We start from the raw sequence: 115,343 nt of genomic DNA, 5'->3' as shown, positions 1-115,343 counted from the left end.
GTTAATCTTTGGCATTAGTTAACGGACAAAATCAAAATAGATTGAAAACACAGCCGTTTGGTAATTGATTTAGTGAAATGAATAGGGAGTTGTAATGTAGTTGAAAGATGCAACAACGAAAATCGGTATAACAAAATCATAGTCTTTAAGCAAGACGAAAAGACAAGGAACAACACTATATATAGCGCACAGGGGTTTCTGTGGGTGATGAAACCTCAAATCCAAATCAACCATCGCCCAAGTTTTGAATCGGTTTAGCAGAGCAAATAAAACAGATTCAAAACTTGGGCTAGGATTTGTCCGCCAACTTCGGAAGGATAAAATCCCCAGCGCACCATATACACACCGTTGGCAACAACACAAAGACGCAGTGACACATGAAGATTAGAAAAGATACGCCAGTAAGATTAAAAACGTTTTTAGGGACAAATATTTCACCTGAAGACGTAGACAAATTCGATGATTATTGGAAATTGATTGGACAAAGTGGGACTGTGATTAATGATAAACTTTCAGACAAAGAAAGGGTATTGGTATTATTCGATAGGGATTTAGACGATTTTCAATTAGCAAATCACAATCCGATTAAGAACTCTCTGATAATTAAAAAATCAGACTTGGAATTAGATGGATTCGGAATTTACCAACAAAAATTGGATAAAGAGCTTTTGAAGCGAACCAGTTATATGAATAATACAAAGTGGTTTAAGATATTTAACCAATTAAAAAAGGACAAACTCTTTTTCAGTGTCGCTCAGGTTAAATTTCTCATTTCTGACACTGCAACTGGATTTAGTTTTGACAAATTTGATTCTGACCATTTTGATAATAGTGGATTTGGAGATATTGGAGGTGGCCCGTTTAATTTTAATGAGATAGAATGGATTTCGATTCCAAGAAAGCCTGAGTTTGAAAGAAGAAATAGAGATGAAAAACTTAATCCTAAGATTATTTCACAACCGATTGATGAGCTTGTAAAAGCAATAAATATGTTAGGTCATTTTGAATATGATTTAGATGAATTTGAACTTAAAATATACGGATATAAATAAAGTACTGTTGCCAACAATGTATAAAAATAATAGCCGAAATATCAGTAAATTCAAGGGTTATAGCCCACTTCAACTTTTGTTTAACTTGACAAGAAAGTGCCACGCAACCGGCTACTATTTTTATACTAACCGTTATCTCTGCTAAAAATAGCGGTCTATCTTGGTTATCAGAATGAAGATATGTGTGATTACTTTAAGGTAAAGTGTTAATAAAAAGTTGTATAACAAGAGTTTATCAAAATTAACTCAGCGTTGATTTGAAAATTGGGGTGTCGGAAGGGTTGGGAATTTCAAAAAATTTAGATTGACCATAAATGGTTTTTGGCTTCCGATTTTCAAAGTAAAATAACGAATATCAGCTAAACGTGATTCAGCATTTTTTCAATTCAATTTAGTGTGACCATAAATGGTTTCTAGCCGCAGACTTTCAAACATTTTTTTCAACAACGGTGATCGCTAAACGTGAAAATTGGACGCACCTGACATCAATAAATAAGAGTTTATATTTTATAATAAGTTACGTGAACAGAAAGTTTATGAGACTAATAGAACGAAGCTCATCGATTCGATGAAATTAGGAACGATGAAAAGAGATAACACTATATATAGCGCACAGGGGTTTTGGTGGGTGATGAAACCTCAAATCCAAATCAACCATCGCCCAAGTTTTGAATCGGTTTAGCAGAGCAAATAAAACAGATTCAAAACTTGGGCTTGGAAATAAACCGCAGCTACGGAAGGATAAAATCCCCAGCGCACCATATACACACCGTTGTATGCAAGAAAAAACAGACACAATGAAATACTTAAAATTCATAATGATATCGAGCTTTTTATCCAGCTTATTTGGATGTTCGCAAGAAAACAAAAGTAATACTATAACTCCACCTATTACTAAACCTGTGGAGAACATTACCGCTAGCATTGATCAAAAAACAAGAAGAGCTAAATCTGAAAAGATATGTGAATCAAACGGGGTTCCAATCTATAAAAACCCAAATTCACTTTTCGTAAGTTCAGAAAAAGAGGTGAAATTAAGAAATGAGGATGAAGTAGTTGATAGAACAATTGCATTATTATACTTAGGGCTCAAAAGTGAGGGACTTGAGCAAGTACATTTAGATAAAATGGAAGAAGAATATGGTATTTCTTCTAAATTATCACCTGTTGAAAAGGAATATGCATATTCATCGAATCCAACAGATCAACAGAGAACGAATGCAAATTGGCGATATGAAAGTTTACACGTCTTACTTTGGGCTTTAGGTTATATTGATGAATTAGTTTACCCAAATCAAATGTGTAATGTTGCAGATGATGTAAAAATCATTTATGAACTGGGCCGGACGAATTTAGAAAAAATCAAAATTGAGAAGTAAAGAAGAAATTCTTGACCAAGCTGATTTAATATTAAGATTAGATTGGGCTTGTGTAAATGCTAGAGTTAAAAATGAAGTTGCTCCTGGTGGATTGAATTCAAGCGTTGTTTATGAAAGGCATTACGCTTTAAATTGGTTAATTAAGTATTTAAATCAGGATTGGGATAATGTATCGACAGACACTTAATAAAAAAAGCATACAACAAGCAGTATATGTAATAGCTATTCGCAAGTAGGTTAGCTTTTGTGCTACTTGGACGCCCCGTCAAATCTGCGCTTTGAAGTATTATTCTGGAAATAATTTAATACATCAAATCACAGATTTGACTCCTTAGTAAACCGATACTATCTTACAATAAAATACGCTACTCCACATACTGGAGACGTTATCTCTGCTAAAAATAGCGGTCTATCTTGGTTATCAGAATGAAGATATGTGTGATTACTTTAAGGTAAAGTGTTAATAAAAAGTTGTATAACAAGAGTTTATCAAAATTAACTCAGCGTTGATTTGAAAATTGGGGTGTCGGAAGGGTTGGGAATTTCAAAAAATTTAGATTGACCATAAATGGTTTTTGGCTTCCGATTTTCAAAGTAAAATAACGAATATCAGCTAAACGTGATTCAGCATTTTTTCAATTCAATTTAGTGTGACCATAAATGGTTTCTAGCCGCAGACTTTCAAACATTTTTTTCAACAACGGTGATCGCTAAACGTGAAAATTGGACGCACCTGACATCAATAAATAAGAGTTTATATTTTATAATAAGTTACGTGAACAGAAAGTTTATGAGACTAATAGAACGAAGCTCATCGATTCGATGAAATTAGGAACGATGAAAAGAGATAACACTATATATAGCGCACAGGGGTTTTGGTGGGTGATGAAACCTCAAATCCAAATCAACCATCGCCCAAGTTTTGAATCGGTTTAGCAGAGCAAATAAAACAGATTCAAAACTTGGGCTTGGAAATAAACCGCAGCTACGGAAGGATAAAATCCCCAGCGCACCATATACACACCGTTATCTCTGCTAAAAATAGCGGTCTATCTTGGTTATCAGAATGAAGATATGGGTGAATACTTTAAGGTAAAGTGTTAATAAATAGAAGTATAACAAGAGTTTGTCAAAATTAACTCAGCATTGATTTGAAAATTGGGGTGTCGGAAGGGTTGGGAATTTCAAAAATATTGGATTGACCATAAATGGTTTTTGGCTTCCGATTTTCAAAGTAAGAAAATGAGCAACAGTAAAACGTGATTCATTATTTCTTCAATTCAATTAAGCGTGACCATAAATGGTTTCAAGCCGCCGTCTTTCAAATATTATTATCAATAACGGTGATCGCAAAACGTTAAAATTGGACGCACCTGACATCAATAAATAGGAACTTAAATTTTATAATAAGTTACGTTGAGAAACAGTTGATTAGATTAATTGAATACCTCAATGAAATTAAACTCATCGATTCGATGAAATTGGGACGATGAAAAAGAGATAACACTATATATAGCGCACAGGGGTTTCTGTGGGTGATGAAACCTCAAATCCAAATCAACCATCGCCCAAGTTTTGAATCGGTTTAGCAGAGCAAATAAAACAGATTCAAAACTTGGGCTTGGATTAGACCGCGAACTTCGGAAGGATAAAATCCCCAGCGCACTATATACACACCGTTATCTCTGCTAAAAATAGCGGTCTATTTTGGTTGTCAGAATGAACATATGAGTGAAAACTTTAAGGTAAAGTGTTAATAAATAGAAGTATAACAAGAGTTTATCAAAATTAACTCAGCGTTGATTTGACAATTGCGGTGTCGCATGGATTGGGAATTTCAAAAAATATTAGATCGACCATAAATGGTTTTTGACTTCCGATTTTCAAAGTAAAAAAACGAATATCAGCTAAACGTGATTCAGCATTTTTTCAATTCAATTTAGTGTGACCATAAATGGTTTCAAGTTGCATCTTTCCAAATATTGTGGTGAGCAGGAGTGATCGCAAAACGTTAAAATTGGACGCACCTGACATCAATAAATAGGAGTTTATATTTTATAATAAGTTACGTGAACAGAAAGTTTATGAGACTAATAGAACGAAACTCATCGATTCGATGAAATTAGGAACGATGAAAAGAGATAACACTATATATAGCGCACAGGGGTTTCGGTGGGTGGTGAAACCTCAAATCCAAATCAGCCATCGCCCAAGTTTTGAATCGATTTAGCAGAGCAAATACAACAGATTCAAAACTTGGGCTTGGATCAGGCCGTGAACTTCTGAAGGAAAAATTCCCCAGCGCACCATATACACACCGTTACCGCCAAATGAAATCGAATGAGATTACATTTTTTGAGAGCTTAGAAAGTAAAGTGAAACACGAGTTTAAGGATAAATTTGAAATATTATAAATGACGATTGACCAATTAATATTAATTACTGGAATGATTTTTCTATTTGCACTGATTTTTGGAAGTGTTTATTTCTTGCCGATTGTTTTTGCGTTAATTCGAGCGAAATCATTTGGATTAAAACTCAATTTCAAACAAGCTCAAACTCTGACAAAAGATAAATGTTTACACAAGGACTTTTTAATTGGTCTACGTGATATTTGGGATATTTATCCATTTGAATTGCATAAGTTGACAGATCATTATTTAGCTGGCGGTGATTTTAAGAATATTAAAAAAGGACTTTTGGAATTTAGGAAACGAAATAGAGAACCGAATGAATGGTTTTTAACCACTTTTGACTTAGCAAAAAGAGATTTAGCAAACGAAATTTCAAAGGCTGAGAAAAATGATTGGAAATATGAATTATAAGAAACAACAGGCGGTAACAATAAATATACGTAATGCGGGACGATTTAGTAAATTTGAACATTAAAGCATTTAATATACAAAGTAGCGGTTTGATAGTGAAGTGCCTTTAAACCCCGCACTACGCATATTCAAGCCGTTGTATGCAAGAAAAAACAGACACAATGAAATACTTAAAATTCATAATGATATCGAGCTTTTTATCCAGCTTATTTGGATGTTCGCAAGAAAACAAAAGTAATACTATAACTCCACCTATTACTAAACCTGTGGAGAACATTACCGCTAGCATTGATCAAAAAACAAGAAGAGCTAAATCTGAAAAGATATGTGAATCAAACGGGGTTCCAATCTATAAAAACCCAAATTCACTTTTCGTAAGTTCAGAAAAAGAGGTGAAATTAAGAAATGAGGATGAAGTAGTTGATAGAACAATTGCATTATTATACTTAGGGCTCAAAAGTGAGGGACTTGAGCAAGTACATTTAGATAAAATGGAAGAAGAATATGGTATTTCTTCTAAATTATCACCTGTTGAAAAGGAATATGCATATTCATCGAATCCAACAGATCAACAGAGAACGAATGCAAATTGGCGATATGAAAGTTTACACGTCTTACTTTGGGCTTTAGGTTATATTGATGAATTAGTTTACCCAAATCAAATGTGTAATGTTGCAGATGATGTAAAAATCATTTATGAACTGGGGCCGGACGAATTTAGAAAAAAATCAAAATTGAGAAGTAAAGAAGAAATTCTTGACCAAGCTGATTTAATATTAAGATTAGATTGGGCTTGTGTAAATGCTAGAGTTAAAAATGAAGTTGCTCCTGGTGGATTGAATTCAAGCGTTGTTTATGAAAGGCATTACGCTTTAAATTGGTTAATTAAGTATTTAAATCAGGATTGGGATAATGTATCGACAGACACTTAATAAAAAAAGCATACAACAAGCAGTATATGTAATAGCTATTCGCAAGTAGGTTAGCTTTTGTGCTACTTGGACGCCCCGTCAAATCTGCGCTTTGAAGTATTATTCTGGAAATAATTTAATACATCAAATCACAGATTTGACTCCTTAGTAAACCGATACTATCTTACAATAAAATACGCTACTCCACATACTGGAGACGTTAGCACACATAAAATGATCTCAATGAAAAAAATATTAGCCTCAGGAATCATACTATTTAGCACTCTAAACCTAACTTTTGCTCAACAGGCAACCGAACATGAACAATTATGTAAAGAAGTTAGTGAATTGATAGTAATGAATAAAAGGAGTGAATTCGTCAAAAGGTTCAGTCCAACTAAGGAAGATTTATTGGAGTTCTCCTATGGAACAAAAGCGGATAAAGTAGAGAAAAAAGAACGTGCCGAATTCTTTAACAGTGTTACCCCTACAATTGGAATGTTAAAAGAAAACATCTCCTCTTCATTTGATTTCGTTCACGGAAAATTGGAAGGAAAGGGAATTCTAAAGTTAGGTGATGTAGAAATTATAAAATCAACTCAGTCCAAAATTGGAGAAACAGAAGTTCAGAACATTTACTTCATAATATCTAATGGGCAGAATCAATTTAAAGTCGAACTTCTCGGTGTATATCGAACATCTAGAGATTGGATAATAATGACTGATGTGGCCCCTTGGTACTTTTAAAACCTGGGAAAAGTGTGCTAACAAAAGCTATGAATCCAATGGTGTTAATCTTCCATTTGTCGATAATCATACTTTGGGCATTAAGTAAGAGATGGATATACTTTAAAAAAGGTGCGGAATTTATCGAAACTCACCCAGGCCTAATGCAGAAATCAAGTTTTAGCGGAAACACAAATGTAACAGCTAAACAAATCAAATTACTCTTCCCTTTAATGCTTTTGGGAGGAATTGCAGGGATGATTATGATGTGGTTTATGAATTTCCCAACACCTCAATTTTAGAAATGAAAAAAGGTGCTAACACTATATATAGCGCACAAGGGTTTTGGTGGGTAATGAAACCTCATATTCAGCTCAGTCATCGCCCAAGTTTTGAATCGATTTAGCTGAGCAAGGAAAACTGATTCAAAACTTGGGCTTGGATTTAAACCGCCAAATTCAGTAGGATAAAATCCCCTGCGCACCATATACGCACCGTTGTTCCCAATCCACGTCGGTCATCAAATTTCAAAAATCAGAACGAAATGAGGATACCAAAATTTCAATCATCGCGAATTATAAATAGCGATCCAACGGTAAGAATGCTTAGGAGAAACAGTAATGGAAAACTTGATTGATAGGAGAGGAGCAAACTTAAATGTCTCGGACGTATCAATAACTAAAATTGCCTCGACTACAATAGGGATTTTGGTCAAGAATATAGAAGGGAAGTTAATCTTTGGCATTAGTTAACGGACAAAATCAAAATAGATTGAAACAATGCCGTTTTGATAATTGATTTGGTGAAATGGATAGCGGGTTGTAATGTTGTTGAAAGATGCAACAACGAAAATCGATATGACAAAATCATAGTCTTACAGCAAGACGAAAAGACAAGGAACAACACTATATATAGTGCACAGGGGTTTCGGTGGGTGATGAAACCTCAAATCCAAATCAGCCATCGCCCAAGTTTTGATTCGATTTAGCAGAGCAAATAAAACAGATTCAAAACTTGGGCTTGGAAATAAACTGCCAGCTTCGGAAGGATAAAATCCCCAGCGCACCATATACACACCGTTGTGGGCAATTAAAAAAATATGAACGGAGAGACAATATTTTTAATCGTTTGGGTGATTGTAGCAGCATTCATCCTGACAACTTTCTATAAAAGAGGGAAAAAAGCACTTTCAATATTCCCAGACATCCACTCTGTTCGTGTAGTTTATCGGGACAAATCAGCATCGGGACACTCGAACAAATCTTGGACGACCAAAATGGGAGGTGCAAGAAACGCCTTGGACATAGTTGTGACGGACAAAGAATTATGGCTTAAAAGCATGTTACTTTTTGCCGGCATTGGAAAGCATTACGACTTATTACATAAAGTCTCACTTGACAACATAATAAGGACTGACAGGCAAGGAAGAAAGATCACGGTGGACTTTAAAACAGAAGATGGAAAAGACAAACAAGTAGTATTTATGACCAAACGACCAGACGATTTTTTGAAAGCAATAAAAAAGTAAAAAACTGCCCACAACAAAGCGTATAAAATATGGGGCTGACAATGGTTCAGAGGATTTGGTGCTCTCAAAAAGCAGTAGTGCTCGGTTGACACAGACGAGTTCCAAAGCCCCACATTTCATACGCAGACCGTTGGCGTGCATTTGAATGACAGATACTAAAGGATATACATATTTTGCAATTAAAACCGAAAACGAAAATTTCGGACTCTCGGATTTTGACTCTTATCTGACAATCAAACCGACCGACTTTAAGCAAAAATTTGAAAACGGAAAAACACCTGTTTGTACGATTTGGGAATATTCTTCTGGAAAATTAACAAACCCTTACTACTTTGAGGAAATTGAAAAGCTGATTGACCAACTTGAGAAACATAAAAATGAATTAATCGGACTTAAAAATCGAAATCCTGAATTTGAATATGTTCTAGAGGTTGTGATTTTTCTCGGAGATGAAAGTCCTGGACTTCATTTCAGTCAGCGGACAATAAAATTTATAAATGACATAGGAGGAACAATAGATTGTGACATTTATAGCGAAAAATAAAAAACGACACGCCAACATTGTATATAAAAAATAGCGAAGCAACTGCTAAAATGAAAGTATAAACATAGAACAAAGGTCAGGTATAGTTTGAAAAATCAATCCTTTAAATCGCTACTTTTCATATACTAGACCGTTGTACAGCATTTAAATGAACGACATTAAAGAGAAATATCAAGAGTTCAGAAATGAACCTTTTCCAGAAGGAATTGCAGGAGAAGAAATTCACGGAATTGACTTGGTAATGTTGGACGCTGACACAGCAGGACTACTTGAAAAATTTATTGGATACAATTACAAGTTGACAAGAACTGATTTTGACCTTTTAAAAAGGTTGACAGTCGAATTAAAAACAGTAACCAAGGAACTTAACGGACAATCACGCAGATACTTCGCGACATTATGGAATCTTGCCGACAGAATTGTTCGAGACTTGACTGAAACTAAAAGACTTATTGAGAACTCTGATTCGGAAAATCTACACAAAAAATGGAGGCAACATTTTGACAGAATAAGAGAAATACTGAACGAATGGGATCCACTCGGAGTGGCGGACAGTATTGAGGATGAATATGATTCAATAAATTTTGCTGCCTATTCAGCTCTTCTTCAAAATGGTAACACGGAATCGGTCAAAATCGCTATTAGGAAATACTTAAAGGAAGCAATGGAAATTGACGAGACTGACGAAAAATTGAATGAAATATCTGAAAAAATAAAAAACGCTGTACAACAACGCATATAGCTTATGGCGGGTGAGCGTCTACCAGCAAGGTTTTCACTCCGTTGCCAACTTTGGTTTCTGTGGACAGGAAAGTGCTTCTAAACCGCCACAAGCCATATGCAAACCGTTGTAAGTAATTTGCCCAAAACGCAAAATGAAAAAAATATTATTAATGGGAATACTATCATTACTTGGATTTTGTAGAAATTCAGCACCTAAAAATCCGTCATTTGATAAACAATTTAAAATTTTCGAAGAATTGGGGTTTGAATTGAATGATGGAACGGACATATCTGATATAAAAAGATGGGACGAACAAGATTTCCTTGATGAACCATTTACATTAATGTACGCAACTCTTGGGCAAACGATTGAACGTGAACCTTGGGCACCTTTGACCGACAAATGTTGGGATTTTGACACAGAAGCTATAGAAGACCACGGTTCATATGTTGACATAATTAAAAACCTTGAACGAATTACACGTGGAGAATTAGTTTTCGCAAATGTTAAAGATTATGTAGATATTGAGGAGGAAAAAGCTTGGGTTTCTTTCACATTTAATGGACAAAATTATAAATGGGATTTAAAAATCGACAATGATTGGGTAGACCCAAATGTCTTTCTAAAAATTTCCGAATTGACTCAAGAACACAAAACAAAAGGAAAGTATACTGTTTTTGAAACTGGTGGACAAGATATTGTAATCGGATTTGAATCACCTGAAAATTTAAAAGAGATTAAAAATAAAACTGGGCTGAAAATAAATTGGTTATAAAAACTACTTACAACAATGGCTATAAGTAATTGCTATTTCTCGCCTACTTCTGAAAATCCTCACGTATTTTCAGCTTGGTATGTACTTGCAAAGTTAAGTGCTAACCCACGCAACTACTCATAGCCGAGACCGTTGTAGGGCATTTGAAAAAAGACAATGAAGTACAAGAATTATAAATCGGCAATTCACAATTTCACTCATTCTTTCATGAGCATTGACTACATGAAAAGTGGACGACTTTCTGTGAACGTCTTAATTGACTTGTACAACTTTGGACTTGAAACTACGACAACGTTTGACTTTATCAATAAGACCATACAACCCGACAAAGCTGAATCAAAGGAAAGTAAACAGTTGCTAAATGATTATTTGGATTGGCTGCCAGAACACTTTTTAAATCACAACTGCGACTTGACTAAATTGGAGAAATTAGAAACAACCATTTGGACAGACTTCGACTCAGCATTTTCGCCACCAAGAATGAATGATATAATTGAATTTACAGTCAATGCTTTGACAATTTGGAAAGCTGACGAACGAGAAGAACAGACAATTGAGATTTCTCAGACCGAGTTGATAAAGAAGAACTTTTTGAAATTGAGAATACCTGAAATGAAATAAAAAAACGCCCTACAACACGGCATATAGCTTATGGCGGGTGAACGGCTGCCAGCAAGGTTTTCGCTCCGCAGCCAGCTTTGGTTTCGTTGGACAGGAAAGTGCTTTGAAACCGCCACAAGCGATATGCAAACCGTTGTGGGTAATGTAAAATGACGAACGAACAGCACATATTAAGACTGATTCAAAGCCATAAGGAATTGGAGCATTTCGACTATTCTAAAGCGGTTGATTGGGCTATTGACCTAATCCGACAAGAAAAAGATACTGACAATGTGTTAATGCTTGCTTCATTTTCTGAACCTATTGACAGGTTTGAAATCAGACCCTATGTTACCAATGTTCTAAACGAATTAGGACTTGAAGAACTCGACTATAAAAGTGCTGTGATTGCAGAAACGCATTACCATTTGAACGCAATTCTAAACGACCGTGAGATAAGAACGAACTTACAGTCTCTCTACCAACTTTGCGTGGACAATGACTATGAATCGGGACTTATGAACTTCTATCTGATTTACCACGGATGGGACGAACTCGAAGAAATTGGCGTGAACTATTACTTTGAAGGAGCGGACTTAGACAACATCGAAGAGGTCCTTAAAAAGGAAGCAAGAAAGTGGATTGACAAATATGTTCATGGAATTGAAGTTGAATCAGACGAACAAGAACGAACAGAAGAAAAAGAAAAAACACTACCCACAACAACGGCTATAAGCAAGCGGGCGGACAGTGCTAAAAGAAACGATAAAACTTTTAAAAAACTATGGTCACGGCTGACAGGAAAGTAGCTTTTAAGCCCGCCTGCTCATAGCTAAACCGTTATCTCTGCTAAAAATAGCGGTCTATCTTGGTTATCAGAATGAAGATATGGGTGAATACTTTAAGGTAAAGTGTTAATAAATAGAAGTATAACAAGAGTTTGTCAAAATTAACTCAGCATTGATTTGAAAATTGGGGTGTCGGAAGGGTTGGGAATTTCAAAAATATTGGATTGACCATAAATGGTTTTTGGCTTCCGATTTTCAAAGTAAGAAAATGAGCAACAGTAAAACGTGATTCATTATTTCTTCAATTCAATTAAGCGTGACCATAAATGGTTTCAAGCCGCCGTCTTTCAAATATTATTATCAATAACGGTGATCGCAAAACGTTAAAATTGGACGCACCTGACATCAATAAATAGGAACTTAAATTTTATAATAAGTTACGTTGAGAAACAGTTGATTAGATTAATTGAATACCTCAATGAAATTAAACTCATCGATTCGATGAAATTGGGACGATGAAAAAGAGATAACACTATATATAGCGCACAGGGGTTTCTGTGGGTGATGAAACCTCAAATCCAAATCAACCATCGCCCAAGTTTTGAATCGGTTTAGCAGAGCAAATAAAACAGATTCAAAACTTGGGCTTGGATTAGACCGCGAACTTCGGAAGGATAAAATCCCCAGCGCACTATATACACACCGTTGGCGTGCATTTGAATGACAGATACTAAAGGATATACATATTTTGCAATTAAAACCGAAAACGAAAATTTCGGACTCTCGGATTTTGACTCTTATCTGACAATCAAACCGACCGACTTTAAGCAAAAATTTGAAAACGGAAAAACACCTGTTTGTACGATTTGGGAATATTCTTCTGGAAAATTAACAAACCCTTACTACTTTGAGGAAATTGAAAAGCTGATTGACCAACTTGAGAAACATAAAAATGAATTAATCGGACTTAAAAATCGAAATCCTGAATTTGAATATGTTCTAGAGGTTGTGATTTTTCTCGGAGATGAAAGTCCTGGACTTCATTTCAGTCAGCGGACAATAAAATTTATAAATGACATAGGAGGAACAATAGATTGTGACATTTATAGCGAAAAATAAAAAACGACACGCCAACATTGTATATAAAAAATAGCGAAGCAACTGCTAAAATGAAAGTATAAACATAGAACAAAGGTCAGGTATAGTTTGAAAAATCAATCCTTTAAATCGCTACTTTTCATATACTAGACCGTTATCTCTGCTAAAAATAGCGGTCTATTTTGGTTGTCAGAATGAACATATGAGTGAAAACTTTAAGGTAAAGTGTTAATAAATAGAAGTATAACAAGAGTTTATCAAAATTAACTCAGCGTTGATTTGACAATTGCGGTGTCGCATGGATTGGGAATTTCAAAAAATATTAGATCGACCATAAATGGTTTTTGACTTCCGATTTTCAAAGTAAAAAAACGAATATCAGCTAAACGTGATTCAGCATTTTTTCAATTCAATTTAGTGTGACCATAAATGGTTTCAAGTTGCATCTTTCCAAATATTGTGGTGAGCAGGAGTGATCGCAAAACGTTAAAATTGGACGCACCTGACATCAATAAATAGGAGTTTATATTTTATAATAAGTTACGTGAACAGAAAGTTTATGAGACTAATAGAACGAAACTCATCGATTCGATGAAATTAGGAACGATGAAAAGAGATAACACTATATATAGCGCACAGGGGTTTCGGTGGGTGGTGAAACCTCAAATCCAAATCAGCCATCGCCCAAGTTTTGAATCGATTTAGCAGAGCAAATACAACAGATTCAAAACTTGGGCTTGGATCAGGCCGTGAACTTCTGAAGGAAAAATTCCCCAGCGCACCATATACACACCGTTATCTCTGCTAAAAATAGCGGTCTATCTTGGTTATCAGAATGAAGATATGTGTGATTACTTTAAGGTAAAGTGTTAATAAAAAGTTGTATAACAAGAGTTTATCAAAATTAACTCAGCGTTGATTTGAAAATTGGGGTGTCGGAAGGGTTGGGAATTTCAAAAAATTTAGATTGACCATAAATGGTTTTTGGCTTCCGATTTTCAAAGTAAAATAACGAATATCAGCTAAACGTGATTCAGCATTTTTTCAATTCAATTTAGTGTGACCATAAATGGTTTCTAGCCGCAGACTTTCAAACATTTTTTTCAACAACGGTGATCGCTAAACGTGAAAATTGGACGCACCTGACATCAATAAATAAGAGTTTATATTTTATAATAAGTTACGTGAACAGAAAGTTTATGAGACTAATAGAACGAAGCTCATCGATTCGATGAAATTAGGAACGATGAAAAGAGATAACACTATATATAGCGCACAGGGGTTTTGGTGGGTGATGAAACCTCAAATCCAAATCAACCATCGCCCAAGTTTTGAATCGGTTTAGCAGAGCAAATAAAACAGATTCAAAACTTGGGCTTGGAAATAAACCGCAGCTACGGAAGGATAAAATCCCCAGCGCACCATATACACACCGTTGTGATGCATTAAAAAATGAAGAAACTCTTAGCTATATTATCAACACTCATTATTGGACTGACTACTGCGTGGTACTTCGACATTTGGAATAAACCTGTTGAGACGATTGATGAATTGATAGGAAAGAATTACGACTTTGCCCATAAAATGTATTTTCAGACAGACCCAGACGGACAATACAAAGTGAACGTCAATGACAACCTGAACGAATTTGATGGCGGAATTTTGAATAAAACAGAAATCCTGACTGACTCTATCGTTAACGTCTTTACATGGGACTATACAACCCACAAAAAAACAATTTGGGTTGGACAAACGAAGACAATGAAATATGAAATTATTGATGCAATTCGATACAAAAAAGGAGTTAGGTTTTGAGAATTAAGAGTTACATATTAGTCATTACTTTATTACTTGTAAATACTGCTTTTGGACAAGTACGTGAAAAGGTATCTGAGGCAGAAATAAAAGAAATCATTGAGCTTGCAATAGAATTATCTGAACTTCAGCAATACTTTCATATTGACATAGACTCAACTCGAGTTCCACTAATAATTAAAGAGTTTGGAACAGTAAATTCAAAAAATCTAAATGGACTACAGAAATTTGGACAACAAGTTCAAGTCATGGACGAACTGACCATTAAAGAGAAGAAAATTAATGCTTATTTGAACATTGGTGATTGGACTTATGGTGGAGACAATTTGAGACTGCAAATGGACTATCCAGTTGAAGGAATTACAATAAACATGAGATTAAATAGAATTAACGGACATTGGAAAATTGTTGATTCATTAATTATAGAAGAATAAAAAAACGCACCACAACAACGCATATAGCTTATGGCGGGTGAACGGCTGCTAGCAAGGTTTTCGCTCTGTAGCCAGCTTTGGTCTCGGTGGACAGGAAAGTGCTTCGAAACCGCCACAAGCCATATGCAAACCGTTGGCACACATTAAAAATGATAACAGGAAAAGTCAAAATACAAGGAACGGACATTTACATTTCGACCGGACTTCTAAAAAAAGACCTATCGGTGATTCATGTATTTGACTTTAAGGAAGCTCAACCAACAATCAGAGTCTTCGAGAATGAAAAATTAAAGCGAGAATACTTCCTCGAAACATTAACTGAAAATCCAGATTTGTCCAATCAGTTTTTTCACTGCTCAATTCGAATACTAAAAAATAGTGCTGTAATGATTGACGGCATTATTTCTAAAGACTCCAACGATTGTCCAGATTGGACGGAAGACAGCTACGAAGCCATTAGACTTCAACCCTTCTTTCTTTCAGATAATGAAGCCGAAAATAAAAAATTAAAGGGTGCAGGACTCTTCCAAAGAGGACTTCATTTTTCAGGGTCTGTGACTCCAAGCGGAGTTAGAGCTGTATGTATTTGCGACAGTTGTCAAAAGAGTTTTACGCTACAACACTTTCACGCAGGTTTTTCGGAAGCAATGTATTTCTATTCAACTGACAGCAAAAAAACTCTTATTGTTCCTATTGAACAAATTCAAAATATGCCGTCTCAATTACAAGAAAAAGTTGACCAGAAAACATTGAATAGAATTGAAAAACTATTGGCTAAATCCACAAGTGGGTACGGAGATTTCAAATACTATAATTCCTTTAAATGTCCCCATTGTGGGTCGCCATTTATTGATTTTGAAAAACACGAAGACATTAGACCAACTGAGTACTATGGGAATCGACTAATAAACCAAGAGTTTGAACAATTTGAAAACAAATAAAACGTGTGCCAACAAGGTGTATAGCCAATAGGGCATTTAGTGATAAATTGAAAGTCCTATTCTTTGAGCAGGCAACGCCAAAACAAAGTTTTGACATTTAACAAAAAAAATAAAAGTAAAAACGTTTGTTTTGGCTTGGTGGCAAACCGAAAGTGAATTGCTTCGAATCTGCCCTACTGTCCATACACAGACCGTTGTGTGCAAAAGCAGGGAAAGACTACAGATTAACTTTAAACGATATAAAATGAAAAACGGAATTATTTTGATTTTAGTAATTTCATTGTTTGGATGTAATTCTACAATTAATCAGAACGACTATTTAAGGAAAGTATCTGAAAATTTAGACCAAATTAAATCAGCATCATATTTTTCAACACAGGTATCTAGTGCACCAGAAGATACAGCAAGGTTTACAGAACCGTATGAATTATTTTATAAAATTTTCATTAACCCATTAGACACTTTAGTCGGTTCTAGTTCGATGACTTTTTCCGCTGAGGACACAACAAATATGACAGATTTCTATGATGGAAAGGTTCGAGGAAAAGTAAATTGGGAGGAGCAATATGTGAAAATCGATAGTTTTAAACATCACCCATACCCTTTCAGACTTGTTCATTATCCATTTTATACAAAGATTAATGAGATAATAAAGTATACATTGACTACAACAGATAGCATACAAACTAATTTTAAAGATTTTGGTGACTCTATTTATTTTTGTTTAAGAATTATCAATAAACATGTTTATTTCCATATCAAGCCTATTGATATTAAGAATGAATACATTCCCGAAGATGAAATTTCTCAATTTGACGTTTGGTTTAATAAACAAGACGATATGCCATATAGAATGAGAAGCAAATGGCACCATACGACAATTTTTGAAGCCTGTAGTAAGCCAAAATTTAACTTGAGTAAAGATACTGCCTTAATTGTAAGCAATTATTTCCCTTCCTATTTTGAGGTTCGCTATGTTGACCCTTATGCCCCAAACCAAGTCGAACAAAAAGAGGAATTAGAAGGCAAAATTGCCCCAGATTGGATATTAAAAGATACTGATTTTAATGAGGTTAGTTTAAGTGATTTAAAAAGTAAAGTGTTATTAATTCAATTTACAGGTGTTGGTTGTGGACCTTGCCACCAATCAATTCCTTTTCTTAAAAAACTTGTAGAGGAATACAAAACAAAAGATTTTGAATTTCTAAGTATAGAAACTTGGAGTAATAATATGGTAGGATTAAAAAGATACCAGCAGAAAAATGGATTTAATTTTAGATTTTTAAAATCAACAGATGAAGTAACAAAGTCTTATGTAGTATCTTCTGTTCCTGTATTTTTTGTGATTGATGAAAATCGGATTATAAGAAAGGTGATAAACGGATATAGTAAAGAAGTTTCAGGCAAAGAGATTAAAGAGAGTATTGATAAGTATTTATAAAGCTTCAGCACACAACAATGTGTATAATTCATAAGGGTTTCAGAGGTTTTCAAGCATTTTCACCCGCATCAATTTTGGGTGGTAACTTGATATGTTTGAAGCCCGCAATGCCTTACGAAATCATACACTAAACGTTATCTCTGCTAAAAATAGCGGTCTATCTTGGTTATCAGAATGAAGATATGTGTGATTACTTTAAGGTAAAGTGTTAATAAAAAGTTGTATAACAAGAGTTTATCAAAATTAACTCAGCGTTGATTTGACAATTGAGATGTCGCATAGATCGGGGATTTCAAAAATATCAGATCGACCATAAATGGTTTTTGGCTTCCGATTTTCAAAGTAAGAAAATGAGCAACAGTAAAACGTGATTCATTATTTCTTCAATTCAATTTAGCGTGACCATAAATGGTTTCAAGCCGCCGTCTTTCAAATATTGTTATCAATAACGGTGATCGCAAAACGTTAAAATTGGACGCACCTGACATCAATAAATAGGAACTTGAATTTTATAATAAGTTACGTTGAGAAACAGTTGATTAGATTAATTGAATACCTTAATGAAATTAAACTCATCGATTCGATGAAATTGGGACGATGACAAAGAGATAACACTATATATAGCGCACAGGGGTTTTGGTGGGTGATGAAACCTCAAATTCAAATCAGCCATCGCCCAAGTTTTGAATCGATTTAGCAAAGCAAATAAAACAGATTCAAAACTTGGGCTTGGAAATAAACCGCCAGCTTCGGCAGTATAAAATCCCCAGCGCACCATATACACACCGTTGTTCCCAATCCACGTCAGTCATCAGATTTCAAAAATCTGAACGACACGAGGATACCAAAATTTCAATCATCGCGAATATCAAATAGCGATCCAAAAGTAAGAATGCTTAGGAGAAACAGTAATGGAAAACTTGATTGATAGGAGAGGAGTAAACTCATATGCTTCAGACGTATCAATAACTAAAATTGCTTCGACTACAACAGGGATTTTGGTCAAGAATATAGAAGGGGAGTTAATCTTTGGCATTAGTTAACGGACAAAATCAAAATAGATTGAAAACACAGCCGTTTGGTAATTGATTTAGTGAAATGAATAGCGAGTTGTAATGTAGTTGAAAGATGCAACAACGAAAATCGGTATAACAAAATCATAGTCTTTAAGCAAGACGAAAAGACAAGGAACAACACTATATATAGCGCACAGGGGTTTTGGTGGGTGATGAAACCTCAAATCCAAATCAACCATCGCCCAAGTTTTGAATCGATTTAGCTGAGTAAAGAAAACAGATTCAAAACTTGGGCTTGGAAATAAATCGCCAGCTTCGGAAGAATAAAATCCCCAGCGCACCATATACACACCGTTGTTCCCAATCCACGTCAGTTATCAGATTTCAACAATCAGAACGAAACAAGGCTACCAGAATTTCAATCATCGCGAATATCAAATAGCGATCCCACGGTAAGAATGCTTAGGAGAAACAGTAATGGAAAACTTGATTGATAGGAGAGGAGCAGACTCAAATGTTTCGGACGTTTCAATAACTAAAATTGACTTGACTACAACAAGGATTTTGGTCAAGAATATAGAAGGGGAGTTAATCTTTGGCATTTGTTAACTGACAAAATCAAAATAGATTGAAAACACAGCCGTTTGATAATTGATTTGGTGAAATGAATAGCGCGTTGTAATGTTGTTGAAAGATGCAACAACGAAAATCGATATAACAAAATCATAGTCTTGAGGCAAGACGAAAAGACAAGGAACAACACTATATATAGCGCACAGGGGTTTTGGTGGGTGATGAAACCTCATATTCAGATCAGCCATCGCCCAAGTTTTGAATCGATTTAGCAAAGCAAATAAAACAGATTCAAAACTTGGGCTTGGAAATAAACCGCTAGCTTCGGAAGGATAAAATCCCCAGCGCACCATATACACACCGTTGGGCAACATTAAAAAAAGATATACATGGCATATGATTGGACAATGTTTTTTGATGAGTTTGGTGGAGAATTACACCAGTCCTTCAAGAAAGAATTGAGTCAACAACTATTGGAAAAAGGTGATAACACTGGAATTAAACAATTTCAAAAACACAATTTTCAACTAATGGTTGGCATGATACCTATGGACATCCGAAAAGAAAAGGACAAAGTTATAGCCACTATTGAGTTTATAACTCCAACTTCATGGTCTATACCAACAACTATAAGTTGGAAGACTAATCAAATAGGACTTGAACTTGAACTTGCTCACAAAAGTGAAGTATCTTCTGACTCAATTGATTTTAAATGGGAGGACGAATCGTTAAAAGACAAAGTAGAACCTCATATTGCACCTTATAAAAAAAGTAAAGCAGAAAAAAATGGATTCGGGTTTAATGCGGAATATTTCTACCTATTGATTCCCGATGTTGAATTAGAAGTATTTTTTAAAGCGGACGTACCTGAAGAAACCATTAACTCTATGAACGACTTTCTTCAAGATTTTCACCGTGTATGGAATAAGGATAAAAAAGGGAAAGAGATTGAGTTTATATCGAGTCTGACCAAAAGTGATGCTCACTACTCTGTTGTAATGGATATTGGTCTAAAAAACACAGTTCGAATCATTAATGAATTGCTAAAATCAATTGGCGAAAAATACAGCCATGTTATAGAAAAGGTTAAAATAAAATAACGTTGCCCAACAAAGTGTATAGCCAATAGGGCGTTTGGAGATAAATTGAAAGACCTGTTCTTTGAGCAGGCAACGCCAAAACAAAGTTTTGACGTTTAACAAAAAGAAAATTAAAAGCAAAAACGTTTGTTTTGGCTTAGTGGTAAACCGAAAGTGAAGTGCTTCGAATCTGCCCTACTGTCCATACACAGAACGTTATCTCTGCTAAAAATAGCGGGCTATTTTGGTTGTCAGAATGAACATATGAGTGAAAACTATAAAGTAAAGTGTTAATAAATAGAAGTATAACAAGAGTTTATCAAAATTAACTCAGCGTTGATTTGACAATTGCGGTGTCGCATGGATTGGGAATTTCAAAAAATATTAGATCGACCATAAATGGTTTTTGACTTCCGATTTTCAATGCAGAAAAACGAACAACAGCTAAACGTGATTCAGCATTTATTCAATTCAATTTAGCGTGACCATAAATGGTTTCAAGCCGCAGACTTTCAAACATTTTTTTCAACAACGGTGATCGCTAAACGTGAAAATTGGACGCACCTGACATCAATAAATAAGAGTTTATATTTATAATAAGTTACGTGAACAGAAAGTTTATGAGAATAATAGAACGAAACTCATCGATTCGATGAAATTAGGAACGATGAAAAGAGATAACACTATATATAGCGCACAGGGGTTTTGGTGGGTGATGAAACCTCAAATCCAAATCAACCATCGCCCAAGTTTTGAATCGGTTTAGCAGAGCAAATATAACAGATTCAAAACTTGGGCTTGGAAATAAACCGCCAGCTTCGGAAGGATAAAATCCCCAGCGCACCATATACACACCGTTGTAGCACATTAAACCAAAATCGCGTGAAAAGAATGAATACCTACATAATCATTGGAGTTTTAGGATTAATTGGAATAATTGTCTTGGTTAGCTGGAATTCAAAACAGAATTCAAATAAACTCGGAATTGCTGAAAATAAGACTGAACTACGGAATGCTGAAAACCGACATGAAAAGCGAGATTTAAAGCTTACTGTCTCTTATAATTATGGAGAAACCACAAAAACTATATCTGACAAAGCAACAGCGGAAATAATAAAAAGCACAATGAATTCAACAAATTGGAATGAATTTCACATTGTGCAATTGGAAGATGAAAATGTATATAAAGCGTTGCACGTAAGCGGAAGTTTAGGCGATGATGGATTAGCTTCTGGATTTGTGACAGACGATGACCATATTTTATTGGTAAAACCATTAGAAACGGTTGAACAAATGACTGAAATTCTTCTTGACTTTTTAAAAGGAGAAGAAATTTGGCGGAATAAATATGAATATAAATAACGTGCTACAACAATGGCTATAAACAATTGCTATTACAGGCTTATCCTGAAAATTCCGCAGGAATTTTCAGCTTCTCGTGTACTTGCAAAAGTCCGCGCTAAACCACGCAACTGTTCATAGCCGAGACCGTTATCTCTGCTAAAAATAGCGGTCTATTTTGGTTGTCAGAATGAACATATGCTTGAATACTTTAAGGTAAAGTGTTAATAAATAAAAGTATAACAAGAGTTTGTCAAAATTAGCTCAGCGTTAATTTGACAATTGCGGCGTAGGTAGGATTGGGAATTTCAAAAATATTAGATTGACCATAAATGGTTTTTGGCTTCTTATTTTCAAAGCAGAAAAACGAACAACAGCAAAACGTGATTCAGCATTTTTTCAATTCAATTTAGCGTGACCATAAATGGTTTCAAGCTGCAGACTTTCAAACATTTTTTTCAACAACGGTGATCGCTAAACGCTAAAATTGGACGCACCTGACATCAATAAATCTGAACCTATATTTTATAATAAGTTACGTGAACAGAAAGTTGATTAGACTAATAGAACAAAACTCATCGATTCGATGAAATTAGGAACGATGAAAAAGAGATAACACTATATATAGCGCACAGGGGTTTCGGTGGGTGGTGAAACCTCAAATCCAAATCAGCCATCGCCCAAGTTTTGAATCGATTTAGCAGAGCAAATAAAACAGATTCAAAACTTGGGCTTGGATTAGACCGCGAACTTCGGAAGGATAAAATCCCCAGCGCACCATATACACACCGTTACCCACAATTATGAAAAAAATACTGCTGACATTAATAATCTGCCTTTTGAGTCTAATGAATTATGCTCAAGAAAAGGTTACGTCCGAATTAGAAAAGGCATATGGAGAAGAAAAATACGATTTGATTATTTCCGAGCATTCTGATAAAGTGAAGGAATATCCTGCAAAAGCGATTTACTATGTTGCTATGGCTTATCATATGAAAGCAAATGACAACAAAGTGTTGGAATTAATGGATTTATCAATTCAAAAGGACAAAACGGACCCTGACACATATTTTATTAAGGGAATGACTTTTAATTATATGGGACAATTCGACAAAGCAGTTGAATCTTTCAATAAAGCAATCGAATTAGATTCTACAAACTCAAATTACTTCAGCGGTTTAGGAGATTCATATGTTAACCAAGAAAAACACAAAGATGCGCTAACAGCTTATACAACTGCAACCGAAAAAAACGAGCCGATTGACCGTCCATTTACAATGATTCCACAAATCTATGCGGAACTGAATCAACCTGAAAAGGCTTTAGAAGCTTTCTATATATCAAAACAAACCATATCAAAGGAATCTGATTCTTATATAAACGCATTGTATAATATCGGACTTTACGAGTTTCTAAATAAGGAATTTGAAAAATCCGAAATTGCTTTTAAAGAACTAATTGAATTAGTTCCAAATGATTATCATTCAATTTCAAAGTTAATACAAGTTTATTATGGGAAAAAAGAATATGGAAAAGCGAATCCTCTAAAAGAAAAATTATATCAGGCTTATAATCAAGGTACACTCAAAGACAATTTGAAAGACCAATTTTGCTTTGACCAATTTGATTGGGAAGATAAATACATTTTTGCGGTTGAAAGGTTTGCCGAAAAAGAGGGGAAACTTTATTACAAGCACATTTTTCACGTAACGAACAAAGAAAGTGGAAAAACTGAATTTACTATTCAAACAGAGAATTCCCCAATTTCGGTCGAGTTAGGTGGACCAAAATATGTACTTGGAATGGACAAAAACGGAACTCATTCAACTTTTAGATATGGATTTGAAGAGGACTTTAATTATGAGGATTTGAAAAAAACTGTAATTCTTATTCTTGAAGAGAAAATTAAAGCTGGAGCGAGTTCAAGACCAACTAAAAAGAATAAATAACTGTGGGTAACAATAGCTATAAGTAATTGCTTGTTCTCGCCTACCTCTGAAAATCCTCACGTATTTTCAGCTTGGTATGTACTTGCAAAGTTAAGTGCTAACCCACGCAACTACTCATAGCCGAGACCGTTGCCCACAATTTACCTAATTGGAATACCAAATACTGATAATTTTAGTCATAGCATCAAGTTTAATTTTATGCTCGTGGTCTCGCACACAAATTGGAAACTTTCTTTATTTGGGAATGGTTATAGGACTGGCTTTAACCGTAATTCAATTGGTATGGAGCGTTAGTAGTGGGATTAATATGTTTTACATTGGCATATTTTTACTCATGCCTAATTACTTTTTCTCTTGTGAATACTCAAAAAGTGAGAAAATGATGCTGTTTTTGTTATTGATACCAACGAATATATACCACTTATTTCTTTTTCAGCATTACCCTATTTATGGAATAATTAAGGTAATGCCAATAATTGCTATTTCGGTATATGCATTTGTTATTTCACGAAAAGAATTAAAAAGCGAATTAAAAATACTAACATTAATTATAGCGGAGATAACTTTATCCTTGATGACTTAAAACTGTGGGCAACAATGTGTATTAGTAATGCGGGTAAAGTGCTAATAATAAATTGTTTTATATATATATGCAACAGATTTGGTTGATAGTTTGGTACTTAAATACCCCGCATAACTCATACACGGACCGTTGTGGGTAATGTAAAATGACGAACGAACAGCACATATTAAGACTGATTCAAAGCCATAAGGAATTGGAGCATTTCGACTATTCTAAAGCGGTTGATTGGGCTATTGACCTAATCCGACAAGGAAAAGATACTGACAATGTGTTAATGCTTGCTTCATTTTCTGAACCTATTGACAGGTTTGAAATCAGACCCTATGTTACCAATGTTCTAAACGACTTAGGACTTGAAGAACTCGACTATAAAAGTGCTGTGATTGCAGAAACGCATTACCACTTGAACGCAATTCTAAACGACCGTGAGATAAGAACGAACTTACAGTCTCTCTACCAACTTTGCGTGGACAATGACTATGAATCGGGACTTATGAACTTCTATCTGATTTACCACGGATGGGACGAACTCGAAGAAATTGGCGTGAACTATTACTTTGAAGGAGCGGACTTAGACAACATCGAAGAGGTCCTTAAAAAGGAAGCAAGAAAGTGGATTGACAAATATGTTCATGGAATTGAAGTTGAATCAGACGAACAAGAACGAACAGAAGAAAAAGAAAAAACACTACCCACAACAACGGCTATAAGCAAGCGGGCGGCCAGTGCTAAAAGAAACGATAAAACTTTTAAAAAACTATGGTCACGGCTGACAGGAAAGTAGCTTTTAAGCCCGCCTGCTCATAGCTAAACCGTTGTGCGGCAGCTAAAAAAAACAGACACCTAAGAATTAATAATGGGATTCGGATTTAATTTATTCTTCATTTTCATTCTTGTCCCATTGACAGGAATTCTATTGATAGCTTGGCTTCTATCGAGAAAACTTTGGATAGGAAAAATACTAGGATTTATTTGGCTCGGAATTTTTGGACTTGCACTACTGTCAGGAATTGTTCAATGGTTGACTTCAAAGACAGAATTGGACAAGGATGATTACTATGGAGAATATGTTATTAATCGGGACTATTTCAAAGGCGAACAGACTGATTGGCAATACAACCATTTTCGTTTTGAAATAACTGACGAAGACTCAATTTTCTTCTATGTGACTGACAAAGAGAAAATATTGAAAACTTATCGTGGGACAATTAAAACGACAACACCTTACAGTTCGGCTCGATTGATAATTGAAATGGATCAACCGACACACCATATTATGACAAGTAATCCGACAACTTACAGAAGTGCGTGGGACTTCTACTTGGTTTTTAAGTCGCCAAAAATTTACAACGTATTTTTCGAAAAAGGAAAATGGAAACCAATAGACTGAAAAAATAAAAGCCGACCGCACAACAACGGCTATACGTAATGCGGGTTTTGGTGCTAAATTGAAAGTAAATGAATATTAACAAACATATCGGTAAGCGGACAGTGAAGTGCTCTTTAATCACGCACTACGCATAGCCAAACCGTTGTGCGTCATTTAAGAAAAAGTGTGAGATACAAGAAAATTAGAGGTTTAAAAAGAAAGGTTGATAAAATTCAGAATTGGATTGATGAATACTTGGACTTGAATATTGAACAGTTATCTGAATATAAATATCAATACTCAAAAGTTTACGTCTATCCTTGGTGTAATTTGACTTTAACCGATAGCGAAATTCCCGAACCAAAAGGTATGGCAAAAAAGGAAATACTAAACGGACTTGAAAAAATCTATGACGGTTGGAAAACTGAATTAGAAAAATTAAACAGACCATATTATTTGAAAATATGGCTTTACGAGCCTAGGGTTTCAAAATCTCAAGTAGTATGTGCCATTGACGAAAAAATTGATTATTACGAAAACATATTTGAGAAAGCGGATTTTGAAGAAAATAGTTCGTCATTCACCAATCAATTAAATTCTGATTTTAAATGGCAACCGAATATTGACGAAGAACCTTATTGGGAAAGTGATTTACTTTGGCCAGTTGATCAGTACGAAAGAATAGAAGACAGTTATTCGGACAGAAGGATTTTGAATAAACTGAAAAAAGGGAATTTTAAGAATAAAGAAATTGACAGTCCAAATGGAAATAAGGACACGATTTATTTCTTACCAAAAGGGAAAATTTGGGTTGGAGAAAAATAAAAAACGCACGCACAACAATGGCTATAAGTAATTGCTTGTTCTCGCCTACTTCTGAAAATCCTCGCGAATTTTCAGTTTGGTGTGTACTTGCAAAGTTAAGTGCTTACCCACGCAACTACTCATAGCCGAGACCGTTAGCGGCAAGCTAAAATGACGAACGAACAGATAAAATATTCGATTGAAACAGGTGAAATAAAACTTGGAAATTGGGACAAATTCACCCATTACGGAATAGTTGGTTTTCTATTCTTCATCCCAGCTATGTTTATTTTTTTTCATTTACAAGACTATTTTCAAGGAACACCGAGACCTTTTAGAGAAGGAGAAATATGGTTTATGATTGTTCCTTCACTACTTGGTCTGCTATTTTATAGACTTCAAAGGAATCGGCTAAAATTCAAATCAATAAACACTAATTTGACACGAGAAGAATTCGACCCAATAATTGGTAAAGTCGCTAATGAACTTGAATGGTCGCCCTATTTGGTGAACAAAAAAATAATAATCGCCAAGACTCACCCAAGTTTCTTTTCGGGAAGTTGGGGAGAACAAATAACAATTTTGTTCGACACGAATAGAATCTTGGTTAATAGCATTTGTGACCCTGACAAAAGAAGTTCGGTAGTCTCAATGGGACGGAATAAGCAGAATATGAATAGATTAATCGAAGAAATAAAAAAAGCCAGCCGCTAACAACGCATATAGCTTATGGCGGGTGAACGGCTAACAACAAGGTTTTCACTCCGTAGCAAGCTTTGGTTTTTGTGGACAAAAAAAGTACTTCGAAACCGCCACAAGCCATATGCAAACCGTTGTAGCACATTAAAAAAATGACAGAAAGCGAATTCATAGACTATTGGAATAAGGAATATCCGGAATCGTTTCCAATCAATCACGAATTAAAATGGATATATCCCGACAGATGGTTTAGGATTCATAGTTTGCCTGAGTCAAAACGATATGCCGAATCTGCGGACGAGTACAGAATCATACTTGATCGACAAAACCAATTGATTAATGACCTGATTGGAGAAGAATCAGAAGTAGCAATTTCTTTCGGGCTTTACACAAACGACATAGCCAATGACAATTACAAAGAATTAACTGACTTTGGAGAATTTCTAAAAGTATTAACCATTGACTTACACAAGGAAAGACCTGAAGAATATGAAGATGAAATGTTCTTTGATATTTACGTAAAGACTGAAAATTGGAAAAACGGAAACAGAGATGAAATTCTCAAAGCGATTGCTGATGATGAAATAAGAGCAATGTTTGTCAGTCCATCAAAGAAATGTGTGATTGCACCTTATGACGGTGGAGTTGACGTGATTGTTAACACCACCGAAAATAGAGACAAACTAAAGGCTAAATACAAGGATTGGCTTTCTGACATAGAAGATGGAATGTAAAAAAATAAATAAAAACGTGCTACAACAACGCATATAGCTTATGGCGGGTGAACGGCTGCTAGCAAAATTTTCCCCTCACAGCCAGCTTTGGTTTCGGTGGACAGGAAAGTGCTTCGAAACCGCCACAAGCCATATGCAAACCGTTGTTCCCAATCCACGTCGGTCATCATATTTCAACAAACAGAACGAAACGAGGATACCAAAATTTCAATCATCATCAAAACGAAGCAGTGATTCAACAGTAGTAGAAAACTGGATTGGTAGGAGAGGAGCAGACTCAAATGCTTCAGACGTATCAAAAATTAAAATTGACTCGACTACAACAGGGATTTGGCTCAAGAATATAGAAGGGGGGTAATCCTTAGCATTTGTTAACTGACAAAATCAAAATAGATTGAAAAGACAGCCGTGTGATAATTGATTGGGTGAAAAGATTAGCGGGTTGTAATGTTGTTGAAAGATGCAACAATGAAAATCGATATAACAAAATCATAGTCTTAAAGCAAGACGAAAAGACAAGGAACAACACTATATATGGCGCACAGGGGTTTTGGTGGGTGATGAAACCTCAAATCCAAATCGGCCATCGCCCAAGTTTTGAATCGATTTAGCAGAGTAAAGAAAACAGATTCAAAACTTGGGCTTGGATTAGACCGCGAACTTCGGAAGGATAAAATCCCCAGCGCACCATATACACACCGTTATCTCTGCTAAAAATAGCGGTCTCTCTTGTTTATCAGAATTAAGATATGCGTGAATACTTTAAGGTAAAGTGTTAATAAATAGAAGTATAACAAGAGTTTGTCAAAATTAACTCAGCGTTGATTTGAAAATTGGGGTGTCGGAAGGGTTGGGAATTTCAAGAATATTAGATTGACCATAAATGGTTTTTGACTTCCGATTTTCAAAGTAAAAAAATGAGCAACAGTAAAAGGTGATTCATTATTTCTTCAATTCAATTTAGCGTGACCATAAATGGTTTCAAGCCGCCGTCTTTCAAATATTGTTATCAATAACGGTGAACGCTAAACGTTAAAATTGGACGCACCTGACATCAATAAATCGGAATCTATATTTTATAATAAGTTACGTGAACAGAAAGTTGATGAGACTAATAGAACAAAACTCATCGATTCGATGAAATTAGGAACGATGAAAAGAGATAACACTATATATAGCGCACAGGGGTTTCTGTGAGTGATGAAACCTCAAATCCAAATCAGCCATCGCCCAAGTTTTGAATCGATTTAGCAGAGCAAATAAAACAGATTCAAAACTTGGGCTTGGAAATAATCCGCCAGCTTCAGAAGGATAAAATCCCCAGCGCACCATATACACACCGTTGTTCCCAATCCACGTCGGTCATCAGATTTCAACAATCAGAACGAAACGTGGCTACCAAAATTTCAATCATCGCAAATATCAAATAGCGATCCAACGGTAAGAATGCTTAGGAGAAACAGTAATGGAAAACTTGATTGATAGAAGAGGAGCAAACTCAAATGTCTCGGACGTATCAATAACTAAAATTGCCTCGACTACAACAGGGATTTTGGTCAAGAATATAGAAGGGGAGTTAATCATTGGCATTAGTTAACGGACAAAATCAAAATAGATTGAAAACACAGCCGTTTGGTAATTGATTTGGTGAAATGAATAGCGAGTTGTAATGTTGTTGAAAGATGCAATAACGAAAATCGATATAACAAAATCATAGTCTTACAGGAAGACGAAAAGACAAGGAACAACACTATATATAGCGCACAGGGGTTTCTGTGGGTGATGAAACCTCAAATCCAAATCAACCATCGCCCAAGTTTTGAATCGGTTTAGCAGAGCAAATAAAACAGATTCAAAACTTGGGCTTGGATCATGCCGCGAGCTTCGGAAGGATAAAATTCCCAGCGCACCATATACACACCGTTGCCAGTAATTTGAAAAGAGCATATGGTTACATTAAAAACATTATCAAAATCTGACATTTTTCCATTCTATAGTTGGATTAATGATGATGAAGTGATTAAATATTCTTTATCACTGTTTAGAAAAATTAATTCAGAAAAGGAAATTGAAAACTGGTATTCCGAATTGATGAGAAATGAAAAAGATATTACACTGGGAATATTTTTTGAATCAACAAATGAATTAATTGGATATGCTGGAATTTGTGACATATCTGAGACAAATAAATCGGGTGAGTATTATATTTTTATTGGTGAGAAAAGATTATGGGGAAAAGGAATCGGAACAAAAGTTACTGAACAGATTTTAAAAATAGGATTTAACAATTATAATTTAAACCGAATAATGCTAACAGTATCAGAACCCAATATTGGTGGGCTGAAAGCATATGAAAAATCTGGATTCAAAATAGAAGGACGATTAAGAGAAGCGTCTTTTCGAGACAATGAATTTCACGATAAATTGATTATGTCAATATTAAAATCAGAATGGAATGAAAAACTACTGGCAACAAAAAATATAGTGCATTTGGCAGGTAGTGCTAAAATTGAAAATGATAGCAATAAATAAACATAGTAGTAAACTGAAAACTATTGGTGTTAAAATACCAAACGCACCATATTCAAACCGTTGTAGCCCATAAGAAGATGAAACATTATTACATATGAGAAAGATTTTAGCCTATTTATTTTTAAGCGTAATTGCAATTAATTCATATTCACAGAATCAAGAAATTGACAACAACCTGATTGAGTTAGGAAAGATTTATAGAAACTTCATGTTTCGAAATAACCCTCCCGAGGGGACTGATGAAAAATTGGATAAACTAAAGACAGATAAGTTGAATGTAACAGTTGAGTTTATCAAACAGACGATTACTCCTAAAAACGACCTGACTTCTGAGAGATTTTTACAACTTCCTGACACAACATCTCTAAAATACATTTTTGTAGTTAGACAGATAAACCTAAATATTCGAGAGGAGAATCCTAAAGACAATTATAAATTGATTGCTGATACCTTGAATTCTGACATCAAATATTTTGCTTTAGTTGATAATTACTATGATATGTTATTTAGTGGGATTGGAAATAAGAATCAACCATTTGATTTGACAGCCGTGAATTTTGAATTGAATAGTTATAATCTAAAGAGTGATACCGAAAAAGGGATTTTTTTCTTAAAAGCAATGAGTCTATGCGGCATGACTATTTGGGGGTACATGAATATTGTTAAGCCACCAAACTATAAGGCAGCGATGGAAAAGATTAGCAAATATCCAAAGTTTAATGGACAACCATATTACCAGTATCTTGATTTGAACTTTCCTGACTTTAAGATGAAAATCCTAAAAGATGAAGACGAAATGAGCTATAAAGAATACTTCATTGATAAATACCTTAATACATTGATTTATCATTATATGTGCTTAAATCAGAAAAAGAAATTTAAGGAGCAAAAAATGGATTTAGTATTAGGTTCGATTTTAAAAGAGAAACAGTATTATAAATACTCGAAAAATTATAAAGAGAATCTTGAAAGTTTATTTAAAACTCAGGAATACAAATAATTACGGGCTACAACAATGTGTATAGTGGATAAGGGTTTCAGAGGTTTTCGAGCGGAATCAACCGCATTAATTTCGGGTGGTAACTTGATAGGTTTGAAGCCCGCAATCCCTTACGACACCATACACCGAACGTTGTAGCACATTAAACCAAAATCGCGTGAAAAGAATGAATACCTACATAATCATTGGAGTTTTAGGATTAATTGGAATAATTGTCTTGGTTAGCTGGAATTCAAAACAGAATTCAAATAAACTCGGAATTGCTGAAAATAAGACTGAACTACGGAATGCTGAAAACCGACATGAAAAGCGAGATTTAAAGCTTACTGTCTCTTATAATTATGGAGAAACCACAAAAACTATATCTGACAAAGCAACAGCGGAAATAATAAAAAGCACAATGAATTCAACAAATTGGAATGAATTTCACATTGTGCAATTGGAAGATGAAAATGTATATAAAGCGTTGCACGTAAGCGGAAGTTTAGGCGATGATGGATTAGCTTCTGGATTTGTGACAGACGATGACCATATTTTATTGGTAAAACCATTAGAAACGGTTGAACAAATGACTGAAATTCTTCTTGACTTTTTAAAAGGAGAAGAAATTTGGCGGAATAAATATGAATATAAATAACGTGCTACAACAATGGCTATAAACAATTGCTATTACAGGCTTATCCTGAAAATTCCGCAGGAATTTTCAGCTTCTCGTGTACTTGCAAAAGTCCGCGCTAAACCACGCAACTGTTCATAGCCGAGACCGTTGTGGGTAATGTAAAATGACGAACGAACAGCACATATTAAGACTGATTCAAAGCCATAAGGAATTGGAGCATTTCGACTATTCTAAAGCGGTTGATTGGGCTATTGACCTAATCCGACAAGGAAAAGATACTGACAATGTGTTAATGCTTGCTTCATTTTCTGAACCTATTGACAGGTTTGAAATCAGACCCTATGTTACCAATGTTCTAAACGAATTAGGACTTGAAGAACTCGACTATAAAAGTGCTGTGATTGCAGAAACGCATTACCACTTGAACGCAATTCTAAACGACCGTGAGATAAGAACGAACTTACAGTCTCTCTACCAACTTTGCGTGGACAATGACTATGAATCGGGACTTATGAACTTCTATCTGATTTACCACGGATGGGACGAACTCGAAGAAATTGGCGTGAACTATTACTTTGAAGGAGCGGACTTAGACAACATCGAAGAGGTCCTTAAAAAGGAAGCAAGAAAGTGGATTGACAAATATGTTCATGGAATTGAAGTTGAATCAGACGAACAAGAACGAACAGAAGAAAAAGAAAAAACACTACCCACAACAACGGCTATAAGCAAGCGGGCGGACAGTGCTAAAAGAAACGATAAAACTTTTAAAAAACTATGGTCACGGCTGACAGGAAAGTAGCTTTTAAGCCCGCCTGCTCATAGCTAAACCGTTATCTCTGCTAAAAATAGCGGTCTATCTTGGTTATCAGAATGAAGATATGTGTGATTACTTTAAGGTAAAGTGTTAATAAAAAGTTGTATAACAAGAGTTTATCAAAATTAACTCAGCGTTGATTTGAAAATTGGGGTGTCGGAAGGGTTGGGAATTTCAAAAAATTTAGATTGACCATAAATGGTTTTTGGCTTCCGATTTTCAAAGTAAAATAACGAATATCAGCTAAACGTGATTCAGCATTTTTTCAATTCAATTTAGTGTGACCATAAATGGTTTCTAGCCGCAGACTTTCAAACATTTTTTTCAACAACGGTGATCGCTAAACGTGAAAATTGGACGCACCTGACATCAATAAATAAGAGTTTATATTTTATAATAAGTTACGTGAACAGAAAGTTTATGAGACTAATAGAACGAAGCTCATCGATTCGATGAAATTAGGAACGATGAAAAGAGATAACACTATATATAGCGCACAGGGGTTTTGGTGGGTGATGAAACCTCAAATCCAAATCAACCATCGCCCAAGTTTTGAATCGGTTTAGCAGAGCAAATAAAACAGATTCAAAACTTGGGCTTGGAAATAAACCGCAGCTACGGAAGGATAAAATCCCCAGCGCACCATATACACACCGTTATCTCTGCTAAAAATAGCGGTCTATCTTGGTCATCAGAATGAACATATGCGTGAATACTTTAAGGTAAAGTGTTAATAAATAGAAGTATAACAAGAGTTTGTCAAAATTAACTCAGCGTTGTTTTGAAAATTGGGGTGTCGGAAGGGTTGGGAATTTCAAAAATATTAGATTGACCATAAATGGTTTTTGGCTTCCGATTTACAAAGTAAAAAATCGAATATCAGCTAAACGTGATTCAGCATTTTTTCAATTCAATTTAGTGTGACCATAAATGGTTTCAAGCCGCAGACTTTCATACATTTTTTTCAACAACGGTGATCGCTAAACGTAAAAATTGGACGCACCTAACATCAATAAATCGAAACCTATATTTTATAATAAGTTACGTGAATAGAAAGACGATTAGACTATCAGAACAAAACTCATCGATTCTATGAAATTAGGAACGATGAAAAAGAGATAACACTATATATAGTGCACAGGGGGTTCTGTGGGTGATGAAACCTCAAATCCAAATCAACCATCGCCCAAGTTTTGAATCGGTTTAGCAGAGCAAATATAACAGATTCAAAACTTGGGCTTGGAAATAAACCGCCAGCTTCGGCAGGATCAAATCCCCATCGCACCATATACACACCGTTGTGGGCAATTAAAAAAATATGAACGGAGAGACAATATTTTTAATCGTTTGGGTGATTGTAGCAGCATTCATCCTGACAACTTTCTATAAAAGAGGGAAAAAAGCACTTTCAATATTCCCAGACATCCACTCTGTTCGTGTAGTTTATCGGGACAAATCAGCATCGGGACACTCGAACAAATCTTGGACGACCAAAATGGGAGGTGCAAGAAACGCCTTGGACATAGTTGTGACGGACAAAGAATTATGGCTTAAAAGCATGTTACTTTTTGCCGGCATTGGAAAGCATTACGACTTATTACATAAAGTCTCACTTGACAACATAATAAGGACTGACAGGCAAGGAAGAAAGATCACGGTGGACTTTAAAACAGAAGATGGAAAAGACAAACAAGTAGTATTTATGACCAAACGACCAGACGATTTTTTGAAAGCAATAAAAAAGTAAAAAACTGCCCACAACAAAGCGTATAAAATATGGGGCTGACAATGGTTCAGAGGATTTGGTGCTCTCAAAAAGCAGTAGTGCTCGGTTGACACAGACGAGTTCCAAAGCCCCACATTTCATACGCAGACCGTTATCTCTGCTAAAAATAGCGGTCTATTTTGGTTGTCAGAATGATCATATGCTTGAATACTTTAAGGTAAATTGTTAATAAGTAGAAGTATAACAAGAGTTTATCAAAATTAACTCAGCGTTGATTTGACAATTGCGGTGTCGCATGGATTGGGAATTTCAAAAAATATTAGATCGACCATAAATGGTTTTTGACTTCCGATTTTCAATGCAGAAAAACGAACAACAGCAAAACGTGATTCAGCATTTTTTCAATTCAATTTAGCGTGACCATAAATGGTTTCAAGTCGCATCTTTCCAAATATTGTGGTGAGCAGGAGTGATCGCTAAACGTTAAAATTGGACGCACCTGACATCAATAAATAGGAGTTTATATTTTATAATAAGTTACGTGAACAGAAAGTTTATGAGACTAATAGAACGAATCTCATCGATTCGATGAAATTAGGAACGATGAAAAGAGATAACACTATATATAGCGCACAGGGGTTTTGGTGGGTGATGAAACCTCAAATCCAAATCAACCATCGCCCAAGTTTTGAATCGGTTTAGCAGAGCAAATATAACAGATTCAAAACTTGGGCTTGGAAATAAACCGCCAGCTTCGGAAGGATAAAATCCCCAGCGCACCATATACACACCGTTGTAATGCATTAAAAAAACAGATATGATAAAAATACTAATAGACACTATTTTAAAAACATATTGGATTAATTCAAAAATCAACAATGGGAAAAAATTATACTTTAATAATGTTTTCTTTCCATCATTTTTAGAGAGTGTCAACAACCATTTTATTATATCGGAGCATTATGAATTAAGAGATGCTTTTTCAAAATCTCCCGTTAAAGGATTAATGAACTCTATTTTTAATCCAAATAAATTTTTTTTCAATGCTTTAGATTTATCTGTAGCAATAAATATATCGATTAACGGTTATTGTAATGAAAAGTATGTTAACAATGATGAAATCGTTAACTCTGCTAACTACATATGTGAATTATTAAAAAAGCAAATGTATCAAGACAAGATTATTCGAGAATTATTAAAAGAGTTGGATAAAGATTTAAAGAATTTTGATTTTTACATAGAGAGAGAAAAAATTAAAAAAACTCTCAATGATAAAATTGAAATATTTAAAACATATTTTGGTCGATTTGACGATAAAAATTATTCTAGTGGTGTAAAAGTATATTATCAAGCTAACAATGAAAGTTGGATTAATTGGAAAGATGAAAATTCAATAGACATAAATCATAATTGTGTGGAGTTTGAATCGGGTTTTTTCCTATGTGGTTTTAATTATAAACTATTTTCTGGAGAATCGTTAAAAATCGCAACTAGTGAAAATGGAAAAGAATTTTTTAATCCTCAGAAATATAAATGGGGTGATAATGTTATTTGGGCACAATAAAACGCATTACAACAATGGCTATAAGTAATTGCTTGTTCTCGCCTACTTCCGAAAATCCTAGCTGATTTTCAGCTTGGTGTGTACTTGCAGAGTTAAGTGATAACCCACGCAACTACTCATAGCCGAGACCGTTACACCACATTTGAAAAAAACAATCGAAATAGAAATTAACAAATACGAAAAACCGATTAGAGAACTGGTTGGAAAGTCGATTGCGGAAGTAAATTACTACGAAATAGATTACGGAGAACCTATGTGGAATGAAATTGAATATCACACATTGGATTACGGAATTGAATTAGTTACCTCTGACAAGCTGAATTTCTATTTTGTGTGGGGAAACGAATACACCCAATACGATTTAAAATTCCGAAATGGAACTATATCGGCTGAATTCAGCACAGAAAATGGAGCTAAAAAATACAATGCGACCAACAACCAAAAATGGACTGAACTAATCGGAGCAAAAATCAGCGGAATTGAAAGCTGTTGGTCCTATTGGAGTTTGATTAATGAGGACAAACGAAATTACTATCCGCAAGATGTACGACTTGAATTTGAGAATGGGAAAGAAGTGTGGATTTCTGCTCTCGAAATTAGAGACGGAAGAATAATCGGAATGCAAGACCATTTGACTCTTGTATTCGATAAAAAAACAGCGGAAAAATATAAAATCGGAATAAAAAACGTGGTGTAACAATAGCTATAAACAATTGGGGCGAAAGTGATAAACGAAAGTATAAACATAAAACAAAGGTCTGTGCTAAACCGAAAAGTTAGGGCAAAAATCCCCAACTGTTCATAGCCGAGACCGTTGCCAGTAATGTAAACCAACCTTTATGCTGAAAGGACTATTTAAGAAAAAAACACCAGTCGAAAAGTATATGGCTCATTTGGATAGGATTTTCCAAACTGAACCTGAATACTATAAAGAGGAATCTAAAACGGACGGAATTCCTGGAGTTACAAGCATTGTCTATAAAGACATTCCAGAAAAAGGAATGATAACTGGAATTACGTACGGACTTTCACTCGGAAATCATCCAGACTGGAAATTTGGACGACCTGAATTGATAGTTACAGTTGGCTCGAAAGATGCATCTTGGGCTCAAGTTGCAGGATATTTAGCAAACAATTTGAGAGGAGATTGCCCCTTTAGCTATAGCAACACAATTAACTTTAGAGAAAAAATATCGGAGGAATCAGAAATGGACGCATTTCTTGTATTTGCACCTTCGATTTTGGACAAAAAAGATTTTGCGAATATCGACGTGGGACTGAATTACAAAATCAATATTGCTGGACTTTATCCAATCTATGCGTCCGAAATGGAATATATTGAGAAAAACGGACTTGAAAAATTTTGGAAAAATCCGAATTTTGATATGTACAACGTAAATAGAAAACGAATAAAATAATTAAAAAACACTACTGGCAACAATGGCTATAAGTAATTGCTTGTTCTCGCCTACTTCTGAAAATCCTCGCGGATATTCAGTTTGGTGTGCACTTGCAAAAGTTAAGTGCTAAACCACGCAACTACTCATAGCCGAGCCGTTGTTCCCAATCCACGTCGGTCAATAAATTTGAAAAATCTGAACGAAACGAGGCTACCAAAATTTCAATTATCACAAATATCAAACAGCGATCCAACAGTAACCATCCATAGTGAAACAGTAATAGAAAATTGGACGATAGAAGAGGAGTAAACTCAAATGTTTCGGACGTTTCAATAGCTAAAATTGACTCGACTACAACAAGGATTTTGGTCAAGAATATAGAAGGGGAGTTAATCTTTGGCATTAGTTAACGGACAAAATCAAAATAGATTGAAAACACAGCCGTTTGGTAATTGATTTAGTGAAATGAATAGGGAGTTGTAATGTAGTTGAAAGATGCAACAACGAAAATCGGTATAACAAAATCATAGTCTTTAAGCAAGACGAAAAGACAAGGAACAACACTATATATAGCGCACAGGGGTTTCTGTGGGTGATGAAACCTCAAATCCAAATCAACCATCGCCCAAGTTTTGAATCGGTTTAGCAGAGCAAATAAAACAGATTCAAAACTTGGGCTAGGATTTGTCCGCCAACTTCGGAAGGATAAAATCCCCAGCGCACCATATACACACCGTTGTGGCTAATTTGAAAAATGACAAGAATAGCATTCATACTGACCATTGGACTTTTAATTTCAAGTTGTAATAACATGACAACGAATTCCTCAGAATCAATTCCAGAAATGATGCAACCAAATTGGACAGGACTAGAAATTGAAAGCTTTCCTGTAAAATTTGGACAGGTACTAAAATTTAATGGCTTCAGTGCGGAAATGTCTGCTATTGTCTTGGACTTTAATGAAGACGAAAACGGACAATGGATTGGAGTATGTTTCATTGATCAAAATCGGCTTTTCGGAAGACAAATTCCAAGCGGGATGATTAACACGAAATGTCTTGACCTGCTTGACTTGACATATATTCAAAGAGATGCACTAATTGACTTTGAAGTATTGGAAATAATTGCAGTTAATAAAACGAAAGTTGGAATCGGTTCTCAAAGTCCTGCTACCAACTTTTCAGAAATTAAGAGAGACTTCGACAGGGGAATTGAACAAAGGAAAAAAGAACAAACCCTTTGTGACAAAGGATTGTCAGATTTAAACCCTGTAAGAGAATGCTATTTTGACATAAAAAAAATAAAAAACTAGCCACAACAATGGGTATAAAACATAGGGCTGACAGTGGTTTCCGCAAGTTTCGGATTCTTAGCAAGCATCGTCTTGGAGGACAAGTTCGTAGCTCCGAAATGCCCTCGTTTCATACCCGGAACGTTATCTCTGCTAAAAATAGCGGTCTATTTTGGTTGTCAGAATGATCATATGCTTGAATACTTTAAGGTAAATTGTTAATAAGTAGAAGTATAACAAGAGTTTATCAAAATTAACTCAGCGTTGATTTGACAATTGCGGTGTCGCATGGATTGGGAATTTCAAAAAATATTAGATCGACCATAAATGGTTTTTGACTTCCGATTTTCAATGCAGAAAAACGAACAACAGCAAAACGTGATTCAGCATTTTTTCAATTCAATTTAGCGTGACCATAAATGGTTTCAAGTCGCATCTTTCCAAATATTGTGGTGAGCAGGAGTGATCGCTAAACGTTAAAATTGGACGCACCTGACATCAATAAATAGGAGTTTATATTTTATAATAAGTTACGTGAACAGAAAGTTTATGAGACTAATAGAACGAATCTCATCGATTCGATGAAATTAGGAACGATGAAAAGAGATAACACTATATATAGCGCACAGGGGTTTTGGTGGGTGATGAAACCTCAAATCCAAATCAACCATCGCCCAAGTTTTGAATCGGTTTAGCAGAGCAAATATAACAGATTCAAAACTTGGGCTTGGAAATAAACCGCCAGCTTCGGAAGGATAAAATCCCCAGCGCACCATATACACACCGTTGCCCACAATTTACCTAATTGGAATACCAAATACTGATAATTTTAGTCATAGCATCAAGTTTAATTTTATGCTCGTGGTCTCGCACACAAATTGGAAACTTTCTTTATTTGGGAATGGTTATAGGACTGGCTTTAACCGTAATTCAATTGGTATGGAGCGTTAGTAGTGGGATTAATATGTTTTACATTGGCATATTTTTACTCATGCCTAATTACTTTTTCTCTTGTGAATACTCAAAAAGTGAGAAAATGATGCTGTTTTTGTTATTGATACCAACGAATATATACCACTTATTTCTTTTTCAGCATTACCCTATTTATGGAATAATTAAGGTAATGCCAATAATTGCTATTTCGGTATATGCATTTGTTATTTCACGAAAAGAATTAAAAAGCGAATTAAAAATACTAACATTAATTATAGCGGAGATAACTTTATCCTTGATGACTTAAAACTGTGGGCAACAATGTGTATTAGTAATGCGGGTAAAGTGCTAATAATAAATTGTTTTATATATATATGCAACAGATTTGGTTGATAGTTTGGTACTTAAATACCCCGCATAACTCATACACGGACCGTTGGCAGTAACCTTAAGAGACGTTCACAGATGAGAATAAGCATTTTAATAATTGGATTTATGAGTATTTTTTCAAACCTATTTTCACAAGAAATAAAACTATCAGATAAACTCGACAAGATTGGTTATTTTGATTTGATTGACGATACTGTAAAAAAAGAGCTGGTTAAGAAAAAAATCGACTTCGAGTATGCAAATGATGAGAATGAATATATCGGGAAAGAATGGTTGATATTACCGAATGATTATTATATCTCAAGTGTAAATAACTTGAAAGAATATGAAAATGGTTCTTCAACTTCCGATTTTAGAGCTTTTGAAGTTTGGGGTAGTAGCCTTTTTCAGGGTGAGTTTCCTGATTATTTAAAATCGGCAAAAGTTGTTTTCGAAAAAAACGGTTTGAAACTTGAATGGAGAGATGAGATTTTTGACGAAAATACAACAGAACGGATTCATCACAGAATAACTGTAAATGAGAAAGAATATATCATTTATTCAGGACCAGTAAGCCGTGATTTGTTGGGTAAAGTAATGGGTGATTATCTGAATACATTCAAAGATATCTTGAATGATGCAATACAGAGACAAGGTAGTAATTTGAGAATTGTTTTACTGACTCAACCAGAACATGTTGAATTTGTATTGCTTTCACCTGATAAATTGGTTGAATTTAAAAAGATAATAGGTAAGACAAAAAATAAACTAGAGGAATAAAGGCAACTGCCAACAATGTGTATAGTGCATAAGGGTTTCAGAGGTTTTCGAGCGTTATCACCCGCATTAATTTTGGGTGGTAATTTGATAGTATTGAAGCCCGCAATCCCTTACGACACCATACACGTAACGTTGTGGGTAATTGCGAGAAACGCACATGGATACTATGATTAACAATATAAGAGATGTTTTCTCAATTTTTCATGATGGAGGAATTATTGATTGTCAAGGTGATTTAAATAAATTGATCTTGACCATTCAATGTAATTATCTGGCAGAATTGATTAATCCAGACTTTGAAAATTTTTATGTCGACTTGATTTGTGTAAACAAACTGGATTTTGACCCATGGATGAATCCAATTGACTTAAAGAAAATTGAATTCAAAAGCCATGAAGAGTATTTAAAAGTGGATTTGGAAATATTATCCTCTGAAATTGAAGATGATTACGTTTTGATTACTTGCAATCAACATGATACAGACTTGGACTATTGTGGCGGAAATTTAATCATTTCTGCAAATGATTTTAGACTATTTGACCATAATAAAAACGTTATGACAATTGAGGAGCTTGATTTGATTTGTCGATTGTATTGGGATAAATTCAGTAAAAGAGAATAAAATTTATACGTACAGGCTATTTTGATATAAAAGCAAAATTGACACTTTGCTCGACTGACAAAGGTGGTTGAGTAACTGGAATTAAAATAGAATATAGACCAAATCAAGTTTTCGAATATGAGAATGGTAAATTAAAACAAACGTATATCGGGCAGATTACTTTTAGTGATAGAGAATGGATTTTGCCAGGAGAATCTTCCATTGTGAAAATAGAATTTCTGGATTTATTCGACATTAGAAGTTTCATCTAAATTGGTAGGATTTGGTCGATTCATGAAGGAGCAAATCGGATTGGAGAAGCTGAAATAATTGAAACAAATTAATAAGCAACATACCCACAACAATAAATATACGTAATGCGGGGCGATTTAATTAATTTGAACGATAGAGCAATTAATAGATAAAGTAGTGGTTTGAAAGTGAAGTGCCTTGAAATCCCGCACTACGCATATTCGAGCCGTTGTACACCATAAATAGGACGGATGTATTTTTTGAAAAAGATATTTAACAAAACTGCTTCAGAGAGATTTACAAAAAATTATCTCCGTATTTATGCAAACATTGATAAAGTCGAATATTCAGATCAAGAAAAAAGTGAATTAATAAACGCCCTAAAATCTATAGCTGATGAATTTTATCAGAAACCAAAGTTAGCATTTGATATAAGAGGTTCGGGCTACGGAATTTCAAAAGGCGATGAGACCCTTGGAATAAAAGCATTTACTAACCGACTCTCTCAAAAAGGACTTTCCAATTTGGATGGTGTATCTGTACAAATAAAAGATAAAAATTACTATTCTTCATTTAGTATCATGACAAATGAATATCAAACTCTGAAAAGGGTTGATATTGAATTCAATTGGCAACACGAAGGAGAAGAAAGTTTGAGTTTTTTCAATAATATACTCAGAAGCATCGTGGATGTTGTTAGCATAGAATACGCCTATTGTTACCCTGATAACGAAACACTAAGTGAAAGTGGAGAATGGAGAGTGAAAACTACGCCCTTATCAATAACTTCTTATCAAACAGATTCTGAAAAGTTATGGAACTCATCTATGGAACAAATAAAAGATGGCAAGATTAAGAAACTATATCCTATTAACATTTTTAATGAACGCCAAAAAACATCCATGGAGTGGTTGAAGAGGGAAATGGAAATTCTAATGCTAACTGACTCAATTGAAATATGGAAATCACCTAAATTATTCAGAGAAGGAATCAAGGTAAAAAATGCAATAATTTATTAAAAAGGTGTACAACATTATATATAGCGCACAGGGGTTTCGAAGAGTGGTGAAACTTCCAATTCAAAAGTAGGGCTTGGATTAAACCGCTAACTTCAGAAGGAAAAAATCCCCTGCGCGCCATATACGCACCGTTATCTCTGCTAAAAATAGCGGTCTATCTTGGTCATAAGAATGAACATATGCGTGAATATTTTAAGGTAAAGTGTTAATGAATAGAAGTATAACAAGAGTTTATCAAAATTAACTCAGCGTTGATTTGACAATTGCGGCGTTGGAAGGATTGGGAATTTCAAAAATATTAGATTGACCATAAATGGTTTTTGGCTTCTTATTTTCAAAGCAGAAAAACGAACAACAGCAAAAGGTGATTCAGCATTTTTTCAATTCAATTTAGCGTGACCATAAATGGTTTCAAGCCGCAGACTTTCAAACATTTTTTTCAACAACGGTGATCGCTAAACGTGAAAATTGGACGCACCTGACATCAATAAATAAGAGTTTATATTTATAATAAGTTACGTGAACAGAAAGTTTATGAGACTAATAGAACGAAACTCATCGATTCGATGAAATTAGGAACGATGAAAAGAGATAACACTATATATAGCGCACAGGGGTTTTGGTGGGTGATGAAACCTCAAATCCAAATCAACCATCGCCCAAGTTTTGAATCGGTTTAGCAGAGCAAATATAACAGATTCAAAACTTGGGCTTGGAAATAAACCGCCAGCTTCGGAAGGATAAAATCCCCAGCGCACCATATACACACCGTTGTAAGCCATTGAAAAAAATGAAAAATCAGAATATTTCAGAATTAGAACCTAATACCATTATTGGAGACGACCATGACGGATGGATTAATCTTCCGGCATGGGAAGGTTTTCAAGCAAGAAATGGAGCTTATGGTGCCAAAAATTCTGAAGAACCTTCTGATGGAATAATTAAAACTCACACAATAGGAATATCAGTTGATTATGTTCATCAATTGTCTCAGGCACAATTTGAATCTATTCAATACCTGACCAATAACTCTGAGATAGTAAGAGACTCACTTTTAAACAGTCTTTTAAAAGATTACCCAAACGCAAAAGAGATTTATGAAGAATTAATACCAGAAATTAATTCCATAGAAGAATACAAAGAGCATTTAGGACTCTCGTTTCTGCACATAATGGATAGTGAGAAAGACGGGTTTGCATACTATGGGTTTGAATTAGGATGTAGCTGGGATGATGAACATGGTGTTGGAGTTATGATGCATAAAGACAGAGTGATTAAAGTAGGTCTTGCGGAAGAATCATTTAATCATTGGACAACATATGATGACAATGGAACTTCTGAACAAGAACAGAAAAATTGGGAAAAGGAAAATGAGCAACTAACTCGTGAAAGGAAAAAGTGGTGGCAATTCTGGAAATAGAAAAATGGCTTACAACACTGTATATAGCAAATAGGGCGTTCAGAGGTTAACGAAAGTTCAGTGCTATTTACCAACACCGCCAAATCGTTGATTTAGTTCGCTGATTGTCTATTTTAAAGGTGCTCATGAACTAACGTTTGGCTTTTATGAATGAATAAATTAAAAACAAAATACAACGTTTTGGCTCAGTGCAAACCCGAAAGTTTATTGCTTTTACTGCCCTACTTGCCATATACTAAACGTTGTGGCTAATTTGAAAAATGACAAGAATAGCATTCATACTGACCATTGGACTTTTAATTTCAAGTTGTAATAACATGACAACGAATTCCTCAGAATCAATTCCAGAAATGATGCAACCAAATTGGACAGGACTAGAAATTGAAAGCTTTCCTGTAAAATTTGGACAGGTACTAAAATTTAATGGCTTCAGTGCGGAAATGTCTGCTATTGTCTTGGACTTTAATGAAGACGAAAACGGACAATGGATTGGAGTATGTTTCATTGATCAAAATCGGCTTTTCGGAAGACAAATTCCAAGCGGGATGATTAACACGAAATGTCTTGACCTGCTTGACTTGACATATATTCAAAGAGATGCACTAATTGACTTTGAAGTATTGGAAATAATTGCAGTTAATAAAACGAAAGTTGGAATCGGTTCTCAAAGTCCTGCTACCAACTTTTCAGAAATTAAGAGAGACTTCGACAGGGGAATTGAACAAAGGAAAAAAGAACATACCCTTTGTGACAAAGGATTGTCAGATTTAAACCCTGTAAGAGAATGCTATTTTGACATAAAAAAAATAAAAAACTAGCCACAACAATGGGTATAAAACATAGGGCTGACAGTGGTTTCCGCAAGTTTCGGATTCTTAGCAAGCATCGTCTTGGTGGACAAGTTCGTAGCTCCGAAATGCCCTACGTTTCATACCCGGAACGTTGTGTGGCATTTGAATGAAGACACTATATATAATATTAACACTAGTGCTACACCCCCTAAATTTAGCATGATTTTTTCTTGAATCACTGTATGGGAAGAAAAACATCTATTGTCATTGATCTGACGGAGCGAGAAGAGAGACTACTATTTAGAATTATTAATAGTGGGAAGACGCCTTCAAATATTCGTCGCCGAGCCTCATTTGTGTACCATTTTAATAAGGGGTTAAGCTTCAAAGAGATTTGTGCTAATGAAAAAGCAGATCCCAATACAGTGAAGAGATGGCTTAATAAATGGGACGCAATCAATGAGTTAGATGAAACCCAAAATAAAATAGGAGATACTGAATTTATCCGACTTATTTATGAACAATTAACTGATTCTAAAAGAAGCGGAAGGAAACCTCGTTTAACTGCCGAAGAAAAAATTCAAGTGCAAACATTAAGCTGCCAAGATCCTCAAGATTATGATGTTCCAATCACTGAATGGTCTCATGAGTCTTTGAGTGAGCAAGCGAAGAAAATGGGAATCGAAATCTCATCAAGTCATGTTGGTCGACTTTTAAAAAAACGAATTAAGTCCTCATAAAACTGAATATTGGATACATCCAAAAATAGGTGACCAACAGGAGCATAACGACCGTGTTTCTGATGTTTGCAGTGTTTATTTGGAGCAATCAGACGATGTTGTGACTATTTCTGTGGATGAAAAGACGGGTATTCAAGCTAAACAAAACATAAAAATAACCACAGCAAAAAGCGGTCAAGTTAAGCGAGTAGACCCAGAATACAAGCGGAACGGAACGACCTGTTTAATCGCAGGCCTGAATATAATGGACGGCGAGGTCACCAAATATCAACTTGGACAGACTCGGAATGAGGAGGATTTTTGTAAATTTATAGAGTCAATCATCGATAAATACCCTAACAAAAAAATCGTTTTTATTGCAGACCAGCTTAATACACATAAATCAGAGTCATTAGTCAAGCTAATTGCTGATAAAGTAAATTATGACAGTGATTTAGGTAAGAAAGGACGGTGTGGAGTATTAAAGACGATGAAGTCCAGGATGGAATTTTTAGAGGATAAAGACCATAAAATCAGATTTCAATATACTCCAAAACATTGCTCTTGGTTGAACCAAATAGAGAATTGGTTTGGCCGTTTACAGAAGCATGTAATTCGTAATGGGCAATTTAACTCGGTCCCTAATTTAGAAAGAAAAATCACCAACTATATTGAGTATTACAATGAAAGATGGAAAAAGCCAATTGAGTGGTGTTTTGGTGGGTTTTAAATCGGGTGGTATTTAAGGGTTATCGCACTAGCAGTCATTGACTTTGGACTGATTTGGTTATGGGTTTACCAAATGGACCCAGACCCAAGTGTCTCTATCGGAATTATTCTTTTGGTTCCGTTTGTTTTCGTACTGAATCTGATAATTGCAGGAGTTCTATTCTTTGCTAAAAAGAAAGAGTTTTCGAGAATATTCCTTATCAACTCTGTTATTGCTTCGATTGTAATGTTTTATCTATTTGGAGAAGGTATTGACAGACACCAAAATAATCGGTTGGAACAGTGGACATTTCAAAAAGCTGATACGACTTTTTCACTGATTAGATGGAAAGAGACAAACGAGTTTAGTATGACGTATAGCTTAAATCCAGGCTCGTCTTGGGGATTTTTAGATGGAACTTGCAAGAAGGAAAACGACAATTGGATTTTAAAAACTGACTCATTAACAATGACTATTGACGAAATGGACAACTTAATAGGTTTCATAAATCCAACTGACACCCTTGAAATGAATAAAATAAAAAGATAAAAACGCCACACAACAACGCATATAGCTTATGGCGGATGAACGGTTGCTAGCAAGGTTTTCGCTCCGTAGCCAAGTTTGGTTTTGTTGGACAGAAAAGTGCTTCGAAACCGCCACAAGCCATATGCAAACCGTTGTGCATAATTAAAAATGAAAAAACACCAAGCCATATTTTCTAAGATCAAGGAACTTTTGAAAAACCATTTCGGGAGTGATTTAAAGGATTATGAAGAAGGTGACCACCTAACAATTGGTGAAACAGGAATATGGATTTCTTGTGACGACAGAGAACTAACGGTTGGGTATGGATTGGTTCATCAGCATTTTGACCCTGAGTACGATGATGTTCAAATAGCGATTGACAGATTTTTCAATTTGCTGACAAAGAGAAAGCGAATCACAAAGTATTATAAGGGAAATTTTACCTATAAAAATGAGACTGATTTGATTCTAAGCGATTCAGAATTTGAAAACTTAGGAACGGCTATGACTTGGCTCTATCCTTATTGGAAAAAGACTAAGAAAGAAATACAATTCGAAGAAAACTTAATCGATTCTGATTCGATTGAGAAAGAATTGAAAGAAATAAAAAACTATGCACAACACGGTGTATAATGCATGCAAAGCACGCACCATACACTAACCGTTGTAGCCCATAAGAAGATGAAACATTATTACATATGAGAAAGATTTTAGCCTATTTATTTTTAAGCGTAATTGCAATTAATTCATATTCACAGAATCAAGAAATTGACAACAACCTGATTGAGTTAGGAAAGATTTATAGAAACTTCATGTTTCGAAATAACCCTCCCGAGGGGACTGATGAAAAATTGGATAAACTAAAGACAGATAAGTTGAATGTAACAGTTGAGTTTATCAAACAGACGATTACTCCTAAAAACGACCTGACTTCTGAGAGATTTTTACAACTTCCTGACACAACATCTCTAAAATACATTTTTGTAGTTAGACAGATAAACCTAAATATTCGAGAGGAGAATCCTAAAGACAATTATAAATTGATTGCTGATACCTTGAATTCTGACATCAAATATTTTGCTTTAGTTGATAATTACTATGATATGTTATTTAGTGGGATTGGAAATAAGAATCAACCATTTGATTTGACAGCCGTGAATTTTGAATTGAATAGTTATAATCTAAAGAGTGATACCGAAAAAGGGATTTTTTTCTTAAAAGCAATGAGTCTATGCGGCATGACTATTTGGGGGTACATGAATATTGTTAAGCCACCAAACTATAAGGCAGCGATGGAAAAGATTAGCAAATATCCAAAGTTTAATGGACAACCATATTACCAGTATCTTGATTTGAACTTTCCTGACTTTAAGATGAAAATCCTAAAAGATGAAGACGAAATGAGCTATAAAGAATACTTCATTGATAAATACCTTAATACATTGATTTATCATTATATGTGCTTAAATCAGAAAAAGAAATTTAAGGAGCAAAAAATGGATTTAGTATTAGGTTCGATTTTAAAAGAGAAACAGTATTATAAATACTCGAAAAATTATAAAGAGAATCTTGAAAGTTTATTTAAAACTCAGGAATACAAATAATTACGGGCTACAACAATGTGTATAGTGGATAAGGGTTTCAGAGGTTTTCGAGCGGAATCAACCGCATTAATTTCGGGTGGTAACTTGATAGGTTTGAAGCCCGCAATCCCTTACGACACCATACACCGAACGTTAGGGGCAATTAAGAGAGGCGGCCCAGCAAAATAAAACAGTAATAAAGAGAGAAATCAAATGTTTAAAAGAATATTTGGGAAAAAGGCAGAAACTAAGAAACAATCATATGCTATTGATTCTGAAAGTTCGAACAAAAAATTTAGTGCAGAATTGAAAGAAAAAATTGAGCAATCAAGACTTCAACTGATGACACACGAGTTATTTATGCATTATTGGAGTGATAATTTAAAAGAAGAAACTGAAAATCCAGAATGGCAAAATCAAGCTGTTTTTTTCTGGAAATTTAAAGAACTATTTGAAAAGAAATCCTTACCACCAAACTTTCAAGAATTACAGAAAAAGTATTTCATTGTTAATGGACTTCCTGAAAATGTTAATGTTTCAGCTGGACAAGTAATGCCATGGTTTGGGATGCCTGGAGGGGGAACTAAATATTTCTTCCAAACCTCTGAAAAACAAATTCCGATTGATAATTTAACCAAGAGTAATGCAGTTAGTTACGTTGAAGTTATTGAATTATCGGATTCAAACTCAGATTTATTGACCAAGACAGACGAATGCTTTTTTCTCATGGATACGACAATGATAAGCTTCGATAGCGGGAAGTTCTATTTTGGACAGGAAGAGATACCATTTGCCAATGCTGTTGAAATTGGAGGACTCGAATTGATAAGAATGAAAAAATAAAAGCCCCTAACATTTTGTATAAGTAATGGCAGGTAAAGTGCAAAATATCAAGCTTTGCGCCCGCTCAAACAGCGTGGCGGTTTGACAGGAAAGTACCACGCAATCTGCCACTACTCATACAATTCACCGTTGTTCCCAATCCACGTCGGTCATCATATTTCAACAAACAGAACGAAACGAGGATACCAAAATTTCAATCATCATCAAAACGAAGCAGTGATTCAACAGTAGTAGAAAACTGGATTGGTAGGAGAGGAGCAGACTCAAATGCTTCAGACGTATCAAAAATTAAAATTGACTCGACTACAACAGGGATTTGGCTCAAGAATATAGAAGGGGGGTAATCCTTAGCATTTGTTAACTGACAAAATCAAAATAGATTGAAAAGACAGCCGTGTGATAATTGATTGGGTGAAAAGATTAGCGGGTTGTAATGTTGTTGAAAGATGCAACAATGAAAATCGATATAACAAAATCATAGTCTTAAAGCAAGACGAAAAGACAAGGAACAACACTATATATGGCGCACAGGGGTTTTGGTGGGTGATGAAACCTCAAATCCAAATCGGCCATCGCCCAAGTTTTGAATCGATTTAGCAGAGTAAAGAAAACAGATTCAAAACTTGGGCTTGGATTAGACCGCGAACTTCGGAAGGATAAAATCCCCAGCGCACCATATACACACCGTTGGCAACAACACAAAGACGCAGTGACACATGAAGATTAGAAAAGATACGCCAGTAAGATTAAAAACGTTTTTAGGGACAAATATTTCACCTGAAGACGTAGACAAATTCGATGATTATTGGAAATTGATTGGACAAAGTGGGACTGTGATTAATGATAAACTTTCAGACAAAGAAAGGGTATTGGTATTATTCGATAGGGATTTAGACGATTTTCAATTAGCAAATCACAATCCGATTAAGAACTCTCTGATAATTAAAAAATCAGACTTGGAATTAGATGGATTCGGAATTTACCAACAAAAATTGGATAAAGAGCTTTTGAAGCGAACCAGTTATATGAATAATACAAAGTGGTTTAAGATATTTAACCAATTAAAAAAGGACAAACTCTTTTTCAGTGTCGCTCAGGTTAAATTTCTCATTTCTGACACTGCAACTGGATTTAGTTTTGACAAATTTGATTCTGACCATTTTGATAATAGTGGATTTGGAGATATTGGAGGTGGCCCGTTTAATTTTAATGAGATAGAATGGATTTCGATTCCAAGAAAGCCTGAGTTTGAAAGAAGAAATAGAGATGAAAAACTTAATCCTAAGATTATTTCACAACCGATTGATGAGCTTGTAAAAGCAATAAATATGTTAGGTCATTTTGAATATGATTTAGATGAATTTGAACTTAAAATATACGGATATAAATAAAGTACTGTTGCCAACAATGTATAAAAATAATAGCCGAAATATCAGTAAATTCAAGGGTTATAGCCCACTTCAACTTTTGTTTAACTTGACAAGAAAGTGCCACGCAACCGGCTACTATTTTTATACTAACCGTTGTAAGCAATTTGAGAATGAGTAAACTGAACTTCAATTTTATTTTTAAAAATGCATTCGATACGTTCAAAGTTTTTGAAACCATTCCCGTTGAAATAATTGGAATTTTAATAGAGGGACATTCTAAAACCATATGGCAAACACTAAATCATTTGATCATATGGAGAGAATTTCAGATAGAAAAACTGAACAATATAGATTCGAAGATTGATTTTAGTGAATCTGAATCTTGGATATTTGAATGGAAACCAAATAATTTGAACGAATGGAAAATAAAAATTGAGGAATTCAAAAATCAAACAGAACAAATTGAAAGAATAATATTGAATCTTGATTTGTCGGACTTAAAATTAAATGAGAAACTCAAACTAATTCAAGATTCAAGTACGCATTTATCATTTCATTTGGGAGAAATAATATTAATAGCCAGACAAAAAAACGAATATCCGAAACCAGAAAAAATGAATGAATTTTTAAACCAATAAAAACTGCTTACAACAATGGCTATAAGTAATTGCTTGTTCTGGCATACTTCTGAAAATCCGTTAGGATTTTCAGTTTGGTGTGTACTTGCAAAGTTAAGTGCTAAACCACGCAATTACTCATAGCCGAGACCGTTATCTCTGCTAAAAATAGCGGGCTATTTTGGTTGTCAGAATGAACATATGAGTGAAAACTATAAAGTAAAGTGTTAATAAATAGAAGTATAACAAGAGTTTATCAAAATTAACTCAGCGTTGATTTGACAATTGCGGTGTCGCATGGATTGGGAATTTCAAAAAATATTAGATCGACCATAAATGGTTTTTGACTTCCGATTTTCAATGCAGAAAAACGAACAACAGCTAAACGTGATTCAGCATTTATTCAATTCAATTTAGCGTGACCATAAATGGTTTCAAGCCGCAGACTTTCAAACATTTTTTTCAACAACGGTGATCGCTAAACGTGAAAATTGGACGCACCTGACATCAATAAATAAGAGTTTATATTTATGATAAGTTACGTGAACAGAAAGTTTATGAGAATAATAGAACGAAACTCATCGATTCGATGAAATTAGGAACGATGAAAAGAGATAACACTATATATAGCGCACAGGGGTTTTGGTGGGTGATGAAACCTCAAATCCAAATCAACCATCGCCCAAGTTTTGAATCGGTTTAGCAGAGCAAATATAACAGATTCAAAACTTGGGCTTGGAAATAAACCGCCAGCTTCGGAAGGATAAAATCCCCAGCGCACCATATACACACCGTTGTGGCTAATTTGAAAAATGACAAGAATAGCATTCATACTGACCATTGGACTTTTAATTTCAAGTTGTAATAACATGACAACGAATTCCTCAGAATCAATTCCAGAAATGATGCAACCAAATTGGACAGGACTAGAAATTGAAAGCTTTCCTGTAAAATTTGGACAGGTACTAAAATTTAATGGCTTCAGCGCGGAAATGTCTGCTATTGTCTTGGACTTTAATGAAGACGAAAACGGACAATGGATTGGAGTATATTTCATTGATCAAAATCGGCTTTTCGGAAGACAAATTCCAAGCGGGATGATTAACACGAAATGTCTTGACCTGCTTGACTTGACATATATTCAAAGAGATGCACTAATTGACTTTGAAGTATTGGAAATAATTGCAGTTAATAAAACGAAAGTTGGAATCGGTTCTCAAAGTCCTGCTACCAACTTTTCAGAAATTAAGAGAGACTTCGACAGGGGAATTGAACAAAGGAAAAAAGAACAAACCCTTTGTGACAAAGGATTGTCAGATTTAAACCCTGTAAGAGAATGCTATTTTGACATAAAAAAAATAAAAAACTAGCCACAACAATGGGTATAAAACATAGGGCTGACAGTGGTTTCCGCAAGTTTCGGATTCTTAGCAAGCATCGTCTTGGAGGACAAGTTCGTAGCTCCGAAATGCCCTCGTTTCATACCCGGAACGTTGTTCCCAATCCACGTCGGTCATCAGATTTCAAAAATCAGAACCAAACGAGGCTACCAAAATTTCAATCATCGCGAATATCAAACAGCGATTCAACAGTAACCATGCATAGTTAGTAATAGAAAATTGGACGATAGAAGATGAGCAAACTTAAATGTTTCGGACGTTTCAATAACTAAAATTGACTTGACTACAATAGGGATTTTGCTCAAGAATATAGAAGGGAGGTAATCCATAACATTTGTTATCGAACAAAATCAAAATAGATTGAAAACACAGCCGTGTGATAATTGATTTGGTGAAAAGATTAGCGGGTAGTAATGTTGTTGAAAGATGCAACAACGAAAATCGATATCACAAAATCATAGTCTTTAAGCAAGACGAAAAGACAAGGAACAACACTATATATAGCGCACAGGGGTTTCTGTGGGTGATGAAACCTCAAATCCAAATCAACCATCGCCCAAGTTTTGAATCGATTTAGCAGAGCAAATAAAACAGATTCAAAACTTGGGCTTGGAAATAAACCGCCAGCTTCGGAAGGATAAAATCCCCAGCGCACCATATACACACCGTTGTGGCTAATTTGAAAAATGACAAGAATAGCATTCATACTGACCATTGGACTTTTAATTTCAAGTTGTAATAACATGACAACGAATTCCTCAGAATCAATTCCAGAAATGATGCAACCAAATTGGACAGGACTAGAAATTGAAAGCTTTCCTGTAAAATTTGGACAGATACTAAAATTTCATGGCTTCAGTGCGGAAATGTCTGCTATTGTCTTGGACTTTAATGAAGACGAAAACGGACAATGGATTGGAGTATGTTTCATTGATCAAAATCGGCTTTTCGGAAGACAAATTCCAAGCGGGATGATTAACACGAAATGTCTTGACCTGCTTGACTTGACATATATTCAAAGAGATGCACTAATTGACTTTGAAGTATTGGAAATAATTGCAGTTAATAAAACGAAAGTTGGAATCGGTTCTCAAAGTCCTGCTACCAACTTTTCAGAAATTAAGAGAGACTTCGACAGGGGAATTGAACAAAGGAAAAAAGAACAAACCCTTTGTGACAAAGGATTGTCAGATTTAAACCCTGTAAGAGAATGCTATTTTGACATAAAAAAAATAAAAAACTAGCCACAACAATGGGTATAAAACATAGGGCTGACAGTGGTTTCCGCAAGTTTCGGATTCTTAGCAAGCATCGTCTTGGTGGACAAGTTCGTAGCTCCGAAATGCCCTACGTTTCATACCCGGAACGTTGTGTGTAAATTCAGCAAACCGAACTAAAAACAAACTAAATGGGAATATTTGGAAATCTATTTGGAAGTAAAAAATTAAGAATAAATGACTCTGATTTTGGAGAAATTCAGAGTTTTAGTTCGAGAGGAAATGATGTTGGTTGGCAGATAAATAAAAGATTATTTAACTCTGACATTGAAATCCTAATTGCAGGAGATAAAAGCGGAATTGCCGACACTCAAAAACGGATTTTACTAAATGCTCTGAATAACGAAACGGAAATAAAAGCTGAATCGGAAAAAGCACTTAAAGAACAGTTTGAAAAAGCAGAAATGGAATTCGTGTCGATTGAAAAGCATTTTGAACTGAAAGGAATATCAGTTCGTGACGAAGGATTTGAAATGGCGTTTCAAGAAAAAGAAGGACAAAACTACTTTTTCAGTGTTCATTTTGAGAAAAATAAACAAGTTGGAGTTTCAATAGATGGATAAGTAAAAGTTGTTATGAAAAGTGGACTCGAAAAATGGAAAAAGGAAATTGATGAAGTGTCGAATTGCATTTGGAAAGTGAAGCTTACTCATGCATTAGGTCCGACTATTGAAAAAATCGGAGACAATTTATTATTACTTGAGAAAGATGTTGAATTATCAGCAATCGAAATGGAAAAGCAAATTGAAGAAAAAGTAAAAACTACACACAACAATGTGTATCATTCATAAGGGTTTCAGAGGTTTTCGAGCGTTATCACCCGCATCGATTTTGGGTGGTAACTTGATAGTTTTGAAGCCCGCAATCCCTTACGAAATCATACACTCACCGTTGTGCCCAACCAAAAAAAGATGGACGGATTTTTAAAACTGAATAAACATAAATTAAGATTCGCCTTTGTTGCGACCTCTTTAATATTTTTATCGTTAGCCCTAATACTATTAATAATCGGTTATTTTAATGAACAATTTCCTGACCCAGTTTTATTAATAACAATCTTGTTAGTAGCAGGAATCGGATTTCCAATTTTCATTATCGCAATAGCTTACCTTGAATGGCTATCAAAACGAAGAGTTAGAAAACGAGCATTTTCCAAATCACCCTATGACAAACTTCCAAAAATTGGATTTACAAAAACTTTTATAAATGAAAAAACAAAGTGGTTTTTCACTGAAGAAACTAAAGAAGGTTTTGTTAACAATTTCAAAATTAAATGTGACATAACCAGAGAAAACTCAAAAACGATACAGTTCAAAGCTCTTGTTGAACATAGGCAGATAGATAAAGATGAATTCAAACGCCTAGAGCATCTTTTTAATAAATATGATGTGATCTTTGATTTTGAGGGTTTGACTAAGTTACTTGACATAAACAACCCGGCAATCGCTTCTGTGCAACAACTTGAATCCGAATTAATGAAATTTACTGAACTGTTGAAAAATGAAAATTTTGAACCAATAAAGGCAAGGCACAACACGGTATATAGCAAATAGGGCATTTAGTGACAAATTGAAAATTCTGAGCTATTTACAAAGTCCGCAAGATTGAAAGTTCAATGCTTTCTACTGCCCTACTTGCCATATACTAAACGTTGGGCGTAATAAAAATGACGCAGTGATGTAACTTGTTGTAAAAGTGATAAAGTAATTGATAAATGTTATATTTGAAAGTTAGATAACTTATAATTCTCATATTAAGAGAACATAATAATGAAAGAAAAGGCAATAGAATATATAGAACTTGATTTATTGGATTTTGACCCATTAAACCCAAGAGTACCAAATAAGATAAAAAATTCATCTACCAATGAAGTCATCAGGTGGATGCTAAAAGATGCATCATTGATTGACCTTATGGAGTCAATAAGTACGAATGGTTTTTTCCCAGGAGAACCTCTATTAGCAATTAGAAAAAATAATAGATTTGTCATTATTGAAGGAAATCGTAGACTTGCGGCTTGCAAAATACTAAGTAATCCTGTGGGCATTGATTTTATGAAAGCCACTATTGGTCAGGTGTTAGAGCGGTCAAGTAAAGAAAATATTCCTCACAAATTACCTGTAGTTATCTTCGATAACCGAGAAGAAGTTTTAAGTTACTTAGGTTATAGGCATGTTACTGGCGTTAAAAGTTGGAGTTCACTTGCAAAAGCTAGATATCTCCATCAACTTTATAAAATTGATGGAGAACCTAATGATTACGAATATTTTAGATTACTTGCTAGAAAGATTGGTAGCAAAGCCGATTATGTAAGGAAATTAGTGATATCCTATGAATTATACTTAATAATTGAAAAAGAAGCATTCTTTAAAATTGAAAATCTTGATGATAACAACTTTGAATTTTCAAAATTAGCTGACTCTAGTACTAGATACAGTAAGATAACTAGTTTTCTAGGTATAGATTTGAAACAGGAAAATCCTTTAGAAGACTTAGATATTAATAATCTAAAGCAATTAACTAAGTGGCTTTTTGAGAAAAATTTAGAAAACCAAACTAGAGTAGGCGATAATAGGAATATTAGAATACTTAATGAAATTGTTGGTAATGAAAGAGCTTTAAAAGCATTTTGTGATGGTAAAAGTTTAGTTGAGGCAAGGCAATTAACTTCATATCCTAATCAAATTATGAAAAATTCTATTTCAGAGTCACTTAATAAGTTAAAAACAGCTTGGAATATTCTTCCAGAAGTTTCTGAAACAGACATGTCTGATTTAGATGCAATACGTGAATTATTAGAATACCTTAAATTACTTAATTCAAGCATCAAAGATAAGATTAACAAAAAGGACTCTGATGATTTTCAATTGTAATTATATATGAGGACTTCAAAAGATATTACCAATACACCTAAGACTTCAGATTTAAATAAGTGGGCTGACTATATTGAATTATTGTGCCTAAAAAACCCAGATGGTCTACTTACTTGTGATGCTCTGTATGATAGAATAACTGATGAAAAAGATTCAACAGATGATGACAATGAAGATACAGGCATTACTGAAAGTGAATCTAATGATAGATTAATGCAGAAAGTTATTGATAGATTTACTTTTGTTTCTTCAAGAGTACATCATTATTTAGACTTTTATCCATTCGAATTTGATACTTCTGAGAATATTATCTATTTGAAAAAGGAATTGTTTAGAAAGCATTACTTTTATTTATACCTTCTATACTCTTCGAACCTTGACTACTACAAGGAACACATGAGTGATTTAACTTCAAATTTTGAATTGATTAGCACATTTTCTTTAAAGAGTCACTTACCACGCTTCACTCAAGTGCATTCATTCGGTAAGTCCAAGATTAAATCTAAGAAATTTAATCAAAATAAGCTCTCTGATAAAATCAGAGAATTAAGTAAAGAATTACGCCTTGAATTATCACCATATTTTTCTGAGGATAAGATATCAGGAGATTTTGGACTAGATATAGTTGCGTGGTATAATCATGATAATAATGAGGCGGGACCAATATTCTTTGGGCAATGTGCTTGTGGTTTTGATTGGGAGGCTAAACAATTTGATGCGCATTATGACAAATGGAAAAATTGCATTTCATTCAGGCATCCTCCTGTTTCTACAATTTATATTCCAAAAAGCTTTAGGGACACTTCTGGGCTTTGGTTGGATGACATGAAAATATATTCGACAATAGTCTTTGATAGGTTACGTATATTAAAGAGAATGTACCGACGTTATTTAAAGGAAATTCATAAGATTTCAAAACCATTTGTAGACAAGGAACTAAAAGAAAAACTTGCAGTGGCAGAATAATTACTACGCCCAACAATGTATAAAAATAATAGCCGAGACAGTAGTAAATTCAAGGGTTGTAGCCCGCTTCAACTTTCTTGTAACTTGACAGGAAAGTACCACGCAATCGGCTACTATTCTTATACGAACCGTTGTAGCACATTAAAAAAATGACAGAAAGCGAATTCATAGACTATTGGAATAAGGAATATCCGGAATCGTTTCCAATCAATCACGAATTAAAATGGATATATCCCGACAGATGGTTTAGGATTCATAGTTTGCCTGAGTCAAAACGATATGCCGAATCTGCGGACGAGTACAGAATCATACTTGATCGACAAAACCAATTGATTAATGACCTGATTGGAGAAGAATCAGAAGTAGCAATTTCTTTCGGGCTTTACACAAACGACATAGCCAATGACAATTACAAAGAATTAACTGACTTTGGAGAATTTCTAAAAGTATTAACCATTGACTTACACAAGGAAAGACCTGAAGAATATGAAGATGAAATGTTCTTTGATATTTACGTAAAGACTGAAAATTGGAAAAACGGAAACAGAGATGAAATTCTCAAAGCGATTGCTGATGATGAAATAAGAGCAATGTTTGTCAGTCCATCAAAGAAATGTGTGATTGCACCTTATGACGGTGGAGTTGACGTGATTGTTAACACCACCGAAAATAGAGACAAACTAAAGGCTAAATACAAGGATTGGCTTTCTGACATAGAAGATGGAATGTAAAAAAATAAATAAAAACGTGCTACAACAACGCATATAGCTTATGGCGGGTGAACGGCTGCTAGCAAAATTTTCCCCTCGCAGCCAGCTTTGGTTTCGGTGGACAGGAAAGTGCTTCGAAACCGCCACAAGCCATATGCAAACCGTTGTGTTGCATTTGAACAGACCCTGCATAAATGGAAATTATAAAGAAAATATTAGAGCCAGAATACGATAGAAAACCAATTTATCGGACAGAGGAATCTGGAAATGATTTTTCATTTGCTTGCGATGAATGTGGCAAAACAATTCTTCTTGATTCAAAAAGACAAATTGATAATAGTTGGAATGGAAAAACAGATTCTTTAGCAAATCGTGATTTCGAGTTTTTGAAAGCTTACTACAAAATTGGTTTAAATAACAAATCAGCGGACGGTGGATTTCCTGTATTTGATAGATTGACTTGTTCTAAATGTGATAGTAAATATATTTCATATTGCGGAGTTCAAGAATTTAGTAATTCTGCATTCATGGTTACACTCAATGGATTATTTAAAACAGAAAGCGCAAATCTCGCAAAGACTGTTAGAAATAGTGTAATTGACATTTTAAATTTACTCGGTGATTACGAAAAGCAACTTGATTATGGGAAAACAGTTGGAGATTACATTGCGATTCAAGAAATGGTTTGCATGTGGTTTGACGACAACTACCATCCTGATAGCGAAAATTTTATTAAAGGATTCTCAGAAAGTGAATTGATTAAATTGAAAGAGTTCAATGATTATTACGACTCGATCTTTAATAAAATCCCTGACCAAGACATTAGAACTCTTCACATTGACCCGAATTGGGAAAAACTTGTTAGATTAGCACAACAGACTGGGAATGAATTAAAAACGCAACACAACAATGTATAAAAATAATAGCCGAAATGGCAGTAATTTAAAGGGTAGTAGCCCGTTTCAACTTTCTTGCAACTTGACAGGAGAGTGCCACGCAATCGGCTACTATTCTTATACGAAACGTTACACCACATTTGAAAAAAACAATCGAAATAGAAATTAACAACTACGAAAAACCGATTAGAGAACTGGTTGGAAAGTCGATTGCGGAAGTAAATTACTACGAAATAGATTACGGAGAACCTATGTGGAATGAAATTGAATATCACACATTGGATTACGGAATTGAATTAGTTACCTCTGACAAGCTGAATTTCTATTTTGTGTGGGGAAACGAATACACCCAATACGATTTAAAATTCCGAAATGGAACTATTTCGGCTGAATTCAGCACAGAAAATGGAGCTAAAAAATACAATGCGACCAACAACCAAAAATGGACTGAACTAATCGGAGCAAAAATCAGCGGAATTGAAAGCTGTTGGTCCTATTGGAGTTTGATTAATGAGGACAAACGAAATTACTATCCGCAAGATGTACGACTTGAATTTGAGAATGGGAAAGAAGTGTGGATTTCTGCTCTCGAAATTAGAGACGGAAGAATAATCGGAATGCAAGACCATTTGACTCTTGTATTCGATAAAAAAACAGCGGAAAAATATAAAATCGGAATAAAAAACGTGGTGTAACAATAGCTATAAACAATTGGGGCGAAAGTGATAAACGAAAGTATAAACATAAAACAAAGGTCTGTGCTAAACCGAAAAGTTAGGGCAAAAATCCCCAACTGTTCATAGCCGAGACCGTTATCTCTGCTAAAAATAGCGGTCTATTTTGGTTGTCAGAATGATCATATGCTTGAATACTTTAAGGTAAAGTGTTAATAAATAGAAGTATAACAAGAGTTTATCAAAATTAACTCAGCGTTGATTTGACAATTGCGGTGTCGCATGGATTGGGAATTTCAAAAATATTAGATCGACCATAAATGGTTTTTGACTTCCAATTTTCAAAGCAGAAAAACGAACAACAGCAAAACGTGATTCAGCATTTTTTCAATTCAATTTAGCGTGACCATAAATGGTTTCAAGTCGCATCTTTCCAAATATTGTGGTGAGCAGGAGTGATCGCTGAACGTTAAAATTGGACGCACCTGACATCAATAAATCGGAACTTATATTTTAAAATAAGTTACGTGAATAGCAAGTTGATTATACTATCAGAACAAAACTCATCGATTTGATGAAATTAAGAACGATGAAAAGAGATAACACAATATATAGCGCACAGGGGTTTCTGTGGGTGATGAAACATCATATTCAGACCAACCATCGCCCAAGTTTTGAATCGGTTTAGCAGAGCAAATATAACAGATTCAAAACTTGGGCTTGGAAATAAACCGCCAGCTTCGGAAGGATAAAATCCCCAGCGCACCATATACACACCGTTGAGTGCAATACAGCATGGAGCAAAATGATTTCGAAACAATAGAAAGTGAAGTAAAGAAGGCAATAGCCAAGTATAAGTGGGAACATCTGAGTTCGTACTTCGACCAAGAGAACTTTGGCAACTGGATTATTGAACTCCAGAACAATGCATTCAAACTGAGACTTGTAAACGATCGTGGCGACATACGAACAGACGCGCATGACGGAACTGAATGGCAACTTGCAAACAACTTCTTTGCTGAAGCCAATATTGAAACGGTTGCTAACTGTCTGGACGATAATTCTGAACAGGCTAACGAGGATATTTTTCAGTATCTCTCCCAAGTATTGATGAACCTTAACGCCTATAACTCAACTAATATAGAAGCTGAATTGGAACGAGGTAGAATTCCAGTTTTTCTTGAACGTACAGAAATAGAATTCCTCTGTAACGAATGGAGAAAGATTCCTAAAGAACGACTAACTGAAGATCAGAGGAAACTTTGGCAGGACATTGCTTTTAAAGGACAGGCTAGTCTTCATAAAAGAGGGATGGACTACAAACCAACTTTTCCCGAAGAACTCAATAAATACAAATAGAACTGCACTCAACATAATGTATGAAGTCATGGCGGGTTGGTGGTAGAGTCGACGCTCGGTGGGTGTTGGAATGTCCGCCAATCCTGCGGATCGGCTCGCTTGGTAAATATAAATTAGTGGCCAATCCGCAGGATTGGCTTGAAGAAAACCGCTATCTTTAGTGCTTTTAAACCGCCACGACTCATACACGTACCGTTGGTAGCCATTTGAAAAACGACCATGTTCAACTTTCTGAAATCAAATAAAAAATACGAGCCACTCGACAAGGAACTGAGAAAATACTTCGAGAACAATTTTCTATGGTTAATGCAGGAATTCCCTGAACCTAAAATTGAAGACCGTAGAATTCTGACACCAACAATTTCAGACTTTCCAATAAAGTGGAACAAAAGTCAAGAAAATGCAACTGAAGTTCTTAAAGTCATTTGTGAGAATATGAAACTCGACCCAAATAAGATTGAGCTTGACTTCTATGACAATGGATTAAAAGAAATTGACATGGGAACATCTGTGATTTTCATGGAATCAGACCCCGAAAATCCAGAAGCGGCAGGACTATATCATCACGAAAAAGTTGATGGCAAATTCAGCATTTCACTTGACGAAGCATTATTAGAAATACCTGATAATTTAATTGCAACAATTGCACATGAACTTTCTCATGTAAAGTTGCTTGGCGAAAAAAAGCTCGAGGAAAACGATGAAATGCTCACAGACTTTACAACAGTCTTTTTTGGACTTGGAATTTTCAATGCAAACAGTGCTTTTCAGTTTTATAACCAGACTGACCGTTGGGGACACAGTAACTTAGGGTATCTAAAAATTGACGAATGGGCATATGCGTTGGCTTTGTTCGCATTTGTCAGACATGAAGACGAACCTGAATGGAAACAGTTTCTAAGCAAGACGATTAAAAGCGACTTTGAAAAGTGTCTACAATACATGATTGACAATGAAGAAGAAATCTTCAAGTTTGATGATGAAAAAGAATAAAAAACGGCTACCAACAAGGTGTATAGCCAATAGGGCATTTAGAGATAAATTGAAAGTTCTGTTCTTTGAGCAGGCAACGCCAAAACAAAGTTTTAACGTTTAACAAAAAGAAATATAAAAGTAAAAACGTTTGTTTTGGCTTAGTGGTAAACGGAAAAAGAAGTGCTTCGAATCTGCCCTACTGCCCATACACAAACCGTTATCTCTGCTAAAAATAGCGGTCTATCTTGGTTATTAGAATGAAGATATGTGTGAATACTTTAAGGTAAAGTGTAAATAAATAGATGTATAACAAAAGTTTATTAAAATTAACTCAGCGTTGATTTGACAATTGCGGTGTCGTATGGATTGGGAATTTCAAAAAATATTAGTTCGACCATAAATGGTTTTTGGCTTCCGATTATCAAAGCAAAATAACGAACAATAGCTAACCGTGATTCAGCATTTTTTCAATTCAATTTAGCGTGACCATAAATGGTTTCAAGCCGCAGACTTTCAAACATTTTTTTCAACAACGGTGATCGCTAAACGTAAAAATTGGACGCACCTGACATCAATAAATAGGAATTTATATTCTATAGTAAGTTACGTGAACAAAAGTTGATTAGACTTTAAAAACAAAACTCATCGATTCGATGAAATTTGGAACGATGAAAAAGAGATAACACTATATATAGCGCACAGGGGTTTTGGTGGGTGATGAAACCTCAAATCCAAATCAACCATCGCCCAAGTTTTGAATCGATTTAGCAGAGCAAATAAAACAGATTCAAAACTTGGGCTTGGAAATAAACCGCCAGCTTCGGAAGGATAAAATCCCCAGCGCACCATATACACACCGTTATGCTTTATTAAAAACCAAACCATATGAAAAATGCATTATTAATCCTTTTAATCTTCGGACTTGTTTCTTGTAAAATAAATAAAGAGAATTCGGAAACTGTAATCGAAGAACCAATTGAGGACAATACGGAATTAATTGAAATTTACAGAAATGACCAAGCTGACCGACAAACAGATAGTATTGATTGGAGCGTGGTTTCTAAAAGGGACAGTTTAAGAGAATTAAGGATTTATCAGCTTTTGGATTCAAATAAAGTTAGGACTTCTAAAGACTATCACAATGCTGCGATGATTTTTCAACACGGAGGAGATTCTACGGCCTATGGAATGGCGGTCAAACTAATGCGTAAATCCATTGAATTGGATTCTACCGCAAATAAATGGCTTTTGGCGGCCGCCATTGATAGATATTTATTGAGTAAGGACGAGCCCCAAATTTATGGAACTCAATATCAAAGACTAGGAAAAGAAGAGCCTTGGCAACTTGGAAAAATGGACACGACCAAGGTTTCCGATGCCGAGCGAATAGAGTATGGCGTTGAAACTCTGGCCGAACAAAGAGAGAAAGTTAAACAAATGAACAGAAAAAAACTATCTGAATTGTTTGCTCAAAAAAAATCCATAGATGAAGTAATTGAAACCATTAACTTGGAAAATAAAGAAGACCCCGAATTCGATATTTCGGAACGAGCAATTAATAGTTTTGGTTATAGCTTAATGAGACAAAATAGAAATGAGGACGCATTAAAAATCTTCAATCTTAACACAGAATTGTATCCTGATGGATTTAATACTTGGGATAGTTTAGGCGAATGTCTTTTAGTTCTTGGAAAGAAAGAAGAAGGCATAAATGCATATGAAAAGTCTTTAGAGTTAAACCCAAAAAATAAAAATGCAGAAACGATAATCGAAGAAAATAAATAACAAAGCATAACAATGGCTATAAGTAATTGCTTGTTTTCGCCCACTTCTGAAAATCCTCGCGAATTTTCAGTTTGGTGTGTACTTGCAAAGTTTAGTGCTAAACCACGCAACTACTCATAGCCCAACCGTTGTTCCCAATCCACGTCGGTCATCAGATTTCAACAATCAGAACGAAACGTGGCTACCAAAATTTCAATCATCGCAAATATCAAATAGCGATCCAACGGTAAGAATGCTTAGGAGAAACAGTAATGGAAAACTTGATTGATAGAAGAGGAGCAAACTCAAATGTCTCGGACGTATCAATAACTAAAATTGCCTCGACTACAACAGGGATTTTGGTCAAGAATATAGAAGGGGAGTTAATCATTGGCATTAGTTAACGGACAAAATCAAAATAGATTGAAAACACAGCCGTTTGGTAATTGATTTGGTGAAATGAATAGCGAGTTGTAATGTTGTTGAAAGATGCAATAACGAAAATCGATATAACAAAATCATAGTCTTACAGGAAGACGAAAAGACAAGGAACAACACTATATATAGCGCACAGGGGTTTCTGTGGGTGATGAAACCTCAAATCCAAATCAACCATCGCCCAAGTTTTGAATCGGTTTAGCAGAGCAAATAAAACAGATTCAAAACTTGGGCTTGGATCATGCCGCGAGCTTCGGAAGGATAAAATTCCCAGCGCACCATATACACACCGTTGGGCATAATTGGAAAAAATGGAAATTAATCGCAGAATTCAAGACAAGTTTTTAGCGGACAAGTCTTCGCTATGGATTGAATTTCCTGATGGCTCAAAAAAAGAAACTGACTACAACGAAGTAGAGCTTGTTCTAAAGGATATTAGGTTTATAAAACACGAATTGACAAACTACAGCTACCTCTATGCCAGTCAACTTTCATTCGGTGGCCACTTAAATAGGAATTATTGGGAGTTTTTAAAACTAAAAGGAGAAATCGGACAGCACGACAGAGACGAATTAGAAGAAGGAGTCTTACTTGTAATTTATCTCCTCTACGCTGAAATTTTCGAAGCTGAAGGTTGGTGTTACCTTTACAGAAACAAACTATTTGACACTGTTAATAGCTTTCTTGTCTCTTATGCACCTGACAACGACAAAAAGAAAAAACTTAAAAACTGCATTCAGTTTTCGAGAGACAATTACGAAAACGAAAAAATTGGAGACCAGTGGCATGGTGTACTTGACCCTGACAATAAAAAGCTAAGTGACAAATTAACCGAGAATGATAATTGGGTGTACAAGACGTTTGTAGAAGACTATTTTGTTGACATTGCGAACTCTTTTAAGCCAGGAAGACAAAGGACTAAAAACTTCTGTGACTCGATAATGAAGAAAGGAAAAAAATAAAAAACTATGCCCATCACAGCATATAGCTTATGGCGAGTGAACGGCTACCAGCAAGGTTTTCGCTCCAAAGCCAGCTTTGGTTTCGGGGACAGGAAAGTGATTTTAAACCGCCACAAGCCATATGCAAACCGTTGGCCTGCATTTAAAGTGCATTTAAAATGAAGAAACTCATAGTCATAGTATCAATAATCATTGTCGGACTGACTGCCTCATGGTATTTCGACATTTGGAACGAACCCGTTAAGACGATAGATGAACTAATCGGACGGAATTTTGACTATGCTCATAAAAAGTATTTTCAGACTGACCCCAACAGACAGTACAAAGTGAACGTAAATGACAACCTGAACGAATTTGATAGTGGAATTCTAAATAAAAAGGAAATCCTAACGGACTCTATCGTTCACGTATTTACATGGCACTACACCTCACACAAAAAAACAATTTGGGTCGGACGAACTGAAAAAATGGAAAGTCAGGTAATTGACGCCATTCGATACAGCAATAACGTTCAATTTTAAAGCGTAGAGGGTTGGGGATAATCATTCAAAATAAAAAACACTATTTGACACGGTTTCCTATATGGTTAGCCATAATTGTCTTTTGTGGATTATAACCAGCTATTATCAGACTTTTTGGTGGTTTGTTAACAGAAATTTCAACAGGAGAGCCGTGTCATGAAGGAAACTGTGCTTGGATGGCACTACCATGGTTGATACTTTTTACTTTACCAATCAGTGGGATAATTTTAGCTATATACTTAATGATCATAATTATTGATTCTATAACATTGATGAAAGGAAATAAAAAACGACACGCCAACAAAGGCTAAGAAAACATGCGGGCAGAAGTGGTAAAATGAAATTTAGTATACAAAATAAACTTGGTTCTCGGTTGACAGTGCCGTGTTCTAAGATCCGCACGTTTCTTAGCCAAACCGTTAGGCACAATTAGAGAAAAACAGAATGTGGGGATTTTATAAATACGATAGAGTTGAATTATGCCTGAAAGAAGGAAAAATAGGGTTTGTAAAGAATCTTAAACACCTTTTGTTTCCAAATGATTTTGAGCCTGAATTCAAAGAGCCAAAAACTTCGAAAGTATATCTTCTAAAAAACAATGATTTCTACCTGTATGTTGGGGCTACGCTTCAACCAATACATACAAAATTAGCCCAAGGATTGAGAGTTGATTGCACAAATGGTTATCACGGACATAATTGGAAAGAAACTAAAATTGCAGAATGTTTTGTATGGAGTTTTGCAGGGATGGATAAAAGCCAAATAAATTCTATTAGGGCAGAAATAGTATATGAAATTAGAAATAAATATGGGAAATGGCCTTTACTCCAAAACGAAATACACTTCAACAATGAATTTTCATTTGGGCGAGAAGTAGGGAAAGATATTTTTAGCTATTTAGAAGACAAATATCCACTTCGAGGTAATTTTGGATTTAAGGGTATTACTGAAGAACTCTTTGATGAACCATCGCAATATGGATTAAGAGGCGATCCTTATCTATGGAAGGATTTAAAGGCAAGATTTGAATATTCATCAGTTACGAATGTAGAGCAGTTTGAGGAGTTTCTTATAGATGGATTTAAAGAGAACACAAATGAAATACCCACAAAAGGTAAGTCATTTTTTGTTAAACATTTTAGTTTTGGAGGAATGTCGAGTGGGAGTATCGATTCTGATTTTTGGACTCAAAAAGGATTTCCTTTATTGGTAGAAAGATTTAAGAAACTGAATAAATAACTGTGCCTAACAATGGCTATTAGTAATTGCTTTTTCCCGCTATCTGCTTAAAATCCTCGGGAATTTTCAGATAGGTACTTACTTGCTAATTTTGTAGCATATTTACGCAACTACTAATAGTCGGGCCGTTAGCATTAATTTCAACCAAGAATGAGAATAATAATTCCAATCATCTTATTTTTCATCAGTACAAATAGTTTTTCTCAAGAACAACTTAAAACACAAATTGAAAGAATAGAAAAAAATATTAAATCAAACAGTATGTCTGATTTTAAAAAACTTGAGATAGACTTAGACAATGATAACGATATAGATTATATTTATTTGTACCAATGTGCTGAACCTAAATGTATTGAGATTTATTTAAATGTAAATCAAAAATTAGAAAAAGTAATCTCTGAATTTTGCTATAACTATTATCTACACAATGGAATAAATAAAAATTTAATAATAAAACAAAGCCACTGTTGTGGAGAAAGTCCATTTATCTCTAATAGAGTTTTCAATTTTCAATCTGACAAATTAATTACTAAAGAAAATTATGTTCTTTTTAATGAAAGCTATGAACTTTTAAAACCCGAAACTTATCTTTCTACAATCTATAATGTTAAGATTTTAAATAACAATTACAATGTTAGGTTTTCACCTAATATTAGAGAATATGATGAAAATGAGTCAATGTTTTCTTGTGAACCAAATACTAACATTATTGGAAAATTAAAAGAAAATAGTACTGTTAAAGTATTATCGGAAATAATTAAAGAAACTCGGATTTGGCTATTTGTTGAAATAGAAAGTGAATCTTTAAATCACGAATTATGTAATAACCCTATTGACTATGAATTTAAAGGACAAAAATTAAGAGGTTGGATAAGTAATAACTATGTAGAAAAAATAGAAAACTAATGCTAACAATGGCTATAAGTAATTGCTTGTTCTCGCCTACTTCTGAAAATCCTCTCGGATTTTCAGCTTGGTGTGTACTTGCTAAATTTGTAACTTACACACGCAACTACTCATAGCAGAGACCGTTATCTCTGCTAAAAATAGCGGTCTATCTTGGTCATAAGAATGAACATATGCTTGAATACTTTAAGGTAAAGTGTTAATAAATAGAAGATTAACAAGAGTTTGTCAAAATTAACTCAGCATTGATTTTACAATCGCGGTGTCGCATAAATCGGGAATTTCAAAAATATTAGATCGACCATAAATGGTTTTTGACTTCCGATTTTCAAAGCAGAAAAACGAACAACAGCAAAACGTGATTCAGCATTTTTTCAATTCAATTTAGCGTGACCATAAATGGTTTCAAGCCGCAGACTTTCAAACATTTTTTTCAACAACGGTGATCGCTAAACGTTAAAATTGGACGCACCTGACATCAATAAATCGGAACCTATATTTTATAATAAGTTACGTGAACAGAAAGTTGATGAGACTAATAGAGCAAAACTCATCGATTCGATGAAATTAAGAACGATGAAAAGAGATAACACTATATATAGCGCACAGGGGTTTCTGTGGGTGATGAAACATCATATTCATATCAACCATCGCCCAAGTTTTGAATCGGTTTAGCAGAGCAAATATAACAGATTCAAAACTTGGGCTTGGAAATAAACCGCCAGCTTCGGAAGGATAAAATCCCCAGCGCACCATATACACACCGTTGTTCCCAATCCACGTCGGTCATCAGATTTCAACAAACAGAACGAAACGAGGATACCAAAATTTCAATCATCAACAAAACGAAGCAGTGATTCAACAGAAGTAGAAAACTTTATTGGTGGGAGAGGAGCAGACTCAAATGCTTCAGACGTATCAAAAATTAAAATTGACTCGACTACAACAGGGATTTTGCTCAAGATTATAGAAGGGGGGTAATCCTTAGCATTTGTTAACTGACAAAATCAAAATAGATTGAAAAGACAGCCGTGTGATAATTGATTGGGTGAAAAGATTAGCGGGTTGTAATGTTGTTGAAAGATGCAACAATGAAAATCGATATAACAAAATCATAGTCTTAAAGCAAGACGAAAAGACAAGGAACAACACTATATATGGCGCACAGGGGTTTTGGTGGGTGATGAAACCTCAAATCCAAATCGGCCATCGCCCAAGTTTTGAATCGATTTAGCAGAGTAAAGAAAACAGATTCAAAACTTGGGCTTGGAAATAAACCGCCAGCTTCGGAAGGATAAAATCCCCAGCGCACCATATACACACCGTTGTAAAACATTTTGAAAAACGAATGACAAAACAAATAATATTTATAATTCTGACTTTTTTAAGCATTAATGTTTTCGGACAAACTGCGGGCGAATTAAATGAACAATCAAAGAAATTAATTGAACAGCAGAAATTTGAAGAGGCAATCCCGATTTTAAAAAAGTCGGCTGAATTAGGAAATGCTGAAGCTCAATATAATTTAGGTTACTGTTATCGTGCTGGAGCTGGCATTGAGCAAAATACTGAAAAGGGGATTGAATGGTTTGCCAAATCTGCTGAACAAGGATTTAACGATGGACTTTATCAAATGATGATGGCTTATGGAAATGGAGACGGAGTTGAACAAGATTATAAAAAAGCTTTTGAATTTGGACTAAAGTGTGCCGAAAACGGAGATGGAACTTGTATGTGGAATGTTATCAACTGCTACTATTCAGGAATGGGAGTTGAAAAGAATATGGAAAAAATGTTGGAATGGGCAACTCTACTTGGCAAACTTGAAAATCCAGAGAATTTGACAAAAAGTGGTAACATAACTTCAGTCAGATTACAACTTGCTCAAATGTACAGAGATGGAGGAGAATTAGAGAAAGACTTGTTTAAAAGTTACCAATGGTTTTTAATATTCAATGAATTCAAAAAAGATTTCTCTTACATTAAACAACAACAGATTGTAAAAGAAATACAAGAATTAGAAAAAAAACTGACTTCTGACCAAAAAGCAAACGGACAAAAAGAAACAGAAAAATTATTAGGCAGGCCATTGAAAAATATGGAAAACCTATACAAAGCTGAATTATAAAAAAACGTTTTACAACAATGGCTATAAGTAATTGCTTGTTATCGCCTACTTCTGAAAATCCGCGAGGATTTTCAGTTTGGTGTGTACTTGCAAAGTTAAGTGCTAAACCACGCAACTACTCATAGCCGAGACCGTTATCTCTGCTAAAAATAGCGGTCTATCTTGGTTATTGGAATGAACATATGCGTGAATATCTTAAGGTAAAGTATAAAAAAATAGAAGTATAACAAGAGTTTATCAAAATTAACTCAGCGTTGATTAGACAATTGCGGTGTCGCATGGATTGGGAATTTTAAAAATATTAGATCGACCATAAATGGTTTCAAGCCGCAGACTTTCATACATTTATGCCAAAAAGCGGTGATCGCTAAACGTTAAAATTGGACGCACCTGACATCAATAAATCGGAACTTATATTTTATAATAAGTTACGTGAACAGAAAGTTGATTAGACTATTAGAACAAAACTCATCGATTCGATGAAATTAGGAACGATGAAAAAGAGATAACACTATATATAGCGCACAGGGGTTTCTGTGGGTGATGAAACCTCAAATCCAAATCAACCATCGCCCAAGTTTTGAATCGATTTAGCAGAGCAAATAAAACAGATTCAAAACTTGGACTTGGATTAGACCGCGAACTTCGGAAGGATAAACTCCCCTGCGCACCATATACACACCGTTAGCATTAATTTAAAAACAACGACATAAAATTTCTTAATCATGTTTAATATATTTAAGAAAAAACCAAAAGCTCAGACAGAAGATAAGAATCCATTTGAAATTCCATCAAATTGGGAGCATAATTATATTTATGGGTTTATTGGAGGAAATCCATATCAGACAATTAGTGATTTGAATGCAGTAGTTGAAATAATAAAAAATACAGTTGGACAAAGAGGTTTTATTGCTGTAGACACTATCTTTCATCCTTATAATTTAGTAAATCATAAAGGTGCGACTGCTTGGGATTTAGCTTGGTTTAAAGTTTTCGTTCAAGACAATGGAAAATTCATTCAAGAAATTGGCGATAATAAAAATGCAACAGTTGTTAAAGCAAAAACATTAAACTTGAAAGACAATTTTAGGATTTGGCCGAATGATGACCTTAATCCCGAAAAGAATGAGCAATATTCAAAATATGTTCCTTTTGTATTCCATATTTAGTGTATAAGGATAATAATGAACCTCATTGGATTAAAATGATTAATGCAGAAATTGAATTACAGGGACATGCACAAACGTATATTGAAAACTTCAATTCTGTTTTTTCTAAATTTGTAAAAGGACACGTTATGACATTAGGATTTGGAGAATTTGACAAAGAAAACTTAGATGATTTGGTTGAAAAATTTACAAGTTTCTATGAAAATAACATGAAAAACTAATGCTAACAATGTGTCATACGTAATGGCGGGGAAAGTACTAAATATCAAGGTTTGTGGTTCGCATCAACATCATCTCGTCTTGATAGCGAGGAGCTCCGAAATCCGCCACTACGCATACACTAACCGTTGTGTGTAATTTGAAAAATGAACGTAATTGAACCAAAATACAAGTATAAAGAAATTGAAAAGGTGTTTAAAAAACTGATTTCAGGAAATGCAGAACTGACTGAACATTTTATGAAAGAAGTTGACCTTTCAGACTATAATCAAGAAGATAATATACCTTATGTAGATATCGGTTCGATTTCCAGATTTGTTGTCGAAAAAAAACTCGATAATCAAACTTCTGATTTTGACCTTCTATTTGAAAACATTGAAGACGTTTATATTAATGTAGACAAAGACGTTAGGAATTTTATTGTTGTTGGATTATTTGAGGGAATTCAAAATATTGGTGGAGAAAAAATTGAATATCATCACTCTTTTAACGAATGGTTAAAGACAGAAACTCAAAAAGCGTGGAATGAAATAATTGACTATTGGGAGGGAACCGATTGGAGAATACCGACAGCGTAACGCAATAAAAGAGAAAAGGAAATACAAAAAATACTGAATAAGAAAAAATAAAAACTACACACAACATTGGCTATAAGTAATTGCTTGTTTTCGTCTACTTTGGAAATTCCTGCGGAATTTCCAACTTGGTGTGTACTTGCAAAGTTAAGTGCTAACCCACGCAACTACTCATAGCCGAGACCGTTGCCAGCAATTTGGGCACAAACGAGCTTTCAACATAGAATTAGAATTGTGATTTTAAAATTCTCTTTAATAACACTTTTAAGTCTATTTGTAGCATATGTCGTCAGGACGAGCTACAAGAATAGATCTTCAAAATCAAAACCGGACCAAAAAGAATTTATACTAAAAGGCATAAGAACGAAGATCACTATTTCTGTGAATTTGTCTGTCCTAGCCTTTTTGTATTTTACAGGTGATTACAGCGAAATTTTGAATTTCGTTTTGCTAGTGCAACAGCCCCTAAATTTAGCATGATTTTTTCTTGAATCACTATATGGGAAGAAAAACATCTATTGTCATTGATCTGACGGAGCGAGAAAAGACACTACTATTTAAAATTATTGGTAGTGGGAAGACGCCTTCAAATATTCGTCGCCGAGCCTCATTTGTTTACCTTTTTCATCAAGGGTTAAGCTTTAAAGAGATTTGTAAAACTGAAAAAGCAGATCCCAACACAGTGAAAAGATGGCTTAACAAATGGGAGGCAATCAATGAGTTAGATGAAACCCAAAATAAAATAGGAGACGCTGAATTTATCCGACTTATTCATGAACGATTAACTGATTCTAAAAGAAGCGGAAGGAAACCTCGTTTAACTGTCGAAGAAAAAATTCGAGTGCAAACATTGAGTTGTGAAGACCCTCAAGATTATGATGTTCCAATCACTGAATGGTCTCATGAGTCTTTGAGTGAGCAAGCGAAGAAAATGGGAATCGAAATCTCATCAAGTCATGTTGGTCGACTTTTAAAAAAACGAATTAAGTCCTCATAAAACTGAATATTGGATACATCCAAAAATAGGTGACCAACAGGAGCATAATGACCGTGTTTCTGATGTTTGCAGTGTTTATTTGGAGCAATCAGACGACGTTGTGACTATTTCTGTGGATGAAAAGACGGGTATTCAAGCTAAACAAAACATAAAAATAACCACGGCGAAAAGCGGTCAAGTTAAGCGAGTAGACCCAGAATACAAGCGGAACGGAACGACCTGTTTAATCGCAGGCATGAATATAATGGACGGCGAGGTCACCAAATATCAACTTGGACAGACTCGGAATGAGGAGGATTTTTGTAAATTTATAGAGTCGATCATCGATAAATACCCTAACAAAAAAATCGTTTTTGTTGCAGACCAACTTAATACACATAAATCAGAGTCATTAGTCAAGCTCATTGCTGATAAAATAAATTATGACAGTGATTTAGGTAAGAAAGGCCGGTGTGGAATATTAAAGACGATGAAGTCTAGGATGGAATTTTTAGAGGATAAAGACCATAAAATCAGATTTCAATATACTCCAAAACATTGCTCTTGGTTGAACCAAATAGAGAATTGGTTTGGCCGCTTACAGAAGCATGTAATTCGCAATGGGCAATTTAACTCGGTTGCTAATTTGGAAAGAAAAATCACCAACTACATTGAGTATTACAATGAAAGATGGAAGAAGCCAATTGAATGGTGTTTTGGCGGATTTTAAACCGTGTGGTATTTAAGGGTTGCAGCACTAGTCACTTTCATTTTCGGAATTTCGATTGTCATAACCGAACTAGCGTTTCAACTTCTTGTTAACAGAGACAGACTGCTCATAGGTCCAGACAATTTAACATTTCGAAGTATTTTTACGATCGAACTTGATTGGAAGTCAATCTATAAAATCAGTCTTAATGGATTTACAAGTATTATCTCAATTTATGGCGATAAAACAATTAGATTTAATAAAAATCGAATAAGTCGAATTGAACTTGATGAACTCTTTGATGAAATTGCTATTAGAACAGGTTTTGAAAATATTGAACTGACTGACAACCTTAAGGAAAGAAAAACTGCTGGCAACAATGGCTAGCAGCAATAGTCCCGCAGGCCAATGCACGAACCAAAACTACAGCTGCTAGCCTCGCCGTTATCTCTGCTAAAAATAGCGGTCTATCTTGGTTATCAGAATGAAAATATGCGTGAATACTTTAAGGTAAAGTGTTAATAAATAGAAGTATAACAAGAGTTTGTCAAAATTAACTCAGCATTGATTTGAAAATTGGGGTGTCGGAAGGGTTGGGAATTTCAAAAATATTGGATTGACCATAAATGGTTTTTGGCTTCCGATTTTCAAAGAAAAAAAACGAATATCAGCTAAACGTGATTCAGCATTTTTTCAATTCAATTTAGTGTGACCATAAATGGTTTCAAGCCGCAGACTTTCATAAATTTTTTTCAATAACGGTGATCGCTAAACGTTAAAATTGGACGCACCTGACATCAATAAATAGGAATTTATATTCTATAATAATTTACGTGAACAAAAGTTGATTAGACTATTAGACCAAAACTCATCGATTCGATGAAATTAAGAACGATGAAAAGAGATAACACTATATATAGCGCACAGGGGTTTTGGTGGGTGATGAAACCTCAAATCCAAATCAACCATCGCCCAAGTTTTGAATCGGTTTAGCAGAGCAAATATAACAGATTCAAAACTTGGGCTTGGAAATAAACCGCCAGCTTCGGAAGGATAAAATCCCCAGCGCACCATATACACACCGTTAGCACCAATTAGAAGAAATGGAAATAATATTTAAACATACTTGGATAATGTTCATTGCGGTAACTTTTGCAAACGGACTAATTCTAAAATATCGCTCTAAGAAATATATTGCCCAAAATCCTGAATTAGAAAAAGGATATGACAAATACTTTAAGGGATTGATGATTTATGGCAATATTCCTTGGGTTATTATGATGGTTGGAAACTTAAGTGGAATAACACAAAGCACTTTTGAATACTTTAACCCAAAAGCTATGAATCCAATGGTGTTAATCTTCCATTTGTCGATAATCATGCTTTGGGCATTAGGTATGAGATGGATATACTTTAAAAATGGTGCGGAATTTATCGAAACTCACCCAGGCCTAATGCAAAAATCAAGTTTTAGCGGAAACACAAATGTAACAGCTAAACAAATCAAATTACTCTTCCCTCTAATGCTTTTGGGAGGAATTGCAGGAATGATTATGATGTGGTTTATGAATTTCCCAACACCTCAATTTTAGAAATGAAAAAAGGTGCTAACACTATATATAGCGCACAGGGGTTTTGGTGGGTGATGAAACTTCAAATCCAAATCAACCATCGCCCAAGTTTTGAATCGATTTAGCAAAACAAATAAAACAGATTCAAAACTTGGGCTTGGAAATAAACCGCCAGCTTCGGAAGGATAAAATCCCCAGCGCACCATATACACACCGTTGGCGGTAATTAATAATGAACAGAGTTGAAGAAATAATATCCAAATCCAAAGATAGCCTTTCAAAAAAATCTTTAGATCTGTTTTTGTGCTTAATGCATAAACTGAAAAATGTTGATGAGAAAGAAATAGAAATTCAAATTGAAGCGCAAAAGGATTTTGCTAGAGTAAGTTTGACTTCAAAACATAATGACAGAATTTCATTCTTCGTTGACATATTTAATGGTTATTGTGACTTATTTATTGACAATGGAAAGGAGGTTTTTATTCAGCATGAATTCCAGTCCCTAATGGAGGCTGATGATTACTTTGGAGAATTCTTAGAATCACCAATTAAATATGTCAAAGCCGCAACAGAAAATGGAAAAATTCGGAAAGAAGAGTACGTTTTGTTGAGTCCCAGGGGAAATTTTAAATTAAGTGGAAAATTTGAATTTGTTTTTATAAATAAATCCAAATTGCACAAATCTGAAGGAAGTTTCATGCCTTGGATAAAAAAATCTAACTAACGCCAACATGGTGTATAGCCAATAGGGCATTTAGAGATAAATCCAAAGCCCTGTTCTTTGAGCAGGTATCGCCAAAACAAAGTTTTGATGTTTAGCAAAAAGAATAAAATAAGAACATTTGTTTTGGCTTAGTGGTAAACCGAAAGTGATCTGCTTTAAATCTGCCCTACTGTCCATACACAGAACGTTGGCGGTAATACACAGAAATGAACCCAATTAATTTTCAAGGAAAGATATATAAGAATTGGAAAGACTACTTTCTTGAAAAATTTTCGGATAGAGAACTATTTAAAGTCGAGCAATTTGACCTGGACGACAAGTTCTTGGTAAGTTATCGAGTGACTACCAACAAGGAAGACAGCGAAACAGAAATTATTTACCAAATGCATATTGATGGAATTAAATATGTTGAGCTATTTGATGTTCATTTCAATAATCCAAAATCACCAAGACTGACCGATGAAAACAAATCAAATAATTATGGATTTGATGGACAGGGGTCAACGTTCAATGAAAAGAATTTAATGGATTTAGATGATTGGATTGAAATTCCTATTTCAAAGGGTTGGACTGAGAAAACCACATATTACGATGGACAAGAAATAAAGACAGAATGCATTTGGCCTCGAGACAATAAAACAGAAGTAATTCCTATTGATCAAAAATATTTGGGCAATTACGGCTGTTTGCTATTTCCGATTGTTCCTTTCAAAATCATCTTGACTAATTTAAAGTTAAAACGGAATGCTGATAAAGTGACAACAGTGGAAACCGTAATTGAACCAATGATAAAATAAAAAAAGTACAAACCGCCAACATCGGCTATAGCAAATGCGGGCTGAGTACTTAAAAATGAAGATATTACAACTAAAATAATTTACGGTAGGCGGACAAGAAAGCGGTTTCAATATCCCGCACTTGCCATAGCCACGGCCGTTGTGGGTAATGTAAAATGACGAACGAACAGCACATATTAAGACTGATTCAAAGCCATAAGGAATTGGAGCATTTCGACTATTCTAAAGCGGTTGATTGGGCTATTGACCTAATCCGACAAGGAAAAGATACTGACAATGTGTTAATGCTTGCTTCATTTTCTGAACCTATTGACAGGTTTGAAATCAGACCCTATGTTACCAATGTTCTAAACGAATTAGGACTTGAAGAACTCGACTATAAAAGTGCTGTGATTGCAGAAACGCATTACCACTTGAACGCAATTCTAAACGACCGTGAGATAAGAACGAACTTACAGTCTCTCTACCAACTTTGCGTGGACAATGACTATGAATCGGGACTTATGAACTTCTATCTGATTTACCACGGATGGGACGAACTCGAAGAAATTGGCGTGAACTATTACTTTGAAGGAGCGGACTTAGACAACATCGAAGAGGTCCTTAAAAAGGAAGCAAGAAAGTGGATTGACAAATATGTTCATGGAATTGAAGTTGAATCAGACGAACAAGAACGAACAGAAGAAAAAGAAAAAACACTACCCACAACAACGGCTATAAGCAAGCGGGCGGACAGTGCTAAAAGAAACGATAAAACTTTTAAAAAACTATGGTCACGGCTGACAGGAAAGTAGCTTTTAAGCCCGCCTGCTCATAGCTAAACCGTTGGCGGTAATTTAAAATGACGAAAAAATACTCCGAAATATTGATAAGTAATGAACCTGATAGTGGATTATTCAAATCACTTTCGGACAGATTGAGAACGGAATTTAAAGGAGAGCTTATTGACAGAGTTGAAGACTTGGACACAAAGTATTTTGACTTCAAAATCAAAGACAACGTATTGACCTTACATCTTCAAAACTATATTGGGATAACGCTATTTCCTAAACAACTGAATGAGTCGACAGACAAAGCCAACTTACTCGCTGAATCTGTCGGATTTAGACTCAAATATTCCACTTCTGACTTTGACACTTGGGTTAAAATTAGATACCAAGCAGAAGCTGAAATCAATTACGTACTAGAGAATGTGCATGAAGCACGGAGTGACAAAGCTGACTATGAATTCACGACTTATCAGGACTATGCAAATTGCGAAGGTCACGAGCATTGTGAAATCTGCTTTTCAGTAATCTCCTGCAATGAAGAAGAAAATGAATTCTACTCAACTCAAAGACATTCAACCTGTACAGACTGCTATAAAAAGTACGTGGAAAATGACGACTATTTGAAAGAAATAGATGGGCTTGAAAAAATAAAAAAACTACCGCCAACAACGGCTATCAGCAAGCGGGCGGAAAGTGCTAAACGAAAGGACAATACTATTAACAAACTTTGGTCTCGGCTGACAGGTAAGTAGCTTTAAAAGCCCGCCTGCTCATAGCCAAACCGTTATCTCTGCTAAAAATAGCGGTCTATTTTGGTTGTCAGAATGAACATATGAGTGAAAACTTTAAGGTAAAGTGTTAATAAATAGAAGTATAACAAGAGTTTATCAAAATTAACTCAGCGTTGATTTGACAATTGCGGTGTCGCATGGATTGGGAATTTCAAAAAATATTAGATCGACCATAAATGGTTTTTGACTTCCGATTTTCAAAGTAAAAAAACGAATATCAGCTAAACGTGATTCAGCATTTTTCAATTCAATTTAGTGTGACCATAAATGGTTTCAAGTTGCATCTTTCCAAATATTGTGGTGAGCAGGAGTGATCGCAAAACGTTAAAATTGGACGCACCTGACATCAATAAATAGGAGTTTATATTTTATAATAAGTTACGTGAACAGAAAGTTTATGAGACTAATAGAACGAAACTCATCGATTCGATGAAATTAGGAACGATGAAAAGAGATAACACTATATATAGCGCACAGGGGTTTCGGTGGGTGGTGAAACCTCAAATCCAAATCAGCCATCGCCCAAGTTTTGAATCGATTTAGCAGAGCAAATACAACAGATTCAAAACTTGGGCTTGGATCAGGCCGTGAACTTCTGAAGGAAAAATTCCCCAGCGCACCATATACACACCGTTGTGCATAATTTCAATTACGCTGCAAATCAGATAACTATATCAAAATAAGCAAAGATAATTAATATGAAAAAAAGATTATTGATTCTCGTAATTCTCGGAGTAGGATATTTAAATGTAATCGGACAAGAAATACATTCCCCTGCCGACATTTTTAAAATAATGGAAAAATCTACTGTAACATACGAATTGAATGCGTTAGAAAAAGAGATTTTACCTAAAGACAGGACTGATAATCTAAATCATAATCAATATTATCGAGTAAATGACGGAGGTCAAATATCTACTTATAAATATGAAATTGATAGTAATGTTCAAACTTACTTGACAAAGGCTGAAGTATATTTTAATGAAAAGAAATTTTCGTTGGCTAGAGAAATGTATTTAGAGGCACTTATAGAAGATTCTACTTATTTTGAGGTGATGACTTATATTGGACAAACATATGGTATCGAAGGAGATTTTGACAAAGCTATTGAATGGTATAATAAGACTATCGATTTAAATTATATTGATTACATGGCACATTGGTTTTTAGCAGATGCATATAAAACAAAAGGAGAACTTGATAAAGCTGTTGACGAAATTACGATTGCAATGATTCTAAATCGCAATAATCCACGAATTGAGAAATCACTTAAAAATATATTCGAGCTTAATAAATTAAAAACAAAAGATTGGACATTTAATCCTCAAATTGAAATTGATAGTATTGAAGTAAACAAAGTTAGAATTTCATTTGATTCGGATTGGTTAGGGTATGCAATGGTAAAAGCATTGTGGAAATATGAACCTGGATATAAAAAGTCTATGGGAGTGAGTGAAGGCTCATTTTCTACAATTGAGGAAAAAGAATGCTTTGTTAGCTTAATGACTTCATTTAACAAAAAGAAATTAAAAAAGCATTCTGAATTTAAAGCATTGAAATTATCCTTGGATAAAGAAATGATTGATGAATATATACTATATGAAATAGTATTACCAGAACATCCATTTGTTGCCTATCAATTACCTGTTGAATTTATTAATAGAATTAAAAATTATGTGATAGAAGTAAGAGGAAAAGAAAAGTAACTATGCACAACATACAATATAAAACAGTTGGAGTTCAGTGGTTTGAGAGAGTTTGGTTCTCGCTTCAGGATTCTTGTCGGTGGATAAAAACGAGCTCCGAAAACCCAACCGTTTTATATTGCGAAACGTTATCTCTGCTAAAAATAGCGGTCTCTCTTGTTTATCAGAATTAAGATATGCGTGAATACTTTAAGGTAAAGTGTTAATAAATAGAAGTATAACAAGAGTTTGTCAAAATTAACTCAGCGTTGATTTGAAAATTGGGGTGTCGGAAGGGTTGGGAATTTCAAGAATATTAGATTGACCATAAATGGTTTTTGACTTCCGATTTTCAAAGTAAAAAAATGAGCAACAGTAAAAGGTGATTCATTATTTCTTCAATTCAATTTAGCGTGACCATAAATGGTTTCAAGCCGCCGTCTTTCAAATATTGTTATCAATAACGGTGAACGCTAAACGTTAAAATTGGACGCACCTGACATCAATAAATCGGAATCTATATTTTATAATAAGTTACGTGAACAGAAAGTTGATGAGACTAATAGAACAAAACTCATCGATTCGATGAAATTAGGAACGATGAAAAGAGATAACACTATATATAGCGCACAGGGGTTTCTGTGAGTGATGAAACCTCAAATCCAAATCAGCCATCGCCCAAGTTTTGAATCGATTTAGCAGAGCAAATAAAACAGATTCAAAACTTGGGCTTGGAAATAATCCGCCAGCTTCAGAAGGATAAAATCCCCAGCGCACCATATACACACCGTTGTAATGCATTAAAAAAACAGATATGATAAAAATACTAATAGACACTATTTTAAAAACATATTGGATTAATTCAAAAATCAACAATGGGAAAAAATTATACTTTAATAATGTTTTATTTCCATCATTTTTAGAGAGTGTCAACAACCATTTTATTATATCGGAGCATTATGAATTAAGAGATGCTTTTTCAAAATCTCCCGTTAAAGGATTAATGAACTCTATTTTTAATCCAAATAAATTTTTTTTCAATGCTTTAGATTTATCTGTAGCAATAAATATATCGATTAACGGTTATTGTAATGAAAAGTATGTTAACAATGATGAAATCGTTAACTCTGCTAACTACATATGTGAATTATTAAAAAAGCAAATGTATCAAGACAAGATTATTCGAGAATTATTAAAAGAGTTGGATAAAGATTTAAAGAATTTTGATTTTTACATAGAGAGAGAAAAAATTAAAAAAACTCTCAATGATAAAATTGAAATATTTAAAACATATTTTGGTCGATTTGACGATAAAAATTATTCTAGTGGTGTAAAAGTATATTATCAAGCTAACAATGAAAGTTGGATTAATTGGAAAGATGAAAATTCAATAGACATAAATCATAATTGTGTGGAGTTTGAATCGGGTTTTTTCCTATGTGGTTTTAATTATAAACTATTTTCTGGAGAATCGTTAAAAATCGCAACTAGTGAAAATGGAAAAGAATTTTTTAATCCTCAGAAATATAAATGGGGTGATAATGTTATTTGGGCACAATAAAACGCATTACAACAATGGCTATAAGTAATTGCTTGTTCTCGCCTACTTCCGAAAATCCTAGCTGATTTTCAGCTTGGTGTGTACTTGCAGAGTTAAGTGATAACCCACGCAACTACTCATAGCCGAGACCGTTGTTCCCAATCCACGTCGGTCATCAGATTTCAACAAACAGAACGAAACGAGGATACCAAAATTTCAATCATCATCAAAACGAAGCAGTGATTCAACAGTAGTAGAAAACTTGATTGGTAGGAGAGGAGCAGACTCAAATGCTTCAGACGTATCAAAAATTAAAATTGACTCGACTACAACAGGGATTTTGCTCAAGAATATAGAAGGGGGGTAATCCTTAGCATTTGTTATCGAGCAAAATTAAAATAGATTGAAAACACAGCCGTGTGATAATTGATTGGGTGAAAAGATTAGCGGGTTGTAATGTTGTTGAAAGATGCAACAACGAAAATCGATATAACAAAATCATAGTCTTAAAGCAAGACGTAAAGACAAGGAACAACACTATATATAGCGCACAGGGGTTTTGGTGGGTGATGAAACCTCAAATCCAAATCAGCCATCGCCCAAGTTTTGAATCGATTTAGCAGAGCAAATAAAACAGATTCAAAACTTGGGCTTGGAAATAAACCGCCAACTTCGGAAGGATAAAACCCCCTGCGCACCATATACACACCGTTGTGTGTAATTTGAAAAATGAACGTAATTGAACCAAAATACAAGTATAAAGAAATTGAAAAGGTGTTTAAAAAACTGATTTCAGGAAATGCAGAACTGACTGAACATTTTATGAAAGAAGTTGACCTTTCAGACTACAATCAAGAAGATAATATACCTTATGTAGATATCGGTTCGATTTCCAGATTTGTTGTCGAAAAAAAACTCGATAATCAAACTTCTGATTTTGACCTTCTATTTGAAAACATTGAAGACGTTTATATTAATGGAGACAAAGACGTTAGGAATTTTATTGTTGTTGGATTATTTGAGGGAATTCAAAATATTGGTGGAGAAAAAATTGAATATCATCACTCTTTTAACGAATGGTTAAAGACAGAAACTCAAAAAGCGTGGAATGAAATAATTGACTATTGGGAGGGAACCGATTGGAGAATACCGACAGCGTAACGCAATAAAAGAGAAAAGGAAATACAAAAAATACTGAATAAGAAAAAATAAAAACTACACACAACATTGGCTATAAGTAATTGCTTGTTTTCGTCTACTTTGGAAATTCCTGCGGAATTTCCAACTTGGTGTGTACTTGCAAAGTTAAGTGCTAACCCACGCAACTACTCATAGCCGAGACCGTTATCTCTGCTAAAAATAGCGGTTTATCTTGGTTGTCGGAATGAACATATGCGTGAATACTTTAAGGTAAAGTATTAATAAATAGAAGTATAACAAGAGTTTGTCAAAATTAACTCAGCGTTAATTCGACAATTGCGGCGTAGGTAGGATTGGGAATTTCAAAAATATAAGATTGACCATAAATGGTTTTTGGCTTCTTATTTTCAAAGCAGAAAAACGAACAACAGCAAAACGTGATTCAGCATTTTTTCAATTCAATTTAGCGTGACCATAAATGGTTTCAAGCCGCCGTCTTTCAAATATTATTATCAATAACGGTGATCGCTAAACGTTAAAATTGGACGCACCTGACATCAATAAATAGGAATTTATATTCTATAGTAAGTTACGTGAACAAAAGTTGATTAGACTTTAAAAACAAAACTCATCGATTCGATGAAATTTGGAACGATGAAAAGAGATAACACTATATATAGCGCACAGGGGTTTTGGTGGGTGATGAAACCTCAAATCCAAATCAACCATCGCCCAAGTTTTGAATCGATTTAGCAGAGCAAATAAAACAGATTCAAAACTTGGGCTTGGAAATAAACCGCGAGCTTCGGAAGGATAAAATCCCCAGCGCACCATATACACACCGTTATCTCTGCTAAAAATAGCGGTCTATTTTGGTTGTCAGAATGAACATATGCTTTAATACTTTAAGGTAAAGTGTTAATAAATAGAAGTATAACAAGAGTTTACCAAAATTAACTCAGCGTTGATTTGAAAATTGGGGTGTCGGAAGGGTTGGGAATTTCAAAAAATATTAGATCGACCATAAATGGTTTCAAGCCGCAGACTTTCATACATTTTTTTCAACAACGGTGATCGCTAAACGTGAAAATTGGACGCACCTGACATCAATAAATCGGAACTTACATTTTATAGTAAGTTACGTGAATAGAAAGTTGATTAGACTATCAGAACAAAACTCATCGATTCGTTGAAATTAGGAACGATGAAAAGAGATAACACTATATATAGCGCACAGGGGTTTTGGTGGGTGATGAAACCTCAAATCCAAATCAACCATCGCCCAAGTTTTGAATCGGTTTAGCAGAGCAAATATAACAGATTCAAAACTTGGGGCTTGGAAATAAACCGCCAGCTTCGGAAGTATAAAATCCCCAGCGCACCATATACACACCGTTAGCACCAATTAAATTAGAATGATGTATAAAGCTTCCTTTGATAACGAACTGCTTAATGACTGGTGCGATTTCTGCGAGGGAAAAAAGGAGTTTGACAGTTGCCACTTTTCCACTTTACTAATGGAAACTCTTTTAGAAGGATACACTCCTAAATTTGATGTATTCATCAAGGAAATCACAAAATACTTTGACAGTTCTGTTTATGAAAACATAAAATACGTCTTCAGTGATGAGAAGGTGAGTCAAGGTGGTGTAAAAGATTGGGTGATAAATGACTTAATTGAAAAACGTAAGATTATAGAACATGTAGAAGACTCTTCACAACTGAAAAAAGTAATTGACTCACCTCAATTTCTATTTGTTAAAGACAGAAGTGAACTTTATGAAGCACGAGAGACGGATAACAATACAATATTGTATGAAGAAGTTGGTGATTTCGTCATAGCAAATATTGATAATGACAAACGACTATTTGCCTTAAAAGAAGTCCTTTATAATATAGCCTCGGATAGCGACTTAGTAAATGCATTTCTTTCTGGATTAATTAAGAGTAATGCCGATTTATCGAACTATTTAGACATATATAAAAATGGTTGTGATTACGCAGTAGACGATGAAAAAATTCTAATCTATGAATTCGAACCCATTGACTAAATAAAGGTGCTAACACTATATATAGCGCACAGGGGTTTCGGTGGGTGGTGAAACCTCAAATCCAAATCAGCCATCGCCAAGTTTTGAATCGATTTAGCAGAGCAAATAAAACAGATTCAAAACTTGGGCTTGGAAATAAACCGCCAGCTTCGGAAGGATAAAATCCCCAGCGCACCATATACACACCGTTGTTCCCAATCCACGTCGGTCAATAAATTTGAAAAATCTGAACGAAACGAGGCTACCAAAATTTCAATTATCACAAATATCAAACAGCGATCCAACAGTAACCATCCATAGTGAAACAGTAATAGAAAATTGGACGATAGAAGAGGAGTAAACTCAAATGTTTCGGACGTTTCAATAGCTAAAATTGACTCGACTACAACAAGGATTTTGGTCAAGAATATAGAAGGGGAGTTAATCTTTGGCATTAGTTAACGGACAAAATCAAAATAGATTGAAAACACAGCCGTTTGGTAATTGATTTAGTGAAATGAATAGCGAGTTGTAATGTAGTTGAAAGATGCAACAGCGAAAATCGGTATAACAAAATCATAGTCTTTAAGCAAGACGAAAAGACAAGGAACAACACTATATATAGCGCACAGGGGTTTCTGTGGGTGATGAAACCTCATATTCAGATCAGCTATCGCCCAAGTTTTGAATCGGTTTAGCAGAGCAAATAAAACAGATTCAAAACTTGGGCTAGGATTTGTCCGCCAACTTCGGAAGGATAAAATCCCCAGCGCACCATATACACACCGTTGTTCCCAATCCACGTCGGTCATCAGATTTCAACAATCAGAACGAAACGAGGATACAAAAATTTCAATCCTCATCAAAACGAAGCAGTGATTCAACAGTAGTAGAAAACTGGATTGGTAGGAGAGGAGCAGACTCAAATGCTTCAGACGTATCAAAAATTAAAATTGACTCGACTATAACAGGGATTTTGCTCAAGAATATAGAAGGGGGGTAATCCTTAGCATTTGTTATCGAGCAAAATTAAAATAGATTGAAAACACAGCCGTGTGATAATTGATTGGGTGAAAAGATTAGCGGGTTGTAATGTTGTTGAAAGATGCAACAACGAAAATCGATATAACAAAATCATAGTCTTAAAGCAAGACGAAAAGACAAGGAACAACACTATATATAGCGCACAGGGGTTTTGGTGGGTGATGAAACCTCAAATCCAAATCAACCATCGCCCAAGTTTTGAATCGGTTTAGCAGAGCAAATAAAACAGATTCAAAACTTGGGCTTGGATCATGCCGCGAGGTTCGGAAGGATAAAATCCCCAGCGCACCATATACACACCGTTGGCGGTAATTTAAAATGACGAAAAAATACTCCGAAATATTGATAAGTAATGAACCTGATAGTGGATTATTCAAATCACTTTCGGACAGATTGAGAACGGAATTTAAAGGAGAGCTTATTGACAGAGTTGAAGACTTGGACACAAAGTATTTTGACTTCAAAATCAAAGACAACGTATTGACCTTACATCTTCAAAACTATATTGGGATAACGCTATTTCCTAAACAACTGAATGAGTCGACAGACAAAGCCAACTTACTCGCTGAATCTGTCGGATTTAGACTCAAATATTCCACTTCTGACTTTGACACTTGGGTTAAAATTAGATACCAAGCAGAAGCTGAAATCAATTACGTACTAGAGAATGTGCATGAAGCACGGAGTGACAAAGCTGACTATGAATTCACGACTTATCAGGACTATGCAAATTGCGAAGGTCACGAGCATTGTGAAATCTGCTTTTCAGTAATCTCCTGCAATGAAGAAGAAAATGAATTCTACTCAACTCAAAGACATTCAACCTGTACAGACTGCTATAAAAAGTACGTGGAAAATGACGACTATTTGAAAGAAATAGATGGGCTTGAAAAAATAAAAAAACTACCGCCAACAACGGCTATCAGCAAGCGGGCGGAAAGTGCTAAACGAAAGGACAATACTATTAACAAACTTTGGTCTCGGCTGACAGGTAAGTAGCTTTAAAAGCCCGCCTGCTCATAGCCAAACCGTTGTTCCCAATCCACATCGGTCATTAAATTTGAAAAATCAAAACGATACGAGGATACCAAAATTTCAATCATCGCGAATTATAAATAGCGATCCAACGGTAAGAATGCTTAGGAGAAACAGTAATGGAAAACTTGATTGATAGGAGAGGAGCAAACTCATATGCTTCAGACGTCTCAATAACTAAAATTGCTTCGACTACAACAGGGATTTTGGTCAAGAATATAGAAGGGGAGTTAATCTTTGGCATTAGTTAACGGACAAAATCAAAATAGATTGAAAACACAGCCGTTTGGTAATTGATTTAGTGAAATGAATAGCGAGTTGTAATGTTGTTGAAGGATGCAATAACGAAAATCGATATAACAAAATCATAGTCTTTAAGCAAGACGAAAAGACAAGGAACAACACTATATATAGCGCACAGGGGTTTCGGTGGGTGGTGAAACCTCAAATCCAAATCAACCATCGCCCAAGTTTTGAATCGGTTTAGCAGAGCAAATATAACAGATTCAAAACTTGGGCTTGGAAATAAACCGCCAGCTTCGGAAGTATAAAATCCCCAGCGCACCATATACACACCGTTGTAAAACATTTGAACGAAATGAATCGCATCCTTCAAACTTTAGGGATTTTAATGATATTGATTAGTTGTAAGTCGACTAAAATTGGGTCAGAATCTGAATTCAAAATGACGAATGATTCTGTAAATCTTTATGCATTTATCGGAGAAAAATTATCTGTAATTGAATTTGACCCAAATGAAAATAATGAACGAATAGAAATTGACTCTATTACAGGAGACACTCTGATTTTTAAAAATTGGGTAATGGACAACGGATTTAAATGTAAATATAAAGTTCTCAGAAATGTATATAACAAATTAGAAACTGACACGGTCGAGTTCGAAGCTTATGACCATTATGGTAGACCTGCATTTGAAAATTACGAAAACGCTATACTATATTTATCCTATAGTGAGGAAGATAAAAAATACTATCACCAGAAATACATATTTGACCCAATAAAAAAGGACAAAAATGGAAAATGGAAAGGTCTGAAAGGAGAAAGTGTTGAAAAACTATTTACCGAACAGAAAAACGGATATTTAACAGCTCGTGGAGTATTTGAGAATGAATAAAAACGTTTTACAACAATGGCTATAAGTAATTGCTTGTTCTCGCCTTCTTCTGAAAATCCTCGCGGATTTTCAGTTTGGTGTGTACTTGCAAAGTTAAGTACCAAACCACGCAACTACTCATAGCCGAGACCGTTGTACAGCATTTAAATGAACGACATTAAAGAGAAATATCAAGAGTTCAGAAATGAACCTTTTCCAGAAGGAATTGCAGGAGAAGAAATTCACGGAATTGACTTGGTAATGTTGGACGCTGACACAGCAGGACTACTTGAAAAATTTATTGGATACAATTACAAGTTGACAAGAACTGATTTTGACCTTTTAAAAAGGTTGACAGTCGAATTAAAAACAGTAACCAAGGAACTTAACGGACAATCACGCAGATACTTAGCGACATTATGGAATCTTGCCGACAGAATTGTTCGAGACTTGACTGAAACTAAAAGATTTATTGAGAACTCTGATTCGGAAAATCTACACAAAAAATGGAGACAACATTTTGACAGAATAAGAGAAATACTGAACGAATGGGATCCACTCGGAGTAGCGGACAGTATTGACGATGAATATGATTCAATAAATTTTGCTGCCTATTCAGCTCTTCTTCAAAATGGTAACACGGAATCGGTCAAAATCGCTATTAGGAAATACTTAAAGGAAGCAATGGAAATTGATGAGACTGACGAAAAATTGAATGAAATATCTAAAAAAATAAAAAACGCTGTACAACAACGCATATAGCTTATGGCGGGTGAGCGTCTACCAGCAAGGTTTTCACTCCGTTGCCAACTTTGGTTTCTGTGGACAGGAAAGTGCTTCTAAACCGCCACAAGCCATATGCAAACCGTTGTGGGCAATTAAAAAAATATGAACGGAGAGACAATATTTTTAATCGTTTGGGTGATTGTAGCAGCATTCATCCTGACAACTTTCTATAAAAGAGGGAAAAAAGCACTTTCAATATTCCCAGACATCCACTCTGTTCGTGTAGTTTATCGGGACAAATCAGCATCGGGACACTCGAACAAATCTTGGACGACCAAAATGGGAGGTGCAAGAAACGCCTTGGACATAGTTGTGACGGACAAAGAATTATGGCTTAAAAGCATGTTACTTTTTGCCGGCATTGGAAAGCATTACGACTTATTACATAAAGTCTCACTTGACAACATAATAAGGACTGACAGGCAAGGAAGAAAGATCACGGTGGACTTTAAAACAGAAGATGGAAAAGACAAACAAGTAGTATTTATGACCAAACGACCAGACGATTTTTTGAAAGCAATAAAAAAGTAAAAAACTGCCCACAACAAAGCGTATAAAATATGGGGCTGACAATGGTTCAGAGGATTTGGTGCTCTCAAAAAGCAGTAGTGCTCGGTTGACACAGACGAGTTCCAAAGCCCCACATTTCATACGCAGACCGTTAGCATTAATTTAAAAACAACGACATAAAATTTCTTAATCATGTTTAATATATTTAAGAAAAAACCAAAAGCTCAGACAGAAGATAAGAATCCATTTGAAATTCCATCAAATTGGGAGCATAATTATATTTATGGGTTTATTGGAGGAAATCCATATCAGACAATTAGTGATTTGAATGCAGTAGTTGAAATAATAAAAAATACAGTTGGACAAAGAGGTTTTATTGCTGTAGACACTATCTTTCATCCTTATAATTTAGTAAATCATAAAGGTGCGACTGCTTGGGATTTAGCTTGGTTTAAAGTTTTCGTTCAAGACAATGGAAAATTCATTCAAGAAATTGGCGATAATAAAAATGCAACAGTTGTTAAAGCAAAAACATTAAACTTGAAAGACAATTTTAGGATTTGGCCGAATGATGACCTTAATCCCGAAAAGAATGAGCAATATTCAAAATATGTTCCTTTTGTATTCCCATATTTAGTGTATAAGGATAATAATGAACCTCATTGGATTAAAATGATTAATGCAGAAATTGAATTACAGGGACATGCACAAACGTATATTGAAAACTTCAATTCTGTTTTTTCTAAATTTGTAAAAGGACACGTTATGACATTAGGATTTGGAGAATTTGACAAAGAAAACTTAGATGATTTGGTTGAAAAATTTACAAGTTTCTATGAAAATAACATGAAAAACTAATGCTAACAATGTGTCATACGTAATGGCGGGGAAAGTACTAAATATCAAGGTTTGTGGTTCGCATCAATATCATCTCGTCTTGATAGCGAGGAGCTCCGAAATCCGCCACTACGCATACACTAACCGTTATCTCTGCTAAAAATAGCGGTCTATCTTGGTTATCAGAATGAAGATATGTGTGATTACTTTAAGGTAAAGTGTTAATAAAAAGTTGTATAACAAGAGTTTATCAAAATTAACTCAGCGTTGATTTGAAAATTGGGGTGTCGGAAGGGTTGGGAATTTCAAAAAATTTAGATTGACCATAAATGGTTTTTGGCTTCCGATTTTCAAAGTAAAATAACGAATATCAGCTAAACGTGATTCAGCATTTTTTCAATTCAATTTAGTGTGACCATAAATGGTTTCTAGCCGCAGACTTTCAAACATTTTTTTCAACAACGGTGATCGCTAAACGTGAAAATTGGACGCACCTGACATCAATAAATAAGAGTTTATATTTTATAATAAGTTACGTGAACAGAAAGTTTATGAGACTAATAGAACGAAGCTCATCGATTCGATGAAATTAGGAACGATGAAAAGAGATAACACTATATATAGCGCACAGGGGTTTTGGTGGGTGATGAAACCTCAAATCCAAATCAACCATCGCCCAAGTTTTGAATCGGTTTAGCAGAGCAAATAAAACAGATTCAAAACTTGGGCTTGGAAATAAACCGCAGCTACGGAAGGATAAAATCCCCAGCGCACCATATACACACCGTTGTGATGCATTAAAAAAATGAAGAAACTCTTAGCTATATTATCAACACTCATTATTGGACTGACTACTGCGTGGTACTTCGACATTTGGAATAAACCTGTTGAGACGATTGATGAATTGATAGGAAAGAATTACGACTTTGCCCATAAAATGTATTTTCAGACAGACCCAGACGGACAATACAAAGTGAACGTCAATGACAACCTGAACGAATTTGATGGCGGAATTTTGAATAAAACAGAAATCCTGACTGACTCTATCGTTAACGTCTTTACATGGGACTATACAACCCACAAAAAAACAATTTGGGTTGGACAAACGAAGACAATGAAATATGAAATTATTGATGCAATTCGATACAAAAAAGGAGTTAGGTTTTGAGAATTAAGAGTTACATATTAGTCATTACTTTATTACTTGTAAATACTGCTTTTGGACAAGTACGTGAAAAGGTATCTGAGGCAGAAATAAAAGAAATCATTGAGCTTGCAATAGAATTATCTGAACTTCAGCAATACTTTCATATTGACATAGACTCAACTCGAGTTCCACTAATAATTAAAGAGTTTGGAACAGTAAATTCAAAAAATCTAAATGGACTACAGAAATTTGGACAACAAGTTCAAGTCATGGACGAACTGACCATTAAAGAGAAGAAAATTAATGCTTATTTGAACATTGGTGATTGGACTTATGGTGGAGACAATTTGAGACTGCAAATGGACTATCCAGTTGAAGGAATTACAATAAACATGAGATTAAATAGAATTAACGGACATTGGAAAATTGTTGATTCATTAATTATAGAAGAATAAAAAAACGCACCACAACAACGCATATAGCTTATGGCGGGTGAACGGCTGCTAGCAAGGTTTTCGCTCTGTAGCCAGCTTTGGTCTCGGTGGACAGGAAAGTGCTTCGAAACCGCCACAAGCCATATGCAAACCGTTGTTCCCAATCCACGTCGGTCATCAGATTTCGCCTAGCCTGTCGAAAATTCACAAAAAAAGCGATTCCAGAAAAAAGGTTAAATTTGAGTGTCCAAACCGTCATTCAACCTTACCAGAATCGCTTTGAGTTTTAAAAATAACAAACAATCTCTAAAAAAGAAAAAGTCAACAGAAAGAGCCAAACGAAAAAGGCGAAACGACAGTATCAAAATTAAAAGGTATAAGGCTCGGGCTTCTTTTTGGGAAAAGAAGTACAAAGAGGAAAAGTCTAAAAACAAGTCGGAGTTTGGTGGGAAAAAAATCAAGCACCACAGCTACTGTTCGGCCATTATTACTTTGGCTTTAATTTTACATACTGAAACCAGCATGAGTCTTCGTGATAGTGAGACGGTATTGCGTATTTTCATTCAACAAATGCACATAGATAGTAAATGCCCTGACCATTCGACGATTGATAATTGGTTAAAAAAAGCAGGAATGCAGGCCATCGAACCATTTTCACCTGAGCGGCCATGTGTTTTGATTTGTGATGAAAGCATTTCATTCAACGGGAAGAAATTGTTTTTGGTACTTGCCGTTCCTGTGTCGGTTTCTGACCAGCAGCGTACATTACGTTTTGAGGACTGTCACTTGGTTTATCTTGGTGCGAAAAAAGGTTGGTCGGCAGATGTAATTTATAAGGAACTTCAACCACTCGTTCAGAAGCTGAAAATTCAATATGTCCTAAGCGATAAAGGTTCTAATTTACTTAAGGCTACAGCCTTGCTGGGGCTTGATCATGTTTCGGATATCACCCATGAAGTATCAAGGACACTGAAAAATCTATATAACGATACAGATGATTATAAGAATTTCATCAAATGGGTTGGTGAACTCAGAAAAGATTTAGCGTGTGGGGAATATGCACATTTGGCCCCTCCAAAAGTAAGGCATCATTGTAGGTTTCATCAGCTTGGGCAATATGAAAAGTGGTTTAGAAAGGTCGGTCCTGAGCTGAAAATTGTCGCCGAAGAAAGCAAAGGTGTGGCTTTGAGCCTCCTCCAAATCAGTGATCACGCACCTTTCATCAAGGATTTGATATCTTTGACCCCAGTGATCAAAGAAATATTGTCGGTTGGCAGAACGGAAGGGATAAGTCACAAAACTATTTTGAAATTAACTCAAAAAATGGAAGAACTCGAAGGGGATCGGCCAACTATATTCAGAGAAAAAATCACTCATTATTTTCATAAAACCTATAAAACGATTGGTGAAGACATCCCTTTTTGTTGCAGTGCTATCATCGAAAGCGTATTCGGAAAGTACAAATCAAAAATGAGCAGCCACCCACAGAAAATGTGCACCAACCACTTGCTGACCATTCCCTTATTTTTTGTGAAAGAAAATGAAATTGCCGAACTTGTTTCAGGATTTGACACCGTAAAAGTGGCAGAAATCAAAGATAAGGAAGCCGTGGCAAAAGCAATGATGAGCGTTCAAATGGCTGCTTAACTCGTGTACATGTTTTTTGAAAATATTCGACAGGCTAATCAAATCCCCATCGCACCATATACACACCGTTGTGGGTAATTTCGAGAAACGCACATGGATACTATGATTAACAATATAAGAGATGTTTTCTCAATTTTTCATGATGGAGGAATTGTTGATTGTCAAGGTGATTTAAATAAATTGATCTTGACCATTCAATGTAATTATCTGGCAGAATTGATTAATCCAGACTTTGAAAATTTTTATGTCGACTTGATTTGTGTAAACAAACTGGATTTTGACCCATGGATGAATCCAATTGACTTAAAGAAAATTGAATTCAAAAGCCATGAAGAGTATTTAAAAGTGGATTTGGAAATATTATCCTCTGAAATTGAAGATGATTACGTTTTGATTACGTGCAATCAACATGATACAGACTTGGACTATTGTGGCGGAAATTTAATTATATCTGCAAATGATTTTAGACTATTTGACCATAATAAAAACGTTATGACAATTGAGGAGCTTGAATCGATTTGTCGATTGTATTGGGATAAATTCAGTAAAAGAGAATAAAATTTATGCGTACAGGCTCTTTTGATATAAAAGCAAAATTGACACTTTACTCGACTGACAAAGGTGGTCGAGTAACTGGAATTAAAACAGAATATAGACCAAATCATGTTTCGAATATGAGAATGGTAAATTAAAACAAACGTATATCGGGCAGATTACTTTTAATAATAGAGAATGGATTTTGCTAGGAGAATCTTCCATTGTGAAAATAGAATTTCTGGATTTATTCGACATTAGAAGTTTCATCTCAATTGGTAGGATTTGGTGGATTCATGAAGGAGCAAATCGGATTGGAGAAGCTGAAATAATTGAAACAAATGAATAAGCAACATACCCACAACAATAAATATACGTAATGCGGGGTGATTTAATTAATTTAAACATTAGATCAATTAATAGATAAAGTAGCGGTTTGAAAGTGAAGTGCCTTGAAATCCCGCACTACATATATTCGAGCCGTTGTGTGTAATAAATGACTGTATAAATAATTCTATAATGACTTATAAAGAAGATAAAAATTTCACCAAATTACTGAACCAAATTAGTGAGCTGAATATCAATTATAACCAAGACCACTTGGACTGCCTTTATAGAGATTTAAAACTTTATGTAAACACTACTGAAAAAGGGTATATTGATCTGACAATTCCATCTTTCTTCTCAGAAAATTATTACGTTGATATTATTATTAGAGAATTAGGAGGTAAAACTAATAAATCATTTGATAGTGTAGATGAATACCTAAGTAATGACATAGCAACTTTTGTATTTGAAAATTATTTTTCAGAATCAAAAGAAAATACGTTATCAAAAATGCTGTCTGAAATTAGCAGAATTACTAAGAATAATTTTGTCTACAAAATAATAAGTGAATCAACTTATGATGAAAATAAGAATCAAACATCAGTCACGTTAGAGTTCAGTGTTAATGATAACATATATAAAATAACTCATGATGACTATTTCGAAGATGGAACACTTAAATCAAGTTTTATCTTAAAAGAATTATTGCCCAAATTGAATGGAGCGCTTATAAAAGGTCATTTACTTTATATATGTGAAGAGTGGATTCAATTCATTTATTTTGAAAATGAAAAAGACTATTTAAAATTTAAAGAATCTGCCAATTATTATTCTGAAATTGAACTTAAAAAAGATAATATCAACTCTGAAATAAAGAGCATTGAGAAAGAAATAATTATCGAGTCAAACGAAAACAAATTAGAGTCTAAGACACCGTGGTGGAAAAGACTATGGAGATAATACTACACACAACAATGGCTATAATTCATTGTGGCTTTGTCCTAAACTTAAACTTAATTACATTTAATCCGGCATGGTTCCATAAGCGGAAATGTCTGCAGACAATTTCCACAACGAAATCATAGCCTAAACCGTTGGGCAACATTAAAAAAAGATATACATGGCATATGATTGGACAATGTTTTTTGATGAGTTTGGTGGAGAATTACACCAGTCCTTCAAGAAAGAATTGAGTCAACAACTATTGGAAAAAGGTGATAACACTGGAATTAAACAATTTCAAAAACACAATTTTCAACTAATGGTTGGCATGATACCTATGGACATCCGAAAAGAAAAGGACAAAGTTATAGCCACTATTGAGTTTATAACTCCAACTTCATGGTCTATACCAACAACTATAAGTTGGAAGACTAATCAAATAGGACTTGAACTTGAACTTGCTCACAAAAGTGAAGTATCTTCTGACTCAATTGATTTTAAATGGGAGGACGAATCGTTAAAAGACAAAGTAGAACCTCATATTGCACCTTATAAAAAAAGTAAAGCAGAAAAAAATGGATTCGGGTTTAATGCGGAATATTTCTACCTATTGATTCCCGATGTTGAATTAGAAGTATTTTTTAAAGCGGACGTACCTGAAGAAACCATTAACTCTATGAACGACTTTCTTCAAGATTTTCACCGTGTATGGAATAAGGATAAAAAAGGGAAAGAGATTGAGTTTATATCGAGTCTGACCAAAAGTGATGCTCACTACTCTGTTGTAATGGATATTGGTCTAAAAAACACAGTTCGAATCATTAATGAATTGCTAAAATCAATTGGCGAAAAATACAGCCATGTTATAGAAAAGGTTAAAATAAAATAACGTTGCCCAACAAAGTGTATAGCCAATAGGGCGTTTGGAGATAAATTGAAAGACCTGTTCTTTGAGCAGGCAACGCCAAAACAAAGTTTTGACGTTTAACAAAAAGAAAATTAAAAGCAAAAACGTTTGTTTTGGCTTAGTGGTAAACCGAAAGTGAAGTGCTTCGAATCTGCCCTACTGTCCATACACAGAACGTTGTTCCCAATCCACGTCGGTCATCAGATTTCAACAAACAGAACGAAACGAGGATACCAAAATTTCAATCATCATCAAAACGAAGCAGTGATTCAACAGTAGTAGAAAACTTGATTGGTAGGAGAGGAGCAGACTCAAATGCTTCAGACGTATCAAAAATTAAAATTGACTCGACTACAACAGGGATTTTGCTCAAGAATATAGAAGGGGGGTAATCCTTAGCATTTGTTATCGAGCAAAATTAAAATAGATTGAAAACACAGCCGTGTGATAATTGATTGGGTGAAAAGATTAGCGGGTTGTAATGTTGTTGAAAGTTGCAACAACGAAAATCGATATAACAAAATCATAGTCTTAAAGCAAGACGTAAAGACAAGGAACAACACTATATATAGCGCACAGGGGTTTTGGTGGGTGATGAAACCTCATATTCAGATCAGCCATCGCCCAAGTTTCGAATCGATTTAGCAGAGCAAATAAAACAGATTCAAAACTTGGGCTTGGAAATAAACCGCCAGCTTTGGAAGGATAAAATCCCCTGCGCACTATATACACACCGTTATCTCTGCTAAAAATAGCGGTCTATCTTGGTCATCAGAATGAACATATGCGTGAATACTTTAAGGTAAAGTGTTAATAAATAGAAGTATAACAAGAGTTTGTCAAAATTAACTCAGCGTTGTTTTGAAAATTGGGGTGTCGGAAGGGTTGGGAATTTCAAAAATATTAGATTGACCATAAATGGTTTTTGGCTTCCGATTTACAAAGTAAAAAATCGAATATCAGCTAAACGTGATTCAGCATTTTTTCAATTCAATTTAGTGTGACCATAAATGGTTTCAAGCCGCAGACTTTCATACATTTTTTTCAACAACGGTGATCGCTAAACGTAAAAATTGGACGCACCTAACATCAATAAATCGAAACCTATATTTTATAATAAGTTACGTGAATAGAAAGACGATTAGACTATCAGAACAAAACTCATCGATTCTATGAAATTAGGAACGATGAAAAAGAGATAACACTATATATAGTGCACAGGGGGTTCTGTGGGTGATGAAACCTCAAATCCAAATCAACCATCGCCCAAGTTTTGAATCGGTTTAGCAGAGCAAATATAACAGATTCAAAACTTGGGCTTGGAAATAAACCGCCAGCTTCGGCAGGATCAAATCCCCATCGCACCATATACACACCGTTGGCACCAATTTGAATGAACCAAACACTAAACTTCATATTACTTCTTTTAATTCCAGTTTTATCTTTTGGACAGGAAAAGGATTTCTATGATTTGGATAATTCGTACCACGAAATTTTTAGGAATAATAAAGTAAAGTCATTAAAAGTTCTTACTAAGGAATTTGACAAAAAAGGAGATATTAAAGAAAACTATGTTGAGCTAATTCAAAATTTCGCAAAAAATGGAGATATAGTGTGGGAAAAAGAATTTTATAATAACTCAACAGCAGCTTGGGAAGTCAATTATAAGTATAATGACAACCATCAAACTATTCGAACTGAATGGACTTGGTTAGACGAAAACGACCAGGACCTTACCGAATACGAATATGATTCTGACAATAGACTTATAAAAAGCCGGGATTTTTATAAAAGTTCAAACTCAGCTGACTTTTTATTAGAGGAATCCCAATTCTACCATTATAAAAAAAATCGAATAAGTAAAGTCACCAATATTGACAACGAAATAGAATTCTTCTATAAAAAGAAAGGGAAAATAGTCTTTGGATTTAACGCTGATAACAAACTGAAGTATAAGTATGAAAATGGTGAATTTGTTTATCAAAATATGGATTCAATCATTTTTCAATACGAACGGAACAAAATCGGTCAGATTTTAAAAAATACGAAGACCGACAAAAAAGGAACTGTACTCAGTCAAAGTATTTATGAATATTCTAATGGACTATTGATGAAAGTTATTTCTAAAGACAGAGAAGGAGATTTGATACGACAAGAAGAATATCAATATGAATATTATGAATAAAAAACTGTTGCCAACAATGGCTATAAACAATTGGGGCGAAAGTTATAAAACGAAAGTATAAACATAAAACAAAGGTCGGTGTCAGACCGAAAAGTAAGGGCATAAAATCCCCAACTGTTCATAGCCGAGACCGTTGGGCAACATTAAAAAAAGATATACATGGCATATGATTGGACAATGTTTTTTGATGAGTTTGGTGGAGAATTACACCAGTCCTTCAAGAAAGAATTGAGTCAACAACTATTGGAAAAAGGTGATAACACTGGAATTAAACAATTTCAAAAACACAATTTTCAACTAATGGTTGGCATGATACCTATGGACATCCGAAAAGAAAAGGACAAAGTTATAGCCACTATTGAGTTTATAACTCCAACTTCATGGTCTATACCAACAACTATAAGTTGGAAGACTAATCAAATAGGACTTGAACTTGAACTTGCTCACAAAAGTGAAGTATCTTCTGACTCAATTGATTTTAAATGGGAGGACGAATCGTTAAAAGACAAAGTAGAACCTCATATTGCACCTTATAAAAAAAGTAAAGCAGAAAAAAATGGATTCGGGTTTAATGCGGAATATTTCTACCTATTGATTCCCGATGTTGAATTAGAAGTATTTTTTAAAGCGGACGTACCTGAAGAAACCATTAACTCTATGAACGACTTTCTTCAAGATTTTCACCGTGTATGGAATAAGGATAAAAAAGGGAAAGAGATTGAGTTTATATCGAGTCTGACCAAAAGTGATGCTCACTACTCTGTTGTAATGGATATTGGTCTAAAAAACACAGTTCGAATCATTAATGAATTGCTAAAATCAATTGGCGAAAAATACAGCCATGTTATAGAAAAGGTTAAAATAAAATAACGTTGCCCAACAAAGTGTATAGCCAATAGGGCGTTTGGAGATAAATTGAAAGACCTGTTCTTTGAGCAGGCAACGCCAAAACAAAGTTTTGACGTTTAACAAAAAGAAAATTAAAAGCAAAAACGTTTGTTTTGGCTTAGTGGTAAACCGAAAGTGAAGTGCTTCGAATCTGCCCTACTGTCCATACACAGAACGTTGGCGTGAATAAACAAGACGATAACAAACGGTCAATTTAAATTGACCTGCTTGATTATGAATAGATAAAAACATGTTTGGCTTTAAAAAGAAAAATAACAGCACGGAAGAGTTACTCAAAGCCTTGGATTTGATTATACCACATCAAGATCAAAGAGACTTTATGAAAGAAACTCTCTTGAAGATTACGAATGATAAGGACTCTGCATTTGAAAACAGCAAATATAGATTTGGTTATATGGATAGCGAAAGGAGTCATTTAGACAAAAAAAGCAAAAATATTGGCACCTATGTTTTCTATGATTTAATAACAGAATCTTACCTTCAATTGACGAGAAAGATTAATAATCAAGATGATTTATGGTCAAAAATCAGTGTTCTTTTAATAAACTATGATTGTAACCATTTAAGACCTCAGCTAGATTTTCAAATATATGACAACAAAGACGTTGAATACTCAATTGACAATGTTAATAGTATTTTTGATACAGATGATTATGTCATTTATAGCTTGACAATAAAAAGTGATTCTGCGATTGGATTTATCTCAAGGGATAGCTTTAATCTGATTAGAGAATTGCTAAAGGATAGTGAATTAATGATTGAAATTAAGGAATAACTCACGCCAACAACGTATAAAAAACATAAGTGTCTCAGTGGTTAACGAGGCTTTTTCTCATTTATTCAGCTCCGCCAAATCTGCGATTTGACGGTTAGTTTTGAAACTCTAAATTTGTGTCTAATCGCAAATTTGGCTCAGTGCAACTTGACAGGTAAGAGCTTCGAAATCACTTACGTTTCTTATACTAACCGTTACCAGCAATATAAGAGATCATGGAATTAAAAGATTTTATATCAGAAACAATCAAACAAATCACAGATGGAATCTTGGAAGGGAATTCCTATGTGAAAGAAAAATCTAATTCCTTAGAAGGAGTAAGAAATCAATACACGAAAATTGACTTTGACATTGCGATAACTTCTAATGAAGAAAACAAAGATGATTTAGGAGGAAAGGTTTCTGTCGTTCAAGTTTTTAGTGCAGGAGCATCTACTACTAAATCGGCTTCTACATCAAGTCAAAACCGAATCAAATTTGAGGTTTTGGCAGCAATTAACACTGACTAATTAAAGCGATATGAAATCAAGAATAACAGGCGAACTATTGCCATGTGATTATGATGAGGATTTATTTGAGAGCGTTCCAATTTCAATTCCATATTTTGACAACAAAGAGCTCAAAGTAAGTTTTGTAGAAGCAAAGTATGAACCATATTTAAATGAAGCTGACAAGGTATTGGAGAGCTTTCTAAACAAAGACAAAGAGCTGCGTTTGGCTGATAGTCAAATTGTATACGATTACTATGCCCAGACTTTAAAACATGGATATTGCAAAGACCTAAACATTTCCTCTATGAGTGATATATGGAATTTCGTAAATCCTAATGAAATAATAATTGACTGGGAAGATGAGGGTAAGTATTATTTGTGTGTGTCATGCGGTTGTTCTTGGGAAGAAGAACACGGACTTCAACTTGTATTTAAAAATGGAGAAAGTCTGACAAGAGCCAGCGGACATGATGGACACTATGAAGATTAAGGATAAAGAAAAAGCTGGTAACACTGTATATAGCAAATAGGGCGATTAGTGGGTTTGGAAAGTTCAGTAGTTATTTGAAACACCGGGGCTGTCGCATAACCCTTCAAAAATCGGGTAAAAATGGAATTTTACCACGATTTTTAAAATTTGTACAAAAATTGATTTTGAATAAAAAACAGGCTTTGAGAGTGAAATTCGAACCTCTTGAAGCCTTTTTTTATCCATTCTCCGAAAAACACAAAAAGTAAAACTCGAATTAAGGCCTTTTTACTGTATTTGGCCATTTTCGAAAGATTGTAAGAAAGTGAAAGCAATAGAAGTTCTGCACCGACTTTTTCAAGTCCGCGTAGCATGAATCTTTTGAATTTTAAATTGTGTTTGATGTGGCCAAATACCGTCTCGATATCATGGCCTCGCATTCTCATTTTCTCTCCTCCTTCTTCGGATTTGATGGTTCGTCGGGCTCGTTCTTTGTGCCGTTGAAAGTTCCTGTTTACCACAATCTGCTTAACTTTACCCTTCATCGAAAAGCACTTTTCCCTAAACGGGCAGTCCGAACAATCAGCTGATTCATATACATCCCGATGTGATTCATAACCGCTTTTGTTTGTTACAATATTATGCTTTTTCCACGTTAACTTCCGACCGTTGGCGCACTCATAATAGTCACCCTCTTCATGATAAAGCATGTTCTGCCACCTCGAAATATCCTCCTTAAATGTCTTCTTCGACTCCTTGTAATAACCTGTAAATTTAACGTTCGGACTCACCCCGTTTTGTTCTAAATAATCAAATACAGCTTCTGTTCCGTAGCCCCCATCAGCCGTCAAAGTCTCTGGCATTGAATCCAAGTTGACCTGTTCAAGCATCTTTGATCGCTCCTCTAAATGATCTATCGTGCACGCTGAATCACCACCATTTTGATGAGCTGTAGCCCCAGTAATAAACTCTCCGTTTGTACCCACTTGCACGTTATATCCTGGACGCGACTCATCATTTTTCATCCGCATATATGTCGCATCTATATCTGTTTTTGAGTAAGAATTCCGCTCTCCAAGCTCTTGAAGCTGATCTTCGTAACCTTTTAGCTTATCTGCTCCTTTTTTCAGATGCCTACATCGGGTTTCGATTTTCTTCTTTTCCTTCGGTGGCAAATCCTCGTTAATTGACTTTTCAATTTCTTGTGCTTTAGCATAAACCTCTTCACTTGAGAAATCTTCACAATCCATTTTATGCCCCTTTTTAGCCTCTTCCTCCGACTGCTTTTCGATCTCATCTATCTCAGCAAAGAGTGCTATGATTTTCTCACGAACCATCTTACTGTATCGAAATGCATTTTTCTTAAAGACCATTTTATACTTGTTCGCATCAGCCTCAAGCTTAGTGCCGTCAAGCACATAGTCCTCAAGATTCACAAGCCCTTTCTCCACAAGTAAAAGAATCAGCTGAACGAAGACATCCTGAAAAATATCGAGAAAATAGAGACTCCGAAATCGAGCAATCGTCGCATGATCAGGATGCTCGCCACCACAAAGCCAAAGGCACGGAATCGACTCATAGGTAAATGCCTCAATTTTGCGACTACTGAAAACTCCACTCTGATAACCAAAAAGCAAAAGCTTCATCATCATACGAGGGTTATAGGGAGCGTTCCCTCCTTGATTTGTAAAGTAACGAGCCAACAAATCCATTGACAGCCCATTAACAAAACAATCAATCACCCTTGCGATATGCCCTGGCGGAACCAGCTCCCCAAAACTCAGAGGAAACAGGCTAACCTGATCTTTTTGGTAAGATTTGAATTTCTTCTTGATCATGGAAAAGTACTTTTTTTAATACCTTAATATACTTAATTTCCATGACATTTATTTTGAAACGAAGGGCTGAGAATCTGCGACAGCCCCTTTTAAGATGAAAAGGTAAAAATAAAATACAACGATTTGGCTCAGTGCAAATTCGAAAGTTCATCGCTTTCTACTGCCCTACTTGCCATATACTAAACGTTGTGTGCAAAAGCAGGGAAAGACTACAGATTAACTTTAAACGATATAAAATGAAAAACGGAATTATTTTGATTTTAGTAATTTCATTGTTTGGATGTAATTCTACAATTAATCAGAACGACTATTTAAGGAAAGTATCTGAAAATTTAGACCAAATTAAATCAGCATCATATTTTTCAACACAGGTATCTAGTGCTACAACCCTTAAATACCACACGGTTTAAAATCCGCCAAAACACCATTCAATTGGCTTCTTCCATCTTTCATTGTAATACTCAATGTAGTTGGTGATTTTTCTTTCCAAATTAGCAACCGAGTTAAATTGCCCATTGCGAATTACATGCTTCTGTAAGCGGCCAAACCAATTCTCTATTTGGTTCAACCAAGAGCAATGTTTTGGAGTATATTGAAATCTGATTTTATGGTCTTTATCCTCTAAAAATTCCATCCTAGTGCTACACCCCCTAAATTTAGCATGATTTTTTCTTGAATCACTGTATGGGAAGAAAAACATCTATTGTCATTGATCTGACGGAGCGAGAAGAGAGACTACTATTTAGAATTATTAATAGTGGGAAGACGCCTTCAAATATTCGTCGCCGAGCCTCATTTGTGTACCATTTTAATAAGGGGTTAAGCTTCAAAGAGATTTGTGCTAATGAAAAAGCAGATCCCAATACAGTGAAGAGATGGCTTAATAAATGGGACGCAATCAATGAGTTAGATGAAACCCAAAATAAAATAGGAGATACTGAATTTATCCGACTTATTTATGAACAATTAACTGATTCTAAAAGAAGCGGAAGGAAACCTCGTTTAACTGCCGAAGAAAAAATTCAAGTGCAAACATTAAGCTGCCAAGATCCTCAAGATTATGATGTTCCAATCACTGAATGGTCTCATGAGTCTTTGAGTGAGCAAGCGAAGAAAATGGGAATCGAAATCTCATCAAGTCATGTTGGTCGACTTTTAAAAAAATGAATTAAGTCCTCATAAAACTGAATATTGGATACATCCAAAAATAGGTGACCAACAGGAGCATAACGACCGTGTTTCTGATGTTTGCAGTGTTTATTTGGAGCAATCAGACGATGTTGTGACTATTTCTGTGGATGAAAAGACGGGTATTCAAGCTAAACAAAACATAAAAATAACCACAGCAAAAAGCGGTCAAGTTAAGCGAGTAGACCCAGAATACAAGCGGAACGGAACGACCTGTTTAATCGCAGGCCTGAATATAATGGACGGCGAGGTCACCAAATATCAACTTGGACAGACTCGGAATGAGGAGGATTTTTGTAAATTTATAGAGTCAATCATCGATAAATACCCTAACAAAAAAATCGTTTTTATTGCAGACCAGCTTAATACACATAAATCAGAGTCATTAGTCAAGCTAATTGCTGATAAAGTAAATTATGACAGTGATTTAGGTAAGAAAGGACGGTGTGGAGTATTAAAGACGATGAAGTCCAGGATGGAATTTTTAGAGGATAAAGACCATAAAATCAGATTTCAATATACTCCAAAACATTGCTCTTGGTTGAACCAAATAGAGAATTGGTTTGGCCGTTTACAGAAGCATGTAATTCGTAATGGGCAATTTAACTCGGTCCCTAATTTAGAAAGAAAAATCACCAACTATATTGAGTATTACAATGAAAGATGGAAAAAGCCAATTGAGTGGTGTTTTGGTGGGTTTTAAATCGGGTGGTATTTAAGGGTTATCGCACTAGACTTCATCGTCTTTAATATTCCACACCGGCTGGATATACCGTTCATATTGACACCCCCTAACGGGCATATTGACACCCCCCTGTTTCAGTTCGGGGAATGGCAGAAGTTTGTTTTCAAGTTAACTTAATTTTCTCCTACTTTCGCCTTTTAATTCTATCCTGTGGGAGGTATGTACCAAACGGTCCAAAATAGCATCGGCGATGGTTCGTTCGTTGATGATCTCATACCAGTCGCTTACGGGCATCTGGCTGATGATAATGGTGGACTTTCGAGCATGTCGGTCTTCAATCACCTCCATTAGGTCTTGTTGCTGTTGTGCGTCGAGTTTTTGCAGACCAAAGTCATCGATTATGAGCAGGTCGGCTTTGGCAAGTTTGACAAATAATTTGGCAATCGTACCGTCTATTCGGGCAACCTTCAGACTGGCCATCAGCTTTTTGAAGTTAAAATAGAGGGTGCTATTTCCTTGGGTACATGCCTGATAGCCCAACGCTGAGGCAACAAAACTTTTACCACATCCGGTGGCTCCAGTTACAAGTACGGATTGTCCTTTTCCAATGTACTCTCCGGTAGCCAGTTGCATAACCTGCCCCTTGTCAAGCCCTCTGTTGGTATCAAAGTGTAGCTCGGCAACACTGGCCTGGTAGCGAAAGTTAGCTGTCCTTATCAGGCGTTTTTCCCTGTTGGTCTGCCGGTGGTCTGCTTCTGCCTGAAGCAGCAGGTTCAGCCCGTCGGTAAGGCTCAATTCATGAAGCTGTTTGCTTTGCCTGAGCGTCTCCCACTGCAGGCTCATTCCTTTGAATGAAAGCTCTGATAGCTGTTTTTCGATTAATGAATACATAATGTTGGTTTAGTTGTAATAAGATTTTCCTCGGGTGTTTTCATGTTGGGGCAAAGGGGTTTGAGGTGGTGGACTGCTGTTGATATAGGTTTTGTTTCGTAGTACATTCTGGACAAAAGTATAGTTGTATTGCTCTGCCTCAATAGCCATCCTAATGGCCGTTTCGAAGTGCTCTTTAGGGTAGGATCGCATCAGGTTGAGTAAGCCGTCAAAGCTCCTAAAAAGCTGCTCAGGATATTGTTTTTTTGAGATCATCACCTCCATCATCCGTTCCAGCTCAGGGCACATACTGGCCTTTTTCAGGTAGTTATCCGTACTGCGGGATCGATAGTGTTGGTGCTGCGAACACAGGTGGTCTTTGTTGGTTGTGTAACCACTGGTTTTATTCCTTCGGTGGGTAGCAACCAGTTTGGACTGGACAAAAATATTGACAATCGTATCGGTATAAATCAGCTGAGCCTTCTGCCCGATGTATTCAAAAGGGACGCTGTAATGCCGTTGATCGATGCCCATGAGCACATGTCCGTTCTGCGCAACAGTGTAATTTCGATAATATTTGATCTCGAAAGGCTGATCGGGAAGCGGTGAAAGTAGTGGCTTTTCCTTGGAAACAAACTGCTCTGTTCGGCAGTAATCACGTTTCTGCATCCGCGTTTGGTTGTGTTTTCCGATGTAAGAAATAAGGGCATTGTTGAGCTCCTGAAGACTGAAATATTGCTGATTACGCATTCTGGCATAGGCTCGTTGATAGATCAACTTGACCTGGTTCTCGACCAAAGCCTTGTCCTGTGGCTTCCTCGGACGTGCCGGTACCACTACGGTCCCATAATGGTTCGCAAAATCCTCCAAAACCCTGTTGATCTTGGGCTCATAACGGTTGGTTTGAACTACTGCCGCTTTCAAATTGTCCGGCACAAGCGCCTTCGGAACACCCCCAAGATGCTCCAAACAGCATTTTAGCGCAAAAATAAAGTCATCGGTCGTCTGCGACGGAACGGCCATCGCAAAACAATAATCCGAGTACGGAAGGCAGGCCACAAAGACCTGGCAGTTGATCACCTCACCCGTTTCGGCATCAATATAAGGTAAAGTTGCACCTGCATAATCGATATAAAGCTTGTCTGCCGGAAGGTGATCCAGAGGTAAATTGGGGTGCTTCTGACGCATATAACGCCTGAGATGAAAGCAAAATTGCGAATATTTGTAGCCATCAGGATGCCCTTCAATATACTCCTGCCAAAGCAGTCCCTTGGTAACCCCTTTCTTGCCAAGCTCTTGCGATAAACTGGGTAAAAGCTCCTTCATTTGTTCATAACGAATATCCTTATAGGCCGGATCGCCCGAAGAAAAGAACTTACTCAGCGATAATTCATCCTGACTCAGAAAATAGTCAATCGGCTTACCTGACTTTTTTAGCTTGCGTCGATAAGCCTTGATGGTGTTGATGCTCACCCGCGTGCTTAGGTGAATCGACTTTTGTGAGCGACCCTGATGAAGCATCCGAATAATCTGGCGTAATTTACTCATAGTGATCGGTTTGCCTGCCATGCCTATACTTTTTGGTTGATTACCCAAAAAAGTATTTTTTACCGACATTATACTTGGTATAGTGCAATTAATTCTTCAACAATAGGGGTGTCAGCTTGCTCCGTTATTCTCGTCCAAAAATCGGAGCGTTAGGGGGTGTCAGCTTGCTCCGTTGTATCCACCGGCCTTTCTTACCTAAATCACTGTCATAATTTATTTTATCAGCAATGAGCTTGACTAATGACTCTGATTTATGTGTATTAAGTTGGTCTGCAACAAAAACGATTTTTTTGTTAGGGTATTTATCGATGATCGACTCTATAAATTTACAAAAATCCTCCTCATTCCGAGTCTGTCCAAGTTGATATTTGGTGACCTCGCCGTCCATTATATTCATGCCTGCGATTAAACAGGTCGTTCCGTTCCGCTTGTATTCTGGGTCTACTCGCTTAACTTGACCGCTTTTCGCCGTGGTTATTTTTATGTTTTGTTTAGCTTGAATACCCGTCTTTTCATCCACAGAAATAGTCACAACGTCGTCTGATTGCTCCAAATAAACACTGCAAACATCAGAAACACGGTCATTATGCTCCTGTTGGTCACCTATTTTTGGATGTATCCAATATTCAGTTTTATGAGGACTTAATTCGTTTTTTTAAAAGTCGACCAACATGACTTGATGAGATTTCGATTCCCATTTTCTTCGCTTGCTCACTCAAAGACTCATGAGACCATTCAGTGATTGGAACATCATAATCTTGAGGGTCTTCACAACTCAATGTTTGCACTCGAATTTTTTCTTCGACAGTTAAACGAGGTTTCCTTCCGCTTCTTTTAGAATCAGTTAATCGTTCATGAATAAGTCGGATAAATTCAGCGTCTCCTATTTTATTTTGGGTTTCATCTAACTCATTGATTGCCTCCCATTTGTTAAGCCATCTTTTCACTGTGTTGGGATCTGCTTTTTCAGTTTTACAAATCTCTTTAAAGCTTAACCCTTGATGAAAAAGGTAAACAAATGAGGCTCGGCGACGAATATTTGAAGGCGTCTTCCCACTACCAATAATTTTAAATAGTAGTGTCTTTTCTCGCTCCGTCAGATCAATGACAATAGATGTTTTTCTTCCCATATAGTGATTCAAGAAAAAATCATGCTAAATTTAAGGGCTGTTGCACTAGTTTACACACTTTGTGGGATAGTGTCCGTTTTTACTTTTTCAGTTGAAAACTAAATTCGTTAATGCTTGTCTTGCGGATTGCTTCGTTGCATTATTTTCTGAAAATAGCATGTTATTTTTTTCCTTCATATAGATTATCCAATCTTGATAAATTAAACCTTTAAAGTATATGCTTACGTAAGCTGGTTTATGCTCATATATATAATTAATTATTTTTTCTTGATATGAGGATTGGGATATCGGGGAGGGCCAAAGAGGGAAAAATGCTGTGCATGAATAATTAATAGCTTGTTCATTTACTCTTTTCCCATTTTGGTACTGAAAGAAATAATTAATTATTTTTTTTTCAAAAACATGTTTTGATACATGTTTAAAATAATACACGATTCGATCAAGTTGTTGATGCGCAATTTCGACTGATATTTCTTTCTTTATACCTTCAAATTCTATATCGTGGTTTGGGTCCTTAAAGGAAATTGAGAATGTTTGATCCCCATTATTTATAACTTTAAAATTCGATGATACTTTAAGACTATCATAAATATGATCTTTTGCTTTACTTCTATTTTCAATAGAATATGTGTTTACTGAAGCTAATGCATTTTTATCGTTTTCATCCTTTAAAATGATCCCAAAATTTTCCTCCCCAGATTGGGGTCGTAAATGAATATGCTCAATCATCGATATTGAGTTCGATATTTTATTGAGGTGGTTTAGGAGGTGTTGTGAGTTATAAATATAGTTTATGGCATCTTTTTTATTGCGTAAAACTGCCAACTTATAAATTTTTTTAGTTTGGTGGTGTTGTAAATAAACGACTTTTCCATCTTTAAAATTAAGTAAATAATTTGACAAGTCTTTGCCACTTTGAAGCACCCAGTCAGGGATATCTTGATTCTTTAATCTAAACTTTGGATCTATATTTACCTCAATAAGATCATCTTCATCGATAAAATCTACGTCTGTATGAATTGGCATTTTTAGACTCTCAAGCTTTACCTCCTTATCTGATGTAATGCAATAGTCATTCATGCAAACAAGTGCTTGAGAATTAAGGTTAAAAAAGTGGTTGACTTTTTGAATAATTCCTGCTGGTATATAAGTTTGATCGACAGTTTTGCATCCTTTATTTTTATTTAGTTGAATTTCTTTTAAGTGCTTGAAAAGGTTCTTTTTACCTATAAATTCTGATGTATGATCTAAATAATTTGGAACTTCTTCTCCATAAATATTTAAAAGATAATCAAGAAATCTACTTTTTCGTAATTGTCTATTGTCGATCGTTTCTCCAAGTTTTTTTAACAGAAGTGGGTATTGATCTTGATTAGCCCCTTGAATTAGCTCTTCAAATAATGGAATACCTTTCATTGGAATAAAATTGTAAGTACTATTGTCAATATCACTGTATGAGTATAATTTATTTACATGCTCAAGTTGTCCAAAAAAATTTGCCATCAGTTGCTCTAATAGCAGTAAATATCCTTTTAATTGTAAAACAGTGTCTTTTTTATATTGGGGAGCATTAGCCCCTATGCCATCTTCTCCAAGGCGATAAACAGAAGGGAAATCATGCTGAATAGAATGATAAAATGCCAAATCTTCTTTTTTTTCCGCTCTTTCTACCTCTTTTGTGGTGGTATTAGGTGTTGGAGGTATTAAACTTGATTTTTCTTTATATTTTCGAAAAAACGTAGCAAAATCAATGGGGGTATAACCTTCATTCTGCTTTTTGACTTGAAGTTTATAGTCTTCCGTTTGAAGAGGCAAAGTTAATGTTGGTTTGACATTTCCCTGTATATCTATTTGATCTACAAAAACAGTTTTGTTACTCTCGATTTTAAAGTTTTTCAATCGTTTCACTCCTACTGTATCCAGAATTATTTTCATAATTTCCGATGAAAGTATGCGATTTAATTTGGGTTTAAGTTGTTTATCTAAAATTATTCCATTTTTGAGTAGAGGGCCATTTAGTTTTTGTGCTAAATTTAATCCATGCCCATTATCACCTTTAGAGTGATAATAGGTCATTTTTGGACGAATGAAGAGTTCAATTTGTGCATATATATTAGCCAATACAGTTTCAGTTTGATAGTGGTCTTCAATCTCAATTTGCCCTGATAAGTTTATCGGTAAATGCTCAAGGATAATTACATGTTTTAAATCTTCTCCAAGATTTCTATGTTGATGAAAAATTTGAGATATTTTATGCTTAATTATGGACAGTTCTGTAGTGGTGATCAGGTCAGACTTGTCAATATCCACCAAAATATCATATAGCCCCTTTATCTTATTTGCATCCTCAACTTTTCTTACCCAAACATTTCTGGCTTCAGGAATTTGGTCAAAAATAATCTTTCGAAGGTCATTTTCAGTAACAGCTTCTGATGGAAATGATTGTTCAGCAGAAAGTAGTGTGTTTTGTATATTCTCAAAAGGAAAAATAGTCTGTCCTGGATTTCTTTCCGCTCGATAAATCATATCTGCGGTAGCTAAGGCTAATTGCTCCAATACCGTAATCCCTGGATCGTGAATATTATGGTCTGTCCAGTATGCTCCCCCAAATTCTCCTAATAATTTTCTACCGTAGTTAAAAATTTCTTTGAAATCCAATATGTTTTTTACTTGGTCCATGACTTCTTATACTTCTTTACTACTTTGTTCGGTGATTTGAAAGTTTAATTTACCAATTAGTTCAAAGACCTCTTCAAAAGGTCTTTTCGCAAGGGCTGAAAAAATGAGAGTAGCCTCTTGATGTGTGATCTTGATATTTAATTCTTTACTTTTTTTCATTAATTATACAATTATCCATGAAGGTGTCTTGCCAAAGTTCTGCAATGTGATATTGAATATGAAAAGCGCCATTGTAATCTGTTCGGGTGCGCATCTGTAACTGGTAATTATAGGTTTCTCCTGTCCATCTTAATTGAATTTTATTAAGACGTATGCCGTAATGTGCGTGTGTAGCTTCTATAGTATTTTTTGATTTTCCATAAGTGCTCATTGCTTTTGCGTAAATCATTGCATATCGGCCGGTTTTCTTTTTCCCTACTCCAGCGACAACCTCAAATAGGTGACATCCATTAAGGTCTCCTACGATGGTATGCCATTTTCCATCAGCGGGGATATGCCCTCTGTAAGCGGTTCCCTCTCTGGCAGGGCTACCAATGACCCCATTGACTTCGAGTGCAAAGGAAGGGTTGCGGTTTTGGATACCTACATTACCATTTTGGCTAAGGCTCAAAACAGGATCCCCTTGAGCATTTTTGTAATGTAAGCTTGCTGTAGCCTTATCTACGGCGGCATTCCATGCTGGGCTTCTGTCTTCGATATTTTTAAAATAGGAGATGAGTTTTTCGGAGGCTCCTACAGCAGATAACATTAACCCGTCCTCCATTGTTTTAGACATTCCGTCGTCGACTTTATTGACCACAGAGTCTATTAAGTCATGAAAATTTGACGCTGTTGGTAATTTTCCTCTGTTAAAAAAATCTTTAAGTGTGGCTCTATTCTTCAAACTCATAGTATTATTGTTCAATGATGAAATCATCTCCTAAGGCCAAGTGTGAAATTCCTGCTTGTTGTGCAGACGTATCGTATTCATCGGAGATTAATTCAATTTGGTGGTTATCGGCAGAAATTAATATACTCCATGGATGTGTAGCCTTAAGTTGATCACCTTTCATGCGAGCAGTATCAATTAGTGTATACTGTCCGTTGTATTTTTGTGCTGTTTGTACGATTGAGAATTTTGTCAAATAATTAACATAAGGTAAAGTTCCAAGGTAGCTCTTTAGGTCTGTCATATTTAAGTGACCCCCTAAATTTAATGGACGGTCGTTAACCGATGGACCATCGATAAAGGCTGAGATTTCCTGATGAAGTTTCAGAATTGAGGCACCATTATGATGCCCCTCCTTGAACTTTACGGAAGTCAAAACCTTTATTTTCTCGTAAGTAGGATTACTGACCTCGATTTGACAAAAGGAAGAGGTTAATTTGCATAGATAGGCCTTAATCTGAAAAAGCAATTCACTTGAAACTAGCTTATTATTTTGGATAGTGTAAGGACTGACAATGATTAGGACCGCATTGGTGACCTCGGCGTTTTTTGTGCTTAGATTTGGTAAACATTGTACTTGGTTTATTTGCTGAAATTTTTCAAGGACTAATCTTTCAAAATCCCAACATGTAATTGCGCGTTGTTTATGTCGAAGTCTTTCGGCGATTCTAAAGGTAAAGTTTTTATATTGTTCTTCAGGTACACCATCATAAGATGGGAGCGGTTGTTTTATATTCCTGATCCCTTTTATATGTGTTAGCCCTCTTTTGATTTGATAAGGAGGTAGTTGTTGGCTAGTGTATTTTTCGCCAATATTAGTATTGCTATCTGCTTTCAAACTAATAAATTGAGTGCTGATTTGTTTAATTTTTGAACTTACATGGATATTTCCAGTTGCACTTGCACGTATCCAAAAATATTGTTGGTCAAAAATTGTATGCTTTTGAGGGATATTTTGTTGTATATTAACCTGTATTATACCTGTTTTTAGGAATCCCTGTGTGGTATCTAGAAGTATGGCATCGGAGGAAATTTGATGCCATTTATTTTCAGATAAAAATGCCCATTCAATATACGGAGGATTGTCCTCTGAGGTGGCATTGGAAGCCTCCGTCATTTCAAAGAACAGATTAATGGTCTCAGGTGGATTGATGTTTTCCAAGGCAATATGCAAAGCGCCATCATAATTAATTTGTGGTAAGAAAGTTGGTGCTATTGAATTATTGTTCGGAAATACGCGCTCATGGCCATATGGGTGAAAATGGTATAATTCAAAGTTGAGGTTTTTTCTTCCGTTTACAAAAGCTTCATTGAGTCCATGAATTTCTTGACTTGTAGTGTAATCGATAGAGATCCCCTCTATTTGCGGCGTGTATGGATGGTCAGGTACGGCCTTCTTTTTTGCTTTTTTAAAAAACGAAGTTTGGGCGTTATGTGTAGTTATTTCTGTAAGAATTGCCGGATACACGAGATGGCCAAAGCCTTCGTTAGGTTGGTCTAATTCAATTTTAATAAAACCTCTTTTAGAAAGTTTATCATAGCTTCCTTGTTGGTTAATGTTATCAAATTGATGTGGTATTTCTAATTTAGACAGTTGATCGAACTTCCATTGTGTATATTTTTGTAATGGTCCTTTGGCTTGTGGATCAGGATATTGTGCATCTGTCGTTTGAAAAAAGTACTGCGATCCTTGAGGGAGGATTACCCACTTTCCATCTTGGAGTATATATATATTTCCTTTAAAGGAGCGATTATCCCATTTTTGCGGGTAATTTTTGTATATTCCGAATAGCCCCTCTGCTGTTTCTGGTAGCTGAAACCAATAGATATTTACGGATAGGCTATCAAGCTTTTTATTGAAAATTTCATTGTTCCCAATTAGTAAGTACGCTCCTTTTTTGGGTGTTGGCCCAAAGGCTTGAAAGGGACTTTCATGATTGACTCTACCTATTTGATTAAAGATGTTCATTTGAGTGACAGCCTGAACATTAGCTTTGATCTTGATCGAGGAAAACTGTAAAGGTTGTAATAGGCTATATCCATAGATATAATTATCACTTCTTACCTTTAAGTAGATCATCGGAAAGTTTTTTGCTTTGCCTTTCGAGTGTATGTCCGCATTGTAATCCCCCCATTTAGGATCCGTCGATTTTAGGTATAAGTTAATCTCTAAACAACAATCATGGGTGTGAACATTTACTTTTTGCTCGCTTACAGTGTGCCAACCTGATGGACTTGTGATGTATAAATCGAATATTTCAAGAATTGCCTTAGCATACAGGCTATCTTCACTTTCCTTTTCCTCGCTTTTAAGCTTACTTAATAATTGTTTGAAGTGTATAAAGGAACTCTCGGTTAATATAAAGCGGATGCATATATGTCTTTCCCCCTCAGATAAACGAAATATTGGACTTGCAATGGCCAAACCCATATTTGCCTTTTCCATTTGAAAGCTTTGATCAGAATCTTTTTGTTGTTCTTCCCCAAATGGTGGAATGGCAATAGCCTGTTTTGTGGGGCTTTTTTGCTCGTAATCAAGGATATTAAATTGTGTGTTGTACAGGCCATTAACAAGTTGGAGTTCTTCACCAAGATATAATTTAATGGAGCTGCTTTTATGGAAAACGATACCTTGAACGGCTTTTGTTTGTGAGATGATAGTAGGGTATTCAGCCCTATATAATAGTTTTTTCCCTTCTTTGGTTTCACCGGCGACAAAAGGTGTACTCTGCTTAATACGCACTGCTTTAGCTCCTCGATCCAAATTTATCTGAATATAGGTACGATCCGGTTGGTGGCTGTAAGGTGATTGCTGAAGGATTTTTTTATAATAATGTTCTAAGTGGATGAGACCAAGTTTATTGATTTGTTTTTGAGGTAGTTTGTAGAATTCTAAAAATGTCAGTAATAGGCTGATATGTGGTTTATGGGTGTTTTCATTAAGTGAGTAAAGCAATAGAGAAGGGGCTGTTTGCTTTAATTGAATAAATACATCAATTATATTACTAAAAATATCCTCAATATTGATATTTTTATTTTGTGAAGTTTCATGTGTTTCTTTCCAGCATAGGTCAAAATCTTCTATAAATTTTGGCTCATACATTTGTATGAATGTTGCCCATAATGGGGCAATTTTGTTACTAATACTTTCTCTTATAGTTGATAATATATTTGATTCTTTATTGTATACAGGATAATTTTCTTTCAAGAAAATAACCCATTTATTGAGTGTTTTGGCCCCCTCAAATATGCTTGTGAAGCATAGATTTTTGTATTTGTCCTTTTTTTCTGGGCGGTTAAATTTTTTAAACTTTTCGAAAGAGGATATGAATTTTTCACTTAGAATATGATCCTCAAAATTTATAATCTCAGCAAGCACAAATATTTCA

The 115,343-nt window shown here is 35.2% G+C and carries 111 protein-coding genes (1 of these 111 only partly in view); 99 read left to right on the top strand and 12 right to left on the bottom strand.

The window, feature by feature from the left end; genetic code table 11:
- Positions 1-377: 377 nt before the first annotated feature.
- From AABK40_RS18820 to AABK40_RS18585, 48 genes are all read left to right on the top strand, one after another.
- Entirely contained in the window at positions 378-1,052 is a 675-nt protein-coding gene (locus AABK40_RS18820; protein ID WP_338398721.1) for a DUF6678 family protein, read from the top strand.
- A gap of 776 nt (positions 1,053-1,828) precedes the next feature.
- On the top strand, positions 1,829-2,431 hold the full coding sequence (locus AABK40_RS18815) for a DUF4272 domain-containing protein (protein WP_338398754.1): 603 nt from the start codon (positions 1,829-1,831) through the stop codon (positions 2,429-2,431).
- A complete protein-coding gene (locus AABK40_RS18810; protein ID WP_338398753.1) occupies positions 2,421-2,618 on the top strand; it encodes a DUF4272 domain-containing protein in 198 nt (65 codons plus the stop codon). Before AABK40_RS18815 ends, AABK40_RS18810 begins: the two co-directional genes overlap by 11 nt.
- Before the next feature lie 2,227 nt (positions 2,619-4,845).
- Complete coding sequence (locus AABK40_RS18805) at positions 4,846-5,256, top strand: hypothetical protein (protein WP_338398752.1); 411 nt, start codon at positions 4,846-4,848, stop codon at positions 5,254-5,256.
- Positions 5,257-5,417: 161 nt separating this feature from the next.
- Positions 5,418-6,188 carry a DUF4272 domain-containing protein gene (locus tag AABK40_RS18800; RefSeq protein ID WP_338398751.1) on the top strand — a complete coding sequence of 257 codons (771 nt, stop codon included), beginning with the start codon at positions 5,418-5,420 and terminating at the stop codon, positions 6,186-6,188.
- Between the two features lie 222 nt (positions 6,189-6,410).
- Entirely contained in the window at positions 6,411-6,914 is a 504-nt protein-coding gene (locus tag AABK40_RS18795) for a hypothetical protein (RefSeq protein WP_338398750.1), read from the top strand.
- 29 nt (positions 6,915-6,943) lie between these two features.
- Positions 6,944-7,195 carry a hypothetical protein gene (locus AABK40_RS18790; RefSeq protein WP_338398749.1) on the top strand — a complete coding sequence of 84 codons (252 nt, stop codon included), beginning with the start codon at positions 6,944-6,946 and terminating at the stop codon, positions 7,193-7,195.
- 797 nt (positions 7,196-7,992) lie between these two features.
- Positions 7,993-8,421: a hypothetical protein gene (locus AABK40_RS18785; RefSeq protein WP_338398685.1), complete on the top strand. Its 429-nt coding sequence runs from the start codon at positions 7,993-7,995 to the stop codon at positions 8,419-8,421.
- A gap of 145 nt (positions 8,422-8,566) precedes the next feature.
- Positions 8,567-8,965 carry a DUF4279 domain-containing protein gene (locus tag AABK40_RS18780; protein WP_338398744.1) on the top strand — a complete coding sequence of 133 codons (399 nt, stop codon included), beginning with the start codon at positions 8,567-8,569 and terminating at the stop codon, positions 8,963-8,965.
- Between the two features lie 148 nt (positions 8,966-9,113).
- A complete protein-coding gene (locus tag AABK40_RS18775; RefSeq protein ID WP_338398748.1) occupies positions 9,114-9,707 on the top strand; it encodes a hypothetical protein in 594 nt (197 codons plus the stop codon).
- A gap of 133 nt (positions 9,708-9,840) precedes the next feature.
- Positions 9,841-10,464, top strand: coding sequence for a hypothetical protein (locus AABK40_RS18770; protein WP_338398747.1), 624 nt, complete (start codon positions 9,841-9,843; stop codon positions 10,462-10,464).
- 207 nt (positions 10,465-10,671) lie between these two features.
- On the top strand, positions 10,672-11,085 hold the full coding sequence (locus AABK40_RS18765; RefSeq protein ID WP_338398746.1) for a hypothetical protein: 414 nt from the start codon (positions 10,672-10,674) through the stop codon (positions 11,083-11,085).
- A gap of 149 nt (positions 11,086-11,234) precedes the next feature.
- Positions 11,235-11,873, top strand: a complete 639-nt coding sequence (locus tag AABK40_RS18760; protein ID WP_338398745.1) for a hypothetical protein — start codon at positions 11,235-11,237, stop codon at positions 11,871-11,873.
- Between the two features lie 699 nt (positions 11,874-12,572).
- Positions 12,573-12,971: a DUF4279 domain-containing protein gene (locus AABK40_RS18755; RefSeq protein ID WP_338398744.1), complete on the top strand. Its 399-nt coding sequence runs from the start codon at positions 12,573-12,575 to the stop codon at positions 12,969-12,971.
- 1,431 nt (positions 12,972-14,402) lie between these two features.
- Positions 14,403-14,765: a hypothetical protein gene (locus AABK40_RS18750; RefSeq protein WP_338398683.1), complete on the top strand. Its 363-nt coding sequence runs from the start codon at positions 14,403-14,405 to the stop codon at positions 14,763-14,765.
- Positions 14,762-15,199 (top strand): hypothetical protein, encoded by a 438-nt coding sequence (locus AABK40_RS18745; protein ID WP_338398682.1) that lies wholly within the window; start codon positions 14,762-14,764, stop codon positions 15,197-15,199. Before AABK40_RS18750 ends, AABK40_RS18745 begins: the two co-directional genes overlap by 4 nt.
- Positions 15,200-15,348: 149 nt before the next feature.
- A complete protein-coding gene (locus tag AABK40_RS18740) occupies positions 15,349-16,140 on the top strand; it encodes a hypothetical protein (protein WP_338398743.1) in 792 nt (263 codons plus the stop codon).
- Positions 16,141-16,384: 244 nt separating this feature from the next.
- Positions 16,385-17,581: a peroxiredoxin family protein gene (locus AABK40_RS18735; RefSeq protein WP_338398742.1), complete on the top strand. Its 1,197-nt coding sequence runs from the start codon at positions 16,385-16,387 to the stop codon at positions 17,579-17,581.
- Positions 17,582-19,559: 1,978 nt separating this feature from the next.
- A complete protein-coding gene (locus tag AABK40_RS18730) occupies positions 19,560-20,270 on the top strand; it encodes a hypothetical protein (protein ID WP_338398677.1) in 711 nt (236 codons plus the stop codon).
- Between the two features lie 870 nt (positions 20,271-21,140).
- The gene (locus AABK40_RS18725) at positions 21,141-21,611 is read left to right on the top strand and encodes a hypothetical protein (RefSeq protein ID WP_338398735.1); all 471 of its coding nucleotides are present in this window, start codon (positions 21,141-21,143) and stop codon (positions 21,609-21,611) included.
- A gap of 782 nt (positions 21,612-22,393) precedes the next feature.
- Entirely contained in the window at positions 22,394-23,539 is a 1,146-nt protein-coding gene (locus tag AABK40_RS18720; RefSeq protein ID WP_338398741.1) for a tetratricopeptide repeat protein, read from the top strand.
- A 728-nt stretch (positions 23,540-24,267) separates the two neighbouring features.
- Entirely contained in the window at positions 24,268-24,906 is a 639-nt protein-coding gene (locus AABK40_RS18715; protein ID WP_338398740.1) for a hypothetical protein, read from the top strand.
- Between the two features lie 72 nt (positions 24,907-24,978).
- The gene (locus AABK40_RS18710; protein ID WP_338398739.1) at positions 24,979-25,512 is read left to right on the top strand and encodes a hypothetical protein; all 534 of its coding nucleotides are present in this window, start codon (positions 24,979-24,981) and stop codon (positions 25,510-25,512) included.
- Positions 25,513-25,677: 165 nt separating this feature from the next.
- Positions 25,678-26,316, top strand: coding sequence for a hypothetical protein (locus tag AABK40_RS18705; RefSeq protein WP_338398738.1), 639 nt, complete (start codon positions 25,678-25,680; stop codon positions 26,314-26,316).
- A gap of 150 nt (positions 26,317-26,466) precedes the next feature.
- Complete coding sequence (locus AABK40_RS18700; protein WP_338398737.1) at positions 26,467-27,009, top strand: hypothetical protein; 543 nt, start codon at positions 26,467-26,469, stop codon at positions 27,007-27,009.
- A 137-nt stretch (positions 27,010-27,146) separates the two neighbouring features.
- Positions 27,147-27,728, top strand: a complete 582-nt coding sequence (locus tag AABK40_RS18695) for a DUF3885 domain-containing protein (RefSeq protein ID WP_338398710.1) — start codon at positions 27,147-27,149, stop codon at positions 27,726-27,728.
- A gap of 1,947 nt (positions 27,729-29,675) precedes the next feature.
- On the top strand, positions 29,676-30,260 hold the full coding sequence (locus AABK40_RS18690) for a GNAT family N-acetyltransferase (protein ID WP_338398736.1): 585 nt from the start codon (positions 29,676-29,678) through the stop codon (positions 30,258-30,260).
- Between the two features lie 94 nt (positions 30,261-30,354).
- On the top strand, positions 30,355-31,260 hold the full coding sequence (locus AABK40_RS18685; protein ID WP_338398723.1) for a hypothetical protein: 906 nt from the start codon (positions 30,355-30,357) through the stop codon (positions 31,258-31,260).
- 166 nt (positions 31,261-31,426) lie between these two features.
- Positions 31,427-31,897, top strand: a complete 471-nt coding sequence (locus AABK40_RS18680; RefSeq protein ID WP_338398735.1) for a hypothetical protein — start codon at positions 31,427-31,429, stop codon at positions 31,895-31,897.
- 145 nt (positions 31,898-32,042) lie between these two features.
- Entirely contained in the window at positions 32,043-32,681 is a 639-nt protein-coding gene (locus AABK40_RS18675; protein ID WP_338398693.1) for a hypothetical protein, read from the top strand.
- A 1,333-nt stretch (positions 32,682-34,014) separates the two neighbouring features.
- Positions 34,015-34,443, top strand: a complete 429-nt coding sequence (locus AABK40_RS18670) for a hypothetical protein (RefSeq protein WP_338398685.1) — start codon at positions 34,015-34,017, stop codon at positions 34,441-34,443.
- A gap of 796 nt (positions 34,444-35,239) precedes the next feature.
- Positions 35,240-35,986, top strand: a complete 747-nt coding sequence (locus tag AABK40_RS18665; RefSeq protein WP_338398734.1) for a hypothetical protein — start codon at positions 35,240-35,242, stop codon at positions 35,984-35,986.
- 142 nt (positions 35,987-36,128) lie between these two features.
- Positions 36,129-36,683 carry a hypothetical protein gene (locus AABK40_RS18660; RefSeq protein ID WP_338398733.1) on the top strand — a complete coding sequence of 185 codons (555 nt, stop codon included), beginning with the start codon at positions 36,129-36,131 and terminating at the stop codon, positions 36,681-36,683.
- Positions 36,684-36,825: 142 nt separating this feature from the next.
- Positions 36,826-37,404 carry a suppressor of fused domain protein gene (locus AABK40_RS18655; protein WP_338398732.1) on the top strand — a complete coding sequence of 193 codons (579 nt, stop codon included), beginning with the start codon at positions 36,826-36,828 and terminating at the stop codon, positions 37,402-37,404.
- Between the two features lie 736 nt (positions 37,405-38,140).
- A complete protein-coding gene (locus tag AABK40_RS18650) occupies positions 38,141-38,698 on the top strand; it encodes a hypothetical protein (RefSeq protein WP_338398731.1) in 558 nt (185 codons plus the stop codon).
- A 1,407-nt stretch (positions 38,699-40,105) separates the two neighbouring features.
- Complete coding sequence (locus AABK40_RS18645) at positions 40,106-40,759, top strand: hypothetical protein (RefSeq protein WP_338398730.1); 654 nt, start codon at positions 40,106-40,108, stop codon at positions 40,757-40,759.
- A gap of 166 nt (positions 40,760-40,925) precedes the next feature.
- Positions 40,926-41,381, top strand: coding sequence for a hypothetical protein (locus tag AABK40_RS18640; protein WP_338398729.1), 456 nt, complete (start codon positions 40,926-40,928; stop codon positions 41,379-41,381).
- Between the two features lie 491 nt (positions 41,382-41,872).
- On the top strand, positions 41,873-42,631 hold the full coding sequence (locus AABK40_RS18635) for a hypothetical protein (RefSeq protein WP_338398728.1): 759 nt from the start codon (positions 41,873-41,875) through the stop codon (positions 42,629-42,631).
- Between the two features lie 790 nt (positions 42,632-43,421).
- Positions 43,422-44,051, top strand: coding sequence for a DUF6985 domain-containing protein (locus AABK40_RS18630; protein ID WP_338398727.1), 630 nt, complete (start codon positions 43,422-43,424; stop codon positions 44,049-44,051).
- Positions 44,052-44,311: 260 nt separating this feature from the next.
- On the top strand, positions 44,312-44,869 hold the full coding sequence (locus tag AABK40_RS18625; RefSeq protein ID WP_338398726.1) for a hypothetical protein: 558 nt from the start codon (positions 44,312-44,314) through the stop codon (positions 44,867-44,869).
- 215 nt (positions 44,870-45,084) lie between these two features.
- Positions 45,085-45,582 carry a helix-turn-helix domain-containing protein gene (locus AABK40_RS18620; RefSeq protein WP_338397051.1) on the top strand — a complete coding sequence of 166 codons (498 nt, stop codon included), beginning with the start codon at positions 45,085-45,087 and terminating at the stop codon, positions 45,580-45,582.
- Between the two features lie 79 nt (positions 45,583-45,661).
- On the top strand, positions 45,662-46,291 hold the full coding sequence (locus tag AABK40_RS18615) for a transposase (RefSeq protein WP_338397052.1): 630 nt from the start codon (positions 45,662-45,664) through the stop codon (positions 46,289-46,291).
- Between the two features lie 72 nt (positions 46,292-46,363).
- Entirely contained in the window at positions 46,364-46,819 is a 456-nt protein-coding gene (locus AABK40_RS18610; protein ID WP_338398725.1) for a hypothetical protein, read from the top strand.
- 147 nt (positions 46,820-46,966) lie between these two features.
- A complete protein-coding gene (locus AABK40_RS18605) occupies positions 46,967-47,431 on the top strand; it encodes a hypothetical protein (RefSeq protein WP_338398724.1) in 465 nt (154 codons plus the stop codon).
- Positions 47,432-47,496: 65 nt separating this feature from the next.
- Positions 47,497-48,402, top strand: a complete 906-nt coding sequence (locus AABK40_RS18600; protein ID WP_338398723.1) for a hypothetical protein — start codon at positions 47,497-47,499, stop codon at positions 48,400-48,402.
- Positions 48,403-48,594: 192 nt separating this feature from the next.
- The gene (locus tag AABK40_RS18595; protein WP_338398722.1) at positions 48,595-49,224 is read left to right on the top strand and encodes a glycohydrolase toxin TNT-related protein; all 630 of its coding nucleotides are present in this window, start codon (positions 48,595-48,597) and stop codon (positions 49,222-49,224) included.
- A 716-nt stretch (positions 49,225-49,940) separates the two neighbouring features.
- Positions 49,941-50,615, top strand: coding sequence for a DUF6678 family protein (locus AABK40_RS18590; protein ID WP_338398721.1), 675 nt, complete (start codon positions 49,941-49,943; stop codon positions 50,613-50,615).
- A 149-nt stretch (positions 50,616-50,764) separates the two neighbouring features.
- Positions 50,765-51,232: a hypothetical protein gene (locus AABK40_RS18585; RefSeq protein WP_338398720.1), complete on the top strand. Its 468-nt coding sequence runs from the start codon at positions 50,765-50,767 to the stop codon at positions 51,230-51,232.
- A gap of 574 nt (positions 51,233-51,806) precedes the next feature.
- On the opposite strand, the gene AABK40_RS18580 is transcribed toward AABK40_RS18585, so the two are convergent.
- Positions 51,807-52,082, bottom strand: a complete 276-nt coding sequence (locus AABK40_RS18580; protein WP_338398719.1) for a hypothetical protein — start codon at positions 52,080-52,082, stop codon at positions 51,807-51,809.
- Here AABK40_RS18580 and AABK40_RS18575 point away from each other — a divergent pair.
- Positions 52,081-52,581: a hypothetical protein gene (locus tag AABK40_RS18575; protein WP_338398718.1), complete on the top strand. Its 501-nt coding sequence runs from the start codon at positions 52,081-52,083 to the stop codon at positions 52,579-52,581. The genes AABK40_RS18580 and AABK40_RS18575 overlap by 2 nt on opposite strands.
- 430 nt (positions 52,582-53,011) lie before the next feature.
- Here AABK40_RS18575 and AABK40_RS18570 read toward each other — a convergent pair whose 3' ends face one another.
- The gene (locus AABK40_RS18570) at positions 53,012-53,356 is read right to left on the bottom strand and encodes a hypothetical protein (protein ID WP_338398717.1); all 345 of its coding nucleotides are present in this window, start codon (positions 53,354-53,356) and stop codon (positions 53,012-53,014) included.
- Between AABK40_RS18570 and AABK40_RS18565 the strand changes: the two genes are divergently transcribed.
- The 48 genes from AABK40_RS18565 to AABK40_RS18330 all read left to right on the top strand — a co-directional run bounded on the left by AABK40_RS18565 (position 53,355) and on the right by AABK40_RS18330 (position 101,109).
- Entirely contained in the window at positions 53,355-53,855 is a 501-nt protein-coding gene (locus tag AABK40_RS18565) for a hypothetical protein (protein ID WP_338398716.1), read from the top strand. The two genes, AABK40_RS18570 and AABK40_RS18565, sit on opposite strands and share 2 nt — an antisense overlap.
- Positions 53,856-54,019: 164 nt before the next feature.
- Positions 54,020-54,451, top strand: a complete 432-nt coding sequence (locus AABK40_RS18560) for a hypothetical protein (protein WP_338398715.1) — start codon at positions 54,020-54,022, stop codon at positions 54,449-54,451.
- Between the two features lie 12 nt (positions 54,452-54,463).
- Positions 54,464-54,679: a hypothetical protein gene (locus AABK40_RS18555; protein ID WP_338398714.1), complete on the top strand. Its 216-nt coding sequence runs from the start codon at positions 54,464-54,466 to the stop codon at positions 54,677-54,679.
- Positions 54,680-54,799: 120 nt separating this feature from the next.
- Positions 54,800-55,441, top strand: coding sequence for a hypothetical protein (locus AABK40_RS18550; protein WP_338398713.1), 642 nt, complete (start codon positions 54,800-54,802; stop codon positions 55,439-55,441).
- Between the two features lie 216 nt (positions 55,442-55,657).
- Positions 55,658-56,761, top strand: coding sequence for a ParB/RepB/Spo0J family partition protein (locus tag AABK40_RS18545; RefSeq protein ID WP_338398712.1), 1,104 nt, complete (start codon positions 55,658-55,660; stop codon positions 56,759-56,761).
- A gap of 6 nt (positions 56,762-56,767) precedes the next feature.
- Positions 56,768-57,727 (top strand): hypothetical protein, encoded by a 960-nt coding sequence (locus tag AABK40_RS18540; protein WP_338398711.1) that lies wholly within the window; start codon positions 56,768-56,770, stop codon positions 57,725-57,727.
- A gap of 149 nt (positions 57,728-57,876) precedes the next feature.
- Positions 57,877-58,458 (top strand): DUF3885 domain-containing protein, encoded by a 582-nt coding sequence (locus tag AABK40_RS18535; protein ID WP_338398710.1) that lies wholly within the window; start codon positions 57,877-57,879, stop codon positions 58,456-58,458.
- 173 nt (positions 58,459-58,631) lie between these two features.
- Positions 58,632-59,354 (top strand): hypothetical protein, encoded by a 723-nt coding sequence (locus AABK40_RS18530; RefSeq protein WP_338398709.1) that lies wholly within the window; start codon positions 58,632-58,634, stop codon positions 59,352-59,354.
- Between the two features lie 119 nt (positions 59,355-59,473).
- Positions 59,474-60,028: a hypothetical protein gene (locus AABK40_RS18525; protein ID WP_338398708.1), complete on the top strand. Its 555-nt coding sequence runs from the start codon at positions 59,474-59,476 to the stop codon at positions 60,026-60,028.
- Positions 60,029-60,802: 774 nt separating this feature from the next.
- On the top strand, positions 60,803-61,366 hold the full coding sequence (locus AABK40_RS18520; protein ID WP_338398707.1) for a hypothetical protein: 564 nt from the start codon (positions 60,803-60,805) through the stop codon (positions 61,364-61,366).
- A gap of 20 nt (positions 61,367-61,386) precedes the next feature.
- Entirely contained in the window at positions 61,387-61,527 is a 141-nt protein-coding gene (locus tag AABK40_RS18515; RefSeq protein ID WP_338398706.1) for a hypothetical protein, read from the top strand.
- Between the two features lie 58 nt (positions 61,528-61,585).
- Positions 61,586-62,359 carry a hypothetical protein gene (locus AABK40_RS18510; protein ID WP_338398705.1) on the top strand — a complete coding sequence of 258 codons (774 nt, stop codon included), beginning with the start codon at positions 61,586-61,588 and terminating at the stop codon, positions 62,357-62,359.
- Positions 62,360-63,226: 867 nt separating this feature from the next.
- Positions 63,227-64,126: a tetratricopeptide repeat protein gene (locus AABK40_RS18505; RefSeq protein WP_338398704.1), complete on the top strand. Its 900-nt coding sequence runs from the start codon at positions 63,227-63,229 to the stop codon at positions 64,124-64,126.
- A 728-nt stretch (positions 64,127-64,854) separates the two neighbouring features.
- Positions 64,855-65,505 carry a hypothetical protein gene (locus tag AABK40_RS18500; protein ID WP_338398703.1) on the top strand — a complete coding sequence of 217 codons (651 nt, stop codon included), beginning with the start codon at positions 64,855-64,857 and terminating at the stop codon, positions 65,503-65,505.
- Positions 65,506-65,663: 158 nt separating this feature from the next.
- Positions 65,664-66,026 (top strand): hypothetical protein, encoded by a 363-nt coding sequence (locus AABK40_RS18495; RefSeq protein ID WP_338398702.1) that lies wholly within the window; start codon positions 65,664-65,666, stop codon positions 66,024-66,026.
- A gap of 444 nt (positions 66,027-66,470) precedes the next feature.
- Positions 66,471-67,265, top strand: a complete 795-nt coding sequence (locus AABK40_RS18490) for a hypothetical protein (RefSeq protein WP_338398701.1) — start codon at positions 66,471-66,473, stop codon at positions 67,263-67,265.
- Between the two features lie 150 nt (positions 67,266-67,415).
- Entirely contained in the window at positions 67,416-68,171 is a 756-nt protein-coding gene (locus tag AABK40_RS18485) for a hypothetical protein (protein ID WP_338398700.1), read from the top strand.
- A 1,348-nt stretch (positions 68,172-69,519) separates the two neighbouring features.
- Positions 69,520-70,299, top strand: a complete 780-nt coding sequence (locus tag AABK40_RS18480) for a tetratricopeptide repeat protein (RefSeq protein WP_338398699.1) — start codon at positions 69,520-69,522, stop codon at positions 70,297-70,299.
- A gap of 725 nt (positions 70,300-71,024) precedes the next feature.
- The gene (locus AABK40_RS18475) at positions 71,025-71,468 is read left to right on the top strand and encodes a hypothetical protein (protein ID WP_338398698.1); all 444 of its coding nucleotides are present in this window, start codon (positions 71,025-71,027) and stop codon (positions 71,466-71,468) included.
- Between the two features lie 35 nt (positions 71,469-71,503).
- Complete coding sequence (locus AABK40_RS18470; RefSeq protein ID WP_338398697.1) at positions 71,504-71,689, top strand: hypothetical protein; 186 nt, start codon at positions 71,504-71,506, stop codon at positions 71,687-71,689.
- 144 nt (positions 71,690-71,833) lie between these two features.
- Positions 71,834-72,265, top strand: coding sequence for a DUF7674 family protein (locus AABK40_RS18465; RefSeq protein WP_338398696.1), 432 nt, complete (start codon positions 71,834-71,836; stop codon positions 72,263-72,265).
- A 496-nt stretch (positions 72,266-72,761) separates the two neighbouring features.
- Positions 72,762-73,259 carry a helix-turn-helix domain-containing protein gene (locus AABK40_RS18460; protein WP_338398379.1) on the top strand — a complete coding sequence of 166 codons (498 nt, stop codon included), beginning with the start codon at positions 72,762-72,764 and terminating at the stop codon, positions 73,257-73,259.
- A 79-nt stretch (positions 73,260-73,338) separates the two neighbouring features.
- Positions 73,339-73,968, top strand: a complete 630-nt coding sequence (locus AABK40_RS18455) for a transposase (RefSeq protein WP_338398378.1) — start codon at positions 73,339-73,341, stop codon at positions 73,966-73,968.
- Positions 73,969-75,050: 1,082 nt separating this feature from the next.
- Positions 75,051-75,539: a hypothetical protein gene (locus AABK40_RS18450; RefSeq protein ID WP_332922989.1), complete on the top strand. Its 489-nt coding sequence runs from the start codon at positions 75,051-75,053 to the stop codon at positions 75,537-75,539.
- A 211-nt stretch (positions 75,540-75,750) separates the two neighbouring features.
- Positions 75,751-76,242 carry a hypothetical protein gene (locus tag AABK40_RS18445; RefSeq protein ID WP_338398695.1) on the top strand — a complete coding sequence of 164 codons (492 nt, stop codon included), beginning with the start codon at positions 75,751-75,753 and terminating at the stop codon, positions 76,240-76,242.
- A gap of 206 nt (positions 76,243-76,448) precedes the next feature.
- A complete protein-coding gene (locus AABK40_RS18440) occupies positions 76,449-77,039 on the top strand; it encodes a hypothetical protein (RefSeq protein ID WP_338398694.1) in 591 nt (196 codons plus the stop codon).
- A gap of 155 nt (positions 77,040-77,194) precedes the next feature.
- Positions 77,195-77,833 (top strand): hypothetical protein, encoded by a 639-nt coding sequence (locus tag AABK40_RS18435; protein WP_338398693.1) that lies wholly within the window; start codon positions 77,195-77,197, stop codon positions 77,831-77,833.
- A gap of 47 nt (positions 77,834-77,880) precedes the next feature.
- The gene (locus tag AABK40_RS18430) at positions 77,881-78,561 is read left to right on the top strand and encodes a hypothetical protein (RefSeq protein ID WP_338398688.1); all 681 of its coding nucleotides are present in this window, start codon (positions 77,881-77,883) and stop codon (positions 78,559-78,561) included.
- A gap of 737 nt (positions 78,562-79,298) precedes the next feature.
- On the top strand, positions 79,299-80,306 hold the full coding sequence (locus AABK40_RS18425) for a tetratricopeptide repeat protein (protein ID WP_338398692.1): 1,008 nt from the start codon (positions 79,299-79,301) through the stop codon (positions 80,304-80,306).
- Positions 80,307-81,099: 793 nt separating this feature from the next.
- Positions 81,100-81,846, top strand: a complete 747-nt coding sequence (locus AABK40_RS18420) for a hypothetical protein (RefSeq protein ID WP_338398691.1) — start codon at positions 81,100-81,102, stop codon at positions 81,844-81,846.
- A gap of 708 nt (positions 81,847-82,554) precedes the next feature.
- Entirely contained in the window at positions 82,555-82,986 is a 432-nt protein-coding gene (locus tag AABK40_RS18415) for a DUF7674 family protein (RefSeq protein WP_338398690.1), read from the top strand.
- Positions 82,987-84,380: 1,394 nt separating this feature from the next.
- Positions 84,381-85,016, top strand: a complete 636-nt coding sequence (locus tag AABK40_RS18410; RefSeq protein ID WP_338398689.1) for a hypothetical protein — start codon at positions 84,381-84,383, stop codon at positions 85,014-85,016.
- Between the two features lie 1,341 nt (positions 85,017-86,357).
- A complete protein-coding gene (locus tag AABK40_RS18405; protein ID WP_338398688.1) occupies positions 86,358-87,038 on the top strand; it encodes a hypothetical protein in 681 nt (226 codons plus the stop codon).
- A gap of 721 nt (positions 87,039-87,759) precedes the next feature.
- Positions 87,760-88,209 carry a hypothetical protein gene (locus AABK40_RS18400; protein ID WP_338398687.1) on the top strand — a complete coding sequence of 150 codons (450 nt, stop codon included), beginning with the start codon at positions 87,760-87,762 and terminating at the stop codon, positions 88,207-88,209.
- A gap of 147 nt (positions 88,210-88,356) precedes the next feature.
- Positions 88,357-88,950 (top strand): hypothetical protein, encoded by a 594-nt coding sequence (locus tag AABK40_RS18395; RefSeq protein ID WP_338398686.1) that lies wholly within the window; start codon positions 88,357-88,359, stop codon positions 88,948-88,950.
- A 126-nt stretch (positions 88,951-89,076) separates the two neighbouring features.
- Positions 89,077-89,505: a hypothetical protein gene (locus AABK40_RS18390; protein ID WP_338398685.1), complete on the top strand. Its 429-nt coding sequence runs from the start codon at positions 89,077-89,079 to the stop codon at positions 89,503-89,505.
- A 171-nt stretch (positions 89,506-89,676) separates the two neighbouring features.
- A complete protein-coding gene (locus AABK40_RS18385; protein WP_338398684.1) occupies positions 89,677-90,342 on the top strand; it encodes a hypothetical protein in 666 nt (221 codons plus the stop codon).
- Between the two features lie 784 nt (positions 90,343-91,126).
- Positions 91,127-91,489, top strand: coding sequence for a hypothetical protein (locus AABK40_RS18380; protein ID WP_338398683.1), 363 nt, complete (start codon positions 91,127-91,129; stop codon positions 91,487-91,489).
- Entirely contained in the window at positions 91,486-91,923 is a 438-nt protein-coding gene (locus tag AABK40_RS18375; RefSeq protein WP_338398682.1) for a hypothetical protein, read from the top strand. The genes AABK40_RS18380 and AABK40_RS18375 overlap by 4 nt, the downstream gene beginning before the upstream one ends.
- Before the next feature lie 258 nt (positions 91,924-92,181).
- Positions 92,182-93,549: a hypothetical protein gene (locus AABK40_RS18370; RefSeq protein ID WP_338398681.1), complete on the top strand. Its 1,368-nt coding sequence runs from the start codon at positions 92,182-92,184 to the stop codon at positions 93,547-93,549.
- 102 nt (positions 93,550-93,651) lie between these two features.
- Positions 93,652-94,107 (top strand): hypothetical protein, encoded by a 456-nt coding sequence (locus AABK40_RS18365; RefSeq protein ID WP_338398680.1) that lies wholly within the window; start codon positions 93,652-93,654, stop codon positions 94,105-94,107.
- Between the two features lie 495 nt (positions 94,108-94,602).
- Positions 94,603-95,370, top strand: coding sequence for a hypothetical protein (locus tag AABK40_RS18360; protein WP_338398679.1), 768 nt, complete (start codon positions 94,603-94,605; stop codon positions 95,368-95,370).
- A 160-nt stretch (positions 95,371-95,530) separates the two neighbouring features.
- The gene (locus tag AABK40_RS18355; protein ID WP_338398677.1) at positions 95,531-96,241 is read left to right on the top strand and encodes a hypothetical protein; all 711 of its coding nucleotides are present in this window, start codon (positions 95,531-95,533) and stop codon (positions 96,239-96,241) included.
- A 1,411-nt stretch (positions 96,242-97,652) separates the two neighbouring features.
- Positions 97,653-98,444 (top strand): hypothetical protein, encoded by a 792-nt coding sequence (locus tag AABK40_RS18350; protein ID WP_338398678.1) that lies wholly within the window; start codon positions 97,653-97,655, stop codon positions 98,442-98,444.
- A gap of 159 nt (positions 98,445-98,603) precedes the next feature.
- Positions 98,604-99,314, top strand: a complete 711-nt coding sequence (locus tag AABK40_RS18345) for a hypothetical protein (protein WP_338398677.1) — start codon at positions 98,604-98,606, stop codon at positions 99,312-99,314.
- A 268-nt stretch (positions 99,315-99,582) separates the two neighbouring features.
- The gene (locus AABK40_RS18340; protein WP_338398676.1) at positions 99,583-100,128 is read left to right on the top strand and encodes a hypothetical protein; all 546 of its coding nucleotides are present in this window, start codon (positions 99,583-99,585) and stop codon (positions 100,126-100,128) included.
- A gap of 215 nt (positions 100,129-100,343) precedes the next feature.
- Positions 100,344-100,637 (top strand): hypothetical protein, encoded by a 294-nt coding sequence (locus tag AABK40_RS18335; protein WP_338398675.1) that lies wholly within the window; start codon positions 100,344-100,346, stop codon positions 100,635-100,637.
- 10 nt (positions 100,638-100,647) lie between these two features.
- A complete protein-coding gene (locus AABK40_RS18330; RefSeq protein WP_338398674.1) occupies positions 100,648-101,109 on the top strand; it encodes a DUF6985 domain-containing protein in 462 nt (153 codons plus the stop codon).
- Positions 101,110-101,249: 140 nt separating this feature from the next.
- Here the strand turns inward: AABK40_RS18330 and AABK40_RS18325 are convergent, their stop codons facing one another.
- Entirely contained in the window at positions 101,250-102,926 is a 1,677-nt protein-coding gene (locus tag AABK40_RS18325; RefSeq protein WP_338397725.1) for an IS1182 family transposase, read from the bottom strand.
- A gap of 406 nt (positions 102,927-103,332) precedes the next feature.
- On the bottom strand, positions 103,333-103,560 hold the full coding sequence (locus AABK40_RS23890) for a transposase (RefSeq protein ID WP_421953322.1): 228 nt from the start codon (positions 103,558-103,560) through the stop codon (positions 103,333-103,335).
- Positions 103,561-103,610: 50 nt separating this feature from the next.
- Here AABK40_RS23890 and AABK40_RS18320 point away from each other — a divergent pair, with 50 nt between their 5' ends.
- Together AABK40_RS18320 and AABK40_RS18315 are read left to right on the top strand one after the other, a co-directional pair.
- Positions 103,611-104,093, top strand: coding sequence for a helix-turn-helix domain-containing protein (locus AABK40_RS18320; RefSeq protein WP_338398673.1), 483 nt, complete (start codon positions 103,611-103,613; stop codon positions 104,091-104,093).
- Between the two features lie 94 nt (positions 104,094-104,187).
- Positions 104,188-104,817: a transposase gene (locus AABK40_RS18315; protein ID WP_338397052.1), complete on the top strand. Its 630-nt coding sequence runs from the start codon at positions 104,188-104,190 to the stop codon at positions 104,815-104,817.
- A gap of 150 nt (positions 104,818-104,967) precedes the next feature.
- Here AABK40_RS18315 and istB read toward each other — a convergent pair whose 3' ends face one another.
- From istB to AABK40_RS18275, 8 genes are all read right to left on the bottom strand, one after another.
- Entirely contained in the window at positions 104,968-105,690 is a 723-nt protein-coding gene (gene istB, locus AABK40_RS18310; protein WP_338398614.1) for an IS21-like element helper ATPase IstB, read from the bottom strand.
- Between the two features lie 9 nt (positions 105,691-105,699).
- Complete coding sequence (gene istA / locus AABK40_RS18305) at positions 105,700-107,217, bottom strand: IS21 family transposase (protein ID WP_338398672.1); 1,518 nt, start codon at positions 107,215-107,217, stop codon at positions 105,700-105,702.
- A gap of 124 nt (positions 107,218-107,341) precedes the next feature.
- Entirely contained in the window at positions 107,342-107,770 is a 429-nt protein-coding gene (locus AABK40_RS18300) for a transposase (protein ID WP_338398671.1), read from the bottom strand.
- Positions 107,771-107,849: 79 nt separating this feature from the next.
- Positions 107,850-108,347 (bottom strand): helix-turn-helix domain-containing protein, encoded by a 498-nt coding sequence (locus AABK40_RS18295; protein WP_338398379.1) that lies wholly within the window; start codon positions 108,345-108,347, stop codon positions 107,850-107,852.
- An 87-nt stretch (positions 108,348-108,434) separates the two neighbouring features.
- Positions 108,435-111,026, bottom strand: coding sequence for a hypothetical protein (locus AABK40_RS18290; protein WP_338398670.1), 2,592 nt, complete (start codon positions 111,024-111,026; stop codon positions 108,435-108,437).
- Positions 111,027-111,032: 6 nt separating this feature from the next.
- Complete coding sequence (locus AABK40_RS18285; protein ID WP_338398669.1) at positions 111,033-111,185, bottom strand: hypothetical protein; 153 nt, start codon at positions 111,183-111,185, stop codon at positions 111,033-111,035.
- Complete coding sequence (locus AABK40_RS18280) at positions 111,172-111,915, bottom strand: adhesin (RefSeq protein ID WP_338398668.1); 744 nt, start codon at positions 111,913-111,915, stop codon at positions 111,172-111,174. Before AABK40_RS18280 ends, AABK40_RS18285 begins: the two co-directional genes overlap by 14 nt.
- Positions 111,916-111,919: 4 nt before the next feature.
- Positions 111,920-115,343, bottom strand: the 3' portion of a protein-coding gene (locus AABK40_RS18275; RefSeq protein WP_338398667.1) for a hypothetical protein. 200 nt of this gene lie beyond the right edge of the window; only the last 3,424 of its 3,624 coding nucleotides appear in the window; its start codon lies off the right edge, out of view — the gene reads right to left on this strand; the stop codon is at positions 111,920-111,922.

This window comes from Persicobacter psychrovividus (assembly GCF_036492425.1).
In the GTDB taxonomy this organism is placed as follows: domain Bacteria; phylum Bacteroidota; class Bacteroidia; order Cytophagales; family Cyclobacteriaceae; genus Persicobacter; species Persicobacter psychrovividus.
The sequence above is the reverse complement of the archived record's forward strand: the minus strand, read 5'-3'. Positions and strand labels throughout refer to the sequence as shown.

Coding starts and splice junctions, on each gene's coding strand:
- AABK40_RS18445 (WP_338398695.1), top strand. CDS start 75,751: ATGAACAGAGTTGAAGAAATAATATCCAAATCCAAAGATAGCCTTTCA.
- AABK40_RS18665 (WP_338398734.1), top strand. CDS start 35,240: ATGATAAAAATACTAATAGACACTATTTTAAAAACATATTGGATTAAT.
- AABK40_RS18750 (WP_338398683.1), top strand. CDS start 14,403: ATGAAGAAACTCTTAGCTATATTATCAACACTCATTATTGGACTGACT.
- AABK40_RS18560 (WP_338398715.1), top strand. CDS start 54,020: ATGGGAATATTTGGAAATCTATTTGGAAGTAAAAAATTAAGAATAAAT.
- AABK40_RS18470 (WP_338398697.1), top strand. CDS start 71,504: ATGATTAATGCAGAAATTGAATTACAGGGACATGCACAAACGTATATT.
- AABK40_RS18465 (WP_338398696.1), top strand. CDS start 71,834: ATGAACGTAATTGAACCAAAATACAAGTATAAAGAAATTGAAAAGGTG.
- AABK40_RS18340 (WP_338398676.1), top strand. CDS start 99,583: ATGTTTGGCTTTAAAAAGAAAAATAACAGCACGGAAGAGTTACTCAAA.
- AABK40_RS18805 (WP_338398752.1), top strand. CDS start 4,846: ATGACGATTGACCAATTAATATTAATTACTGGAATGATTTTTCTATTT.
- AABK40_RS18785 (WP_338398685.1), top strand. CDS start 7,993: ATGAACGGAGAGACAATATTTTTAATCGTTTGGGTGATTGTAGCAGCA.
- AABK40_RS18480 (WP_338398699.1), top strand. CDS start 69,520: ATGACAAAACAAATAATATTTATAATTCTGACTTTTTTAAGCATTAAT.
- AABK40_RS18600 (WP_338398723.1), top strand. CDS start 47,497: ATGAGAAAGATTTTAGCCTATTTATTTTTAAGCGTAATTGCAATTAAT.
- AABK40_RS18395 (WP_338398686.1), top strand. CDS start 88,357: ATGAACGACATTAAAGAGAAATATCAAGAGTTCAGAAATGAACCTTTT.
- AABK40_RS18760 (WP_338398745.1), top strand. CDS start 11,235: ATGACGAACGAACAGCACATATTAAGACTGATTCAAAGCCATAAGGAA.
- AABK40_RS18490 (WP_338398701.1), top strand. CDS start 66,471: ATGTGGGGATTTTATAAATACGATAGAGTTGAATTATGCCTGAAAGAA.
- AABK40_RS18555 (WP_338398714.1), top strand. CDS start 54,464: ATGAAAAGTGGACTCGAAAAATGGAAAAAGGAAATTGATGAAGTGTCG.
- AABK40_RS18565 (WP_338398716.1), top strand. CDS start 53,355: ATGACAACGAATTCCTCAGAATCAATTCCAGAAATGATGCAACCAAAT.
- AABK40_RS18290 (WP_338398670.1), bottom strand. CDS start 111,026: ATGGACCAAGTAAAAAACATATTGGATTTCAAAGAAATTTTTAACTAC.
- AABK40_RS18500 (WP_338398703.1), top strand. CDS start 64,855: ATGGAAATTAATCGCAGAATTCAAGACAAGTTTTTAGCGGACAAGTCT.
- AABK40_RS18580 (WP_338398719.1), bottom strand. CDS start 52,082: ATGTTATTACAACTTGAAATTAAAAGTCCAATGGTCAGTATGAATGCT.
- AABK40_RS18405 (WP_338398688.1), top strand. CDS start 86,358: ATGACGAAAAAATACTCCGAAATATTGATAAGTAATGAACCTGATAGT.
- AABK40_RS18800 (WP_338398751.1), top strand. CDS start 5,418: ATGAAATACTTAAAATTCATAATGATATCGAGCTTTTTATCCAGCTTA.
- AABK40_RS18625 (WP_338398726.1), top strand. CDS start 44,312: ATGACAAGAATAGCATTCATACTGACCATTGGACTTTTAATTTCAAGT.
- AABK40_RS18430 (WP_338398688.1), top strand. CDS start 77,881: ATGACGAAAAAATACTCCGAAATATTGATAAGTAATGAACCTGATAGT.
- AABK40_RS18345 (WP_338398677.1), top strand. CDS start 98,604: ATGGCATATGATTGGACAATGTTTTTTGATGAGTTTGGTGGAGAATTA.
- AABK40_RS18620 (WP_338397051.1), top strand. CDS start 45,085: ATGGGAAGAAAAACATCTATTGTCATTGATCTGACGGAGCGAGAAGAG.
- AABK40_RS18645 (WP_338398730.1), top strand. CDS start 40,106: ATGAGTATTTTTTCAAACCTATTTTCACAAGAAATAAAACTATCAGAT.
- AABK40_RS18325 (WP_338397725.1), bottom strand. CDS start 102,926: ATGATCAAGAAGAAATTCAAATCTTACCAAAAAGATCAGGTTAGCCTG.
- AABK40_RS18520 (WP_338398707.1), top strand. CDS start 60,803: ATGGAGCAAAATGATTTCGAAACAATAGAAAGTGAAGTAAAGAAGGCA.
- AABK40_RS18655 (WP_338398732.1), top strand. CDS start 36,826: ATGCTGAAAGGACTATTTAAGAAAAAAACACCAGTCGAAAAGTATATG.
- AABK40_RS18360 (WP_338398679.1), top strand. CDS start 94,603: ATGACTTATAAAGAAGATAAAAATTTCACCAAATTACTGAACCAAATT.
- AABK40_RS18725 (WP_338398735.1), top strand. CDS start 21,141: ATGAATACCTACATAATCATTGGAGTTTTAGGATTAATTGGAATAATT.
- AABK40_RS18460 (WP_338398379.1), top strand. CDS start 72,762: ATGGGAAGAAAAACATCTATTGTCATTGATCTGACGGAGCGAGAAAAG.
- AABK40_RS18435 (WP_338398693.1), top strand. CDS start 77,195: ATGACGAACGAACAGCACATATTAAGACTGATTCAAAGCCATAAGGAA.
- AABK40_RS18495 (WP_338398702.1), top strand. CDS start 65,664: ATGAAGAAACTCATAGTCATAGTATCAATAATCATTGTCGGACTGACT.
- AABK40_RS18780 (WP_338398744.1), top strand. CDS start 8,567: ATGACAGATACTAAAGGATATACATATTTTGCAATTAAAACCGAAAAC.
- istA (WP_338398672.1), bottom strand. CDS start 107,217: ATGAGTAAATTACGCCAGATTATTCGGATGCTTCATCAGGGTCGCTCA.
- AABK40_RS18350 (WP_338398678.1), top strand. CDS start 97,653: ATGAACCAAACACTAAACTTCATATTACTTCTTTTAATTCCAGTTTTA.
- AABK40_RS18285 (WP_338398669.1), bottom strand. CDS start 111,185: ATGAAAAAAAGTAAAGAATTAAATATCAAGATCACACATCAAGAGGCT.
- AABK40_RS18515 (WP_338398706.1), top strand. CDS start 61,387: ATGAAGTCATGGCGGGTTGGTGGTAGAGTCGACGCTCGGTGGGTGTTG.
- AABK40_RS18820 (WP_338398721.1), top strand. CDS start 378: ATGAAGATTAGAAAAGATACGCCAGTAAGATTAAAAACGTTTTTAGGG.
- AABK40_RS18720 (WP_338398741.1), top strand. CDS start 22,394: ATGAAAAAAATACTGCTGACATTAATAATCTGCCTTTTGAGTCTAATG.
- AABK40_RS18695 (WP_338398710.1), top strand. CDS start 27,147: ATGACAGAAAGCGAATTCATAGACTATTGGAATAAGGAATATCCGGAA.
- AABK40_RS18685 (WP_338398723.1), top strand. CDS start 30,355: ATGAGAAAGATTTTAGCCTATTTATTTTTAAGCGTAATTGCAATTAAT.
- AABK40_RS18505 (WP_338398704.1), top strand. CDS start 63,227: ATGAAAAATGCATTATTAATCCTTTTAATCTTCGGACTTGTTTCTTGT.
- AABK40_RS18385 (WP_338398684.1), top strand. CDS start 89,677: ATGTTTAATATATTTAAGAAAAAACCAAAAGCTCAGACAGAAGATAAG.
- AABK40_RS18710 (WP_338398739.1), top strand. CDS start 24,979: ATGGGATTCGGATTTAATTTATTCTTCATTTTCATTCTTGTCCCATTG.
- AABK40_RS18690 (WP_338398736.1), top strand. CDS start 29,676: ATGGTTACATTAAAAACATTATCAAAATCTGACATTTTTCCATTCTAT.
- AABK40_RS18795 (WP_338398750.1), top strand. CDS start 6,411: ATGAAAAAAATATTAGCCTCAGGAATCATACTATTTAGCACTCTAAAC.
- AABK40_RS18535 (WP_338398710.1), top strand. CDS start 57,877: ATGACAGAAAGCGAATTCATAGACTATTGGAATAAGGAATATCCGGAA.
- AABK40_RS18790 (WP_338398749.1), top strand. CDS start 6,944: ATGAATCCAATGGTGTTAATCTTCCATTTGTCGATAATCATACTTTGG.
- AABK40_RS18550 (WP_338398713.1), top strand. CDS start 54,800: ATGGACGGATTTTTAAAACTGAATAAACATAAATTAAGATTCGCCTTT.
- AABK40_RS18545 (WP_338398712.1), top strand. CDS start 55,658: ATGAAAGAAAAGGCAATAGAATATATAGAACTTGATTTATTGGATTTT.
- AABK40_RS18575 (WP_338398718.1), top strand. CDS start 52,081: ATGACAACGAATTCCTCAGAATCAATTCCAGAAATGATGCAACCAAAT.
- AABK40_RS18775 (WP_338398748.1), top strand. CDS start 9,114: ATGAACGACATTAAAGAGAAATATCAAGAGTTCAGAAATGAACCTTTT.
- AABK40_RS18475 (WP_338398698.1), top strand. CDS start 71,025: ATGTTTAATATATTTAAGAAAAAACCAAAAGCTCAGACAGAAGATAAG.
- AABK40_RS18335 (WP_338398675.1), top strand. CDS start 100,344: ATGGAATTAAAAGATTTTATATCAGAAACAATCAAACAAATCACAGAT.
- AABK40_RS18735 (WP_338398742.1), top strand. CDS start 16,385: ATGAAAAACGGAATTATTTTGATTTTAGTAATTTCATTGTTTGGATGT.
- AABK40_RS18595 (WP_338398722.1), top strand. CDS start 48,595: ATGTTTAAAAGAATATTTGGGAAAAAGGCAGAAACTAAGAAACAATCA.
- AABK40_RS18670 (WP_338398685.1), top strand. CDS start 34,015: ATGAACGGAGAGACAATATTTTTAATCGTTTGGGTGATTGTAGCAGCA.
- AABK40_RS23890 (WP_421953322.1), bottom strand. CDS start 103,560: ATGGAATTTTTAGAGGATAAAGACCATAAAATCAGATTTCAATATACT.
- AABK40_RS18630 (WP_338398727.1), top strand. CDS start 43,422: ATGAAAAATCAGAATATTTCAGAATTAGAACCTAATACCATTATTGGA.
- AABK40_RS18320 (WP_338398673.1), top strand. CDS start 103,611: ATGGGAAGAAAAACATCTATTGTCATTGATCTGACGGAGCGAGAAGAG.
- AABK40_RS18680 (WP_338398735.1), top strand. CDS start 31,427: ATGAATACCTACATAATCATTGGAGTTTTAGGATTAATTGGAATAATT.
- AABK40_RS18765 (WP_338398746.1), top strand. CDS start 10,672: ATGAGCATTGACTACATGAAAAGTGGACGACTTTCTGTGAACGTCTTA.
- AABK40_RS18415 (WP_338398690.1), top strand. CDS start 82,555: ATGAACGTAATTGAACCAAAATACAAGTATAAAGAAATTGAAAAGGTG.
- AABK40_RS18755 (WP_338398744.1), top strand. CDS start 12,573: ATGACAGATACTAAAGGATATACATATTTTGCAATTAAAACCGAAAAC.
- AABK40_RS18330 (WP_338398674.1), top strand. CDS start 100,648: ATGAAATCAAGAATAACAGGCGAACTATTGCCATGTGATTATGATGAG.
- istB (WP_338398614.1), bottom strand. CDS start 105,690: ATGTATTCATTAATCGAAAAACAGCTATCAGAGCTTTCATTCAAAGGA.
- AABK40_RS18740 (WP_338398743.1), top strand. CDS start 15,349: ATGATAACAGGAAAAGTCAAAATACAAGGAACGGACATTTACATTTCG.
- AABK40_RS18700 (WP_338398737.1), top strand. CDS start 26,467: ATGACGAACGAACAGATAAAATATTCGATTGAAACAGGTGAAATAAAA.
- AABK40_RS18770 (WP_338398747.1), top strand. CDS start 9,841: ATGAAAAAAATATTATTAATGGGAATACTATCATTACTTGGATTTTGT.
- AABK40_RS18440 (WP_338398694.1), top strand. CDS start 76,449: ATGAACCCAATTAATTTTCAAGGAAAGATATATAAGAATTGGAAAGAC.
- AABK40_RS18485 (WP_338398700.1), top strand. CDS start 67,416: ATGAGAATAATAATTCCAATCATCTTATTTTTCATCAGTACAAATAGT.
- AABK40_RS18420 (WP_338398691.1), top strand. CDS start 81,100: ATGATAAAAATACTAATAGACACTATTTTAAAAACATATTGGATTAAT.
- AABK40_RS18425 (WP_338398692.1), top strand. CDS start 79,299: ATGAAAAAAAGATTATTGATTCTCGTAATTCTCGGAGTAGGATATTTA.
- AABK40_RS18585 (WP_338398720.1), top strand. CDS start 50,765: ATGAGTAAACTGAACTTCAATTTTATTTTTAAAAATGCATTCGATACG.
- AABK40_RS18570 (WP_338398717.1), bottom strand. CDS start 53,356: ATGTTATTACAACTTGAAATTAAAAGTCCAATGGTCAGTATGAATGCT.
- AABK40_RS18590 (WP_338398721.1), top strand. CDS start 49,941: ATGAAGATTAGAAAAGATACGCCAGTAAGATTAAAAACGTTTTTAGGG.
- AABK40_RS18400 (WP_338398687.1), top strand. CDS start 87,760: ATGACGAATGATTCTGTAAATCTTTATGCATTTATCGGAGAAAAATTA.
- AABK40_RS18355 (WP_338398677.1), top strand. CDS start 95,531: ATGGCATATGATTGGACAATGTTTTTTGATGAGTTTGGTGGAGAATTA.
- AABK40_RS18390 (WP_338398685.1), top strand. CDS start 89,077: ATGAACGGAGAGACAATATTTTTAATCGTTTGGGTGATTGTAGCAGCA.
- AABK40_RS18605 (WP_338398724.1), top strand. CDS start 46,967: ATGAAAAAACACCAAGCCATATTTTCTAAGATCAAGGAACTTTTGAAA.
- AABK40_RS18280 (WP_338398668.1), bottom strand. CDS start 111,915: ATGAGTTTGAAGAATAGAGCCACACTTAAAGATTTTTTTAACAGAGGA.
- AABK40_RS18530 (WP_338398709.1), top strand. CDS start 58,632: ATGGAAATTATAAAGAAAATATTAGAGCCAGAATACGATAGAAAACCA.
- AABK40_RS18295 (WP_338398379.1), bottom strand. CDS start 108,347: ATGGGAAGAAAAACATCTATTGTCATTGATCTGACGGAGCGAGAAAAG.
- AABK40_RS18815 (WP_338398754.1), top strand. CDS start 1,829: ATGCAAGAAAAAACAGACACAATGAAATACTTAAAATTCATAATGATA.
- AABK40_RS18365 (WP_338398680.1), top strand. CDS start 93,652: ATGATTAACAATATAAGAGATGTTTTCTCAATTTTTCATGATGGAGGA.
- AABK40_RS18730 (WP_338398677.1), top strand. CDS start 19,560: ATGGCATATGATTGGACAATGTTTTTTGATGAGTTTGGTGGAGAATTA.
- AABK40_RS18715 (WP_338398740.1), top strand. CDS start 24,268: ATGACGAACGAACAGCACATATTAAGACTGATTCAAAGCCATAAGGAA.
- AABK40_RS18540 (WP_338398711.1), top strand. CDS start 56,768: ATGAGGACTTCAAAAGATATTACCAATACACCTAAGACTTCAGATTTA.
- AABK40_RS18510 (WP_338398705.1), top strand. CDS start 61,586: ATGTTCAACTTTCTGAAATCAAATAAAAAATACGAGCCACTCGACAAG.
- AABK40_RS18410 (WP_338398689.1), top strand. CDS start 84,381: ATGATGTATAAAGCTTCCTTTGATAACGAACTGCTTAATGACTGGTGC.
- AABK40_RS18450 (WP_332922989.1), top strand. CDS start 75,051: ATGGAAATAATATTTAAACATACTTGGATAATGTTCATTGCGGTAACT.
- AABK40_RS18380 (WP_338398683.1), top strand. CDS start 91,127: ATGAAGAAACTCTTAGCTATATTATCAACACTCATTATTGGACTGACT.
- AABK40_RS18650 (WP_338398731.1), top strand. CDS start 38,141: ATGACAAGAATAGCATTCATACTGACCATTGGACTTTTAATTTCAAGT.
- AABK40_RS18640 (WP_338398729.1), top strand. CDS start 40,926: ATGATTAACAATATAAGAGATGTTTTCTCAATTTTTCATGATGGAGGA.
- AABK40_RS18610 (WP_338398725.1), top strand. CDS start 46,364: ATGGACCCAGACCCAAGTGTCTCTATCGGAATTATTCTTTTGGTTCCG.
- AABK40_RS18675 (WP_338398693.1), top strand. CDS start 32,043: ATGACGAACGAACAGCACATATTAAGACTGATTCAAAGCCATAAGGAA.